The organism is Desmospora activa DSM 45169 (assembly GCF_003046315.1).
GTDB lineage: Bacteria > Bacillota > Bacilli > Thermoactinomycetales > DSM-45169 > Desmospora > Desmospora activa.
Genome location: NZ_PZZP01000001.1, coordinates 1669925 through 1785267, shown reverse-complemented (window position 1 = coordinate 1785267; position 115343 = coordinate 1669925). Strand labels below are relative to the sequence as shown.

112 protein-coding genes and 2 pseudogenes (2 of these 114 running past the window's edge) are annotated in these 115343 nt (G+C 50.7%); 97 read left to right on the top strand and 17 right to left on the bottom strand.

The annotated features are described in order from the left end of the window. Positions 1–1147: the 3' portion of a helix-turn-helix domain-containing protein gene (locus C8J48_RS08690; protein ID WP_107725951.1), read on the top strand. 176 nt of this gene lie to the left of the window's left edge; only the last 1147 of its 1323 coding nucleotides appear in the window; its start codon lies off the left edge, out of view; the stop codon is at positions 1145–1147. A gap of 229 nt (positions 1148–1376) precedes the next feature. Then, entirely contained in the window at positions 1377–1799 is a 423-nt protein-coding gene (locus tag C8J48_RS08685; protein ID WP_107725949.1) for a PH domain-containing protein, read from the top strand. 103 nt (positions 1800–1902) lie between these two features. Here the strand turns inward: C8J48_RS08685 and C8J48_RS08680 are convergent, their stop codons facing one another. Next, positions 1903–2778: an AraC family transcriptional regulator gene (locus tag C8J48_RS08680; RefSeq protein ID WP_170105309.1), complete on the bottom strand. Its 876-nt coding sequence runs from the start codon at positions 2776–2778 to the stop codon at positions 1903–1905. A gap of 113 nt (positions 2779–2891) precedes the next feature. On the opposite strand from C8J48_RS08680, the gene C8J48_RS08675 reads away from it, so the two are divergent. The 6 genes from C8J48_RS08675 (at position 2892) to C8J48_RS08650 (ending at position 8489) form a co-directional block, all read left to right on the top strand. Continuing rightward, positions 2892–3905 (top strand): zinc-binding alcohol dehydrogenase family protein, encoded by a 1014-nt coding sequence (locus C8J48_RS08675; protein ID WP_107725945.1) that lies wholly within the window; start codon positions 2892–2894, stop codon positions 3903–3905. A gap of 78 nt (positions 3906–3983) precedes the next feature. Further along, positions 3984–5033 (top strand): C4-dicarboxylate TRAP transporter substrate-binding protein, encoded by a 1050-nt coding sequence (locus C8J48_RS08670; RefSeq protein ID WP_107725943.1) that lies wholly within the window; start codon positions 3984–3986, stop codon positions 5031–5033. Between the two features lie 5 nt (positions 5034–5038). Beyond that, the gene (locus C8J48_RS08665) at positions 5039–5527 is read left to right on the top strand and encodes a TRAP transporter small permease (RefSeq protein ID WP_107727661.1); all 489 of its coding nucleotides are present in this window, start codon (positions 5039–5041) and stop codon (positions 5525–5527) included. Next, positions 5512–6795: a TRAP transporter large permease gene (locus C8J48_RS08660; RefSeq protein ID WP_107725941.1), complete on the top strand. Its 1284-nt coding sequence runs from the start codon at positions 5512–5514 to the stop codon at positions 6793–6795. Before C8J48_RS08665 ends, C8J48_RS08660 begins: the two co-directional genes overlap by 16 nt. A gap of 89 nt (positions 6796–6884) precedes the next feature. Then, positions 6885–8057: a hypothetical protein gene (locus C8J48_RS08655; RefSeq protein ID WP_107725939.1), complete on the top strand. Its 1173-nt coding sequence runs from the start codon at positions 6885–6887 to the stop codon at positions 8055–8057. 129 nt (positions 8058–8186) lie between these two features. Beyond that, on the top strand, positions 8187–8489 hold the full coding sequence (locus C8J48_RS08650; RefSeq protein ID WP_170105307.1) for a YolD-like family protein: 303 nt from the start codon (positions 8187–8189) through the stop codon (positions 8487–8489). A 235-nt stretch (positions 8490–8724) separates the two neighbouring features. Here the strand turns inward: C8J48_RS08650 and C8J48_RS08645 are convergent, their stop codons facing one another. The 4 genes from C8J48_RS08645 to C8J48_RS08630 all read right to left on the bottom strand — a co-directional run bounded on the left by C8J48_RS08645 (position 8725) and on the right by C8J48_RS08630 (position 13431). Further along, positions 8725–10434 (bottom strand): Rqc2 family fibronectin-binding protein, encoded by a 1710-nt coding sequence (locus tag C8J48_RS08645; RefSeq protein ID WP_107725934.1) that lies wholly within the window; start codon positions 10432–10434, stop codon positions 8725–8727. 213 nt (positions 10435–10647) lie between these two features. Continuing rightward, positions 10648–11520, bottom strand: coding sequence for a diacylglycerol/lipid kinase family protein (locus C8J48_RS08640; protein ID WP_107725932.1), 873 nt, complete (start codon positions 11518–11520; stop codon positions 10648–10650). Positions 11521–11522: 2 nt separating this feature from the next. Then, positions 11523–12326, bottom strand: a complete 804-nt coding sequence (locus tag C8J48_RS08635) for an SDR family NAD(P)-dependent oxidoreductase (RefSeq protein WP_170105303.1) — start codon at positions 12324–12326, stop codon at positions 11523–11525. A gap of 13 nt (positions 12327–12339) precedes the next feature. Next, positions 12340–13431, bottom strand: a complete 1092-nt coding sequence (locus tag C8J48_RS08630) for a class II aldolase/adducin family protein (protein ID WP_107725928.1) — start codon at positions 13429–13431, stop codon at positions 12340–12342. A 249-nt stretch (positions 13432–13680) separates the two neighbouring features. On the opposite strand from C8J48_RS08630, the gene C8J48_RS08625 reads away from it, so the two are divergent. The 4 genes and pseudogenes from C8J48_RS08625 to C8J48_RS08605 all read left to right on the top strand — a co-directional run bounded on the left by C8J48_RS08625 (position 13681) and on the right by C8J48_RS08605 (position 20930). Next, positions 13681–16374, top strand: a complete 2694-nt coding sequence (locus tag C8J48_RS08625; protein WP_107727660.1) for a calcium-translocating P-type ATPase, SERCA-type — start codon at positions 13681–13683, stop codon at positions 16372–16374. A 160-nt stretch (positions 16375–16534) separates the two neighbouring features. Further along, on the top strand, positions 16535–17374 hold the full coding sequence (gene dapF, locus C8J48_RS08620; RefSeq protein ID WP_107727659.1) for a diaminopimelate epimerase: 840 nt from the start codon (positions 16535–16537) through the stop codon (positions 17372–17374). Between the two features lie 631 nt (positions 17375–18005). Next, positions 18006–19052: pseudogene (locus C8J48_RS08610) on the top strand (endo-1,4-beta-xylanase); the annotation flags it as partial. A 336-nt stretch (positions 19053–19388) separates the two neighbouring features. Beyond that, entirely contained in the window at positions 19389–20930 is a 1542-nt protein-coding gene (locus C8J48_RS08605) for a VanW family protein (RefSeq protein WP_107725924.1), read from the top strand. A 104-nt stretch (positions 20931–21034) separates the two neighbouring features. Here C8J48_RS08605 and C8J48_RS08600 read toward each other — a convergent pair. Together C8J48_RS08600 and C8J48_RS08595 are read right to left on the bottom strand one after the other, a co-directional pair. Then, positions 21035–22384, bottom strand: a pseudogene (locus C8J48_RS08600) (catalase); the annotation flags it as partial. 54 nt (positions 22385–22438) lie between these two features. After that, positions 22439–24076: an SLC13 family permease gene (locus C8J48_RS08595; protein WP_107725922.1), complete on the bottom strand. Its 1638-nt coding sequence runs from the start codon at positions 24074–24076 to the stop codon at positions 22439–22441. A gap of 420 nt (positions 24077–24496) precedes the next feature. On the opposite strand from C8J48_RS08595, the gene C8J48_RS08590 reads away from it, so the two are divergent. The 6 genes from C8J48_RS08590 to C8J48_RS08560 all read left to right on the top strand — a co-directional run bounded on the left by C8J48_RS08590 (position 24497) and on the right by C8J48_RS08560 (position 30974). Beyond that, positions 24497–24835 (top strand): hypothetical protein, encoded by a 339-nt coding sequence (locus C8J48_RS08590; protein ID WP_146160465.1) that lies wholly within the window; start codon positions 24497–24499, stop codon positions 24833–24835. Between the two features lie 466 nt (positions 24836–25301). Further along, positions 25302–26798: a Na+/H+ antiporter NhaC family protein gene (locus C8J48_RS08585; protein WP_107725918.1), complete on the top strand. Its 1497-nt coding sequence runs from the start codon at positions 25302–25304 to the stop codon at positions 26796–26798. 274 nt (positions 26799–27072) lie between these two features. Next, positions 27073–27675 carry a hypothetical protein gene (locus C8J48_RS08575; RefSeq protein ID WP_107725914.1) on the top strand — a complete coding sequence of 201 codons (603 nt, stop codon included), beginning with the start codon at positions 27073–27075 and terminating at the stop codon, positions 27673–27675. 333 nt (positions 27676–28008) lie between these two features. Continuing rightward, positions 28009–29364, top strand: a complete 1356-nt coding sequence (locus C8J48_RS08570; protein ID WP_107727658.1) for a glucose-6-phosphate isomerase — start codon at positions 28009–28011, stop codon at positions 29362–29364. Positions 29365–29443: 79 nt separating this feature from the next. Continuing rightward, on the top strand, positions 29444–29989 hold the full coding sequence (locus C8J48_RS08565; RefSeq protein ID WP_107725912.1) for a GNAT family N-acetyltransferase: 546 nt from the start codon (positions 29444–29446) through the stop codon (positions 29987–29989). Positions 29990–30095: 106 nt separating this feature from the next. Further along, positions 30096–30974 (top strand): DUF3179 domain-containing (seleno)protein, encoded by an 879-nt coding sequence (locus C8J48_RS08560; RefSeq protein ID WP_170105301.1) that lies wholly within the window; start codon positions 30096–30098, stop codon positions 30972–30974. Positions 30975–31026: 52 nt separating this feature from the next. Here C8J48_RS08560 and C8J48_RS08555 read toward each other — a convergent pair whose 3' ends face one another. After that, positions 31027–32706: a phospho-sugar mutase gene (locus C8J48_RS08555; protein ID WP_107725907.1), complete on the bottom strand. Its 1680-nt coding sequence runs from the start codon at positions 32704–32706 to the stop codon at positions 31027–31029. Positions 32707–32876: 170 nt separating this feature from the next. Here C8J48_RS08555 and galT point away from each other — a divergent pair, with 170 nt between their 5' ends. The 11 genes from galT (at position 32877) to C8J48_RS08500 (ending at position 46365) form a co-directional block, all read left to right on the top strand. Beyond that, positions 32877–33851 carry a galactose-1-phosphate uridylyltransferase gene (gene galT, locus C8J48_RS08550; protein WP_107725906.1) on the top strand — a complete coding sequence of 325 codons (975 nt, stop codon included), beginning with the start codon at positions 32877–32879 and terminating at the stop codon, positions 33849–33851. Positions 33852–33853: 2 nt separating this feature from the next. Then, positions 33854–35047, top strand: a complete 1194-nt coding sequence (locus C8J48_RS08545; RefSeq protein ID WP_107725904.1) for a galactokinase — start codon at positions 33854–33856, stop codon at positions 35045–35047. Further along, the gene (gene galE / locus C8J48_RS08540) at positions 35032–36033 is read left to right on the top strand and encodes a UDP-glucose 4-epimerase GalE (RefSeq protein ID WP_107725901.1); all 1002 of its coding nucleotides are present in this window, start codon (positions 35032–35034) and stop codon (positions 36031–36033) included. Before C8J48_RS08545 ends, galE begins: the two co-directional genes overlap by 16 nt. Next, complete coding sequence (locus C8J48_RS08535) at positions 36030–37166, top strand: M24 family metallopeptidase (RefSeq protein ID WP_107725900.1); 1137 nt, start codon at positions 36030–36032, stop codon at positions 37164–37166. Before galE ends, C8J48_RS08535 begins: the two co-directional genes overlap by 4 nt. 90 nt (positions 37167–37256) lie before the next feature. Continuing rightward, the gene (locus C8J48_RS08530) at positions 37257–38435 is read left to right on the top strand and encodes an ROK family transcriptional regulator (protein WP_245891100.1); all 1179 of its coding nucleotides are present in this window, start codon (positions 37257–37259) and stop codon (positions 38433–38435) included. Between the two features lie 184 nt (positions 38436–38619). Beyond that, positions 38620–39882, top strand: a complete 1263-nt coding sequence (locus C8J48_RS08525; RefSeq protein WP_107725895.1) for an ABC transporter substrate-binding protein — start codon at positions 38620–38622, stop codon at positions 39880–39882. 87 nt (positions 39883–39969) lie between these two features. Beyond that, a complete protein-coding gene (locus tag C8J48_RS08520; RefSeq protein ID WP_107725893.1) occupies positions 39970–40929 on the top strand; it encodes a carbohydrate ABC transporter permease in 960 nt (319 codons plus the stop codon). Then, positions 40926–41744: a carbohydrate ABC transporter permease gene (locus tag C8J48_RS08515; protein ID WP_425430452.1), complete on the top strand. Its 819-nt coding sequence runs from the start codon at positions 40926–40928 to the stop codon at positions 41742–41744. The genes C8J48_RS08520 and C8J48_RS08515 overlap by 4 nt, the downstream gene beginning before the upstream one ends. A gap of 54 nt (positions 41745–41798) precedes the next feature. Then, positions 41799–42626 carry an MIP/aquaporin family protein gene (locus C8J48_RS08510; RefSeq protein WP_107725891.1) on the top strand — a complete coding sequence of 276 codons (828 nt, stop codon included), beginning with the start codon at positions 41799–41801 and terminating at the stop codon, positions 42624–42626. Between the two features lie 193 nt (positions 42627–42819). Continuing rightward, entirely contained in the window at positions 42820–44271 is a 1452-nt protein-coding gene (gene glpK / locus C8J48_RS08505; RefSeq protein WP_245891197.1) for a glycerol kinase GlpK, read from the top strand. Between the two features lie 465 nt (positions 44272–44736). Continuing rightward, positions 44737–46365, top strand: a complete 1629-nt coding sequence (locus C8J48_RS08500; protein ID WP_107725886.1) for a glycerol-3-phosphate dehydrogenase/oxidase — start codon at positions 44737–44739, stop codon at positions 46363–46365. 36 nt (positions 46366–46401) lie between these two features. Here the strand turns inward: C8J48_RS08500 and C8J48_RS08495 are convergent, their stop codons facing one another. Next, complete coding sequence (locus C8J48_RS08495; RefSeq protein WP_107725884.1) at positions 46402–46830, bottom strand: hypothetical protein; 429 nt, start codon at positions 46828–46830, stop codon at positions 46402–46404. 261 nt (positions 46831–47091) lie between these two features. Between C8J48_RS08495 and C8J48_RS08490 the strand changes: the two genes are divergently transcribed. The 13 genes from C8J48_RS08490 (at position 47092) to C8J48_RS08430 (ending at position 60574) form a co-directional block, all read left to right on the top strand. Then, the gene (locus tag C8J48_RS08490; RefSeq protein WP_170105299.1) at positions 47092–47979 is read left to right on the top strand and encodes a YicC/YloC family endoribonuclease; all 888 of its coding nucleotides are present in this window, start codon (positions 47092–47094) and stop codon (positions 47977–47979) included. A gap of 60 nt (positions 47980–48039) precedes the next feature. Next, on the top strand, positions 48040–48306 hold the full coding sequence (remA, locus tag C8J48_RS08485; protein ID WP_107725881.1) for an extracellular matrix/biofilm regulator RemA: 267 nt from the start codon (positions 48040–48042) through the stop codon (positions 48304–48306). Positions 48307–48322: 16 nt separating this feature from the next. After that, entirely contained in the window at positions 48323–48946 is a 624-nt protein-coding gene (gmk, locus tag C8J48_RS08480; protein WP_107725879.1) for a guanylate kinase, read from the top strand. Beyond that, entirely contained in the window at positions 48946–49152 is a 207-nt protein-coding gene (gene rpoZ, locus C8J48_RS08475; RefSeq protein ID WP_107725877.1) for a DNA-directed RNA polymerase subunit omega, read from the top strand. Before gmk ends, rpoZ begins: the two co-directional genes overlap by 1 nt. Before the next feature lie 193 nt (positions 49153–49345). Next, complete coding sequence (coaBC, locus tag C8J48_RS08470) at positions 49346–50545, top strand: bifunctional phosphopantothenoylcysteine decarboxylase/phosphopantothenate--cysteine ligase CoaBC (RefSeq protein WP_107725874.1); 1200 nt, start codon at positions 49346–49348, stop codon at positions 50543–50545. Continuing rightward, positions 50532–53006, top strand: coding sequence for a primosomal protein N' (gene priA / locus C8J48_RS08465; RefSeq protein ID WP_107725871.1), 2475 nt, complete (start codon positions 50532–50534; stop codon positions 53004–53006). Before coaBC ends, priA begins: the two co-directional genes overlap by 14 nt. Positions 53007–53025: 19 nt before the next feature. Then, positions 53026–53505 (top strand): peptide deformylase, encoded by a 480-nt coding sequence (gene def / locus C8J48_RS08460; RefSeq protein WP_107725869.1) that lies wholly within the window; start codon positions 53026–53028, stop codon positions 53503–53505. After that, positions 53502–54449, top strand: coding sequence for a methionyl-tRNA formyltransferase (gene fmt, locus C8J48_RS08455; RefSeq protein WP_107725867.1), 948 nt, complete (start codon positions 53502–53504; stop codon positions 54447–54449). Before def ends, fmt begins: the two co-directional genes overlap by 4 nt. Further along, positions 54449–55816: a 16S rRNA (cytosine(967)-C(5))-methyltransferase RsmB gene (gene rsmB / locus C8J48_RS08450; RefSeq protein ID WP_107725865.1), complete on the top strand. Its 1368-nt coding sequence runs from the start codon at positions 54449–54451 to the stop codon at positions 55814–55816. The genes fmt and rsmB overlap by 1 nt, the downstream gene beginning before the upstream one ends. A gap of 82 nt (positions 55817–55898) precedes the next feature. Then, entirely contained in the window at positions 55899–56642 is a 744-nt protein-coding gene (locus C8J48_RS08445) for a GAF domain-containing protein (RefSeq protein ID WP_107725863.1), read from the top strand. Between the two features lie 102 nt (positions 56643–56744). Further along, positions 56745–58322 carry a spore germination protein gene (locus tag C8J48_RS08440; protein WP_107725861.1) on the top strand — a complete coding sequence of 526 codons (1578 nt, stop codon included), beginning with the start codon at positions 56745–56747 and terminating at the stop codon, positions 58320–58322. Next, positions 58306–59469 carry a GerAB/ArcD/ProY family transporter gene (locus tag C8J48_RS08435; protein WP_245891196.1) on the top strand — a complete coding sequence of 388 codons (1164 nt, stop codon included), beginning with the start codon at positions 58306–58308 and terminating at the stop codon, positions 59467–59469. Before C8J48_RS08440 ends, C8J48_RS08435 begins: the two co-directional genes overlap by 17 nt. Then, entirely contained in the window at positions 59456–60574 is a 1119-nt protein-coding gene (locus C8J48_RS08430; RefSeq protein ID WP_107725857.1) for a Ger(x)C family spore germination protein, read from the top strand. The genes C8J48_RS08435 and C8J48_RS08430 overlap by 14 nt, the downstream gene beginning before the upstream one ends. Before the next feature lie 36 nt (positions 60575–60610). Here C8J48_RS08430 and C8J48_RS08425 read toward each other — a convergent pair whose 3' ends face one another. Next, positions 60611–61030 (bottom strand): DUF4395 domain-containing protein, encoded by a 420-nt coding sequence (locus C8J48_RS08425; RefSeq protein ID WP_107725855.1) that lies wholly within the window; start codon positions 61028–61030, stop codon positions 60611–60613. Between the two features lie 277 nt (positions 61031–61307). On the opposite strand from C8J48_RS08425, the gene rlmN reads away from it, so the two are divergent. From rlmN to spoVM, 8 genes are all read left to right on the top strand, one after another. Further along, entirely contained in the window at positions 61308–62360 is a 1053-nt protein-coding gene (gene rlmN / locus C8J48_RS08420) for a dual-specificity RNA methyltransferase RlmN (protein ID WP_107727656.1), read from the top strand. 66 nt (positions 62361–62426) lie between these two features. Further along, entirely contained in the window at positions 62427–63167 is a 741-nt protein-coding gene (locus tag C8J48_RS08415; protein ID WP_107725853.1) for a Stp1/IreP family PP2C-type Ser/Thr phosphatase, read from the top strand. 25 nt (positions 63168–63192) lie between these two features. Continuing rightward, on the top strand, positions 63193–65001 hold the full coding sequence (gene pknB / locus C8J48_RS08410; protein WP_170105297.1) for a Stk1 family PASTA domain-containing Ser/Thr kinase: 1809 nt from the start codon (positions 63193–63195) through the stop codon (positions 64999–65001). 111 nt (positions 65002–65112) lie between these two features. Continuing rightward, positions 65113–65988, top strand: a complete 876-nt coding sequence (gene rsgA, locus C8J48_RS08405; RefSeq protein ID WP_107725849.1) for a ribosome small subunit-dependent GTPase A — start codon at positions 65113–65115, stop codon at positions 65986–65988. A 2-nt stretch (positions 65989–65990) separates the two neighbouring features. Then, a complete protein-coding gene (gene rpe / locus C8J48_RS08400) occupies positions 65991–66665 on the top strand; it encodes a ribulose-phosphate 3-epimerase (protein ID WP_107725847.1) in 675 nt (224 codons plus the stop codon). A 243-nt stretch (positions 66666–66908) separates the two neighbouring features. Continuing rightward, a complete protein-coding gene (gene thiT, locus C8J48_RS08395) occupies positions 66909–67457 on the top strand; it encodes an energy-coupled thiamine transporter ThiT (RefSeq protein ID WP_245891099.1) in 549 nt (182 codons plus the stop codon). Then, positions 67454–68107: a thiamine diphosphokinase gene (locus C8J48_RS08390; protein ID WP_107725846.1), complete on the top strand. Its 654-nt coding sequence runs from the start codon at positions 67454–67456 to the stop codon at positions 68105–68107. The genes thiT and C8J48_RS08390 overlap by 4 nt, the downstream gene beginning before the upstream one ends. Positions 68108–68211: 104 nt before the next feature. Beyond that, positions 68212–68292, top strand: a complete 81-nt coding sequence (gene spoVM / locus C8J48_RS08385) for a stage V sporulation protein SpoVM (protein WP_107725845.1) — start codon at positions 68212–68214, stop codon at positions 68290–68292. Positions 68293–68442: 150 nt separating this feature from the next. On the opposite strand, the gene rpmB is transcribed toward spoVM, so the two are convergent. Next, positions 68443–68631, bottom strand: coding sequence for a 50S ribosomal protein L28 (gene rpmB, locus C8J48_RS08380; protein WP_107725844.1), 189 nt, complete (start codon positions 68629–68631; stop codon positions 68443–68445). A gap of 448 nt (positions 68632–69079) precedes the next feature. Between rpmB and C8J48_RS08375 the strand changes: the two genes are divergently transcribed. From C8J48_RS08375 to recG, 6 genes are all read left to right on the top strand, one after another. Then, positions 69080–69445 (top strand): Asp23/Gls24 family envelope stress response protein, encoded by a 366-nt coding sequence (locus tag C8J48_RS08375; protein WP_107725843.1) that lies wholly within the window; start codon positions 69080–69082, stop codon positions 69443–69445. A gap of 9 nt (positions 69446–69454) precedes the next feature. Continuing rightward, a complete protein-coding gene (locus tag C8J48_RS08370) occupies positions 69455–71164 on the top strand; it encodes a DAK2 domain-containing protein (protein ID WP_425430476.1) in 1710 nt (569 codons plus the stop codon). 125 nt (positions 71165–71289) lie between these two features. Next, on the top strand, positions 71290–72147 hold the full coding sequence (locus C8J48_RS08365; RefSeq protein ID WP_107725842.1) for a DegV family protein: 858 nt from the start codon (positions 71290–71292) through the stop codon (positions 72145–72147). Between the two features lie 36 nt (positions 72148–72183). Next, a complete protein-coding gene (gene sdaAB / locus C8J48_RS08360) occupies positions 72184–72840 on the top strand; it encodes an L-serine ammonia-lyase, iron-sulfur-dependent subunit beta (protein WP_107725841.1) in 657 nt (218 codons plus the stop codon). 132 nt (positions 72841–72972) lie between these two features. Continuing rightward, positions 72973–73860, top strand: a complete 888-nt coding sequence (gene sdaAA, locus C8J48_RS08355; protein WP_107725840.1) for an L-serine ammonia-lyase, iron-sulfur-dependent, subunit alpha — start codon at positions 72973–72975, stop codon at positions 73858–73860. Beyond that, positions 73857–75905, top strand: a complete 2049-nt coding sequence (gene recG, locus C8J48_RS08350) for an ATP-dependent DNA helicase RecG (RefSeq protein ID WP_107725839.1) — start codon at positions 73857–73859, stop codon at positions 75903–75905. Before sdaAA ends, recG begins: the two co-directional genes overlap by 4 nt. A gap of 115 nt (positions 75906–76020) precedes the next feature. Here recG and C8J48_RS19190 read toward each other — a convergent pair whose 3' ends face one another. Further along, entirely contained in the window at positions 76021–76143 is a 123-nt protein-coding gene (locus C8J48_RS19190; protein ID WP_281261195.1) for a hypothetical protein, read from the bottom strand. A 431-nt stretch (positions 76144–76574) separates the two neighbouring features. Here C8J48_RS19190 and C8J48_RS08345 point away from each other — a divergent pair, with 431 nt between their 5' ends. The 4 genes from C8J48_RS08345 to coaD all read left to right on the top strand — a co-directional run bounded on the left by C8J48_RS08345 (position 76575) and on the right by coaD (position 79074). After that, positions 76575–76886: a hypothetical protein gene (locus C8J48_RS08345; protein ID WP_107725838.1), complete on the top strand. Its 312-nt coding sequence runs from the start codon at positions 76575–76577 to the stop codon at positions 76884–76886. A 117-nt stretch (positions 76887–77003) separates the two neighbouring features. Continuing rightward, complete coding sequence (locus C8J48_RS08340) at positions 77004–77648, top strand: hypothetical protein (protein ID WP_107725837.1); 645 nt, start codon at positions 77004–77006, stop codon at positions 77646–77648. Between the two features lie 362 nt (positions 77649–78010). Beyond that, positions 78011–78583 carry a 16S rRNA (guanine(966)-N(2))-methyltransferase RsmD gene (rsmD, locus tag C8J48_RS08335; RefSeq protein WP_107725836.1) on the top strand — a complete coding sequence of 191 codons (573 nt, stop codon included), beginning with the start codon at positions 78011–78013 and terminating at the stop codon, positions 78581–78583. A 5-nt stretch (positions 78584–78588) separates the two neighbouring features. Continuing rightward, positions 78589–79074: a pantetheine-phosphate adenylyltransferase gene (gene coaD / locus C8J48_RS08330; protein WP_107725835.1), complete on the top strand. Its 486-nt coding sequence runs from the start codon at positions 78589–78591 to the stop codon at positions 79072–79074. A 54-nt stretch (positions 79075–79128) separates the two neighbouring features. Here coaD and ylbJ read toward each other — a convergent pair whose 3' ends face one another. Then, complete coding sequence (ylbJ, locus tag C8J48_RS08325; RefSeq protein ID WP_107725834.1) at positions 79129–80382, bottom strand: sporulation integral membrane protein YlbJ; 1254 nt, start codon at positions 80380–80382, stop codon at positions 79129–79131. Between the two features lie 113 nt (positions 80383–80495). Here ylbJ and C8J48_RS08320 point away from each other — a divergent pair, with 113 nt between their 5' ends. The 17 genes from C8J48_RS08320 (at position 80496) to C8J48_RS08240 (ending at position 92524) form a co-directional block, all read left to right on the top strand. Then, entirely contained in the window at positions 80496–81281 is a 786-nt protein-coding gene (locus C8J48_RS08320; protein ID WP_107725833.1) for a patatin-like phospholipase family protein, read from the top strand. Beyond that, positions 81282–82340, top strand: coding sequence for a SepM family pheromone-processing serine protease (locus C8J48_RS08315; protein ID WP_342748230.1), 1059 nt, complete (start codon positions 81282–81284; stop codon positions 82338–82340). Between the two features lie 96 nt (positions 82341–82436). Continuing rightward, entirely contained in the window at positions 82437–82958 is a 522-nt protein-coding gene (locus C8J48_RS08310; RefSeq protein WP_107725831.1) for a YceD family protein, read from the top strand. 149 nt (positions 82959–83107) lie between these two features. After that, complete coding sequence (rpmF, locus tag C8J48_RS08305) at positions 83108–83281, top strand: 50S ribosomal protein L32 (RefSeq protein ID WP_107725830.1); 174 nt, start codon at positions 83108–83110, stop codon at positions 83279–83281. Between the two features lie 56 nt (positions 83282–83337). Next, complete coding sequence (locus C8J48_RS08300) at positions 83338–83592, top strand: hypothetical protein (protein ID WP_107725829.1); 255 nt, start codon at positions 83338–83340, stop codon at positions 83590–83592. Between the two features lie 26 nt (positions 83593–83618). After that, positions 83619–83840, top strand: a complete 222-nt coding sequence (locus tag C8J48_RS19360) for a hypothetical protein (protein WP_425430451.1) — start codon at positions 83619–83621, stop codon at positions 83838–83840. A gap of 96 nt (positions 83841–83936) precedes the next feature. Then, positions 83937–84497, top strand: coding sequence for a transcription factor FapR (gene fapR, locus C8J48_RS08290; RefSeq protein WP_245891195.1), 561 nt, complete (start codon positions 83937–83939; stop codon positions 84495–84497). Then, complete coding sequence (gene plsX, locus C8J48_RS08285) at positions 84481–85488, top strand: phosphate acyltransferase PlsX (protein WP_107725826.1); 1008 nt, start codon at positions 84481–84483, stop codon at positions 85486–85488. Before fapR ends, plsX begins: the two co-directional genes overlap by 17 nt. Continuing rightward, positions 85485–86489 (top strand): beta-ketoacyl-ACP synthase III, encoded by a 1005-nt coding sequence (locus tag C8J48_RS08280; RefSeq protein WP_107725825.1) that lies wholly within the window; start codon positions 85485–85487, stop codon positions 86487–86489. The genes plsX and C8J48_RS08280 overlap by 4 nt, the downstream gene beginning before the upstream one ends. Positions 86490–86512: 23 nt before the next feature. After that, positions 86513–87451, top strand: a complete 939-nt coding sequence (gene fabD / locus C8J48_RS08275) for an ACP S-malonyltransferase (RefSeq protein ID WP_107725824.1) — start codon at positions 86513–86515, stop codon at positions 87449–87451. 14 nt (positions 87452–87465) lie between these two features. Next, complete coding sequence (gene fabG, locus C8J48_RS08270) at positions 87466–88209, top strand: 3-oxoacyl-[acyl-carrier-protein] reductase (RefSeq protein ID WP_107725823.1); 744 nt, start codon at positions 87466–87468, stop codon at positions 88207–88209. A gap of 86 nt (positions 88210–88295) precedes the next feature. Next, a complete protein-coding gene (locus tag C8J48_RS08265; RefSeq protein ID WP_107725822.1) occupies positions 88296–88529 on the top strand; it encodes an acyl carrier protein in 234 nt (77 codons plus the stop codon). An 89-nt stretch (positions 88530–88618) separates the two neighbouring features. Continuing rightward, positions 88619–89866, top strand: a complete 1248-nt coding sequence (gene fabF / locus C8J48_RS08260) for a beta-ketoacyl-ACP synthase II (protein ID WP_107725821.1) — start codon at positions 88619–88621, stop codon at positions 89864–89866. Between the two features lie 15 nt (positions 89867–89881). After that, complete coding sequence (rnc, locus tag C8J48_RS08255; RefSeq protein ID WP_107725820.1) at positions 89882–90574, top strand: ribonuclease III; 693 nt, start codon at positions 89882–89884, stop codon at positions 90572–90574. A 187-nt stretch (positions 90575–90761) separates the two neighbouring features. Continuing rightward, on the top strand, positions 90762–90968 hold the full coding sequence (locus C8J48_RS08250; RefSeq protein WP_107725819.1) for a DUF8066 domain-containing protein: 207 nt from the start codon (positions 90762–90764) through the stop codon (positions 90966–90968). Between the two features lie 93 nt (positions 90969–91061). After that, positions 91062–91400 carry a tRNA-binding protein gene (locus C8J48_RS08245; protein ID WP_107725818.1) on the top strand — a complete coding sequence of 113 codons (339 nt, stop codon included), beginning with the start codon at positions 91062–91064 and terminating at the stop codon, positions 91398–91400. A 212-nt stretch (positions 91401–91612) separates the two neighbouring features. Then, complete coding sequence (locus C8J48_RS08240; protein ID WP_107727653.1) at positions 91613–92524, top strand: Nif3-like dinuclear metal center hexameric protein; 912 nt, start codon at positions 91613–91615, stop codon at positions 92522–92524. A gap of 115 nt (positions 92525–92639) precedes the next feature. On the opposite strand, the gene C8J48_RS08235 is transcribed toward C8J48_RS08240, so the two are convergent. Continuing rightward, positions 92640–93002 carry a helix-turn-helix domain-containing protein gene (locus C8J48_RS08235; protein WP_107725817.1) on the bottom strand — a complete coding sequence of 121 codons (363 nt, stop codon included), beginning with the start codon at positions 93000–93002 and terminating at the stop codon, positions 92640–92642. A 168-nt stretch (positions 93003–93170) separates the two neighbouring features. On the opposite strand from C8J48_RS08235, the gene C8J48_RS08230 reads away from it, so the two are divergent. The 16 genes from C8J48_RS08230 (at position 93171) to C8J48_RS08155 (ending at position 108298) form a co-directional block, all read left to right on the top strand. Next, positions 93171–94178, top strand: a complete 1008-nt coding sequence (locus C8J48_RS08230) for an asparaginase (protein WP_107725816.1) — start codon at positions 93171–93173, stop codon at positions 94176–94178. A 4-nt stretch (positions 94179–94182) separates the two neighbouring features. Continuing rightward, positions 94183–95616, top strand: a complete 1434-nt coding sequence (gene aspA / locus C8J48_RS08225; RefSeq protein WP_107725815.1) for an aspartate ammonia-lyase — start codon at positions 94183–94185, stop codon at positions 95614–95616. Positions 95617–95827: 211 nt separating this feature from the next. Further along, complete coding sequence (smc, locus tag C8J48_RS08220; protein WP_107725814.1) at positions 95828–99412, top strand: chromosome segregation protein SMC; 3585 nt, start codon at positions 95828–95830, stop codon at positions 99410–99412. A 17-nt stretch (positions 99413–99429) separates the two neighbouring features. After that, positions 99430–100419: a signal recognition particle-docking protein FtsY gene (gene ftsY, locus C8J48_RS08215; RefSeq protein WP_107725813.1), complete on the top strand. Its 990-nt coding sequence runs from the start codon at positions 99430–99432 to the stop codon at positions 100417–100419. Between the two features lie 58 nt (positions 100420–100477). Continuing rightward, a complete protein-coding gene (locus tag C8J48_RS08210) occupies positions 100478–101143 on the top strand; it encodes an MOSC domain-containing protein (protein ID WP_211316610.1) in 666 nt (221 codons plus the stop codon). 200 nt (positions 101144–101343) lie between these two features. Then, entirely contained in the window at positions 101344–101673 is a 330-nt protein-coding gene (locus C8J48_RS08205) for a putative DNA-binding protein (RefSeq protein ID WP_107725811.1), read from the top strand. A gap of 36 nt (positions 101674–101709) precedes the next feature. After that, the gene (gene ffh / locus C8J48_RS08200) at positions 101710–103059 is read left to right on the top strand and encodes a signal recognition particle protein (protein WP_107725810.1); all 1350 of its coding nucleotides are present in this window, start codon (positions 101710–101712) and stop codon (positions 103057–103059) included. 37 nt (positions 103060–103096) lie between these two features. After that, positions 103097–103369, top strand: coding sequence for a 30S ribosomal protein S16 (gene rpsP, locus C8J48_RS08195; RefSeq protein WP_107725809.1), 273 nt, complete (start codon positions 103097–103099; stop codon positions 103367–103369). Between the two features lie 40 nt (positions 103370–103409). Next, positions 103410–103637, top strand: coding sequence for a KH domain-containing protein (locus C8J48_RS08190; protein WP_107725808.1), 228 nt, complete (start codon positions 103410–103412; stop codon positions 103635–103637). A 45-nt stretch (positions 103638–103682) separates the two neighbouring features. Then, positions 103683–104216, top strand: coding sequence for a ribosome maturation factor RimM (rimM, locus tag C8J48_RS08185; protein ID WP_107725807.1), 534 nt, complete (start codon positions 103683–103685; stop codon positions 104214–104216). Between the two features lie 7 nt (positions 104217–104223). Then, positions 104224–104955 carry a tRNA (guanosine(37)-N1)-methyltransferase TrmD gene (trmD, locus tag C8J48_RS08180; protein WP_107725806.1) on the top strand — a complete coding sequence of 244 codons (732 nt, stop codon included), beginning with the start codon at positions 104224–104226 and terminating at the stop codon, positions 104953–104955. 131 nt (positions 104956–105086) lie between these two features. Continuing rightward, the gene (rplS, locus tag C8J48_RS08175; protein ID WP_107725805.1) at positions 105087–105431 is read left to right on the top strand and encodes a 50S ribosomal protein L19; all 345 of its coding nucleotides are present in this window, start codon (positions 105087–105089) and stop codon (positions 105429–105431) included. A 276-nt stretch (positions 105432–105707) separates the two neighbouring features. Next, on the top strand, positions 105708–106256 hold the full coding sequence (lepB, locus tag C8J48_RS08170) for a signal peptidase I (RefSeq protein WP_107725804.1): 549 nt from the start codon (positions 105708–105710) through the stop codon (positions 106254–106256). A 15-nt stretch (positions 106257–106271) separates the two neighbouring features. Beyond that, a complete protein-coding gene (gene ylqF, locus C8J48_RS08165) occupies positions 106272–107165 on the top strand; it encodes a ribosome biogenesis GTPase YlqF (protein WP_107725803.1) in 894 nt (297 codons plus the stop codon). Beyond that, on the top strand, positions 107134–107928 hold the full coding sequence (locus tag C8J48_RS08160; protein WP_211316609.1) for a ribonuclease HII: 795 nt from the start codon (positions 107134–107136) through the stop codon (positions 107926–107928). Before ylqF ends, C8J48_RS08160 begins: the two co-directional genes overlap by 32 nt. Positions 107929–107932: 4 nt before the next feature. Continuing rightward, the gene (locus tag C8J48_RS08155; protein WP_107725801.1) at positions 107933–108298 is read left to right on the top strand and encodes a YraN family protein; all 366 of its coding nucleotides are present in this window, start codon (positions 107933–107935) and stop codon (positions 108296–108298) included. Between the two features lie 83 nt (positions 108299–108381). Here C8J48_RS08155 and C8J48_RS08150 read toward each other — a convergent pair whose 3' ends face one another. Beyond that, the gene (locus C8J48_RS08150) at positions 108382–108957 is read right to left on the bottom strand and encodes a hypothetical protein (RefSeq protein ID WP_107725800.1); all 576 of its coding nucleotides are present in this window, start codon (positions 108955–108957) and stop codon (positions 108382–108384) included. Positions 108958–109154: 197 nt separating this feature from the next. On the opposite strand from C8J48_RS08150, the gene dcuS reads away from it, so the two are divergent. The 3 genes from dcuS (at position 109155) to C8J48_RS08135 (ending at position 112344) form a co-directional block, all read left to right on the top strand. Beyond that, positions 109155–110765 (top strand): DcuS/MalK family sensor histidine kinase, encoded by a 1611-nt coding sequence (dcuS, locus tag C8J48_RS08145; protein ID WP_107725799.1) that lies wholly within the window; start codon positions 109155–109157, stop codon positions 110763–110765. Further along, on the top strand, positions 110762–111484 hold the full coding sequence (locus C8J48_RS08140) for a response regulator (protein ID WP_107725798.1): 723 nt from the start codon (positions 110762–110764) through the stop codon (positions 111482–111484). Before dcuS ends, C8J48_RS08140 begins: the two co-directional genes overlap by 4 nt. A gap of 110 nt (positions 111485–111594) precedes the next feature. Next, the gene (locus tag C8J48_RS08135) at positions 111595–112344 is read left to right on the top strand and encodes an endonuclease V (protein ID WP_107725797.1); all 750 of its coding nucleotides are present in this window, start codon (positions 111595–111597) and stop codon (positions 112342–112344) included. A 67-nt stretch (positions 112345–112411) separates the two neighbouring features. On the opposite strand, the gene C8J48_RS08130 is transcribed toward C8J48_RS08135, so the two are convergent. Next, positions 112412–113842 (bottom strand): FMN-binding glutamate synthase family protein, encoded by a 1431-nt coding sequence (locus C8J48_RS08130; protein ID WP_107725796.1) that lies wholly within the window; start codon positions 113840–113842, stop codon positions 112412–112414. Then, entirely contained in the window at positions 113826–114119 is a 294-nt protein-coding gene (locus tag C8J48_RS08125; protein WP_107727652.1) for a hypothetical protein, read from the bottom strand. Before C8J48_RS08125 ends, C8J48_RS08130 begins: the two co-directional genes overlap by 17 nt. Positions 114120–114373: 254 nt before the next feature. On the opposite strand from C8J48_RS08125, the gene C8J48_RS08120 reads away from it, so the two are divergent. After that, on the top strand, positions 114374–115343 hold the 5' portion of the coding sequence (locus tag C8J48_RS08120; RefSeq protein WP_107725795.1) for a YifB family Mg chelatase-like AAA ATPase. 563 nt of this gene lie beyond the right edge of the window; only the first 970 of its 1533 coding nucleotides appear in the window; it begins with the start codon at positions 114374–114376; the stop codon falls past the right edge of the window.

Below are 115343 nucleotides of genomic sequence, written 5' to 3'. Positions count from 1 at the left end.
TCTTTCAATGGAAGATCTTCCTGTGTATATGCAAGAGTATAAAGTGGAACAAGATGAAGCCCTGGTACGTTTATATTCGATTGAATGTAATATCGATTCGGGCAAGACCGGTGATGCACTTGAACGTTTAAAGGAGATGCGGGTACCTGACGGCCATCCGTTGGCACCTTCGGTTTATTTTCTTATCGGTAAATGCCATCGAAGTGCGAAGCGATGGAAAAAGGCGGAGAGTAATTTCCAAAATGCAATCCGTTTAGCCAGCTCGACGGGAGATCCCTATAATATAGAAGCAGCCGCATTTAATGAATTGGCTGTTGTGATGTTCTTTGAAAACAATTACGAACAAGCGCTGTCATTTATCAACAGCGGACTGGATGTGTTTAATGACAACGGTGAGCGCCAAGAGTATCGAAGGATCTTGGAGATCAATAAAGTTGCTTTTTTGGAGAAGATGGGTCGAATTCCGCAAGCCATTAAGTTGATCGATGAGCTGTGGGAAAACCGAAAATGGATCCGAAACTTTCATGCACTGACGCTCTTATACGAAATCCGCACCATCTTGTTTCGAAAAACACAGTTGCACCGGGAAGCGGTTGAGTGCGCGTTGGAAGGGATTGAAATCGCCCGGATGAATCGTCATTTTGACCGGGTATTCGATCTATGGTCTGCGTTGGGAACGACATATTTAGAAATGAACAAGTATGATATGGCAAAGCATGCTTTTCAAACAGCCTTGGACCATCTGCACATCTTGGATCATCCGCATCCCGTTGTTGACGTCTATTCACAATTGGGGTCGCTGTTTATGGAAGAAAGAGATTATACCACGGCGATGGATTACATTCGGAAAGGGGTGAATACAGCGAGGGAAGTGAAAGAGAAAGTCTCATTGTCCAAAGCTCTGATTGTTCTGGGTAAATGTCAAATTGCGCAAGATCAATACCGAGAGGCGACCGTCGCGTTACAGGAGGCTGTGGCTTTGACGGAAGAGTTGGGACGACGCGAAGAGTTGCGGGAGGCTGTTCTCCACTTGACACGAGCATGGCAATCGGTTGATGAAAACAAGTACCGAATATCACTTGAACGTTTGTATAAGATAGAATTAGAACTAACCCAAAAGGAGATCGCTTCCTATGCATTATATTAAGATCACTTTCTTCGCGGGTATATTGGCGGGGATTTTCTTCATTTGGGTGTCAGCGATTCCAACGTTCGATCCGTTCGTTTATGATGAATCGACGACAGATAGCGGAATTCCATCAACCGGTTGATCTCCAGTTTCCTCATCTGTATCTGTAAAACCTTCCTTGACGTTTCCATTGGAAGTGGTAAAGTAAAAAATGCCAGGCTAGATCATTGAGAGGAGATCGAGTGGTATGCAGGAGGAAACGTTATGGGAAGGCTCTCCTTCTCATGTGGCTGTGTTAGGGACTTATTTATTGTGTTTGTTGCTCTGTGTCTTAATTGTTCCTATTTTTTATGCGATTTGGGTGGGAATTAAGCTGAAGTCAACCCGTTATCGCTTGACGACGGAACGGCTTCAGATTACGACAGGGATATTATCCAAAAAGACGGAAGTGGTGGAGTTATACCGTGTCAAGGATATGACCTTGGAACAACCCTTTTTCCTCCGTCTCTTTTCCCGGGGGAAGATCCGTCTAATCACCTCGGATCAAACCATGCCCCAGGTTCATTTGGAAGCGATCGCCGACGCAAATGAGTTGATGGATGTCTTGCGTAAGCATGTGGAAGAACGTCGGGATCAAAAACGAGTGCGGGAAGTGGATGGGCTGGGTTAAGCCATCGTTTGATACAGGATAAGGAAGCATTCCCTTGTGGGAAGCTGGTGCGCCGTTGTTTGCGGCGCTTTTTTGTTTGCTGGAACATATACGACCCCATCGCTCATTTTGATTGATGTGACTTTCCTACTTCCTGCCGATATCCTCTCGGTGTCTGCCTTGTTACCCGTTTAAAACTGCGATAGAAGTGAGGGAGACTACGAAAACCGCATTTCTCGGCAATGGTGCTAATATTTTCATCGGTTTCAAGCAATAATGTTTTGGCTAAACTGATCCGTTTGGTTAAGAGATAGTCGGTGAGATTTAACCCTACTTCTTGCTTAAACAGACGGCTAAAGTGAGCGGTGGAGATTCGTTCTTTTGCTGCCAGCAGATCGAGGGAAAGGGCTTGCTCCAGATGGTCATCAATATAGCGAAGAACATGGTTAAAGGTAGAAAGGTTTGGGCGATGCGGTGACTCCTCTGCTTGTAGCGAATGACGGCTAATCTCAAGCAGACAGAGTTGTACCCAGGCAGCGATGGCTTGCTGGTGACCGTGTAATGGGGATTGGCTCTCTGCTTGCAATTTTTGTAAGAGATATGCAAAGGTTTGCCTCTGCTCTGCAAGGATGTGATAGCGGTATTGTTTCCGTTTTTTTGCTTCACGAATGATGTTGGCTTCGTGATCCGTTATCTGTGCCATCACAAGCGGGTGCAAAAAGATGACCGTCGAGGTAATCAAATGATCGTTTTCCGGCATGGCGCGATGGATAATGTTGCCGGGGATAACAAAGACATCTTCTGCTCGCACCTCATACAACTGTTGATCGATGAGAAAGGTGCCACTTCCCTTATGAACACAAATCACTTCATGCCAGTCATGGAGATGGTGCGGCAGCTCTTCTTCCGGTGTTTTCGTCTGATGATGAGAAATGCGAATCAGCCCGTCGCGGATGTCGCCGATGCTTTTTTTCACGAAAGCGGGTTTTTCTTTGTTCACAGCTTCACACCTCACCGATCAAAATAAGGTATAAAACGATCATTATACGCAATTTCTATAAGATTTTCTTCATGCTACAATATTTGAAGCAAGAATGGAATAGGGAGGTTACGATGAAAGCGATTGTGTGCGAGAAACCATCTCAAATGCTCCTGCGGGAAGAAATGAAAGCGCAACCACGAAAAAGCGGGGAAGCGACAGTATCGATCAGACGGATTGGTATTTGTGGAACCGATTATCACGCTTTTCACGGAAATCAGCCGTTTTTCTCTTATCCCCGTATCCTCGGTCATGAACTGGCGGGAGAGATTCAAGCGATCGATGCGCATCCCACCCTTTCCGTCGGTGACCGTGTCGCTGTCATTCCTTATCTGCACTGCGGAAAGTGCGGGGCGTGTATAGCTGGAAAAAGCAACTGCTGTGAACAGTTGCGGGTTCTGGGTGTTCATGTTGACGGCGGGATGTGTGAGGAAATCAATGTTCCCGTTGACAACTTGCTAAAAGTGAACGAGCTTTCATACGATCACAGCGCATTGATTGAGCCTTTTGCCATCGGCGCCCATGCCGTTCGCCGGGCTCATATTGAAGCAGGGGAATCTGTATTGGTGATCGGTGCCGGTCCTATCGGTCTCGGCGTGATGTTTTTTGCCAAGGAAAGAGGGGCTGACGTGATCGCTCTGGATACCAATCCCGCCCGTTTGGATTTTTGTCGTCGCTGGCTTGAGTTGGAGCATGTCGTGCAATTGTCTGATCAAACGGAAGCAGCGATCAAACAAGCGACAGGTGGACGGTTGCCTTCGATAGTGCTGGATGCGACAGGGAACGCTGCCTCGATGATGAAAGCGTTTGACTATGTGGGACACGGAGGGACGCTCGTTTATGTCGGCCTGGTCAAACAGGAGATCCAGTTTTACGATCCCGACTTTCACCAAAAAGAAATCACACTAAAAGGGAGCCGTAATGCAACTGATCAAGATTTTATCGATGTCGCGCATGCGTTTAAACAGACAACGGTCAATTTGGACGCTTATATTACCCATACCGCTCCATTTGCTGACGCGATCCCTCAGTTTCAAACGTGGATCAAACCGGAAACCAATGTGATCAAGGCGATGATATATCGGTAAAGGTGAAGTGATCAAGCGCTGGCTTGATCCTTTGCAGCATCATGATGTAAGCGCTATCTTAAGCGAGGAGGGATTGTGTTGAAACAGCAACATCGGTGTTTGTTTACTGCAATCATCTTGTTCGTTGGTGTGCTGGTAGGCTGCTCTCCCGTATCGTCTACCTCTCATTCACCTTTTACGGATGAAACCATCACCGTCAATATTGCTTACGGCAATCATCCCGGTGAACCGGTGGACCAGTTGGCACATAAGTGGAAGGAGTTAGCAGAAGAGCGAAGTGAGGGCCGCTTACAACTCAACCTGTACCCCAGCTCACAGTTGGGCTCTGAAGCCGATGTGGTAGAGCAAGCGAAATTGGGCAGCAATGTCATTATCCTGACCGGTTATGATTTTTTGATGAATTTTGCTCCGGATGTGGGGGTGATGACCGCTCCTTACTTGGTCGATGATTTCGATGAGTTATTTGCCCTGACGGAGACGGATTGGTTTGAAGAGCAGCGCAGCCAGTTGCAGCAGCAGGGGTTGGATATTGTTACCACCAATACGATTTACGGTGAACGCCATCTGATGACAACACGGGAAGTGAATACGCCGGAAGATTTAAAGGGAATGAAAATTCGTGTCCCCAACAATCCGATGTATATCGGTACCTTTCGTGTCCTTGGCGCTTCACCGACACCGCTTCCGCTGGCGGATATGTATACTTCCTTGCAACAAGGGGTGATTGACGGTGCGGAAAACCCGCTTCCGGTTTTGGCGGGGGCAAAGACAAACGAGGTGGCCAAACATTTAACGCTGACCGGACATACAAAGATTATTAGTCCGTGGGTGACAGGGACTCCATTTATCGATTCCTTACCGGATGAGTTAGAAAAAATCCTGCGGGAAAGCGGGGATGACGCGGGGGAGTACGCAAAAGCGATTGTTGTTTCTGAAGAAAAACGGGTGTTAAAGAAATTTAAAGAGCAAGGCATCCAGATTAATGAAATCGATCAAGAACCGTTTCAACAGCGAGCCAAAGGGATTTATGAGGAAATGGATGAATGGAGCCCCGATTTGCAACAAACGATTGAAGCTTTGCTGGCTGACATCCGGAGCGACGGTGATGAAAGAGGGGGTAACAATTGAAGACGATGATAACCAAGCTGGATGATTATCTGGGGGTTGCCGCTCTCAGTGGCATCATCATACTGATCAGTGTCAATGTTTTTTGTCGCTTTGTTTTGAATAATCCGATCACATGGACAGAAGAAGCAAGTCTCGCCCTTTTTATTTGGTTGACATTTATCGGTATTAGCAGCGGGGTCAAACAAAACAGCCATATCGGTATCGACTACTTTGTTCGTAAGCTGCCGGAGCCGTGGTATACCCGTATCCAACTGTTTCGTCTCGTGTTTATCCTGCTGGTTACGGTTGTGGTGTTCATTTTTTGGGGATTGCAATTTGCCATTCACGGAATGGCAAAAGTGACACCGGTACTGGGATTAAGCTACATCGTAATCAATATAGCGGTTCCGATTGGATCGTTATTGGCGATTATCCATCTCATGCGCATATTGATTCGACGGGATCGCGCCTACATCATGCAAGAAAGGGGGATCGACGAGTGGAACTCACAATGACACTGATTTTGATGATTGTATTGATCTTGCTCAACATTCCGGTTGCCTACGCTATGATTGCCGCTTGCGCTTTTTATTTTTTAACCAATGATAGCGTTGTCAATGAAATCCTGATTCAACGCATGCTTGCCGGGGTGGAGTCCTTTCCGTTACTGGCTATCGTCTTTTTTATCACAGCAGGGATCTTAATGAACCATACCGGTATTACCGAGCGGATGCTGACTTTTGCCCAGCTCTTGACCGGACATATGAAAGCGGGCCTGGCGAAGGTCAACATTTTACTCAGTGTTCTGATGGGAGGGTTATCTGGTTCCAATATCGCTGATGCGGCGATGCAATCTAAAATCCTGGTTCCTGAAATGACAAAACGCAACTATCCCACCGCTTTTTCTGCGGCTTTAACCGCCGCCACCTCGTTAATCACGCCAATCATTCCTCCCGGCATCGCTTTGATTATGTATGGATATATCGGCAATGTCTCGATTGGAGACTTATTTTTAGCGGGGATTGTGCCAGCGGGATTATTGACGGCTCTATTCTTGGTTCTTGTCCATATGATCGCGCAAAAGCGCGGATTTGAAACGAGTAAAAGAGAGGCCGCCAAACCAAAAGAGATTTTGATCGCTTCCAAAGATGCGATTCTCGCCATTCTGTTGCCGGTCATCATTATCGGCGGGATTCGATTCGGTGTTTTCAGTCCGACGGAAGCAGGGGCGATCGCCATTGTGTATGCCTTATTTCTAGGGTTTATCATTTACCGCAAACTGAGCGGAAACCAGCTCTATCATGCCCTTAAAGAATCCGTTACCCTCACGGCGACGATCATGATTATGATTGCTGCTGGCAGTGCATTCGGATGGGTCTTAACCTTGGAGCAAGTGCCACAAACCTTAACTGAATATGTGACGGGTTTGATTGAAAGTCCCACCCTATTTCTGCTCGTTGTCATGATCTTTTTGCTGCTGATCGGCATGTTTGTTGAAGGAAATGTTTTATTGATTATATTGACGCCGATATTTATTCCGATGCTGCAAGTATACGGCATTGATCCGGTTCATTTTGGACTGTTTTTCATCCTCTGCTTAAGTGTCGGGACGATTACACCGCCGGTGGGCACAATTATGTTTACCACGGCAGCGATTACAAAAGTGAAAATTGAAGATTTCCTCAAGGAAGTATGGCCCTTTTGGCTGGTGCTTATCATTGCTATTTTAGCGGTTGCCTTTATCCCGCAAATTTCGCTCTGGTTGCCTCGTCTGTTTTCGTAAAGGATTTATGGCGAAAATGGAGCAAAATCGAGCAGGCGAATGTATAATGGGGATTGCAGATCTTTGCCATTTTTTGAGGAGTAAGAGTGATGGGATTGCAACATTGGCAAGTCGATATCAATGGTGTCACACAAACCGTAGCAGTGGAACATGAGGGAAGAATAGGATCCCTTCGAGTCGAGGATTGCATGGTTGCTGAATGGAAGACATCGGAAGAAGAGAGTAGTCATCATCTTACCGTAATTGGTGGACACGTGCTGGGGGTTCACCTTTTTTATTCCCCTGAGGAGTCACCAAGTTGGCGCTATGATTGCTCTCTAAACGGAATCTCCATTGTGACAAACAACAGCGTTTGGGTGCAAGAATCCACCCCCAGCGAGGGAGGATATCGAGCGTGGGATGTCGATCTCCCACAGACTCGCATCAGAGTGGGGATGCGTCACAAGCTGATATCGGGGGCCGTCCTTTTGGAGTTAAACGGAGAGACGGTCGCTACGTTAAGGGAAGTCGAAGTTGAACCTCGTGAGGGTGATTATTTTCTGCGCTTGTTGAACCATCGGATCGGGATTCACATTCGGGAATCACCGGATTTTACCTTTCGCTATGATTGTTCCCTGGATGGTCGCTCTATCACTACAGGACAAGCGATAACCGTCGCCCCTCTTTTAGAGAATGAAGGGGGGTATGCCTGGCTGGAAGAGGTGGATGGAAGCCGGCATCTGTTTCGGCTGGAACACAGCCCTTTTCGCAATCGGGGGACATTATGGGTGGATGGAGAAAGGGTGAGTACCGCCGGTTCCTTTTGGAATGAGCGGGAAGAGAATTGGTACTCGTTTACATGGTCGGGTCACACCATCATGGTACAGGCCAAAGAGAGCGGCAACCTTAATTATGAGTATCAAATGGCGATCGATGGTCGATCCGTTGAGACAGGCGCCCGGATTGAAACGGGAAAAACGAGCACTGCTCCTGTCGAAGAGCCCCCTTCTTCCACACTTACATGGAAAAGACACCTGATGGGAAGCATCGGCACTTATTTGTTTGGAGTCGTTGGTCTATTGGCAGCGGCGGGTCATTGGCTGGGTTTGTTTGACCCTCGATATACTGGATGGTATTGGATATTACCTGCTTTGTATGCGTTGTACTGCGAATTTCGGGAGACGAGGGTAGAAAAGTGGCTACAAATCGGCTTTTCGATTTTGGCGCTAGGAGTGATAGCAGCTTTCTGCTTCGGACTTTTGTATTTATGGATTTTTACGTGAGGTTTAACGTAAAGGATATAAATGATGGATATATTTCCCGCTAGATAAAAGAACGCGTGTTTGGGTATGATTCTGTTTGAGGTGATTGTGATGTTGCATCGTGGGAACAAAATGTGGGAAGGACATCGCATGACTTTACCTGAACATGTGGGGGCATTGGAAGATGCCCGGCGGGAACAGAAACGATACGAACCACCGCTCTTAAGCGAAGAGATGTTGATTGAGATGGGGCGTCTAATCGAACAATCCTACCACAAACAGGAGCCGATCGCGGTGACGATTGCCGGTAAATGGGATCCACAACAGCAGTCGGGCATTGTGGTGCGGATTGATCCAATAGAGCAATGGTTGGTATTACAAAACGATGAAGAGCGCCAATTGATTCCGTTTCGGTCGGTGATTGGGGTGGAAGCGATCAGGCGTGAAGATTGAGACTCGACACTCCTTTAGGCGTAATATTTGGGTAGTTACCATCCATAGTCTATTTCTGTTATGGTCACTTTTTAAGCTCAGTGGTGGGCTTTGTGGATGTGCCCTTGGGGTACTTCATCGACCGCTCCCATGCTTGTTCTCATTCCGCAGCGAAGCTGGATACTCACCCGCAAAAAGAAACAGGCTTCCTCCTGATGGATTATGATCCACTGGGGAAGCCTGTTTTTGCGTTGACTTAATCTGTTGACTCCAATTTGCGGATGATGTGCGCTTCCGGGGTGACAAACAGCGTTTTTTGTTCTTCATAGATGACAAAACCGGGTGGGGAGCCGGATGGTTTTTTGACGTGTTTGATCAAGGTGCAGTCCACCGGTATCTGGCTGGATTCCCGCGCTTTACTGTGATAGGCGGCCAGCAGTGCCGCTTCCGTCAACGTTTCTTCGCCAAAGTTTTTGCCGCGGATCACCACATGCGAGCCGGGGATATCTTTGGTGTGAAGCCAGGTGTCGGTGGGAGCAGCCATACGATGAGTAAGAAAATCGTTCTGTTTATTATTGCGTCCCACCAGAATGGGAATCCCCTCGGAAGAACGGTAGACAGCAGGTTGTGGGCGGGGATTTCCCTTCCGCTGTTTGCGGGTAGAAGGGCGCTTTAGAAAGCCTTGTTCCACCAGCTCTTCTTTGATCTCTTCCGCTTCGGCGGGAGTGGCGTTTTCCAGCTGGACCAGCACCGATTCTAAGTAAGCCGTTTCTTGGCATGTTTTTTCTTGTTGCTCCCGAATCCATTTGCGGGCGGACTTTGCTTTATTGTAAAGCTTAAAATAGCGTTGGGCGTTTTCCGACGGGGTCAGGCGTGATTCCAGGGGAATGGTGATTTCCGTTGCATCGGTGTCGTAGTAATTGATGGCCTTTAGTTCCATATCGCCCCGTTCAATCTGGTGCATATAGGCGGTGATCAACTCTCCGCAAACACGATAATGGTCCGCACGCTCCGTGGATGTATACTCGTTTTGCAGCTTTTCCAGCTTCTTTTCGTTTTTGTCGATGGCGTTTTTTAAGCGTCGAATCAAGTCGTGATTTTGCTGACGCATACGGTCCCGCTCCGCCTTGCCGTGAAAAAACGCCTCTAGGCAGCGACTGATAGAGTCAAATGTCTCCGCCTCCCCTTGTGAGTACGTCAGCGGGATAGCGGCAAATACGGATTTACGGGCGTGGATGATAGTGGGTTGATAACGGTGTTCCCGTATCCGCTCTATCAAGGGGGAAAAGGCCTGCCACAACTGCTCACGGTCACCGATTCCGGCGCGGTGGACGATTTCACGGGCCATCTGTGGGCCTAGTCCCATATAATTGCGGATCAGCTGTTGCTCGATCGCCCCTTCGTTCCACTGGATCGAGCCCAGGAATGTTTCCCGATCCGTCTGTAACGGATTCCGCTTTTTCTGTTCAGGGGGTGGTTGGTAAACAGCGCCGGGGATCACCTGACGGTGGCGGCTGACGCCGATGCCAACCCGACGGATGCCGTCTATGATTTTGCCCGATTCGGGATCGATCAGAATCAGATTGCTGTGGCGTCCCATAATCTCGATCACCAGACGGCGAATCACTTCATCCCCCAGTTCGTTGCGGCTTTTGATATCAAGATGGATGATCCGCTCTAAGCCAATCTGAGTAAGGGCATGAATGACGCCCCCTTCCAGATGCTTGCGCATTAACATGCAAAACATCGGTGGTGAAAGGGGATGTTCCGCCAGTTTTTCCGTCAGATGAAAGCGGGGATGGGCGGGGTGGGCGGAGAGCAACAGGCGGTGGTTGCCTCCCTTTGCCCGAACATGAAAGATAAGCTCCGATTCCGTCGGTTGATAGATTTTTGCGATGCGACCGCCTGTCAACGCGGTGGCAACTTCCTGAACAACCGCACGGGTTACGATTCCGTCGAACGACATGGTCTCCCCTCCCTTTCACCGTAGTATAGCACGCAGAAGGAAATGGGGGAAATCGTCCTTCTGTGGAATGGTGGAAGGGATTTTGATAAAAAATAAAACCACCAATTTATAGGGTGGGATCAGGATGGAATGGTTGGCGCGTTCATTTCGTTATCTCGGCTTTGTTTTGTTTGAGTGGTTGTTGAGCGACTACGATTTAGAATAGGTTCTTAATCATAAGATCGCCAACGAGCGGGGTTGTACTTGGATGGAGAGAGGGGTTTGACCGATCACTTCTCCATCGGCATGGACAGTCAAAGGAAGATCCGATGTGATGGTGATCGTATGCCCCCGTGTCAGGGTGACGGCGGGATGTTGAACATGGTTTCCCTTGAAAACGGAAGGGAGTATTTTTAAAAAACTGCTATGGGACATCTGACTCACACAGCAGATATCGAGGGAACCGTCTTCGTCATCCGCTTCGGGACAGATCAACATTCCGCCGCCGTAATTGGGGATATTGGTTATCGCTACCATCCATAAGTCGGAGTAGGAGCGGGTTGTGCCGTCGATGGTTAGGGTGGCTTGAACCGGTCGATAGCGGGTCCATGTGTAGAAGGCCGCATATAGATACGCCAATTTTCCGAACCATCGTTTCAAAGAGGAACGGTTGACCGTTTCGGCTACCATTCCGTCAAATCCGATGCCAGAAAAACCGATCAGAAACCGTTCATGCAGTTTAGCGGTATCGATGCGGCGCACTTGGTGTCGTAACACTCGGTTAAAGGCTTCAAAGGGATCGGTCGGGATCTGTTGGGCTTTTGCAAAATCATTGCCCGAACCGGCCTGGATATAGCCCAACGGTTTGCCGGTGCCCACCAAGCCGTTGCCCACTTCATGTACGGTGCCATCTCCCCCGATCGCCACCACCGCCTTAATATCGGGGCGGGTGGATATACTTTGGGCAAGCGCGGTCGCATGTCCGCGATATTGGGTTGATTCCATCTGATAGGGGATGGCCTGCTGCTCCAAGATTTGCTGGATTTGTCGCCAAACCTTTCTACCGCGTCCGTTTCCTGAGGATTCGTTCACAATGAGCTGATACATGATCAGGGAATCCTTTCTTCTTGTTTTAATTGGACTGGTCTTTTTTGTGCAAAAGAATCATACATCCGCTTTAACACCCAGCGGTAGAGTTGCGGTGAGAAATGGCGAAGGTGCATCGCCCACCGCATACCGGCTGGGATGATTTTGATGCGAGGGCGTTCCATCAAACGGACAGCGTGTCGTGCCACGGTTTCCGTATCCAACAGTCGTCCCAGGATCAGGGGTGGGAAACAGGATGCCGGATCTTCTCCCTGGAAAAAAGGGGTTTGTACCGGTCCGGGACATAAAACACCCACTTGGATGCGAGGGGCAAACTCCAATTGCAGGGATTCGGAATAACCGATCAGGGCAAACTTGGAGGCGCAATAAGCCGCTAAGTTGGGAATGCCGGTTAAGCCTGCAATGGAAGCGATATTGATAATCTTCCCGTTTCGCTGCAGCAACTGCGGCAGCAAGGCTCGCGTCATACGTACAGCGCCTAAGTAGTTGGTCTCAATCATGCCCACATAGTCGGTGGTTGAAACCTCCATCGATCCTCCAAACTTGCCGTATCCCGCATTGTTGATTAAAACATCCACCCCACCGTACCGCTGGTAAATGCAATCAGCGAGACGGTTGACTTCTTCTGTACAGGTCACATCACAGGTGAAGGCGGCACCGCAACCCAAATCCTGCCGCAACTGTTGCAACTTCGCCTCATCCCGCGCCACTAAAAGGGGGAAATCCCCCTTTTGCACCAGTTGACGTGCGATTTCTGCTCCAATGCCGCTGGATGCTCCTGTGATCAGAATGTTTCGTTGGCTCATTGTGATAATCCTTTCATGCCATTGGAACTTGGGGGAGAATTTTTCCGTCAATACGCGCAAAGATATCATTGAGATCTTTCCCGGTAATGGTAAGCCCGTGATTTTTTAACCCGATGACCGCACGGGAGGGATCTTCCGCCTCTCTGATTTTCTGGGCGACCGCTTCCGCAAGTTGTACCGTGCCACAGGGATAATTGATTTCCGTCGAAGGAATACCCTCCATCCAAGCGTGGATATGGACGATAGCTCCCACTTCCGGATGTTCCGAATAAATCATCCAGTGTTCAATTGCATCGACTGACGCCCGCTTCGGTTCAATGTTGGCAGGTACGCTGATCTCCATAGACAAATTGTCGGCGTTATAGCCTTTGATCAACAAAATATCCTGCCCGATCTGTCGTAAATCCCCTTTGTTGACCCCTCTGGCGCTCATCCAAAATTGATTCTCCTCATGGCGGGCGCTCAGGTTTCCATAACTGAGACCGCCGATGCCGTAGAGCCGTTGGATATGGCGATAGGCACCATTAGGAAGTAACTCTTCAATAGGGAAAGGGGCAGGTAACAGATTCATTCCATCCAACTTTTTGCCGGATTGAATCAATTCATTTGTCGTTGTATCCCCATCCCATAGTTTTTCCGGCAAATCGGAGTGGAAGGTGTTGTCAATGATCAACTGAGAGGAGGCAAGAGGACGAATTCTCTCAAAAATATCCTGATAGTATCCAGCATCACCATCATGGGTGGCAAGGGGATAACAACCCTGCTCCAATGTGATGAAATAGGTCCCTCCTTGTTCGGGATAGCGATCTAAGTAGATCATCATATTCCCCAGTGATCGAATCAGGACTGGATAACCTGAACGAAAGGTGTCTTCCACCGGTTGGTGGTTTTCCGCCACGGTTACGACAAACGTTCCTTTTCCTTTGCGGCGAAAATGTCGCGGTTGTCGTGGATCGACAACGTTAAACACCAATTGGATATGAGGATCGTTTTCGTCACTTTGGCGGTAACCCTCGGATTCCATCACTTCTTGGATACCGGCGGCAAAACGCTTTAACGATGGAGTGGGTTCCAGTTGGTACGCGATGGTGAATGATGGTTTCATCTTTTCAACCTCCTGCCCAAAAGTGTTACTCATATTTTTCCAGTGATTACATCCGTTATACATGGAAGATGAGTTCCTTTTACCGACTCGTCGATGTTCCCTGTTTGACCCGTCTCTATTGATGTTAGTAGAGTCTGAGTCATGTTTTAGGGCCTGTCTGAATAAGATGTGGCATGAGACGGATGGGACAAAGGGGGAGGGACTGTGTCACAAGGCAGCCATTATCTCGGCTGGGATACGGACAAGCTGATGGAACATTTCGCCGTCGATCCGCAACAAGGGCTTCAATCGATTGAGGCGAAGTCCCGTCAGCAACAAGTGGGGCCCAATCAGTTGGCGGAAGGAGAAAAAAGTTCCCCGATCGTCTTGTTGCTCAATCAATTTAAAGATTTTATGGTGCTGGTGCTGCTGGCGGCGACACTAATATCTGGCCTCCTGGGTGAATACACCGATGCGATTGCGATTATGGCGATTGTGGTCTTAAATGCGGTGTTGGGCTTTATACAGGAGTTTCGGGCCGAGCGGTCGCTGTCTGCATTAAAGGAGCTATCCGCACCCACTGCGCGGGTCAAGCGGGATGGGGAGTGGGTACGAATTCCTGCCGCTGAGCTGGTGCCGGGGGATATCGTTTCCCTGGAGAGCGGGGACCGCATTCCTGCGGATTTGCGCATGATCGCGGCGGAGAATTTGTATATCGAAGAGTCGGCGCTAACGGGGGAGTCCGTTCCCGTCAGTAAAAATGCTTCTGTTCTCAGCGGCGGTGATATTCCCTTAGGGGATCGCAAAAACATGGCTTTTTTGGGAACGATGGCCGTGCGGGGGACGGGAACAGGGGTGGTCGTCCATACCGGGATGGAGACGGAAATGGGGCGGATCGCTCACCTGATTCAAACGACGGAGACGATGCAGACCCCGCTGCAAAACCGGCTGGAACAGTTGGGGAAAGTGCTGATTACGGTAGCGGTGCTGTTGACGGCGGTTGTGGTGGTGACCGGTATTTTTCATGGGCATGATGCCTATAAGATGTTTTTGGCCGGGGTGAGTCTGGCTGTTGCCGCGATTCCCGAGGGACTGCCTGCTATTGTTACCATTGCTTTGGCCTTAGGTGTGCAGCGTATGATCAGGCGGCGGGCGATTGTGCGTAAACTCCCTTCGGTAGAAACGTTGGGGTGCGCCTCTGTCATCTGTTCGGACAAGACCGGAACCCTTACCCAGAATAAAATGAGTGTCACCCATGTGTGGTCCGGTGGTCACATGGTGGCGGTGAGCGGTTCCGGCTATATTCCAGAGGGTGAATTTACGGTTGGGGGCAAAGTGGTGACACCCCGGCGGGATACTGAGTTGAAGCGCCTGTTAGAGATTGCCGTGCTTTGTAATAATGCCGCCCTGCTCAACGAGGAAAAGCGGGAAGGGCTCTTACGACGAAAACAGGAAAGTTGGCGCATCGATGGGGACCCGACGGAAGGAGCACTGTTGGTCGCAGGAGCCAAAGGAGGGCTTACGGCTGACAGGTTGGGTGCCGAGTGGAAGCGGGTAAAGGAGTTTCCCTTCGATTCCGACCGCAAGATGATGTCCGTGCTGGCGGAAAGGCGGGAAGGGGAGCGCTTAGTGTTGGCCAAGGGTGCCCCGGATGTATTGTTAGCCCGCTGTACCCATTTACAGCAAAATGGTCGTATCATTCCTCTGACGGATGAGTTGCGGCGGGAAGTATTAAAAACCAACGAACATTTGGCGGGAATGGCGCTTAGAAACTTAGGCTTTGCTTATCGCGAGTGGAGAGGGGCGTTGCCAGAGCAGGAAGCGGCAGCGGAGCGGGAACTGGTCTTTGTCGGGCTGGCGGGGATGATCGACCCGCCGCGGGAAGAAGTGAAAGAGGCGATCCGCACTTGTCGCCAGGCCGGAATTCGTACGGTGATGATCACAGGGGATCATCAGACTACCGCCGTTGCCATTGCGCAGCGCTTAGGCATTTTGTCGCAAGGAGGCCTCACTTTGACTGGGGCCGAGTTGCAGAAGATGGATGAAAGCACCTTTCTGGAGCAGGTGAATCGTATCCAAGTGTATGCACGCGTTTCCCCGGAGCATAAGTTGCGAATCGTAAAAGCGCTTCAGCAACGAGGGCATGTGGTCGCCATGACCGGCGACGGTGTCAATGATGCCCCCGCCATCAAGGCGTCGGATATCGGCATTGCCATGGGGATTACCGGCACCGATGTCTCCAAAGAGGCTTCTTCTCTCGTTTTGGCTGACGACAACTTTGCCACGATTGTGTCTGCGATTGAGGAAGGGCGCAACATCTATGACAACATCCGTAAATTTATCAGCTATTTATTGGCTAGTAATGTCGGCGAGATTCTGGTGATGTTTTTGGCGATGTTGGCGGGAATGCCGCTGCCGCTGGTACCGATACAAATTTTGTGGGTCAACCTGGTGACTGATGGCCTGCCGGCGATGGCTCTGGGAGTAGACCCTGCCCAGGAGGATACAATGAAGAGAAATCCCCGCAACAGTCGGGAGAGCATCTTTGCCAGAGGAGTGGGCTGGAAAATTCTCACCCGTGGCTTTTTAATCGGCTCCTTTACACTGGGAGCGTTTTGGTTGGCTTATTCCGAGGCACCGGACGATCTTGTTCGCGCCCAGACGATCGCCTTTGCCACACTGGTGTTGGCACAGTTAATCTATGTGTTTGACTGCCGTTCCACCCAATCCATCTTCCACCGCAATCCCTTTACCAATATGCCGTTGGTGTTGGCGGTTATCTCCTCGGCGCTGTTGTTGTTGGTGGTGATGTATACACCGACACTGCAACCGGTCTTTCACACCGTTGCCCTCGGCTTTCGTGATTGGGCGCTCGTCTTGGCAGCCGCCTCGATCCCTACCTTGTTGGCAGGGTTAATCGAAATTTTGCGTCCAATCGGTCGCCGAGAGGCCGCTCACGCCTGATTGGGCAGAAGGGGATTGCATTCCCAGTCTTTCTGCGTTACGCTCGATGAGAAGAAGGGATCGATTGAGCGATTCGGTTTGGCTCATGCTGCCGGGTCGCTTTTTGCAATTGGACAGAAGGGAAGGAAAGGGTGGGATCGATGCGATCCACCCGCAAGGGATGAAATTTACTAAGATGCACGGATTGGGAAATGATTTTGTAGTAGTTGCGGCTGCTACTCTGCCGGAAGGTACCGCAGAATTGGCGCAAGCGGTGTGTGATCGTCACTTGGGGGTGGGAGCCGATGGATTGGTTTTCATCCTGCCAGCGGAGAGTGGGGATTGTGCGATGCGGATCTTTAACGCAGACGGCTCCGAAGCGGAGCAGTGTGGGAATGCGGTCCGCTGTGTGGCACGCTACTATTTTGAGCGGATATCAAAGGCCCGCAGGGAACTGGTGGTTGAAACCCGTGCCGGATTGCAACGGGTTTGGTTGGAAAACGATGGGCTGGTACGGGTAGATATGGGATATCCCATCTTGGAGGGGAAGGCGATTCCAACCACGCTAGACGAGGATACAGTGGTTGATCAGCAGGTGGAGGTAAAGGGAGAAACCTTCCATATTACTGCTGTCTCCATGGGAAATCCCCATGCGGTGATCTTTGTCGAGGATGCGGCTCATTTTCCAGTGGAGGAGTGGGGCCCGCTTCTGGAAACCCATTCGCTCTTCCCCCAGAAAACGAACGTGGAATTTGTCACCGTTCATTCCCCGTCAGAGTTGGAAATGCGGGTGTGGGAACGAGGCGTAGGTCAGACGTTGGCCTGTGGCACTGGTGCCTGTGCTTCCGTTGTTGCAGCGGTTTTGACTGGGCGCGCCAATCGAACGGCCCGCGTCCATCTCAAAGGGGGCGATCTGGATATCGACTGGCGGCCGGCGGATAACCGTGTCTATATGACGGGAGGGGCGGAAGTGGTGTTTGAAGGGGAATATTATCCGTTTTCATCGAGGTTTGGAAAATAACTCCCTTTACCTAATGAAGGGGATCTTGGACAGGATCGAAGGAGATGCTCACCGGCATTTCCTTCTTCGTTTTTGGTGCGCGTTTGCTCTTAGCCTCAAAGTCAAAACGTTTGCAAAAAATATAACATCGGTTGTATGGAATCAACGTCTTCTACCCCGAAAATCAAACAAAAATCCCGTAAAACAGCATTCCCATGCCCTTTTACGGGATTTTGTCCGCCTAGTCGCAGTCAAAGTTGAGCACTTAATCCCAGATTTCGTGCCTGTTTGAGCGGACAAAATCATTTTTTTAGCAGGAATTTTTCAGTAAATAACCAAGTTTTATGGTAGCAGAATCGATGAGGTGATCCCAGTAAAACAATTAAAAACTTTTAATGGGGGAGTGTAACAAATGAGTAAAGAGTTAATAAAGTTGGTTTTATTGCTTCTTGTCGCTCTTTTGGTGATGCCGTCAGGATCGATTACACCGGTTGCAGAAGCGGAGGCAATAACGGAAACGGTTTATCGTGGAACCTTTGACAATGGTTTAGGTATTGCAACGAAAGCAGGAAAGGCAAAATTGGAAGCGCTTACCGAAGAGGTAACTTCGGGAGGTGAAGAGGTGGAGAAGCAAGAGGATGTAAGACCGTCTACTGGCTCGGACCCGAGTGAAATTGAGAAGGATTTGATTCCGATAAAAGATGTTTATGAAGATTATTTCTTAGTTGGAAACGCAGTATCAGCTACAGACCTGGAAGGCAATAGACGTGAGCTCCTCACGATGCATCACAATCTTGCCACAGCAGAGAATGCCATGAAACCAGCCTATTCCTATAACGACGAAAGAGAATTTGATTTTACTGAAGAGGATGAGCTTGTCGAGAAAGTTTTAGAAGAGGGATTGAAGATGCACGGTCATGTGCTCGTTTGGCACCAACAGTCGGCGGAGTGGCTATATACTGATGAAAATGGCGAGCCCTTGAGTCGAGAGGAAGCGCTTGAAAATTTGAGAACCCACGTTAAAACCGTTGTCGATCATTTCGGAACAAGTGTAGTTTCTTGGGATGTAGTCAACGAAGCGATCATTGATAACCCACCGAACCCAATGGATTGGAAAGCATCACTGCGTCAATCCGGATGGTACCAAGCCATTGGACCGGACTATATCGAACAAGCTTTCTTAGCGGCGAAAGAAGTACTGGACGAAAAGGGCTGGGATATTAAGCTTTATTACAACGATTACAACGATGATAATCAACCCAAAGCGGAAGCCATCTATCAGATGGTGAAAGAAATTAATGAGAATTATGCGGCAGAGAATGATGGGGAACTCCTGATTGACGGGATCGGTATGCAGGGACACTACAATTTAAATACAAACCCTGAAAATGTAAGACGTTCCTTGGAGAAGTTTATTTCCTTAGGTGTTGAAGTAGGCGTAACCGAGCTTGATATTACAGCTGGAAGCGAGGGCGTGCTCACTGAGGAAGAAGCGGTTGCACAAGGTTATTTATATGCTCAATTGTTTCAGCTTTATAAGGAACACGCTGAGCACATCTCGCGCGTGACGTTCTGGGGACTGAATGATGCGACGAGCTGGAGGGCTGACCAAAGTCCATTGTTGTTCGATAGAGACATGCAAGCAAAACCGGCTTATTACGCCGTCATCGATCCAGAGAAATTTATAGACGAACATGAGATAAGCGATTTCTGATTGTCTCGAAAAATAGGGAAGAGATCCATTGTGTTCGGCAAATCCATTGGCCGAAACAAGGCAAGAAGCAGACCGAAATAACATCTTAAATTGGACAGCGGTACAGCCTCTCGTCTAACGACCGAAGGATATGCTCCATAGGCATTTCCTTCGGTCTTTTTAGCGTGTGTTTGCTCCCATTCTCGTATCTAAATCCCGTTTGCAAAAAATATAACATAGGTTGTATGGAATCAACGCCTTCATCCCCGTTACCATAAGAGTAAGTGATCATAGAACGTTAATAGAGAGAAAAGAGAAGCGTGGGGATGATGGGAGGTAAATATGAAAACATCAAAAGAGTCAAACCATCCATCCCTAAAACATGAGGTAGAGATTGTTGAGCGACCGCCGATCGATGAGCGGACGCTAAAAGAATTGCCTGAAGTTGAAGTGGCCGATTCTCATCAACAAATGGATGAACCCTCTGTGAAGGAAGAACCCGCCGCAAAACCGGAGACGCCGACACCATCTGCGGAAGAAGTAAAAGTGGAGGAACCACCCCGCCGCCGAATGTGGAGTGTCGTTTTGCCCTTGATGGCGGTATTGTTGATCGGTGGCACTTGGTGGGGATGGCAAGAGCAGTGGTTTTTTTCCGGTCCGCATTTGATCCTTACCCACGATGATCAAACGTGGACATTGGATTTGACCCGTGTAGGCTATGACGGGGAGCGACCGGAAAGTGTCGATCGTGAGCAGCTGCGTGCATGGTTGCAAACCGTGGCACAGGAGGTGGACCAACCCGCCCAGGATGCTCGGATGAAACGGTGGGGAGATCCTATTGAACAAAGCGAACCGGGAAAAGTGTTGGATGTAGCCGTCATTGAGGAAAAATGGTTAAAGCAACTGGATTCTTATATCGATCATCCACAAACCATTCCGATGATGACGGTGCACCCGAAAGTACAGGAAGAAGACTTTGCTGTCGTGGATGAGAAGGAATGGTCCGTTTTTACCACGCGCTATGACGTTGCAAATACGGCACGGGCCGCCAATATTGCCCAATCCGCTACAACGTTGGATGGACGGGTCGTCAATCCTGATGAAACCCTCTCTTTTTTGAACGAAGTGGGAACAGAGGACCAATATGGAACGGTTATTCGCACCGTTGACGGCATCTCCCATGAAATCCCCGCTGGCGGGATATCCCAGACGGCTTCCACCTTGTTTAACGCGGTCGATCAGCTTGATCTGGAAATTATTGAACGTCATACATATAGCGACCGTGACGGGTATGTCGCCGTCGGTCGGGATGCCTTTGTCCGCTGGGGAGAAGGAGAAAAAGATTTTCAATTTCGCAACACATTGAATCATCCCATTCTAATCCGCACAGAAGTGGGATCGGGATATGTAACCATCCGTATTTTTTCGGGATTGGAAGCTAACCCTCGGCTGAAGGAAATCCCGCCTGCATCGGTGATGGTTGCGCCGGAGGGCGATTCGTTTGAGCCACTGCCGGAGGAAGAACTGGATTCGGCCCCTGCAACGGAGGATAACACTGAGGGGTCCGCTCCCAATTCGGACAACACAAAACCTTCCAATGGACAAAAGGGATCATCGCCGGATACGGGCCAACCTGACAGAACACCTGGGAACGGGGGACAAGAAAACCCTAGTGATGGGGGAGAGGACGATCATTCCACAAACCCACCTGTTGACTCTGATCCACCTGCTCCTGAACCGGAGCCCGGTGATGAGGATGGTGGAGATGAGCCGGAAAATCCACCGGAAAACCCCGGGGACACCACGTCCCCGGAGGATCCGGAGGAAGGTCAGCAACCAGAAGAGGAAGGAGATTCTACGGAAGATGAACGGACAATCGAATAAGTCAACTGAGAAACAGGACGTTTCCCCCGTTGTGTTGGAGAGAAACGTCCTGTGTTTTTTGGTGGATATATTCACATCGGAATCATTGGTGATTTCTAAGAGATTCAATAAGGCTGAGAGGGATGTCCCATCTTTTCCGCATCCTGAACGGCTTTTGTTGCTTCCGTATTGCCAAGTTGCCCCCGGGTTGACGCAGTTCCGTCGGTTCCTTGTTGATTTAACCCTTTGGCCACCCGACGTCCGTAATCCGAATCACACTTTGAAAAATGATCGATCATCCGATCCTGAATGTCTTGATGGCATCCCCTTAAAGCGTTTATCAAGTTTTGGATCAAATCGACACGTTCCCACTCTTGCAGTGCCTGGTAGGTCATACCAGCCTGTTTATAATCATTTCGCCGTTCGATACTTTGCCGAACCAGATGCCCCTGAATAAAGGGGGTGTGTTCTTTGCCGGATTGCTGAACCTCTTTCAATCCGCCCAAGGAAGAGGGTTCGTAGTTGATATGGGGATTTTGACCGGGAGCCACATCGACGTGATAGGCCATCTGGCCGCCTCGTAGATTGGTAGCCACATGTTTTTTGGGGGCGTTGATCGGCAATTGCTGATAGTTGGGACCCACCCGGTAACGTTGGGTATCCGAATAGGAGAAGGTTCGCCCTTGCAGCATTTTGTCGTCGGAAAAATCCAGCCCGTCCACCAGCACTCCAGTTCCGAAGGTGACTTGTTCCACCTCTGCAAAGTAATCCTCCGGGTTTTTGTTTAAGACCATCCGTCCCACCGGGAGAAAGGGGAACTGATCCATCGGCCACAACTTGGTATCGTCCAACGGATCAAAATCAAGTTCGGGGTGTTCGTCATCGCTCATGATTTGCACGTACAGCTCCCATTCTGGATAATCCCCTCTCTCGATTGCTTCGTAAAGATCCTGTGTCGCATGATTGAAATTTTTCCCTTGGATCTCTTCCGCTTCTATTTGGGTCAGGTTTTTAATACCTTGCTTGGGTTCCCAGTGATACTTCACCAATACCGATTCACCCCGTTCATTTACCCATTTGTACGTATTTACTCCGGATCCCTGCATCTGCCGGTAGTTTGCTGGAATCCCCCAAGGGGAGAAGAGGAAAGTAATCATGTGCATAGACTCGGGTGTTCGGCTGATAAAGTCAAAGATACGTTCGCTATCGCACATTGGTAAGTGGATCCGGCTTGAAGGCGTGAACCAAATCGGGAAACTTCATCGCGTCTCGGATAAAAAAATCTTTAGGTTGTTTCCCACCAAATCCCAATCTCCGTCTTCTGTATAAAATTTGACGGCAAACCCTCTCGGATCTCGTAGCGTCTCTGGAGAATGGTTGCCGTGAATAACAGTGGAAAAACGGACAAACACGGGCGTTTTCTGTCCGGGCTTCTGAAAAAGTTTTGCTCGGGTATATTTGGATATTGGCTCATCAGCCACCAAAATAAGAAAAGGCCCACTATGGGCCTTCACTTAAACGGTCGTTATTTATTTCATGCTGGCCGGATAGGTGGTTAAATCGATTCCCCAGGCGATTGGCAAGAAGAAGTACACTGCCAAAATCACCAACATGAGGGTGAAAATATTGATCCATACGCCTGTCTTCGCCATCTCAGTGATCCCGATCTTTCCGGTAGCGAACATAATCGCATTGGGTGGCGTACCGACCGGCAGCATAAAGGCGCAGTTAGCGGCCATAGCTGCTGGCACCATCAAGGCATAGGGATGTACGTTGATCGCCAGCGCCAGGGAAGCTAAAATCGGGAGAATCATGGTGGCGGTTGCCGTATTGGAGGTGATCTCCGTCAAGAACAGAACCAGGGCAGCTGTGACAACAATGATCAGCAAGAAGTTGATGCCTTCCAATACAGTCAACTGATTGCCAATCCATTCAGCCAAACCGGATTCGCCAAAGCCTGCAGCAATTGCCAGACCGCCGCCAAACAGGAGCAATACGCCCCAAGGCACATCCTTGGATACTTGCCAATCGAGCACACGCTTTCCTTTTTGCGATGCCGGGATTAAAAACAGGATAATAGCCGCTATAATGGCGATCATGGTATCGCTAATACCGGGAATCAAATGGTCCCAGATAAAAGAGCGGGAAATCCACATAAAGGCGGCAAAGAGGAAGACGGCCAAAACCGCTTTTTCTTCAGAGCTGGTGTTTCCCAGTGATTTCAATTCCTTCTGGATCATCTCTTTTCCACCTGGCAACGCTTTCAGTTCAGCCGGAAAAACGATGCGGGAAAGGTAAAACCACGTACAGAACAATAAGATGATACTAATTGGAACACCGATCAACATCCAACCGGCAAAAGAGATTTGAATGCCGTACAGCTTGGAAACCATGGCGGCCAAAATTACATTGGGAGGCGTTCCGATCAGTGTGGCCAACCCTCCGATGGTGCCAGCGAATCCGGTTCCCAGGATGACTGACTTTTCAAAGTTTCCTTTGCGATTGATATACTCATAAGATCGATCTTTCAATGTTTGTGACACTTGGTAAATGATCGCAGTCCCAATCGGAATCATCATCATAACGGCGGCGGTATTGGAGATCCACATGGATAAAAAGGCCGTAGCCGACATAATTCCCAACACGATCCGTTGTGTGCTGGTTCCGATCATAGAAATGATCGTCAAAGCCATCCGTTTATGAAGATTCCATTTTTCCATTGCTAGGGCAATCATAAACCCGCCTAAAAATAAGAAGACAATCGGATCCCCATAAGCGGATGCAACCGCATCTCCCTCTAAAGCGCCGGTGACGGGTAGTAAGATTAAAGGGAGCAAGGAGGTTGCCGGAATGGGAATCGCTTCCGTGATCCACCAGACCGCCACCCATAAAGTAGTAGCCAGTACTGCTTGCCCTTGTGCGCTTAATCCCTCAGGAGAGAAAAACAGTAACGCCCACAGGAACAAGGCTGGACCCAGGAGCAATCCGACGAGTTGGGAACGTCGATAAGTAGGTGGTTCAGGATTATCCGCCACTTGTTTGTCTGAGGATGATTGGGTTGAATCCTTTGCTTGCTTTTTCGGCATAGCGAACAGCAGCAATTGTTTGGTTTGTGAATGGGATTGCCACAGTTGATTCCAAGCTGCAGCGACAAAGGATCTGCTCATAATATGCAACCACCTTTCCGTTTTAGGTAAAACGCTTACAAAATGAGAGAAGAAATAAATGGCAGTAAAAGTATAACCTTTTCTAGGATAAATGGTTTTGAACGTTTTATGAAGTTTAGATAACTAAAATAAGCTTTTGGTAATTAAATTAATTGAAGTAGATTTAATAAATTAGTAGTATATGGTCGATTTTGTCATTTTTATCGTTTGATGGAAAACGGTGTTTTATCAACGGTAAATAAAGCCTTCTGCGACAGTTTCGCCACGGATGCCATCTATTCCTTTTCTACGACAAAAAAAGGATATCAACCATTTGATATAGAACTTTATATGTAGTTAAAGAGGAGGAAGATTAAGTGCCCGGTGGTGCCTTTGGATTTCACAGTATGGATATAGGGGTTCGTGGGAAGGAGAATAAAAGTGGTTTTTCGAAGAAGCGTAGAAATGTACATCGATGCCTGTCAACAACAGGGACAAGCGTGGGAAAAAGGAGATTATCAGTCTGCGAATGAATGTAACAAACTCAAGGTGATGCATCTACATAAGTTGAAGCGTTCAGAGAAAGGGATCAAGGCACTGGTAAGCTTGATGGATCATGATGATCCCTATGTAAAATTGAGTGCCGCAGTGCATTCCCTTCCATACGAAGAGACGCGAGCGCTAAAAAACCTTCAGTACCTACAGGGGATTACGGGGATTCTCGGATTTCATGCGGAGACAGCGTTAAAGGAATGGAAAAAAGGAAACTTGAAGGTTTGAGACTCCCATGACTGAAGTCGATGGGATTCTTGGGTAGTTAGCGCACTCAATCCATTTCTGCTTCGTGCAACTCCCAATCTAAGGGCTGTCTCATCAGCCCGTCCCATGCAGTTCTACAGCCAAGCCGTATGTACTCACATAGGCGGGACATCTATTACCAGTGTCCTAGTTCCTTTATCTCACTCTCATGGTTTTACCTAGTGGGAGAGATTGGTTCGCCACTGGAACCGCATACCATGACATTTTCAAGGAACGAACCCACTACCAGTGGGATGAGCACCGCTCATACATTCGATTATACTATAATTGGTTGCTCTAAGCATCCAACTGTACTAGATTTCCAGTTTGGTTTACTGTAAAATGGGGACGGATTTTATTGAATAAAGTTTAATGTAGAATATGTCTACATGATGACAAGAAGTGTGGGAAGGGTGAGGTTATTGCTGGAACGAGGAGGGGTGAACGGATGGTGAATGAAGGGGAAAAACAGAAACAAGATGCGTTAGCGGAGGCGGTTGGAAGCTATAAGGTAAAGCAGCTGAATTTTCGATTGGGGGCATTTGGCGCTGTGGTGCCGATGCTGTTTTTTGTCGGCTGGGCGGTAGCAACCAGTATGCTGCAACTAAGCTCTGAGATCGGTTTGGTGATGGGGGCTGTGATTGGATTGGCCCTGGGACTGCTTCTCTGCAAAAGTAAGTGGTCTGATTATGCTCAGGGGATATTTGATGGAATGGCACAACCGGTAGGTGTTATTGCCATCGTGGCTTGGTTCTGGGCAGGGATGTTTGCACAAGTATTGCGATCCGGTGGCTTAGTTGAAGGCCTTGTCTGGTTGGGGGACATTTCCGGTATGACTGGATCGTTGTTTGTCGCCCTCACTTTTGTGTTGGCAGCGATTTTTTCCACTGCGGTTGGAACGGGTTACGGTACCACGGTGGCCTTTTGTACCCTGATGTACCCAGCGGGTGTCGCTGTTGAAGCTGATCCGGTGATGCTGTTTGCGGCCATTTTAAGTGGGGCAGCCTTTGGGGATAACCTGGCCCCTGTATCCGATACGACGATTGTTTCCGCTACTACCCAGAATGCAGATGTTCCTGGTGTGGTGCGCTCCCGCTTTAAATACAGCATTGTCGCGGCGATCCCCGCCTTCATTCTGTTCGCTCTCTTTGGCGGTGGAGGTGGAGGAATAGATGATCCTGCCGCCATGGCGGCGATGAAGGAGGCTTCCAACCCCGCTGGTTTAATCTTGTTACTTCCTTTTCTCTTGGTAATTGTGTTGGCGCTGTCAGGGCATCATCTGATCACCTCCCTAACCTGGGGCATTCTTAGTTCCATTCCAATTATTGTCTTAACCAATCTAGGAACGATTGGTGATTTAATCCGGTTTAACCCGGACTCTGACAATGTGGTGGAGGGGGCGCTGATCGACGGTGTCGCCGGTTATATGAATATGGCCATCTTGATTCTGCTGATTGTGGCGGCATCCCATCTGTTGCGATTGGGTGGTACGATGGAAGTGATCACACGGAGCTTAACTCGGTGGATCCGGGGGGTCACCCGGCGTGCGGAATTGGCGATCTGGGGCATTGTCTCCCTGATGAACAGCGCGATCACTATCAACACCGCCGCTGAAATTGCGGCAGCCCCCTTTGTTAAAGAAATCGGCGAGAAACAGAAGATCCACCCTTACCGCCGTGCCAACTTCCTTGATGCGATCAGCTCCGCGTTGGGTTATATCTTCCCCTGGAGCGCAGCGTTGCTACTAGGTTGGCAGACAATTTCGGAATTACAGAAGCAGTATGATTGGCTGCCGGTGATCGCTCCTACTTCCGCATTCCCCTTTGTTTTTCATGGCTGGTTCCTAGTCCTGGTGATGCTAATCGCCGCATTGACCGGCTGGGGATTGCGATATGAAGGAAAAGACGGTGAAGAAGTAAAAGAGCAACCGTACGAAGAGAAATAATATCTGAGTCGAAAGGCGGTGGGTCGGTTTCCGGTGTAATGCAGAGTCGAAAATCGGGACCCGCACCCACGGTGTCATCGATCGGAGGCTGTTTCCAACGAGAAATGGTCTCTTTATTTTTTGTGAAAATATCCGGTGATGTTTTAAAGGAAAAATTGTTATTCGAACGGATACAGAAGAAAAAAATAATAAATAAGACTTACAAAATACAGGTCTTTATCGGTATAATCATAGTACATCAGAACTATTTATACCAAAGAGAAGGTGATGTTTGTTGGGTTTATTGGTTGTGGTAGCTAGCGTTTCTTTTTCAGTTGCGTTCTTTATTTTTACATACTATTCAACGGTGGGAGCCACATGGAGAAAAGCGCGCTTAGCCAATAAGGAATTGGAAGATCTGTTGTTTTGTCGTGTGGTGATGGAAGGATATATTCCTTCTTTAGACGAGATACGGGTATTGATCGAGGGAAAAGCGCGGGAATATCAAATCAAACATTCGCAGCTGCAGGATGAACTGCATTTTGTGACGATTATCTACACCCGAGTGGTGGAAAATAACTTGATTAAAGATAAAAAACGAATCAATCTGATGCAAAACCTGAGCCCTTTGCTGCAAGAAAGCAGGGCATTGGCGGATCAGAGAAACTATCTACAGCGCTTGCGGGAGTTTGCCCGGATGGTCGGACTGGTTATAGTGTCTGCCGGCGTGGGCTGGTTGGCCGCTGCCGGATTGTTGATGGCGGTGTATGAATGGGAGGGGATCCTTAATATGAGTTTGCGGGTGCTGGGTCCCATCGGATTGCTGCCGCTTCTGACGACGGTGGCTCTCGCCTGGATGTACCGCATTCGCTCCAAAGATGTACTCCTTTATATCTGAATAGTTGGCCGCCGATCCTGGGACCCGGCGGCATTTTATCTGTGTGGACAGGGGTGTAGTTGGCACAGCAGTGACTGATGTTGGTTTGTCGATGCTTTAGCACTTCGATGGAGACCCTGTCACCTTCTGCTCGAATCCGCCCTTTTCCTAAAGTTTCCGCCTAAAATCCGCCCTTCCGCCTCTCCTGCAAAATCATGGGCACTCACTTCAGATAAATGGTTTTAGTTGCATCCCTTTTTGAAATAAAGGCGCCCATCGGATAAAATGGATTCGGATTCAAAAAATGATGAGGGTTGTCTGATAGCGGAGACGAAACAAACGGAGGGACATTCCTTGAATAACCGACTACGATTTGACCATACGACAGCACTACCCTTTATCGGTGAACACGAGCTGGAACAAATGGAAGCCAGTGTGTTGACAGCCCATGACCAATTGTACCAGGGAAGTGGGGCAGGTAGCGACTATTTAGGGTGGATCGATCTGCCGACGGCCTATAACCGAGAAGAATTTGCCCGTATTCGGCAGGCGGCAGACCGGATTCGTACGGATTCTGACGCTTTGATCGTGATCGGGATTGGCGGTTCCTATCTTGGTGCTCGCGCGGCGATTGAGATGCTGACACATCCTTTTCATAATCAATTGTCGGCGGATGAACGGCAAGGTCCAGCCATCTACTTTGCTGGCCATCATATCAGTTCCACCTATCTCTCCCATCTGTTGAGCCATTTGGAAGGAAAGCGGGTTAGTGTTAATGTGATCTCTAAATCCGGCACCACCACTGAACCTGCGATTGCCTTTCGCATCATCAAAGCTTGGATGGAAAAGCAATACGGCAAAGAAGAAGCAAATCAACGGATCTACGCCACGACAGATCGAGCCAAAGGCGCTTTAAAGCAGTTGGCCGACGCAGAAAAGTATGAGACCTTTGTTATTCCCGACGATGTAGGTGGCCGTTACTCCGTCTTGACCGCTGTGGGATTGTTGCCGATCGCAGTAGCCGGGATTGATGTGGAGGCCTTGATGAAAGGGGCTGCCGACGCCGCCGATACCTACCGCAAAACAAGCTTGTCGGAGAATGATGCTTATCGTTATGCGGCAGTACGTAATGTCCTATACAACAAAGGGAAGACGATTGAGCTCTTGGTCAACTATGAGCCTTCACTTCAAACCTTCTCGGAATGGTGGAAGCAGCTGTTTGGCGAGAGTGAAGGAAAAGATTACAAAGGAATATATCCCGCTTCGGTCAATTTTACCACCGATTTACACTCCATGGGGCAGTACATTCAAGAGGGGCGGCGGGATCTGTTTGAAACGGTGGTTCGAGTGGATCGACCCGCTAAATCTCTCACGATTCCCGGAGATACGGCTAACCTGGATGGTTTAAACTATTTGGCGGGTCGTACGATGGACGATGTGAATCACAAGGCATTCCAAGGAACGCTTCTGGCTCATACGGATGGTGGTGTGCCCAACTTAGTGGTTAACGTTCCGGAAGCCACCCCTTATCATTTGGGGGAGTTGGTCTATTTCTTTGAAAAAGCGTGTGGAATCAGCGGTTATCTAATGGGTGTCAATCCCTTTGATCAGCCAGGTGTAGAAGCGTACAAGAAAAATATGTTCGCCCTCCTTGGCAAGCCCGGTTTTGAGGAAGAACAAGAGCGGCTGATTAGGCGCTTGGAAAAATAGGCGTAGTGCCCGGGGGCGAGAGACCCGGGCTTTTTCAGTTATATTGGTCAGGATTTACTGGAATGGAAGGGGATAAAAGATGATATGGCAAAAGAATCAGCTCTTGATCCGAGAAGTGGTGGTAAATGATGTACCGATTTTGACTAAATGGTTGTCTGATGAACGAATTCTAATTTTTTACAAGGGTAGAGATCAACCCTATGATAAAGAAAAAGTTCAAAATGAATTTCTTACGTTCACAAAAGGGATGATTCGTTGTATGGTGGAGTGGGAGGGAAAAGCAATCGGTTACCTCCAGTTTTACCAAGTGGATGAGGATTCTTTGCGAAAATATGGTTATCGCCCACAAGATCGCGTCTGGGGAATGGATCAGGTTATCGGCGAACCGGATTATTGGAATCGGGGAATTGGAACGGTACTGGTACAAGCGGCGGTCCGCTATTTGGTGGCGGAGAAGGGGGCACGGTTTGTCATTATGGATCCCCAAGTCCGTAATACTCGGGCGATTCGGTGTTATGAAAAATGCGGCTTAAAAAAGGTACAGATGTTGCCTCGACATAAGAAGCATGAAGGGGTATGGCAGCATTGCTGGCTGATGGAGTTAGAAAGCGAGTCTTTATCCTAGGATAGCGAGGTTTTATTTCTGTTCCTTTTTTTCAACATTCAGGTAAATATCATGCTGATTCCTATTTGTTCATCCCGCAAGGGGATTGGAAAGGAGTATATTTGCAGTGCTACAACCAGAGGAATTTGACGTCAAACGGATTATTCGCGATAACCATTTCCAACCCTTTCTCATCGACGGTACCGAACCGTTACAAGAACTGGTCGGTCGCAACCGCATAAAAGCGAGTGATGAAATCTTAATTGTGGAACGTGCAGGGATTAGGATGGCATTTTCCCTCTATCAGATGACTTACCATCACGTTGCACAAGGGGAAGTGGCAGGGCAACCGTTTATTCTGGCGTTCTGCGCGATTTGCCATGGCGCTACATCGATGGTTCCTGTGTTGGATGATGGTCAGTTGTACCACTTTTCCTGCATTGGGATTTATAATGGGATGGCACTACTTCAGGATAAAGAGACTGGTTCCTATTGGGATCATATTTCCGGAGAATGTCTACACGGGCCGAAAAAAGGGGAAATGATGGAGTTGGTCCCTGTGGAACACATTACGGTGGAACGGGCACTAAAACGTTGGCCTGATATTTCGATTGCCTTTTCAAAACAGCCGTGGCATCGTCGGATCATTTTGCAGCCGCTGATGAACTTTTTCGGCGATCGTGGGCTTTTCCCACCCTATTTTCGCTTTTCCATGGGCAAAAAAGATACGCGGTTATCCGATATGGTAAGCGGATTGGGCATTTATACGAAAAAGAAAACCAAGCGATTTTATACGATTCAAACCATCCGGGAAGCAGGTGGGAAACTGATCGATCAGGTTGATGGTCGGCCGGTTACGATCGCGCTCGGACCCGACGGTCATCCTCAAGCGACATTTGATGAATCAGAAGAGAAACCAATGCAACTCTATTGCCGTTGGTATGGTTTTGCGTTTACGTTTCCCGGTTGTGAAATATATGGAGAGCCGCCTGAACTACAAAAGTAAGCAGTCTGGATGATACTTTAAACCCCCTGACTACATCAGGGGGTTTAAAGTATCATTCGGCTTCAATCATATCCCGAACTGATTGGCGCATCAGTTTTAGCAATACTTCCGCTTCCTCCTTGGTGGTGGCGCGTGTCCCAAAATAAAACTTAATCTTGGGCTCGGTTCCAGAAGGGCGAATGGCCAGCCATGCGTCCCCGTTGCATTCAAAGCGAAGCACATCGGCGGAGGGGAGCCCGTCCAAGCCCTTGGCAAAGTCGCGAACCCGCTCCACGGTTAATCCGCCGATATGATGCGGCGGTACAGTGCGAAACTGCTCTATGATGGCTTGCATACGATCCACTCCCGCCTTTCCCTGAAAGGTAAAGGAGAAAAGTGATTCCCGATAGGCACCGAACTGACGGTCGATATCTGCCAGCGCTTGCTCCAATGTCCGGCCCTGTTCGCGGTGATAGGCGGCCATCTCACAGCACATCATCGCCGCCTGGACGGCATCTTTATCACGGACAAAACTGCCGATCAGGTAGCCGTAACTCTCCTCATAACCAAATAGAAAGGTGTCTTCTCCGCTCGCCTCTTTTTCAGCGATTCCTTCGGCGATATATTTAAATCCGGTCAGGGTATCGCTGGTTTTTACCCCGTATTCCGCCGCTATGGCACGGCCCAACTCTGAGGTGACGATCGATTTAAAGACGACGCCGTTTGGCGGGAGGCTTCCCTGTGCTTGTCGTTGTTTTAAAAGGTAATCCAGCAGCAATGCGCCGATCTGATTACCGTTAAAGGTGTGAAAGCGGCCATCGGAGCCACGAGCCAATAACCCGAGGCGATCGGCGTCAGGGTCGGTAGCGATGATAAGATCCGCATCCGTTGCCTCCGCTTGCTCTAAAGCTAGGGAAAAAGCGTTGGGATCTTCCGGGTTGGGAGAGGAAACCGTAGTAAAGGCGGGATCGGGTATCGCCTGCCGCTTTACCGTCTCCAACCGGGAGAAGCCGAGTGCTTGGAGAGCCTGTTCCACCGGTTTTGTACCGGTTCCGTGAAGAGGGGTAAACACCACCCGCAGCGATGCGTGGCTGGGGTGCTTACCCCTGAGGGAAAGGGAGAGCACATGATCGAGATAGGCTTGGTCTACCTCGGAAGAGATAATCTGAATCCTTCCGGAGGCGATCCCCTCCTCCCATGTTCCCGTATCCAAGGCTAGTTCATTCTCTATTTGTTTTAGCTCGTGTAAAATAGTGTCCACCTTGTCTGGAGGCATTTGCGCCCCATCTTCTCCGTATACCTTGTAGCCGTTGTATGCGGCGGGGTTGTGGCTGGCGGTGATCATGATGCCGGCGGCAGCTTGCAGATGGCGCACAGCAAAGGAGAGGACAGGGGTGGGGCGAAGAGAGGGAAATAGATGGACGCGAATTCCGTGGTATGCCAAGTGGGAAGCCGCTTCTTGTGCAAACGTTTGTGAAAAGCGGCGGGAATCGTAGGCGATGGCAACACCTTTTTCCGATGCTTGTGTTTGCATGGACAGCATTTGCGCCAATCCTTCGGTTACCCGGCGTACGGTAAAGCGGTTGATGCGATTGGTTCCAGGACCGATCAATCCGCGCATACCAGCGGTGCCAAAAGCGAGATGGCGATAAAAAGCATCTTCCTTATCCGCATCTGAGTAGGCGAGCAACTGCTGTTTCATTTCTTCATCCAATTCCGGGCAGTGAAGCCAGCGATCGATAACGGATTGCATGGACCATCCTCCCAACAAGGTTGAGTGTATCGTATTAAAAATAACATATCATGGATGTCAGAAAGATGTCAGGATTTATTTTTTTGGAACAAGTACTTTCAAAAAATAGATGAATGCGTTATCATAGGGCGAAGATAATTAATTAATTTAATGAAGAAAAGGGTGAGGAGATGGAGCTGCGCTATAACCCCTTGTTGGACGATTGGACAATGGTCGCTTCCAACCGCAAAAACCGCCCCAATATGCCCAAGACCGATTGCCCTTTTTGCCCGGGCTCAGGGAAAGTGCCGGAACATTACGACGTCTGGAAGTATGACAATGATTTTCCCGCCCTGATGCCGGATCCGCCTGCTCCGGACCTGGTCGGTTCCGGTCTGTACCAGACGAAACCGGCGATCGGCAAATGTGAGGTGATTCTCTACTCACCGGATCACACCGCCACTTTGCCGGAGTTACCAGTCTCCCATATTGAAAAATTGATCGACCTATGGACCAATCGGTTTGTGGAGCTGGAAAAAGATCCACACCATCAGTACATCCTCATCTTTGAAAATCGGGGGGAAGAAGTAGGGGTAACCATGCCTCATCCCCACGGCCAGATCTATGCTTATTCGCAAATGCCTCTAAAAATTGGGACGGAGTTGCACAATTGTCGCCGCCATTTTGAACGAACCGGCTCCTGTCTCCTCTGTGATATGAATCAGGAGGAGCGGGCATTCGGCAAGCGCATTATCGCTGAAAATGATGGATTTTCGGCTTACCTTCCTTTTTTTACGGATTACCCCTATGGTTTGTTTATCACCAGCAAGCGGCATCTGACAGGGTTGGATCAACTTACAGCCGCTGAGCGAACGGCATTAGCCTCGATATTGCGGGAGATGACGGGTGCATTTGATCAACTGTTTGAGCGCCCTTTTCCTTATATGATGGTGTTGCACCAACGCCCGGTCAACGGAGAAGACGTAGAGGAGCATTATCACTTTCATATCGAGTTTTATCCACCCCTCCGAGAAGCGGATAAATTGAAATATTACGCCTCTTCGGAGATGGGAGCATGGGCGGCTTGCAATCCCCATGCGGTAGAAGAGACGGCAGAACAGTTGCGGGCTGCGCATCAGCGCTTTATAGAGCGGGAAGGGGGATGACGATGAAAGGGAGCGCACATTTGTATGATGCTTTTCAGCAAAAGTTTACTGCAAAGCCAACCCAGTTGTTTTTCGCCCCAGGACGGATTAATCTGATCGGGGATCACACGGATTATAGCGGTGGATTTGTATTTCCCGCCGCCTTGGATGTGGGGACATGGGTGGCTGTGCGTCCGCGATCGGATGGAAAGTTCCGTCTGGCATCGACACAGTTTCCGGAAACATGGGAAGGAATGGGGGCGGATGTCGGTGATGCAACTGTGGGCGGGTGGACCCGATATCCCCGCGGTGTCATTCGGGTGATGAAAGAGGAAGGGGCCGCATTGTCGGGAGCTGACCTGTTGTTTGCAGGGGATATGCCGGTAAGCGCCGGTCTCTCCTCGTCGGCGTCGATTCAAATGGCGACAGCGACGGCTCTGGCGGCGTTAGAACCGGAAAAGCGCTGGGAGAAACCGGCGTTGGCGCATCTGGTACAAAAGGCGGAAAATGAGTTTATCGGTGTGCAATGCGGTATTTTGGATCCGTTTACATCGGTGATGGGGCGAGAAGGACACGGTATTTTGCTCCGTTGCGATCATATGCAGTTTGAATGGATTCCCCTTGAGTTGGGCGACTATCAGCTGATCATCATTCATAGCGGCAAAGAACGGGGGTTGGACGGCTCCCGGTACAATGAGCGGCGAGCCGAATTGGAACAGGGATGGCGTCAACTGTCAGCGCTACTCCCGCCGGACTGTCGACTGGCCGATGTTACTGCCGAGCAGTGGGAGCGATTGGTGCCTCATCTTACTTCAGATGAATCGATCAAGCGCTTACAGCATGTCATCACCGAAAATGACCGCGTGCAACAGTCGGCGGAAGCGTTGAAACGAGGGGATGTAGCGGCGTTCGGTAAATGGATGGCCGCCTCTCACCGCTCGTTGCGCGATCAGTATGAAGTGACGGGATACGAACTGGATGCCCTGTTTGAAGCGGCGATGGCAGATTCCGCTTGTGTCGGTTCACGGATGACAGGGGCCGGATTTGGCGGGTGTACGGTTCATCTGGTAAAGGCGACGGAGGCGGAAGGGTTTGTGGAGCGAGTGACAACCCACTATGGCAAGAAGACAGGCTTGACACCGCGGGTGATTCCCTGCCGCATCGGAGCAGGAGCCCGCGAACGGACACAGGAGGTGTTTTCATGGCGATCCTCGTAACCGGTGGTGCCGGTTATATCGGCAGCCATACGGTACGTTGGTTACAGGAAGCGGGGGAAGAGGTGGTAGTACTGGATCATTTGCGTACCGGTCATCGCAAAGCAGTGCAACACTCCCCCTTGATCGAGGGCGATATCCGTGATCGGGAAGAGTTGGACCGGCTGTTCCAAACTTATTCGATCGAGGCAGTGATCCATTTTGCAGCCTCATCCTTAGTGGGTGAAAGCACACAGCGTCCCCTGGATTACTATGACAACAACATCAACGGAACGCGCACACTGTTGGCAGCGATGGCGGACCACGGAGTGGATAGGATTGTCTTCTCCTCCACAGCGGCGGTCTACGGCGAACCAAAGCGAGTTCCCATCCTGGAGACGGACTCCACCGCTCCCGCTTCTCCTTACGGGGAGACCAAATGGGCGATTGAGCATATGTTGGGCTGGGCGGAACAGGCGCATGGCATTCGCTTCGTTTGTTTGCGCTATTTTAACGCAGCAGGAGCCTGGGATCGAGATCTGGGGGAAGATCATGATCCGGAGACCCATTTGGTGCCGTTGGTGTTAAAGACGGCATTGGGGCAGCGGGAGACGATTACGGTTTTTGGCGACGATTATCCCACGCCCGATGGAACCTGTATCCGCGATTATGTCCATGTGAAGGATTTGGCTCATGCGCATGCTTTGGCGCTGAAGCGGCTACGTGAAGGGGGAGCGAGCGGGATCTATAACCTTGGGAGTGGAACCGGTTTTTCCGTACGACAAGTGATTGAGGAGGCGGAACGGGTGACCGGCCGTACGATTACGGTAACGAGTGGCCCGCGGCGTGCCGGTGATCCTGCTGTCTTGATCGCATCCCATGAGCGGGCTCGACAGGAATTGGGATGGGAACCGACTCACACCCGATTAGAAACGATTATCAGCAGCGCGTGGGAGTGGCATTATCATCATCCCGACGGTTTTGCAGATGAAAAAGGAGGCGGCAAATGAATACGATAACGCTGTTGGATACTGCGGTAGAAGTAAACCAGCGTTTGAAACGGGTTCGATCCTGGATGGATGAACGGGGGTTGGATGCTCTGCTCCTGCGGAAACGGCGAAGCTTCTCGTGGTTGACGGGAGGACGCTTAAATCACATTGGATTAAGTGTGTCAGAGGGGGTGGCAGATCTACTGTTGCTACCTGATCGTTTGGTATGTGTGACGACCAGCATGGAGTCCGCCCGCATCGCGGAGGAAGAATTGGTCGGACTGGATATAGAGATGGAAACGGCGGATTGGACCGAGGGAACCGCAGGTGTGTTGGATCGTCTCTGTCAGGGGCTGCGGGTGGGGGGAGATGTTTTTGTTTCGCTGCCGTCTGCTCACACCTTTGTTGCACTCACCGCTGAAGTGGCAGCCCTCTCGTGGGTTCTGGACCCGTCGGAACGACGCCGCTATCGGGAGTTGAGCTTGTCTGCCGCCCGGGTGTTGGAATCGGTTTGTCGCGATGTCCGTCCCGGCGTAACTGAGTATGAAGTGGCGGCTGAAGTGGCGCACCGCACCTGGGCCCAAGGGATGCGGACGCCGGTGGTGCTGGTGGCGGCAGATGAGCGCATCAGCCGTTTTCGCCACCCGTTGCCGACGAATAACAGGCTGAAAAAGCATCTAATGCTGGTTTTATGTGCGGAACGATGGGGGTTAGTCACCAATCTTACCCGGATGGTCCATTTTGGTCCCCTGCCGGATGAAATCGAGAGGCGGCGGCAAGAACTGGCGGAGATTGATGCCGCCATGATTACCGCCACCCGTCCGGATGTTCCGCTCTCCCAGGTGTTTGCTCAGGCGGTGGAAGGGTATCAAGAGGCGGGTTATCCTGATTCCTGGCGCTGGTTGCATCAGGGTGGTCCTACCGGATATGCATCGCGAGAAGGGTTTGCTACACCAGATAACCAAGATGTGGTTCGCTTACACCAAGCCTTTGCCTGGAATCCCTCCTTGCCGGGATTAAAATCGGAAGATACGATACTGGTAGGGGAAAAAGAGAACGAGGTTCTTACCCATACCGGAGAGTGGGTCTATCTAAACGTCAAACAAGCGAAGGGAACGATTTTACGTCCGGATATTCTGGTGGGGGAGTCATAAGGAGTGTGGCAGAAATAAGAGGGTTATGTCTTTTGACTAAAGGTGTGATGGACTTTGGAAGGCCCGCTGCAGACAGGAAGCTTTCGATGGATGAAATCCATCAATAAATCGACGATATTAAATATCATTCGCTTCCATGGCCCGATATCAAGGGTGGAGATCGCCAAGATGACTAAACTGACACCTCCCACGGTAACCAATATCGTTGGCGAATTGATAGAGTCTGGGATTGTGTTGGAGCAGAAGCGGGGCGAATCGACGGGTGGCCGTAAGCCGATCCTACTCACCATCAATCAATCCGCGTTTCAGGTGATTGGCGTCTATGTAAGTGCCCACCGGGTGCGGGGTGCGGTGTGTAATCTAAATGGGCGAGTGGTGGAGGAGTCAGAGCGCCCGATTCCGCCCAATCCTACGGCGGAACAATTCCTACAGACGGTACAGGAAGTGATCCAGCGGTTGGCGACAGGGATTCAACAGCGCCAAATTCCGCTGCTGGGAATTGGGGTGGGGATGCATGGTTTAGTGGATCCCGATCAAGGTATTTCTCTGTTTGCACCAAATCTCGCTTTAAGCGATATTCCATTGCGGGCCGTTTTAGAGGAACGTTTCGATGTGCCTGTCACGGTGGAAAACGATGTCCGTGCTATGGCTTTGGCTGAAAGTTGGTTTGGGCAGGGGAGAAGCTTAGCGGACTTTATCTGTGTTCATGTGGGCAGCGGAATCGGAGCGGGTATTTTTTCAGCCGGCTCCTTGGTACACGGCCCCTCATTTACAGCGGGTGAGGTGGGTCACACCATGATCGACGCTGCCGGTCCCCGTTGTAGTTGTGGAAATACCGGCTGCCTGGAGGCGTTTGCCTCGGGTCCGGCGATGGAAAGGAGAGCACAGGAAAAATTGCGCCATGGTTCCCATTCGCTCTTACGGGAACAACTGCAGGGAGAGTGGGAGAAGCTCTCCGGTTCCGATCTGACAGTAGCGGCACAGGCGGGAGATGACTTTGCCCAGAAAATCCTGGCCGATACGGGGCGTTACCTGGGGATCGGCCTGGCAAACCTGGTTAATTTGCTCAACCCCAGACGTATCATTCTTAACGGCGGGGTTTTTGCCGCTGGTGATTATGTCCTGGATTCCCTGAAGAAAACGGTGCATGAACGGTCGCTCACTCTTCCAGCTGCCGATGTTACGATCGTGGTGTCTGACTTGGGCAAAAGAGCAGGCACCATCGGTGCTTCTACACTAGTATTAAAGAAGATGTTTCAACCGCAATAAGGTTGGAACATCTTCTTGTCATTGTATCGATTTTTGGATTTTGTCCAGCTGCTTGGATTCCGTTTTTCTTGTAGTGTTCGGATAAGCACAAATGAAAGGGTTTACAGAAAGGGCAATCGAAAGCTAAAATATCAGAGAATACGTTCTTTTTTGATTTGGTGAAATTGAAGGGGGCTGCCGATTCATGGGCAGAAAGCGGGTATTTGCCTTTTTGACCGCCGTATTACTTGTGTTGACGGCCTGTGGCGGGGGAACAGAGGGACAGAGTGGAAATGAAGTAGAGATTTTTAGTTGGTGGACAGGAGCAGGAGAAGAAGCGGGGTTAAATGCGCTGATTCAGCTATTTGAAGAGGAAAATTCCGATATTCGCGTCAACAATGCAGCTGTGGCCGGAGGGGCGGGTACCAATGCCAAAGCGACTCTGGCTACCCGAATGCAAGGAAATGACCCACCGGATACTTTTCAGGTTCACGGCGGATCCGAGTTAAATGACAGTTGGGTGGCGGCGGATAAGATGGAACCGTTGACTGAGCTTTATCAGCAGGAGGAATGGAATGATAAATTCCCACAGGAGCTGATCGATCTCGTCAGTCACGAGGGTGAGATCTACAGTGTGCCGGTCAATATCCACCGTGGAAATGTTTTGTGGTATAGCCCCTCCATCTTTAAAGAGAATGGCCTTGAGCCACCGCGTACCTTTGCTGAATTTTTTGAGGTGGCGGATCAATTGAAAAAAAAGGGGATTGTGCCATTGGCTTTGGGTGATAAGGAATCCTGGGCCGCCACCCATCTATTGGAAACCGTGCTGTTGGGGAAGTTGGGACCGGATGATTACAACAAGTTATGGACAGGAGAGATTCCTTTTGATGATCCGAAGGTGATTGATGCTTTGGAGACATTTAAAAAAATGTTGCAGTACACCAATAAGGATCATGCTGCTCGTAACTGGCAGGATGCCGCACAGATGGTTGCATCGGGAGACGCGGCGATGAATGTGATGGGGGATTGGGCAAAAGGGTATTTTACCGCAGATCTGAAGCTAGAACCAAAGAAGGATTTCGACTGGATTGAGACGCCAGAGAGCGAAGGCAGCTTTATGGTGATTACTGATACCTTCGGACTGCCAAAAGGGAGCAAAAATCCGGAGGGAACAAAAAAATTCCTGCAAGTACTGGGATCGGTGGAAGGACAGGATACCTTTAATCCATTGAAAGGTTCCATCCCCGCCCGCTTGGATGCCGATCGGGAGAAATATGATGTTTATGGGCAGGAGACGATGGACGACTTTAAAGAGAGTGCACTCACCCCTAGTTTGGCGCATGGTTCTGCCGCTCCGGAAGGGTTTGTAACAGAAACCAACCAAGCGGTAAACAGCTTTGTCACCCAAGGAAAGGTGGATGCGACTGTGCAGTTATTGCAGCAGAAACTGGAGGCCGCTCTTAAGTGAGGGGTTGCGGATCTGTATGACTCGGGTTGGTCATAGTGCAAAAAGGGCGGCCTTGACGCCGCCCGTCTCTATCGAGGGGGTTGATGGATGCAAGATTCCACACGAACAGAGAAGAGTAAGCTTAGCGCCCGCTCGCTGGACGACAGATGGAAGGCCTTTTTGTTTCTGCTACCCACTTTAGTGGCAGTGGCGGTATTTGTATATGGGTTTATCGGTTGGACCGGTTATGTCTCATTGACTGGTTGGAATTCGTTGGTTCCTGATTTTAGTTGGGTTGGTCTGCAAAATTATGTCGCATTGTTTCAAGATTTTCGCTTTCAATCGGATTTGCGCAACACAGTGGTATTTACATTGTTGTTTATTGTCGCTTGCCTTAGTATTGGCTTAGCTTTGGCTGTTCTCCTGGATCAACGGATTCGGGGCGAAACCTTTTTCCGCAACCTGTTCATTTTTCCGATGGCGCTCTCTTTTATCGTTACCGGAGTGGTGTGGCAGTGGATTTTTAATCCCTCCACCGGTATCAATCTGTGGCTGGATCGCCTCGGATGGACGGATCTCCCGGTTTGGTATGTAGACACCCGCATTATTCCGGGGTGGGAATGGGGGGCGATTCAGGTCGGGATTCCCATCGCTTTGATTGCGGTGGTGGTGGCGGCGGTATGGCAGCTCTCCGGCTTTACCATGGCCATGTATCTGGCGGGTTTGCGGGGGATTCCGGATACGTTGCGCGAGGCCGCCCGTGTGGATGGGGCGGGGGAGTGGCAGATCTGGCGCCGTGTGATTCTGCCGCAGCTTCATCCCATTACCTGGAGTGTGGTTATTATTTTGGGGCATATCTCCCTCAAAATTTTTGATCTGGTGGTAGCGATGACGGGACCCGGTGCCAATTTTGTCACGGATGTTCCCGGTGTGTTTATGTTTGAGACCACCTTTCGCGGAAACCATTATGCCCAAGGGGCATCGATTGCGGTTATTATGCTGGTGTTGGTCAGCATCCTGATCGTCCCCTATCTGGTCAGCCAGATGAGAAGGGAGGAGAGAGGATGATGGCGCGTCCTGGTCGCATCGTGATTTATCTGTTATTGATGTTGGCTGCTCTCTTTTTCCTCATTCCGCTCTATGTGATGGTGGCTACCAGTTTGAAGGGGTTGGAGGAAGCGACACTCAATCGTATGTGGGAATGGCCCGCTACAATGCAATGGGAAAGCTACAGCACTGCGTGGGAACGATTGGCGCCCCATCTCCTCAACAGCTTGTACCTGGCGACAGCTGCCACCCTCCTATCGGCGCTGTTGGGCTCCCTTAACGGCTACATCTTTTCCAAATGGCGGTTTCGTGGAGCGGACACGTTGTTTACCTTGATTCTGTTTGGCATGTTTATTCCTTATCAAAGCATTCTCATCCCGTTGATTCAGTTTTTGCAAACAATCAATCTATACAACAGCCTCCCGGGCTTGATACTGGTTCACGTGGTATACGGGATTCCGATTACCACCTTGATCTTTCGCAATTATTACGCCGGCATTCCCGATGAGATCTTGGAAGCGGCCCAAGTGGATGGAGCCGGTTTTGGCGGTATTTATTGTCGTATTTTGCTGCCGTTGTCTTTGCCGGGATTTGTGGTGGTAGGCATCTGGCAATTTACCCAGGTGTGGAACGAGTTTTTGTTTGCCGTCACCTTAACCACCTCCTCCCAGCACCCGGTGATGGTCGCCTTGCAAAATTTATCCGGCAGCCAAATCGTTCAGTGGAATATCCAGATGGCGGGGGCTTTGTTGGCAGCCTTGCCTACTTTAATTGTCTATCTGCTGTTGGGGCGGTATTTTATTCGCGGGTTGTTGGCTGGTTCGCTCAAAGGATAGTGTCAGAGATGAAAAGAAGGTTATTAGTGACCAATCGAGAGGAGTGTGAATGATGTGCAGAAGCAGCTATGGGGAGAATGTGTGTCTGAATATCTGGGTACCTTTATCCTGATTTTCGTCGGATGTGGTACAGTAGCTGGATTGGTTCTCAACGATGTAGCGTTGGGTCAGTGGGAACTGTCCCTGATCTGGGGCTTGGCGGTGACGATGGCGATTTATGTGACTGGGGCGGTCAGCGGTACACATATCAATCCTGCAGTCACCATTACAATGGCTGTATTTCGGGGCTTTCCCTGGGGAAAGGTAGCCCCCTACATCACAGCGCAGATGGCCGGGGCCTTTAGCGGTGCTGCCGTGGTGTACGGGCTTTACAACAAAGCGTTTATCCATTATGAGAGCGCGGAAAGCCTGGTGCGGGGATCAGCAGAAAGCGTTGCCACTGCGGGCATATTCTCCACCTACCCAGCACCGTTCTTAACGAATGTGGATGCTTTTTTTGTGGAGTTTGCCATTACCGCTCTGTTGTTGATCGTGATTTTGGCTGTGGTGGATGAGCGCAATCCGCTGTTTGTGCCGTTAAAAAATGTAGGCCCGTTTATCATCGGCTTAACTGTTGCCATGATTGGCGGTTCCTTCGGCAATCTGACAGGCTTTGCCCTTAATCCAGCCCGCGATTTTGGACCGAAACTGTTTGCATGGATAGCCGGATGGGACGCAGTTGCATTACCTGCCCCGGATTCCTATGTTTGGGTGCCGCTGATTGCTCCCATTTTAGGCGGATTGTTTGGAGCGTTGGTGTATGATTTTGGTGTACGGCGCTATCTGCAAAAGTCGGAACAGGAAGATGCGAGCCAAGAGAAATCTCATTCTCCCGCTTCTTGAATCCGTATTCAACGGTGTTCCGGTATTTTGTTGTGACGGATGGCATGATAGAGTGAGATTGAAAGCGGTAACAGGGAATTGCGCTCCGCATGGATTGGTACATTACACATAAAAATTGAACGGGGGAATAGCTGTGGAGACGAAAGAAAAAGTGGTATTGGCAATTGATCAGGGAACGACGAGTACACGGGCGATGCTGTTCAATCATCATGGTGAGGTAAAAGGGGTGGCCCAGAAAGAGTTTACCCAGTATTACCCGCAGCCGGGATGGGTAGAGCACGATGCGGATGAAATCTGGGAGACAACCCGCCAAGTGGTGGAGGAAGTACTGCGAAAAACCGGGATTTCCTATCAGGCACTTGCTGCTATCGGCATTGCCAACCAGCGGGAAACCACAGTCGTGTGGGACAAACACAGCGGTAAGCCGATCCACCATGCGATTGTGTGGCAAAGCCGCCAGTCGGCGTCTATTTGTGACCAGTTAAAGGAGCAAGGATTGGAAAGTCGCTTCCGGGAAAAAACGGGCCTCGTGATTGATCCTTATTTTTCCGGAACAAAGGTGAAGTGGCTGTTGGATAAAGTAGAAGGGGCCCGCGAAAAGGCGGAAAGGGGCGATCTTCTTTTTGGCACAATCGATACATGGCTGATCTGGAAACTAACCGACGGGCAAGCCCATGTTACCGATTACAGCAATGCATCTCGCACCTTGATGTACAACATCTATCAGTTGGATTGGGACGATGAGCTGTTAGGTGCGCTAAATGTTCCACGAGCGATGTTGCCGGAAGTGGCTCCCTCCAGCCATGTGTACGGACATACTGCGGGGGAGTGGTTCAACGGTGCAGCGATTCCTATCGCCGGAATTGGAGGTGACCAACAGGCGGCCTTATTCGGGCAAGCTTGTTTTGAAGCAGGGATGGCGAAAAATACGTATGGAACCGGTTGTTTTATGTTGATGCATACCGGAGAAAAAGCGGTCCGTTCCCAGCATGGGCTGTTAACCACCATCGCTTGGGGTTTTGACGGACGGGTGGAGTATGCGCTGGAGGGAAGTATTTTTGTGGCGGGCGCAGCGATCCAATGGTTGCGCGACGGGCTTCAGATCCTGGAGAAATCTGCCGACTCAGAACAGTATGCTCGCCGTCTCTCCTCCAATGAAGGGGTTTATCTGGTACCGGCCTTTGTGGGGCTGGGAGCCCCCTATTGGGACTCCAATGCACGGGGGGCCATGTTTGGATTGACGCGGGGTACCGGACGGGAGCATTTCGCTCGTGCGGCATTAGAATCCCTTGCGTACCAGACCAAAGACGTACTGACGGCGATGGAGCAAGATGCCGGTTTACAATTGCAACAATTAAATGTGGACGGTGGTGCCGCCCTAAACGATTTTTTGATGCAATTTCAATCCGATATGCTGGAAGTGACGGTTAAGCGACCGGTTGTCAATGAAACCACCGCCTTAGGCGCGGCTTATTTGGCAGGATTGGCCGTCGGCTATTGGGAGAGTCGGGATACCATCCGGGAGAACTGGACCGTCGATGCCGAGTACCGACCGCAAATGGAAGTGGAAGAGCGGACGCAGCTGTACCAAGGGTGGCAAGATGCTGTCCGACGTACCATGTCGCAGACCGAAGTGAAGATTTGACCACTTCCCATGCATAAACACAGGGGATTGTTGCTCGATGATGAGGGTTTGATGGTGAAATCATCAGGGTAAATCATAATTGGTAAACGCAAAGAGTAAATATGGGACTGGAGATGAAAAGAGAGTCCCTCGCCCAGGCAGTTCTTCAGTCGGTGGGGGATTCTTTTTCCATTTAACCATGGGTGATCGCCGCGATTCTGATGCGGTAGGGTCAATAATTGTGAGCGATGGAATCCGGATCAAAAGCAATCAAGCCAAGGAGTGTAAAGGTAGTCACCTTCATACAAGGTATTCAACGGTTTTCTCCCACTATTTTCTTTCGGTAAATACATTTGATACTCCGTTTAGAAAGGAGGAACGACAGGAGAAAAAAGTGTTGAGCGAAACATCCCACCAAGGGGGATACGAAGCAACTCGATATTTCTCTACGCCAAAGAGTGGGACAGTCTCCTGTCGGCAATTCTTATGAATTTTTCAGCTTTCGATCGTCAAGGGTTATTGGATGAAATGGCATGGGAAACATTGGATTTGCTGGTGATAGGGGGAGGGATCACTGGTGCCGGAATCGCCTGGGACGCGGCCTGTCGTGGTCTTACCGTCGGGTTGGTGGAAAAAGGGGATTTTGGCGAAGGCACCAGCAGTCGCTCCACCAAATTGATTCACGGTGGATTGCGCTATTTAAAGCAACTGGAAATCAATCTGGTAAGAGAAGTGGGACGGGAGCGGGCGTTGCTGTATGAACGGGCCCCTCATCTCGTGATCCCTGCGCCGATGTTGTTACCGCTCTATCAAGGGGGAACTTACGGGAAGTTGGCTTCCTCTGTCGGTTTATGGGTATATGACCGCTTGGCTGGGGTGAAAAAGGAAGAACGGCGCCGTATGCTTTCCCGACAGGAAACGATGGAGCGGGAACCGTTATTGACAGAGAAAGGGCTGCAAGGCGCTGGTCTCTATGTGGAGTATCGAACCGATGATGCGCGTCTCACCCTGGAAGTGATGAAAACCGCTTTCACCTATGGTGCCAAAGCAGTGAACTACGCGGAAGCCGTCTCTTTTCTTTATGAGGACGGTCGGGTGGTCGGTGCAAAAGTACGGGATCGAGTCAGTGGGGAAACCCGTGATATCTTAGCACGGGAAGTGGTGAATGCTACCGGACCTTGGGCGGATGAGTTGCGGAAAAAAGACGGTTCGCTGCAAGGGAAACGTCTCCATCTGACAAAAGGTGTCCATTTAGTGGTTCCGTATGAGCGCTTTCCATTACGCCAACCGGTTTATTTCGATATACCGGACGGTCGCATGGTGTTTGCCATTCCCCGTGGACGGGTTACTTATGTAGGGACGACGGATACGGATTATGATGGATCGATTGATGAACCGACAATGACGGTGAACGATCGGGACTATCTGTTACAGGGAGTCAATGATGTATTCCCCACAGTGGACTTAAAAGTGGAAGATGTGGAATCCGGCTGGGCTGGGCTGCGACCGCTTATCCATGAAGAGGGAAAAAGCCCTTCCGAACTATCGCGTAAGGATGAGATATTTCAGTCTCCATCCGGCTTAATTACCATCGCCGGGGGGAAACTGACCGGCTTTCGTAAGATGGCGGAACGGGTGGTGGACTTAGTGAGTGAGCGCTTACGGGATGCCGATGGGGATATGATTAGACCCTGCCGCACGGATCAGGTAGAGCTGATTAGTGGCGGGAGCTTGGGTGGTGAAGGCTTTCTTCACTTTCGCGATGAGTGGAAAAGGCGTTTAACTGAGGTTGGTATGGAGGCGCAATCAGCAGAAGCGTTGATCCATCGTTACGGCCTCCAGATCGAAAACGTATGGGAACGGGCGAATCGCCAGATGAACAGGTTGATTCAGGCTGAGGTCGATTTTGCGATTGAAGAAGAAATGGCAGTATATCCAAGCGATGTGTTGATTCGACGTTCAGGGAGTCTCTACTTTGATCGCAACCACTTTCAAACGATTGCTCCCGATGTAGTAAAACAAATGTCTGAACGGTTGGGATGGGATGAGGAGCAGAAACAACAGGAGTTGAAAGAATTAGCAAACGAACAAACCCTTACCCACCCGTCAATATAAAAGGCACCCGCCGTTAAAGCGGGTGCTTTCCTTATCTTATTCCTTTGGCAGATCTACCTGGCCGGATTCCGGATTATAGGTGCCGATTTTAACTCCGGACAAGCCCCAATCCCGCAGCGCTTCACGCATGTAAAGGAGGGGATTGTCTCTGTTTCCGCAGTGGAATGGGATGATAATCCAGGCGGTTCCCTTTTGGCTGAATAACGATAAGGGATGGCCCACTTTTGAACTTCGGTAGGTGGAACAGGTTTCCACTTGTACAAATATTACTTTGGATTCGCGAAAAGCCATCAGATCCGGCTTATACCCTTCGATCGCCACCCGAGGTGAGCCGTCGGGCCAATCAATGTGATGGGCTTGAACTTGATATCCTTTTCTGACCAGCGCGTTGGCCACTAGCTGAACCGCGTGATGATGTTGATTAGGAGTAGAAATGGACTGATCGGAATAGGTTTGTTCAGTCAAAATGAGTGCGCCTCCTACCATAATAAATTTCAAGCTTTTTTATGATGATTGTACAGGAGTTGCCCACTTTTTATCTACTTGTTTGAAGATTTTAGTTCAATTTTTATATATAGATTCCTATTTTTCACCGTAAAATGGAAGATATCAATGAAAAAACCAAGCGATATTGCGTGTTGTACTGGGTAAAAAGTAGACACTTTTTTATTGAAAAAGCCGGTTCCGGTTTATCTACTATGTAAATTAGTTTAGAATGGGAACATGATGAAACCAACCATTCAAAGTATGACAGGATATGGTCAAGGCGACTGCGAAGTGACAGGAGTGCAGTTCCATACGGAGATTCGTTCGGTCAACCACCGTTTTTTGGAGATGACGATCCGTATGCCGGCCGGTTGGGGAGTGATGGAAGAGGAAGTGAAATCGGTTCTCCGTCGTCATCTGAAGCGGGGCAAGGTGAATGTTGTGCTGACGGTGGAAGGCGAACCGGCTTCACGACGAGAGTTGGATGTGGATTGGGAGTTGGCGGATCATTTGATGCAGGCAGCGCGATTGCTGCAGGAGCGCTACGGCTTTACACATTCCATCACCTTGGCAGATCTGTTGCATCATCCCCATGTATTGCAGATGGCGGAAGCGCGTGTGCAGCCAGAAGAGTTCCGTCAGCCGCTGTTGGAAATGGTGGAATCAGCAGTGCAATCCTTACTTACGATGCGTAAAAAAGAAGGAGAATCCCTAGCGGACGACCTGCTTATCCGCCTCGAGAACCTGGAACAACTGACGCAGGCGATGAAAGAACGCGTTCCCTATGTGGTGACACACTACCGAGAACGATTGCAAGAACGGCTATCGGAGTTTCTCGATACCGCTGTTTTGGATCAGGATCGGATTTTGGCAGAAGCGGCCGTCTTTGCCGAGCGGGCGGATATCGCCGAAGAATTGACACGCCTAAACAGTCACCTCAGCCAATTCCGGGAATCGATCCATCGACGAGATGCAGTGGGGCGCCGGTTGGATTTTCTGATACAGGAGATGAATCGGGAAGTAAACACAATCGGATCAAAAGCGCACGATGCCCAAATCGGAAGTCTCGTGGTGGAATGCAAGAGTGAACTGGAAAAAATGAGGGAACAAGTGCAAAACATCGAGTAGACAGGTTATAATAGGATAAATAGGTTATGATTTGACCAGTTGAAGCGAGGAGGTACTCCGTTGAGTATCAAGTTGATCAATATCGGCTTTGGCAACATCGTATCCGCCAACCGAATCATCTCCATCGTCAGCCCGGATTCGGCACCGATCAAACGGATTATCACCGAAGCCAGAGATCGGGGAGTTTTAATCGACGCCACTTATGGACGTCGGACCCGTGCTGTGATCATTACTGACAGTGATCATGTGATTTTGTCCGCCGTGCAGCCGGAGACCGTTGCTCAGCGCTTGGCCAACAAAGATTCTTCGGAAGAGATGGTGGATTAAACAGAAAGGGAGCTATATGGAGAAAGAGTTGAAGAGTAAAGGATTATTAATTGTACTTTCCGGCCCTTCCGGAGCAGGTAAGGGAACCGTTTGTGCCTCTCTCAGAAAGTGTTTGCCTGAACTGGTGTATTCCGTTTCAGCTACCACTCGTCAGCCTCGTGAAGGGGAGAGGGATGGTGTCAACTACTTCTTTCAAACAAAAGAAGAGTTTGAAAGAATGATTCATCAGGGAGAACTGTTGGAATGGGCTCGGTTTGTTGATAATTATTATGGTACTCCACGGGGTTTTGTAGAAGAACAGTTGCATAACGGCAAAGACGTTCTCCTGGAGATTGAGGTCCAAGGGGCGAAACAAGTAAAGGAGCGTTTTCCGCAAGGGGTGTTTATCTTTCTTCTGCCTCCTTCGATGAAGGAGCTGCGGAACCGTTTAAAAGAACGTGGAACTGAGACGGATGAGGTATTGTGGGAACGGCTGCAAGCCGCGCGCGAGGAGTTGGCGCAGATCCATAACTACGATTATGTCGTGGTCAATGATCAGGTGGATGCTGCCTGTGATCGCATCCGTTCCATTCTGATGGCGGAACATCTAAAGCGGGAACGATTATTTCAAGATCAACCTGACTGGCTGGAGGGATTATAATGTTGTACCCATCCATTGATAAGCTGATGTCCAAAGCGGACAGCAAATACACGTTGGTGATCGTGGCGGCAAAACGAGCCCGCAATCTGTTGGACGGCGCGACGACGAATCTAGAAGCGAAGTCCAATAAAAATGTCGGGATTGCGCTAGAGGAGATTATGTCTGGCGAACTGGTACCGCCACCGGTGGAAGCACCGAAAAGGTAACGAGGCGGCAACTGATCTTTCCGTTTGCACGGATTGATTACAAGATTAAACCGACATTTCCAAGTAGCACCGGGATACCGCCTATAATAGCGGGCCGGTTCGTCAACAGCCTGGACAATCGGACCCAGGTTGTTATTTTTTATCGAAATCCGGCGAAATTCTAGTTTTCACCTTATCGGAGGGAGGGGACACCATGGAGGGAAAACGCATCGTTGTCGGTGTGAGCGGTGGAATTGCCGTCTTTAAGGTGGCGGGACTGGTAAGTCAATTAACCCAGCGTGGCGCCGATGTACGGGTGATTATGACCCGCTCCGCCACCCAATTCGTCACACCGTTGACATTTCAAACATTGTCCCGCCATTCCGTCGTGATTGATACATTTGCGGAAAAAGATCCCGCTGTCGTTTCTCATATCGATCTGGCGGATCATGCCGATTTATTTATATTAGCACCGGCTACGGCCAATCTGTTGGGCAAACTGGCTCACGGTATCGGGGATGATATGCTGACCACCACTCTGTTGGCCACACAAGCCCCGATTTTGATTGCACCGGCGATGAATGTCCATATGTATGAAAATCCGCTTGTACAAGAAAATATGGCAAAGTTGTCCCGGATGGGTTTCCGTTTCATTGAACCGGCTTCCGGTTCCTTGGCGTGCGGCTACGAGGGGCGGGGGCGGATGGAGGAACCGGAGCGAATCCTGGAAGTGGTGGAAGAGATCTTGTCGCCTGCGCCTGTGCTGGCGGGAACGCGGGTATTGGTAACCGCTGGTCCGACCCGTGAGCCGCTGGATCCGGTTCGCTATCTATCCAACCGTTCCTCCGGCAAGATGGGATATGCCATCGCGGAAGCGGCTGCCCAGGCGGGAGCGGATACGGTGTTGGTAAGCGGTCCCACTTCGCTACCCTGTCCAACCGGTGTCCGCCGCATCAATGTGATGACTGCTGCAGAGATGTATCAAACCGTGATGCAGCTGAAGGAGGAGACGGATATTCTCATCAAGGCTGCTGCGGTGGCCGATTATCAGCCGACACAGGTAGCTCAGTCAAAGCTGAAGAAGAGCGGCGACACCATGACGATTACGCTGGAGCGGACTCCGGATATCGCCCAGGAAGTCGGAAGCAACAAAGGTTCTCTCTTTTTGGTGGGCTTTGCCGCTGAAACGGATGATTTAGAAGAACATGCGCGGTTGAAATTGAAGAAAAAAAATTTAGACCTGGTAGTGGGCAATAATGTGACGGAGCCCGGGGCGGGCTTTGACGGAGATACCAACATTGTAACCGTATGGGATGCCGCTGGAGAGGTGCTACGCTTGCCGCGCCTGTCAAAAGCGGAAGTGGCACAACGCTTAGTGACCTTGATCGGGGAGCGGTTCCATGGCCGCAACTGATACGGATAAACGGATTGCCGCTGTCTATGTGGAAGTGGCGGTGGAAGGGGTCGACCGCCCTTTTGATTATGAAATACCGGAAAAGTTGCGACCTGTTATTCAAGTGGGCAGCCGGGTGCGGGTTCCCTTTGGCCCCCGTAAGCTGCTTGGATATGTTGTCGGTTTTCCCGCTTCCGCTTCCACCCCCCGTTTAAAATCGATCCTGGATGTCATGGATATAAAGCCGGCCCTAACACCAGAGTTAGTGCGGCTAGCCGAGTGGGTGGCGACAACCTATCTATGTCCAGTGGTAACCGCGCTACAGGCGATGCTGCCGGCAGTCCTCAAGGGAAAGTATCGCCGGGTTTTCCGCTTAGCGGATCCCGAAGCGGGTCCGCTGCTGCCGCAGGAAGAGCGAAATCTGCTGGAACAGTTGAAGCAAAAACGGGAATGGTCGCAAGAGGCATTGTTAAATCTGCCGGGGGTAACCCTTCCGCTGTTGCGTCAGTGGGTAGAGGAGGGGGTGCTGATCGCCGAGGAACGGGTGGGGGATCGTTCCACCCGCAAAACGCGGATCTGGATCAGTCCCGCCGTCTCCCGCGAGGAATTGGTAAAAGGATTGGAATCCGTCCCCGCTCGGGCGGAACGGCAGCGGGAGTTGCTTCAACATTTTATCCAACATCCACAGGAGCAGGTGCAGCCAGAGTTGTTGGCGCAATTTGGCGTCGGCCGCTCCTCCTTGGATCGGTTAGTGGAAAAAGGGTGGCTAAAACGAGAGGAACGCGAAGAATATCGAGATCCTTTCGGTGGGCGTTCTTTTACCCAAACGCAACCGTTGGCGTTGACGGCTGAACAACAGCAAGCCTTTGCTGCGATTACGGAACCGTTGGAGAAATATCGTTGGCAACCGGTGTTGCTCCATGGTGTGACCGGGAGCGGAAAAACGGAGGTATATCTACAAGCGATTGAACGGGCACTGGCCAATGGTCGCGAGGCGATTGTGCTGGTGCCGGAAATTTCGTTAACACCGCAGATGGTGCGTCGCTTTAAAGGACGTTTTGGTGAGCGAGTGGCAGTTTTACATAGTGGTCTCTCCGACGGTGAACGGTATGATGAATGGCGTAAAATCAGGCAGGGGGAGGCACAGGTGGCGGTAGGAGCTCGCTCGGCCATTTTTGCTCCCTTCTCCAATCTGGGTTTAATCATCATTGACGAGGAGCATGAAAGCTCGTATAAACAGGATGAGCAACCCCGTTATCATGCGCGGGATGTGGCGATGCGGCGGGCGGAGGAACATGGGGCGGTCTTGGTGATGGGATCGGCTACACCGTCGGTAGAAAGCTACTTCAAGGCGCGTACCGGTGCGTTTGCGTGGGTGACGATGACGCAGCGGGTGCAGGGACAACCGCTGCCGCCGGTAGATGTGGTGGATATGCGCGAAGAACTGAAAGAGGGAAATCGTTCCATCTTTAGTCGCACGTTACGCCAGGAGCTGGAAGGGTGCTTACAGCGGGAAGAGCAGGCGGTGTTGCTGCTCAATCGACGGGGCTTTTCCACATTTGTGTTGTGCCGGGATTGTGGGGAGGCGGTGCAATGTCCCCATTGCGACATCTCTCTTACTTTTCATCGTACCAATCAAACCTTGCGTTGCCATTATTGCGGATATGCGGAACCGATGCCCCAAACCTGCCCTTCCTGCAACAGTGCCCATATCCGTTATTTCGGGGTGGGGACCCAACGGGTGGAAGAGGAACTGGCACGCTTGATGCCGGGGTTGCGCGTCATCCGTATGGATGTGGATACTACCGGCCGCAAAGGAGCCCATGAACGGTTGCTTACCGCATTTGGAGAGGGAAAAGCCGATGTGCTGCTGGGGACGCAGATGATCGCCAAGGGATTGGATTTTCCGCGAGTAAGTCTGGTGGGAGTGATCGCAGCGGATACAATGTTGCATGTACCGGATTACCGGGCAGGGGAGCGCACCTTTCAGCTGCTCACTCAGGTGTCCGGTCGTGCCGGTCGTCATGAAATTGCGGGAAGGGTCGTCGTCCAGACCTATACGCCGGAACATGAGAGCATCCGTTTGGCGGCCTCTCATGAGGTGGAAGAGTTTTACCGCCAAGAATGCCGCATGCGTAAAATACATCGTTATCCTCCATTTTCCCATGTGGTTACTTGTTTGTTTAGCCATCCGGATCGCACCCGTGCCACCCAGGCGGGAGTGCGGGCGGCACAGGCCTTACGGCCGTTATTGCCGCAGGGGACGGAATTGCTGGGGCCTGTTCCCGCTCCGATTCCACGCATCCAAGATCGCTATCGCATCCAGATCATGATTAAGACCGAAACACATATGAATGAATCAACCCGATGGTTGGAAGCGCTCCGTCAGTTACGGGAACAAAAAGGAGACCCCGATCTTAGGATCATCATCGACCGGGACGGATTGGTGCCCACAGCGGAGAGCATTGAGCAGCCGAATTGATGAAGGGGAGAGAGTAGCTATGGCGATACGTAAAATTGTGTTGGTGCCGGATCCCATTTTAAAGGAAAAGGCAAAGCCGGTAACGAAATTTAATGCCCGTCTGCACAAATTGCTGGATGATATGGCAGACACGATGTACGATGCCCCAGGCGTGGGCTTAGCGGCGCCGCAAGTAGGGATATCCAAGCGAGTGATTGTGTTGGATGGGGGTGAGGGGTTAATTGAAGTAATCAATCCGGTATTAGAAGAGCGGGAAGGGGAACAATTGGGACCGGAAGGGTGTTTAAGTATTCCCGGTTTACAGGGGGATGTACGCCGAGCCGAACGGTTGCGCGTCAAGGGGCAGGATCGAAACGGCGATCCGATTGAGATGGAGGCGGAAGGGTATTTGGCCCGCATCTTTCAACATGAGGTGGATCATTTAAACGGGGTGTTGTTTACTGAGGTGGCTGACCGCGTCTATCAACCGGCGCAGGAGGAAGAGGAGGAAATCGAATGAAACCACAGACGAGAATCGTCTTTATGGGCACCCCGGATTTCGCGGTGCCTTCTCTGCGCGCATTGGTGCAGGCGGGGTATGCTGTCGTCGGTGTGGTGACACAACCGGATCGTCCCCGTGGACGAAAGCGCCTCTTAACACCGCCACCGGTAAAAGTAGCGGCACAGGAGCTGGGTATACCGGTGTTACAGCCGGAGCGGGTGCGGGATACCCACGCCTTGGACGAGCTGTTGGCATGGGAGCCGGATTTGATCGTTACCGCCGCCTATGGCCAGATTTTGCCGGAGCGATTGCTCCAGGCTCCACAACACCAGTGCATCAATGTACATGCATCGCTGTTGCCGCGCTATCGTGGCGGGGCTCCCATTCACCATGCGCTCATCAAAGGGGAGAAAGAGACCGGTGTTACCATTATGTATATGGTAAAAGAACTGGATGCCGGGGATATGTTGGCAAAAGAGGTGCTTCCCATCTTACCTGAGGATGATGTGGCTTCACTTCATGATAAACTTGCCCGCTTGGGAGCCGCTTTACTGCTGCGTACGCTGCCTCCGCTGTTACAGGGAGAAATCTCTCCAATACCGCAAGATCCCGCTGAAGCCAATTTTGCGCCGAATATCCGGCGCGAGGATGAGCGGATTGATTGGAATCGTTCGGCGGTAGACTTATCCAATCAGGTGCGGGGATTGCGGCCATGGCCGGTCGCTTTTACCACTTGGAAAGGAAAGCCCCTTAAAATTTGGCGAGCCCATGCGGAAGAGCGAGCGCATCGAGAGGCTCCCGGTACCGTTTTATCCATTGATGAATCAGGTGTGGTCGTTGCTGCCAGCCCAGGGGTTCTGGTCATAACGGAATTGCAACCAGCGGGAAAAAAACCGATGTCTGTGGAGCCGTTTGCACGCGGGCGCAACATGGAGATCGGCGAACGATTGGGGGATGGGTAATGGCCGATGCACATTCAGCCCGGGAAGTAGCCTTGGATATCCTGATAGCCGTAGAGGAGCACGGGGCGTTTAGCAATCTGGCACTCAATGAACAACTCAATCGAAGCGGCTTGGATACGAGGGATCGAGGGTTAGTGACCGAGCTCGTTTATGGGACGATCCAACGACAAAACACCCTGGACTGGATCTTGGGTCGATTGGTGAAAAAAGGCCCCGCCTCTCTGGAGCAGTGGGCTCATCAATTGTTGCGCCTCGGTCTGTATCAGTTACGCTATCTGGATCGCGTTCCGTCGCGGGCTGCTGTTCATGAAACGGTACGTATTGCCAAGTTGCGAGGGCATCGCGGAATCTCCGGATTAGTCAACGGAGTGCTACGCTCTTATCTGCGCCGAGAGAAGGAATTTACTTTGAAGGCGGATGGATCGGTACGCGCGCTGTCGTTGATTCACTCCTTTCCGGAGTGGATGGTAAAACAGCTGATCCACAGTTATGGCAGTGATACAGCCACCCATATCCTGGAGTCGCTAAACCGTCGTCCCTCACTCTCACTAAGAGTCAATCCCCTCCGCGCCGATCGCGAACAAGTGGCGGCGGCGTTGACAGAATCGTTTCCCGAGGCAGGGGTGGCGCTCTCACCAGTTTCTTCCCAGGGGTTAACGGTGCGCGGTAGCGGCAATCCCGCTGCCCATCCGGGCTTTGCTCAGGGCTGGTTTACGATTCAGGATGAAAGTTCGATGCTGGTGGCGGAAGTGGTTAATCCAGAGCCGGGTCGACGGGTGCTGGATGGATGCGCTGCTCCTGGAGGGAAGTCGACTCATCTGGCGGAACGGATGGGGAACGAAGGCTTTCTGCTGGCTTCTGATATCCATTCCCACAAGGTTCGTTTAATCGAGGAAAGCGCCCGCCGTCTCGGTCTTTCCATTATTGAAGCGCAGCAAGCGGACTTACGTCAATACCCGCAGGAAGCGGAGGAAGCATCGTTTGATTATGTATTATTGGATGCTCCTTGTTCCGGGTGGGGGGTGATTCGGCGCAAACCAGAGATTAAATGGACCAAAGAGGCAAAAGCGGTAAAAGAGTTGGTCCGGCTCCAGCGTGAGCTGTTAGCTGCTGCCGCCCGTATGGTAAAGCCCGGTGGTGTGCTGGTGTACAGCACCTGTACGATGGAACCACGTGAAAACGAGGAACAGATGCAATCGTTTTTGGCTGACCATCCCAACTTTGTCGTGGATGAAACGGTGTTAGAGCTTCTTTCTCCAGCAGTACAGGAAAAAGCGCTTCACCGCGGTGGTGGAATCCAAATTCTCCCCCACCACTTTGAATCGGATGGTTTTTTCATTATGCGAATGCGAAAAGAGAGAGAATAAAAAAGAATCGAAGGGTTAAGGCGTTAACGAAGCGTAATTGGAGGTCAACCGCCAACTTCAAATGGGGTGAAGGTGGACTTCCATGGACTTTGAATTAATTTTTAACGTGATGATCGAAAAGCCTTGGGTTGCCTATACTTTGCTCGTAATTGGCTTGCTGTTTGCAGGTATTCTTTTATGGCGGGCCAAAAATGGGGATGAAGTCTCTTTTATGGGTCTTAATCTGCAATCCAACACTCGCGTAAAAGAACTAGAGCAAGAGATCTACCAGTTAGAAGAAGAAGGCAAACAGAAAAACTATGTGATCACATCCTTAAATCGGTTAGCCTCTGAAATCTCCCGCTCGCTAGTGCTACAGGAACCGGAGTTTGAAGACCAGCGTCGCCGTATCTACAACTATCTGCTTTCTTGCGTGGTTGCCGTGTTTGCAGGCAATAAAGGAAACAATCCCAAGGTGTGTATTTTCATTGATACCGGTGATGGCCATCTAAAAGTACATGAAGCGGCTGCCCACACCCCTAACGGTATGCGAAAGCTAAGGCTGTCCATCGCTGATTCGGCCGCGGGTTATACCTTCCAAACCGGGGAGACCTTTTTTTCCGGCGAAATCCATACCCCTGGCAGTCGCTTCAAAGCGCATCCCAAAGCCCAATCCACCTATCATTCACTTATTTGTGCGCCGATTAAATCCGGTGATGAGGTTTTAGGGGTGCTCAGTGTGACCGGCGATGAAGAACGCTCTTACACCGACGATGAAAAAATGTACCTAGCTGCGTTTGCTAATGTGCTGGCCCCACTGCTGCAGCTGGAATTGAAACAGAATTAACGCGTACGATTTAAACTCCCACAAGGGGAGTTTTTTTGTATTTCATTTACTTAGACATAGATTTGCAAAGTGCTGGAAAGATTAAGCATGTGGTGATAAGGGATGCGAAAACGACGAGAACGAAAGAAACGAGAAGTATTGGAAAAACGGTCGCAGGAACAGGTTGAAAAAAAGGTGGACAATACCCCTGTTTTTGCAGAGGTGGAGAAAAACGCAAAATGGCTTGCCAAAACATTGGGCGACAGCTCCGATGTGGTTACACGCCGTTTCACGATCCAATACACCCCTGATCGGGAAGCGATTATTCTCTATCTAGATGGAATGTGTAATACAGAAAACATCGACGAATATATCCTGAGTCCCCTGATGCTCCAAGGGGAGCGGGTTCGTACCAAGTCCAATCTGTGGAAGATGGTGGAGGAGAGTTTAGTCCATATCGGCGAGATCTCCAAAGAGTCCGATCTAAAAAAGATGCTTGTCGGCCTCCTCAACGGCGATGCGATCTTGTTTGTGGATGGTTATACGGATGGATTGATCATCAACGCCAAAGGGTGGCCACAGCGGGGAGTAGGAGAGCCACGAGCGGAATCGGTGGTTCGCGGTTCCCGTGAGGCGTTTACTGAGACGCTGCGGGTGAACACCGCTATGATTCGCCGGCGCTTAAAAGATCCCAGTCTTCGTCTGACCGATATGAAAGCGGGAGATCGGACCAACACCAGTATCACTATTCTTCATCTGGATGGAGTGGCGGACCCAGACATTGTGAACCAGGTAAAGCAACGGATTGACGAGATTAATTTGGATGGGATCTTAGAGAGCGGATATATCGAGGAGATGATCCAAGATGTCGTCTGGTCTCCGTTTCCGACGATCCAAAATACAGAACGTCCGGATGCAGTCGTCTCTCATCTGTTGGAGGGTAAGGTTGCGATCATTGTGGATGGCACACCGCAGGTATTAATCGCACCTGCTATCTTTTCACAGTTTTATTACAGTCCCGAGGATTACTACAGCGGGTATCTTATTGGCACCTTTTTGCGTCTGTTGCGTTTATTAAGCTTTGTGATCGCTTTGATGCTGCCTGCTCTGTACATCGCTTTTATCGCTTTCCATCCGGAGATGATTCCCACACAACTGGCGATTGCGATGGCCGCAGGCAGAGCTACAGTGCCTTTTCCCTCGATTGTGGAAGCATTGGTGATGGAGACATCAGTGGAGATTTTACGCGAAGCCAGCATCCGACTGCCGGGACCGATCGGTCCTACCATCGGGATTGTCGGTGCCTTGGTGATTGGAGATGCGGCAGTGACGGCGGGTTTAGTTTCACCGTTGATGGTGATTGTCGTTGGTTTAACTACGATTAGTTCTTATGCCAACCCCAGTTATAACGCTGCTATCTCCGTCCGTCTGCTCCGTTTTCCACTTATGATCGCCGCTTCTATATTGGGGCTGTATGGGATTGTGGCTTCGCTGATGGTCCTCTTGCTTCATCTGTTAAAAATCCGCTCCTTCGGTATTCCGTATCTGGTACCGTTTTCACCCTTGCGTCTGTCCGATCTGAAGGATACATTGATCCGGATTCCATGGCCGTGGATGAAAAGCAGGCCAACAATGTTTAAACCGGAGGACAACCAACGCACACAAGGAGGGAAGCCTGTTGAGCATGAGAGCAAAAAGTGACCAGAGTGCGAATGAAAAAGTGATCACTCCCTATCAAAGCTTCTGTTTGTTGGTAAATACATTGATCGGTGTGGGAATTTTGTCATTCCAACGTTCCATCATTCAGGAGGTAGGTCCGGATGCGATCTGGATCCTGCTGATTGGCGGGTTGGTCACCTTGGCGGAGGTGGTTATTCTCACCAAGGTGATGCAACGTTTTTCTGGGAACCATATCGTAGGAGCGGTTGCTCAGCTCGGTGGCAAGAAAAAAAGCCAGCGCTCGAAAACGATAATGGCGATTCCCTTCGTTCTTATATTGGCGGTAATCTGGTTTTCCGCTCTCTCTTTTGTTAGTCGCATGTTTGGAGAGGTGTTGATTACCGTTGTTTTGCCGCGAACACCGCTAGTCGTTTTAATGGTGGTTTTATTGGGGGTAGCGGCTGCCGTCGCTTCCAATCGGTTGAACGTATTGGTTCGTTTTAGCGAATTTTTAATGCCATTTCTATTTCTCCCCCTGCCATGGTTGTTTGCGGTTTGGGTACAAGAAGGGGATTGGAACCATTTTTTGCCTTTGTTTCAAGTGGATTGGGCCCATGTTTTTAAAGGAGTAGCCGGTTCATTCTTAACTTTTTCCGGAGCAAGTGTATTGTTTATGTTCATGGGATACTACCAACAACCACAGAAGGCGATGCAATCCCATACGATTGGGGTAGGGTTTGTCACCCTTATCTATTGGGTGACATTGTTATCAACATTAGCCGTATTCGGAGCTTACGAGATGAATAATTTGGTGTGGCCATCCTTGGATTTGATCACGGTGTTGACGGTTCCGGGTTTAATCTTGGAACGGCTGGAGTCTGCCTTTCTCTCCATTTGGATGGTGACGGTTTTTACTACCCTACTCAATTTATACGGGGCATTGGTGGATGGCTTAATGAACGGTTTCCAGATAAAGGAGCGCTACCGGCCTTATGTATCTTGGGGATTGTTGCCGTTGCTTTTGCTTACCGCCCATGCGCCGACAAACGTGTTCCAGGTGTTTCGCTGGGGGGAGTGGTCGGGGTGGCTTGAACCGATCACGATTGTGATTGTACTCCTTTGCCTGTTCCTCCTATCGCTGTTACGGGGAAGACAGAATCAGGGGAGGCAGGCCGATGCATCTACATAAATGGGTGGTGCTCGTGGTGATACTCTCTTTGCTTCCTGGATGCTGGGACGCACGGGAGATCGAAAACCGTTCCTCTGTGGTGGCAACAGCGATAGATACCCATCCGCAAGGCTACGAAGTGACGGTTCAGATCCCGGTTCCGATGAAGATTGCGGGATCAGGGGGGCAAGGAGGCAGTGACGGTGGTCAGGGAGCGGTCGATATTTTATCCGCCCACGGTAGCACCTTATCCGATGCCTTCGATAAGATCCGATATCAGAGTAACCAGGACATTTTTTTTGGAAATAATCGTTTGGTCCTGATCGGAGAAAAACTGGCCAAAAGAGGGATTGATCCGATGCTGGACTTTATCCGCCGCAGCCCTGAGGTGCGGCGGCGCCAATGGACGGTAGTGGTAAAAGGAAAAGCAAAGGATTCGCTCCGTGTTAACACCAAATTGGAACAGATTCCGATGGAGTATATTCTCAGTATGCTGGAAGAGGGCATTAAGGATGGCATTTTTCTACGGGAAGGGTTAAACGATTTTCTGGAGGATCTCACCAATCCAGCCAAAGATCCGGCGCTTAATTATCTCGCTATCACGAATGGCCAAATCAAGTGGTTAGGTCTGGCGTTATTTCATGGAGAGAAGATGAAGGGGTTATTTGATCGTAAAGTGACCCGGGCTGTGATCCAAGTCAAATACGGTGACTTGGGTGAATCCACCGATGCCAGCTGTGTGAAGGTGCCGGGGGAAATTGTATTTGATCCGAAAAAATTAAAACGGAACATTACCACCCATGAGGTTGATGGAAAGCCCAAGATTCGGGTGGAGGTGGAGGTGGAGGGAAAGGTAGTAGAACGTGATTGTAATATGAGATTGGATGAGCCAAAAAACCTGGCGATATTGGAGAAATCGATAAAACGGGAATATGAAGTGCGAACCCGACATGCCATTAAACGGGCACAAAAGCTGGGGACGGATGTGTTTAATTTTGGTGATATTATCCGAACACACCACCCCCGGCTATGGAAGAAGATCGATTGGAACAAAGAGTTCCCCCGCGTGGATGTGGATGTGGTTTATCATGTAGTCATCCGCCGGATAGGCATGCAAGCCCGTTGACCGCCAGTCGCTTCACAGCCTGAGTTGTAACGAGACTCAGGCTGTTTTATTGCGATTATGTTTCCATTTCAAATATTGAAAGCGGATAAAACAACCTACACAAAACCCCAAGAGGGCGATCAAGGCTGCCATTGCCACCATTCCGGCGAAGATGGTTCCCACCACCGGCCAGCCCAATCCAAAGCCCAATAAGCTCAACGCGAGGCAGCCGACGGCAATGCTCTGGTTAAACCGCTGTTGTGCCGGGTCTTCCAGCGGATAGTCGGTGCTGGGTTTCATTAATAAGGGGCGCAGCAGCAGAAACAACGGATTTTTCCCTGTCACCAAACTCCAAATTCCTACGGTCAATGGAATAGCCAAAATCCAAACCTGATTCAGTACCAGTGCGAGTAGGACGGAGAGGATCTGAAAGCATTGGTTGCTACGGACTAAAGGAAGGGGGATTCCGGTTTGCATAGGTAAAAAACCTCCTTTTCCCCAATATTATCATAGGTTTACGGTGCAGTTGACTGTTGGATTGAAGCGATAAAGTCCTAACCTGTTCATAAAAAAGTGTTTTCACCAACCCCGGTTCTCGATAAAATAAATACGGATCCACAAAAGGCGAGAACACGTGTCCTTTATTTTGTACCTTTTTCCCCTTATGGGATCTTTTCATTGATTCTCGGGACTGATATAATAAGGAAAGTTTTGAGGAATGATTTGCACTTATTATCTGGGAGTTCTTTCAATGATGAAACCAAATGTGTATGATCAACCCTATACTGAATGGAAAAAGTGGATGAAGGAACAGGGGGAACCTGCTTTTCGGGCTGACCAGTTGATGGATTGGCTTTATTGTAAGCGGGTGACCGCCTTTGAGCAAATGTCCAATCTTTCCCGCGATTTGCGTGAACAGTTGGCGGATTCCTTCACCCTGGACGCACTGGAGACGATTACCGCGCAACAGTCCGTGGACGGAACAGTTAAGTTTTTGTTTCAACTCCATGATGGGCATGCGATTGAGACGGTAGTGATGCGTCACCAATACGGAAATAGCGTCTGTGTTACCACCCAGGTCGGTTGTCGGATCGGTTGTACCTTTTGCGCTTCCACCTTGGGTGGCTTAAAACGAAATCTGACGGCGGGAGAAGTGGTTGCCCAAGTGGTAGCGGCGCAACGATACTTGGATGAGGCAGGAGAGCGGATTAGCTCTGTCGTCGTCATGGGGATCGGAGAGCCCTTTGAAAACTATGAGGCGACAATCGGCTTTATCCGTATTATCAACGATTCTCGTGGGTTAGGGATCGGACAGCGTCATATTACGGTTTCCACCAGCGGGATCGTCCCTTCAATCTACCGGTTCGCTGATGAGGGATTACAAGTAGTCTTAGCGATCTCCCTGCACGCCCCCAACCAGGAATTGCGCAAAAAACTGATGCCGGTTAGTCGGCGCTACCCTTTGGAGAAACTGTTGGAAGCGTGTGCGGTTTATGAAGAAAAAACAGGGCGACGCCTTACGTATGAGTACGCTCTGATCGGAGGGAAGAACGACCAATCGGAACATGCCCATGAATTGGGTCAGCTGTTGGCCGACAGCGGCTCCCTTGTCAATCTGATTCCGGTCAATTATGTACCCGAACGAAACTACACCCGAACCCCCCGCAACCAAATTTTTCGCTTTCAGCGTATTTTGGAGTCGTACCGGGTGAAGGTGACGATCCGCCGGGAGCATGGCAGCGATATCGATGCAGCTTGTGGCCAACTTCGGGCCAAACATTTGCAGATAGAACAACGATCATCGTAATCAACCGACTGAATGGATCGGGGGAGTTGCTTCCGCCGAAGGTGAATAGGGAAAGGGGACACCGGAATGGAAAAGGCATGGATTACCCACAAAGGACGTGTAAGAAAGGATAACGAAGACAGCGTCTGCCTTTTTCAATCGGCTAAAGGAGTCGACGTAGCTGTATTGGCGGATGGGATGGGCGGTCACCAAGCCGGGGATGTGGCCAGTCAAGCGGCTGTGCGCATCATTCAGGAAAAGCTTTCTTCACTTTCCTCCGCCATGGATACAAAAGAGCTTCGGCGAAGAGCATCCGACGCCGCCATCGCAGCCAATGAGGAAGTATTTCGATTGGCTACTCAGAATAAGAAGTACCAGGGGATGGGTACGACTCTGATTACCGCCGTTTTGGGGCGGGAAGAGATTATCCTTGCCCATATCGGGGACAGCCGAGCATACCTGTTGCACAATAATGGGTTGTATCAGGTGACGGAGGATCATTCCCTGGTCAACGTGTTGCGCCAGCATGGTGAAATCACTGAAGATGAAGCCCGTATGCATCCACAGCGCAATGTGATTGTCCGCTCCGTCGGCACCAATGAAACGGTGGAACCGGATATGATCGTTACTCCATGGTATCGGGGAGATATTCTCTTACTCTGTTCCGATGGATTATCCGATATGGTGGAGGTGGAGGAGATCGGTTCCATCCTAACTTCACCGCTTTCTCTGCAAAAACAAGCGGAACAATTGCTACAGCGGGCTTTGGATGCAGGAGGGACGGATAATATTTCGATTGTACTAGTCAAGCAAAATAACCATAAATAGAATAGGAGAGAGAGGTGAGATGTCGATGGAAGGAAGGAAGTTGGGCGGCCGCTATGAAGTGATTAGCCGGGTCGGCGGCGGAGGTATGGCGGTTGTCTATAAAGCGCGAGATGTGCTGTTAAATCGCCATGTGGCCATAAAAGTATTAAATGAGTCGCTTTCCAACGATTCCGAATTTGTTCGCCGCTTTAGTCGGGAAGCGCAAGCGGCCGCCAGCCTGTCTCACCCCAACGTGGTCAGTGTATACGATGTGGGTCAGGAGGGTCATACCCACTATATCGTGATGGAATATATCGAGGGGCCAACCCTGAAGGAATATATTGAGCAATACAGCCCCCTTACCGCCGAAGAGATTGTCTCCATTGCGTCTCAAATCTGCGATGCTTTGTCTCATGCCCATGACAACCAAATTGTCCACCGGGATATTAAGCCTCACAACATTTTGTTGGGATACAACGGTCGGGCCAAGGTGACCGACTTTGGCATTGCTCGGGCAAGCTCCTCCTCTACCATCACCCAGGCAGGGTCGGTGATGGGATCGGTTCATTATTTTTCACCGGAGCAAGCCCGGGGCGGTGTGATTGGAGCCAAATCCGACCTCTACTCCCTCGGTGTGGTCATGTATGAAATGGTCACCGGAGAGCTCCCTTATGACGGGGACTCCGCCATTAGCATTGCGATGAAACACTTACAAGACCCGGTACCGGATCCAACAGTGTTAAACAGCGAAGTGCCACAATCGATTCGGGACATCATCATGCGGGCCTTGGAGAAAGATCCTGATCAGCGTTTTGCCTCGGCTCGAGAAATGAAACAGACAGTCGATTCCATTTTCCACTATAACCATTTAAACGAGCCACAGTGGCGCAACGACCGCGAGTCAGAGGATGAGTCCACCAAAACGGTACCTGCTGTGGAGAGTGCCAATGCGCAAGCCTCTTCCCACGACAGCCGCCCAGACAACGGGCGCCACAAAGTGGGCGATCAGACGATGGCCAACCTGGAGCGGCTGCGAGGAGTACCGGCGGATAAAAATAAGACGATGCTGGAACGAACGGTTGTCTGGCTTGAAAATGTACAGTCCAACATGCCTTGGTGGCAAAAGATACTCTTCGGTCTATTTACGATCGTCGTCATCATCACTCTGGCCATCTTCACCTTCGACCAAGTGATGGGGCTTTTCTCCGGTGGTGGGGACGCCATGCCGAACCTTACGGGGCAAACGGTAGAAGCGGCGGAGGCGGAATTGGGTAAGACAGGGTTGGACTTGGAGATCGCTAAACAGCTCATTCCTGACAGTCAAAATAAAGACACCGTTGTCAAAACGAATCCAAAAGCAGATGCACCACTGGAAAAAGGGTCAAAGGTGACCCTTTTTGTCAGTACCGGATCGGATTCGGTTAAGATCGACGACTTTGCAGGAAAGGATCCCGATGAAGTAAAAGCGTTGCTGGAAGATTTGGGGATGAAGGTGGAAATGTCTAATGAGGACTATGACCCCAACTATGACGATGGGCAAGTATTTAAAACAGAGCCGGCCACAGGAGAAGAAGTAAAAGCTGGGGATACGGTAACGGTGTTTGTCAATTCCCAGGAAGGTAAAGTGCAAGTGCCGGATTTTAATGGGCAATGGCAAACGGCGATAAGAGATAAACTGGCACCGGAAGCGGGAATCGATGTGGAATTTACTTTTTATGATTATGGCGGTGGTCGTGAGAGAGGTAAGGCTTATGGCGATTCCGATCCCGCTCCCGGATCGTATGTAGAACGGGGATCAACCGTCAAAGTTTGGATTCACACTCCAGGTGCAAGTTCTACACCTCCCAGCAACTGATGCTAAACATTTATCAACCATTTGATCTTACCCCTATATTTAGACCATAATGAGAACGAGGCGGATTGCCTCGTTTCCTTTTACATGGAGAGACTTTAAAGGAGGGACGCTATGCCTCAGGGGCAGATTGTTCGAGCAGTAAGCGGTTTCTACTATGTGCGGACGGCAGAGGGAGAATGGCAGTGTCGTGCTCGCGGTGTGTTTAAAAAACGGAAACAGTCCCCGTTGGTGGGGGATGTGGTGACAGTAGAACCAACGGAACCGGGGCAAGGGGTGGTAACGGCTATCGCATCCCGGTCGTCGGAGTTGGTGCGACCGCCGATCGCCAATGTGGAGCAGGCGGTAGTGGTGGCCTCCATGCGGGAGCCAGGGGTGCAGCTGGAGTTGCTGGACCGCTTTTTGGTGCATGCGGAGCGGGAGCACTTACGCGTCATCATCTGCCTCACCAAAGGGGACTTGGTAGAAGAAGCAACAGAAGTGGACAAAATCGCCGCTGTCTACGATCCCGCAGGATACCCGGTGCTGGTTACCAGTGTTCACACCGGTCAAGGGATTACGGAACTGGCGTCGCAGTTAGCCGAGCGGCTGTCGGTCTTCGCCGGTCAATCCGGTGTCGGCAAATCGTCGCTGTTGAATGCGATTTTGCCTGAGGCGGAACTGGCCACCGGTGAAGTGAGTCGTAAACTGGGCCGCGGTCGTCACACCACCCGCCAGGTGGAGATTTTAGCGCTGCCGGAAGGTGGCCAGGTGGCGGATACACCCGGCTTTAGCCAGCTCTCGTTTCAACAGATGGAGGAAACCGCCCTGGGTGAATGTTTTCCGGAAATGAGCGTACGTGCATCCCATTGTAAATTTCGCGGCTGTCTCCACCACAATGAACCCCAATGTGCCGTACAGGAGGCGGTGGAGCGCGGGGAGATCGATGCAGGACGTTATCGCCATTATCTACAATTTTTGGATGAAATCCGGCAACAGCGGAGGTATTGATCATGATAACATTGGCACCGTCTATCCTGGCAGCGGACTTTGCCTGTCTGGGAGAGGAGATCAGCGAGGTGGAACAAGCCGGAGCCGACTGGATTCATGTGGATGTGATGGATGGCCGCTTTGTTCCCAATCTGACCATGGGCCCCTTGGTGGTGGAGGCGATTCGCCCGCATACGAAGTTGCCTTTGGATGTCCATTTGATGATTGAACAGCCGGATCAAATGATTCCCACCTTTGCTCGAGCCGGGGCAGATTGGATTACGGTTCACCAGGAGGTGTGTCCTCACTTACACCGAACCCTCGCTTTTATCCGGGAGCAGGGAGCCAAGGCGGGGGTAGCCTTGAATCCAGCTACACCAGTGGCGACGATTGAGCCGGTATTGGATGAGGTGGACATGATTCTGCTGATGACGGTTAATCCCGGCTTTGGCGGACAAGCGTTTATCCCGGCGGTTACGCGTAAGATTGCGCAAACGGCCCGCTTATTGCAGGAGAGGGGTTTGACTGATGTTAAAATCGAAGTGGACGGTGGCATCAATCACGACACCGCCCGCACCACCGCTGCTGCCGGAGCGACCGTATTGGTTGCCGGTTCCGCCGTCTTTGCCCAACCGGATCGCCGTCAAGCGCTTACAGCGATCCGTACTGCAGCTGAGGCGGGAGTTGGGCGGGAATGAATGCGGTTGTTATATAAATGAAATCCCCTTCGCTACTCCTCTCAGCGGAACTACTGAAGGGGAGAAAAAGCGGGCAAGCCATACGAAGGGCACACTACCCGTATGAAACTAGAAGCTGACCTTCGGTATGAGTCTTACTTTACGATCGATTGAGTGAGACGGATAAGGTAGACTGCTACAGTGAAGAAGGCAGGGTCAGAGTTTTTAATAGATCAAACGATCAACGGTTAAGGAGGGTTTCTCGTGTCGCAGCGTCCATTGGTTGTCTTGTTGGAAATCGCGATGATCGCCGGGATTGCCGTTATTTTAAATAATACAATTGCGCTTAAACTGTGGCCGCAGGGTGGCTCCATTAGCCTGGTGATGGTGCCGATCGTCGTCCTGGCGTTTCGGCGCGGTTGGGGGGCGGGGGTGACTGCCGGTCTGATCGTGGGGATGTTGGATTTGATGATCGCCCCCTTTATCGTCCATCCGGTTCAAGTGGTGCTGGATTATCCCGTCGCTTTTGCCGCGTTGGGCTTGGCTGGATTAGTAAAATTGCGAGAGGCACCGCTGGGAGAGCAGCTGGGCAAGGTAGCACTGGCGGTCAGTATTGCCGGTTTGATGCGGTTGGCGGCCCACTTCACTGCCGGTGTCATCTGGTTTGGCGAATTTGCTCCGGAAGGTTTCTCCCCTGTCTTGTACTCCTTCCTTTACAATGTCTCCTATATCGTTCCGGATATGATCATCTCCATCATGGTGATGGTGACGCTGCTCGCCAAAGCGCCGCAACTGGTGACCCGACCGCAATGAGCCAACGTATCGTTATCGTCGCCGGTGGGTGTTGGTCAGAGGAAGAGGCGGCCCTGCTTCGCTCCGATGATATGCTGGTCGGTGTGGATGCCGGTGCAGTTCATCTGTTGGAGGCAGGACGGGTTCCCGACTTGGTTGTCGGCGATTTTGACACTGTTTCAGTGGAGACATATCGACAACTGCAAGCAAAAGGGGTTCCCATACACTCCTTACCCACAGCCAAAGACGTGACGGACACCCACCATGCCGTTGATTGGGCACTAGCGCGGCGTCCGCAACAAATTTTATTGTTAGGGGCGCTGGGGGGCTCTCGCTTTGATCATGCCTTGGCCAATCTGTTTCTGTTGGAGCGAATGGCGGATGCAGGTATTTCCGGTTTGATCCAGGATGCCCATAACCGCATCCAGCTTCACCCCGGTAACAACACCGTGATCACCGTGGAAGCCTCTCCTTTCCGCTATCTCTCCCTGTTGGCGTTGACGACCCGTGTAGAGGGAGTTACCCTGCGTGGATTCCGCTATCCGTTGCAGGAGGCAGTACTTATCCGCGATTTCCCGCTGGGGATTAGCAATGAGCTGGAGGTGGAAAAAGGGCATATCCAAGTCCGTACCGGGAAGCTGTTGCTGATCGAAAGCCGAGATCATCCCTGATTCTCCCTGGAGTTCGGTTCTAGGCACGATTTCACTACTATAGAATATATATAAGTGACCGGATGAAGCGTGCTTCATACCGACCGGGAGAAGGAGGGATCGGGGTGAAATTCTACACCATCAAGCTCCCAAAGTTCCTTGGAGGGATGGTCAGAGCCCTGCTGGGTGTTTTTAACAAAAAATGATGGCTGCGGGGGCCGATGGAAAAGGAGTGGGGGCGGAACACCGAACTGATCCATCATTCCAATAACGATCGCCTGGGAAACCGGGCGGTTGCGGCTTTTGCATGCAAAAAAAGCGCCCGCATCGCGGGTGCTTTTTGTGTTGGATCCGCATTAGACGCGGGTCACTTTGCCTGATTTTAGGGCTTTAGTGCTGACATAGACGCGCTTCGGTTTGCCGTCCACCAGGATGCGCACCTTTTGCACGTTTGCGCCCCATTTGCGGCGGTTTTTCCGGTTGGAGTGGCTCACCTTGTTGCCGGCGTGCCCCTCTTTGCCGGTGACGTAGCAACGACGTGCCATGTTCCCCACCTCCTCCACTCTATTTGGGAGAACAAAAGTGAAACCCGGCTTCCCTATTAGAGGAGGGTCCGGGTCTTTTCCCCGTAATCCCGGATGAACCGGGATCCTGGCAACAAAATACTAATCCATTTTAGCATACCTCTCTTTTCCTTGCAAGAAGACAGCCCCTTCGGTATGATGATTGTGTCACCGTGCGACTGGGGAAGATAGAGGCAAAAGGACGGCTCGCTGTCGGTCTGGGAATAGACTTTCTCATATTTCAAGGGCGTGGAAGCCTTCGACCATGCGGGTTCAGAGATCTCTGTCGACCGAGCCCTTGTCGTATGATCGGACCAACCCTATACTAGGTATGAGAGCGGAACCAATGCTGAATTGAGGAGCGCTTTTTATCATCGAAACCGGGCGTTGCTACATAGGAGGAACCCTCTCTTACCGAGGAGGAATAATGATGACTTTGGATGTATCGACACAATACGGTGAAGTCGAAGTATCCGACGAAGTGATTGCCACCGTCGCTGGCGTGGCCGCTTTGGACTGTTATGGTCTGGTTGGGATGGCGTCCCGCAGCCAGTTGAAGGACGGAATCGCCGAACTGCTGGGTCGGGAAAACTGGAGCAGAGGGATTGAAGTCCGTACTGCGGACGATGAAACGGAGATCGATATGCACATTATCGTCAGTTATGGAACGAAGATTTCCGAAGTGGCCCATAATGTGCAGTCCAAGGTGAAGTATACCTTGAACCAGATGGTCGGGCTGCAAGTGACCCGGGTTAATATTTTTGTTCAAGGGGTTCGGCTGGTGAACGAAGACTAAGGGGGACCACTGTTGGTACAGCAGATTGACGCTACGTTATTTACACAAATGATCCGCGCAGGTGCCAAGAGACTCAATGAAAATGTGGACATGGTCAATGCGCTCAATGTCTTTCCGGTTCCGGACGGTGACACGGGGACCAATATGAATCTCACCTTAACTTCCGGTGTTAAAGAGCTGGAAAAAAAGGCGGCGGCTGGTTCCACTCATGTCGGACAGTTGGCGGAGGCCTTGTCCAAAGGTTTACTGATGGGGGCCCGGGGAAACTCAGGTGTCATTTTGTCACAGCTGTTTCGCGGTTTTAGCAAAGGGGTAGCGGATCAGGAGAGCCTGTCCCCGCGCCAATTTGCCGATGGATTGAAGCACGGGGTTGACACCGCTTACAAAGCGGTGATCAAACCGGTGGAAGGAACAGTTTTAACAGTGGCCCGGGAAGCGGCTGAAAAAGGGATTAGCCGTGGGCGCCAGACGGATGATATCATTCCCTTGATGGAGACGGTGCTGGAAGAGGCGCGTGCCTCGCTAAACAGAACGCCAAAACTGTTACCGGTATTGGCACAAGCCAATGTGGTGGATGCCGGGGGAAAAGGGCTGCTGTTGGTTTATGAAGGGTTTTTAGCGGCATTGACAGGGGATAAAACCTCCTACCATGTCGAGGAACCTGCCTACACATCGGATTTGGAATCATTGGGGGCGATCGCCCATGAGCGAAGTGCCCAGTCCCACTTTGATACAGCGGAGATTGAACACGGCTATTGCACAGAGTTTATCGTGAAACTGAACGGAGAGAAAGTACGCCAATACTCTTTTGATGAGGAACAATTCCGTACGGATTTAGGCGAGTTTGGCGATTCGTTGCTGGTGGTGGCAGACGATGATCTGGTCAAGGTACACATCCACGCGGAACAGCCGGGTGAAACGCTTACCTTTGCCCAACGCTTCGGCGAATTGACCCGGATTAAAATTGAAAATATGCGGGAACAACACTCCACTCTCCTGGAGTATGAAGGAGAATCTCCCCATACGGCTCCCGTTGTAGCGCCAAAAGTGACCGCGAAGAAAAAACCGCACGGAATTGTAGCCGTTGCCGTCGGTGATGGGATTGCCGATATCTTTTCCAGCTTACATGTCGATGAAGTGATCCAAGGCGGACAGACGATGAACCCGAGCACGGAGGAATTGGTGCAAGCGGTAGAGCGGGTTTATGCCGAACATGTCTTCATCCTGCCCAATAATAAAAACATCATCCTGACCGCTGAACAAGTGGTGGATCTGGTTGAGGTACCGGTGACGGTCCTGCCTACCCGTACCATTCCCCAAGGGTTGGCGGCGTTAATGGCTTTTCAGGTGGAGAACGATGTGGAGTTAAACCGCCGGCGGATGATGGAGAGCGTGGATGCGGTTCGGTCGGGAGAAGTGACTTTCGCGGTACGGGATTCCCAGTACGACGGCGGCTCCATCAAAGAAGGCGATTTCCTCGGGATTCAGGAAGGAAAAATCAAAACGGTAAGCAACAATTTAATGGCGACCTCCCAACAACTTTTGACCGAGATGTTGACCGACGGAGCGGATGTGGTCACCATTCTTTACGGACAAGATGCAACCGCTGATCAAGTGAAGGAATTGACTAATTTTATGGAAGAAAGCTATCCCGAAGTGGAATGCGAAGTATACAATGGGGGCCAACCACTCTACTTTTTCCTGTTTTCGGTGGAATAAATCGTATATTTAAACTCGTAAAAGCAGCATCCCAGCCGGATTACAGACGGCGCAACAATCAGGTCTGTTGATTGGCGAAATGTGGATCAACAAACTTGAGCAAACCTATCCAATGGGGGTGCCCTATGACTAAAGTACAGGTGATCACGGATAGTACAGCGGATATTCCGCGTCATTTGGTGGAAGAGCTTAACATTTCCATCGTTCCCCTCAAGGTTCATCTAGAAGGGAAATCATATCTGGACGGCGTTGACATTCAACCGCAGGAGTTTTACGAGAAATTAAAAGCGGCGACAGAATTGGCTACCACCTCTCAGCCTTCTCCCATCGATTTTGTGGAAGAATATCGGGAAGCGGCCAAGGATGGCGATACGGACATCATCTCCATTCATCTCTCCTCCGCTCTCAGTGGAACTTATCAATCAGCGCTGTTGGCCCAGTCGATGGTAGAAGATGAGTTTAAGGTGACGGTGATTGATTCAAAGGAGGCTTCCTACGCCATCGGCATAATGGTGGTAGAAGTGGCCAAAGCGGCTAAAGAAGGAAAGTCGTTGGATGAATGCGTCGCCATCGCCAATGAGATTCGGGAAAATATCCAATTGTATTTCCTAGTGGATACGCTGGAATATTTGCAAAAAGGGGGCCGTATCGGCAAAGCCTCCTCTGTGGTGGGGTCTCTCTTAAACATTAAACCGATCCTCTCCGTCAGTGATGAAGGGGAGGTTACTCCTGTCGATAAAGTGCGAGGCAAAAACAAAGCGACCGCTCGTATTTTCGAAACATTGCAGGAGAAAGCCCCCAACGGTGCCCGCTTGGGCGCGGTGATGTACACCGACAACCAAGAAGAAGGGGAACGCTGGGCGGAGAAGATCAAGAAAACCTTCGGACTGGATGAGGTGGTTTTAACCGGTATCGGAGCGGTGATCGGTACCCATGTAGGCCCTGGTGCCATTGCGGTGGTGCTTGTTCCCAATCGTGATTGATCCGGATATGAATGGAAAAAGGATGGGGGTGTTCGTGTGAAATATCGTTCGGTTTTCGATATCATTGGTCCGGTTATGATCGGCCCCTCCAGTTCACACACAGCTGGTGCGGCACGGATCGGGCGAGCAGCTCGGCTGTTGTTTGGACGGCAGCCGCAACGGGTGGGTATCACGTTGTATGGCTCATTCGCCAAGACCTATCGCGGTCATGGGACGGATATCGCCATCGTCGGCGGTTTGTTGAACTTTGACACGGATGATGAACGGATCGTTCGCTCTCTGGATTTGGCAAAAGAAGCGGGGATGAACGTAACGTTTATCGAGTCGGATGAGCGACGAGAACATCCGAACACCGCTCGCCTTTTCCTGGAGGATGAAAAAGGGTCGCTGGAAGTGACCGGGGTCTCAATCGGAGGCGGAAAGATGGAGATCGTGGAGTTGAACGGTTTTGAACTGAAGCTATCTGGTACCGCTCCAGCATTACTGGTAACTCACCATGACCGCTATGGAGCGATCGCCAAAGTAGCTACCGTGCTGGCGGATCACCGTATCAATGTGGGGTATATGCAGGTTTCTCGCAAAGAGAAAGGATCCGAAGCACTGATGATTATCGAGACGGATCAAACCGTCTCAGACACCGCCGAGCAAGCGATTGCCCAGTTGCCGGAAGTGACAGGTGTCACAGTGATGTAAGCCGCTTTGTGTTTGTAGCGTAACCGTCGAAGACGGCATAGCCGCCTTTTGGCGGCTTTTTTGTGGCGACAGAAGATCGAGAGGGAATATGTTACAATGATGAGGTAAAAGGCTGATAAAGGAGCCATGTATATGGACTTTCGAACAGTGGCGGAATTAGTGGAATTAGCCGAAACGGAAGGGTTATCCATCTCAGAAGTGATGATCCAAAAAGAGATGGAAACGTTTGCGAAATCCCGCGCAGACGTGTTTAGCCAGATGGAAAAAAATCTAGATGTGATGGAGAAAGCTGTTCATAAAGGATTAAAGGGAATTCATTCCCATAGCGGGTTGTCCGGTGGTGATGCCGCAAAAATTCGTCGCCATATGGAAGAGGCACCGGTGTTATTGTCGGGAAAAGCGGTGCTGGATACTGTTTCCCGTGCAACGGCGGTATCGGAAACCAATGCCGCTATGGGAACGGTGGTGGCAACGCCGACGGCGGGCGCATGCGGAATTTTGCCAGGCTGTCTCTTCAGTGCGGCGGAGCGGTTAAATTCTGACCGTGAAACGATGGTGCGGGCGCTGTTTGTCAGTGGCGCGATTGGATACTGTATCGCCAACAACGCCTTTATTTCCGGAGCTGCCGGCGGTTGTCAGGCAGAAGTGGGTTCAGCGACGGCGATGACTGCAGCGGCGATGGTGGAGATGGCAGGGGGAACCCCGTCGATGTCAGCCAATGCGGTGGCGATCGCCCTAAAAAATATGCTGGGCTTGGTGTGCGATCCAGTGGCGGGGTTGGTGGAAGCGCCTTGTGTCAAACGAAACGCCATGGGTGGGGCCATTGCCATGGTGGCGGCTGATATGGCGATGGCCGGTGTGACGAGTGTGATTCCCCCTGATGAGGTGATTGGGGCGATGTATCAAATCGGGCAAAACATGCCCAACAGTTTAAAGGAAACCGCATTGGGAGGGTTGGCGGCAACCCCGACCGGTCGCGCATTGGAGCGCAAGATCTTCGGGCAGCCCAATAACGAATGAATCTGGATGCAACAGCGGTAACTGAAGTTGAGGGAGTCGGGAGCAAACGGGCTAAGGATTTAGCATCACTTGGGATTCATTCCGTCGCCGATCTGTTTGCCTATTTTCCATATCGGTACGAAGATTTTCGCCTCGCCGATTTGACGGAAGCCGCCCATGACGAGAAAATTACGCTTCAGGGGACGCTGTTTGGCACCCCCAGCACACGCTGGTACGGCAAGAAAAAATCCCGTCTTACCTGTCGTATGCAGGTACAAGGGGTGACGGTATCCCTTGTGTGGTTTAACCAGCATTTCCTCAAAAATAAACTGATGCCGGGGCAAACGATCACCGTTCACGGAAAATGGGATGCCCATCGGTTGCAGATGAACGTCGAGCGTGTCTTTTTATCGGCGGAAGAACAGCAACGACAAATCGGGCGGTTGGAACCGGTTTATTCCGTCAACGCTTCAGTCACCGTTTCCTGGTTGCGAAAAACGATTGCGCAAGCGTTTCGTCAGTTTGGAGGGGAGATCCAAGAGTGCTTGCCGCAAGCATTGTTGACGCGTTATAAACTGATGGAACGGGCCCGGGCAATGATGCTGCTTCATTTTCCTAAAGGTTGGGAGGAAGGGCGGCAGGCGCGGCGGCGGATGGTTTATGAAGAACTGTTCCTGTATGAGCTTAAGCTGATGTGGCGGCGACGTCTAGAGAAAACGGAAACGGCAGGGATCGCTCATTCCATTGATCACCAGCGACTAGACGCCTTTATAGCGGATCTCCCCTTTCCTTTGACCGCTGCTCAGCGTCGGGTCGTGGATGAGATTTTAATGGATATGGAGGAGCCCGAGCGGATGATTCGTCTCCTGCAAGGAGATGTGGGATCGGGTAAGACAGTGGTAGCCGCCATCGCTTTATATGCCAACCATTTGGGTGGGTATCAAGGAGCGTTAATGGTACCGACGGAGATTTTGGCGGAGCAGCACCTTCATTCGCTTAAGGGATTGTTAGAGCCGAGAGGATTACGCGTGATCGGGCTGACTGGAGGCATGAAGGCCAAAGAGCGGCGGGAAGCGATGGGACAATTGCAGATGGGCTTGGCTGATGTGGTGGTGGGAACCCATGCACTGATTCAGGAGGCGGTCACTTACCGCAATCTGGGACTGGTGATCACCGATGAACAGCATCGATTTGGTGTGAAGCAGCGGGGGTTATTGCGAGAAAAAGGGCAAAACCCCGATGTCCTCTATATGACGGCGACCCCGATTCCGCGTACGATGGCGATTACCGCTTATGGGGATATGGATGTTTCTACGATTGATGAATTGCCAGCTGGACGCCTACCAGTGGAAACGTATTGGGTAAAGCAGGATGTATGGCCCCGGGTGATCCAATTTATCCAGAAACAGTGTCAAGAGAAGCGTCAAGCGTATGTCATCTGTCCCTTGATCGAAGAATCGGAAAAAGTGGATTTGCAAAACGCGCAATCGGTTTTTGAAGAGATTGCACAGGAGCTTGCTCCGACCCGGGTGGGCCTGCTCCATGGTAAGATGGCTGCGGCGGAAAAAGATGAAGTGATGAGAAGTTATGCCGCCAATGAGGTGCAGGTGCTGGTCTCAACCACGGTGGTGGAAGTGGGGGTAAATGTGCCCAACGCCACCGTGATGGTTGTGTACGATGCCGATCGCTTTGGCTTGGCACAATTGCATCAATTGCGGGGGCGAGTGGGACGCGGGAGTGGAGCTTCCACCTGTATTTTGGTGGCCAATCCTGCTTCGGAGACGGGAGTAGAACGGATGCGGGTGATGACCGAGACTACCGACGGTTTTGAGATCGCCCGTCGCGACTTGGAGCTGAGGGGGCCGGGGGACTTCTTTGGCGTCAGGCAAAGCGGTACACCGGAATTTAAGGTGGCCGACTTGATGGAAGATCAAAAGGTGCTGGAGGTGGCCCGGGCTGATGCTCAGCTTTTGGTAAAATCCGATGTATTGTGGGAAAAAGAAGAATATACCCCACTGCGCCGTTGGCTACAAGCGTTTGAGAATGCGGCCTCAATCGTGGATTGATTTTTTGTACCGGACAAGATTTAAAATGTGGTCACTCACATATAATGGGGTTGTGAATTGAAAAACCCAGGGGCCCCCACTCCCCCGGGTTTCAAACAACTGTGAACCCTGCTGCCTAAAAGTAGGGATTTTTTTTTCGGCTTTTTCTCTTATAGCGCTGTCCATATCGTTGGGACAGCTGCAATAAGGCTTCCACCATTCTTACGACCGCAGAGAACACCAAGATCCATCTCTCCACGTTCGTATCCCCCTTTCTGACGTGCTTATGGACAGTTGCGCCGTTTCCGAGCCAACCGCAGTTCTTGTCCGTTCGCGAACAGGAGGAGGTGTGTTCATCTTTTTCATGTAGGGTGGTTCGTTGGTGCCAGTTGGGCAGTGTCCCATAAAAGTGGGTAGTTGGCCTAATTCTAATGTACCAAATAAGAACAATGCTGTAAATACATAGAAAAGAATAATCTAATAAAATTTTTTGTCATTTTATGAAGGAATCTGTCCATACATGGGAATTTCTATGGCTGGAGTAGAAAAAAATGCCGACTGTTTCATGATCCGCTTGTTAATCACTTCATCGATTTGTATTTTCTTGTTCCTCACCCCATTTAAAACGTTCCCCGGCGGAAATGTTTGCATAAATATAGGAGGAGCCCACATCAAAGAGGTGATCCTGTTATGGGCAACCCAAACCTATACCGTGAACTGGCACAAACGGTTAATCGATCACTCGGACGGCAAGCCATTACAACCACTTTGATTGAACAGACGGTTGCGGAGGCGAAAAAAGTGCGACGACTCCGTGGGACCTGGGGCTTAGTCAAGTTTCTGGAGGGGCGGATGGACCGACTGTTCTCCTCTCATGAAATGGAAAAATTAAAGCTCCATCCCCGGCGACGAGAGTTGTCATACCGTATGTTGGATCACTTGGTAGCAGAAGGGGTGATGTCTCCTACTGAATCGCTAATGTTAAAGCGAATGGTGCCATAAGTCAAATTGGGTTCTTCTTTCTAGGCAAATGACGCAGACGGGTGAAACGACCGGGGCATATGGTGTAATGTACTGCAACCCAGGCAGTTAAGCCCTTTTGAAGGGAGGAAGTACTCCATGAAAAACCGTCCGAACAACCGGCGCAACTCCAGGGAAGAGTTAGATAACCGGTGGGAATGGGTACAGAATAACCCGAATCCCGCCTCTCTCCCTGAGGAGAATGAAGGGAAAAGAAACACGGGTCAACCGAGTCAGACACCACCTGCGGAAGGTCCAGGGATCTTTGGGTTTTTGGGGTGGGGGGAAACACCCCCGCAAAGTCATGAGGGTCAACAAAATCCCCGCAATGCTCCGGCAAGAGAAGGAGACCGCGGTAGAGGGGAAAGTTTGAGTTACGAATATTATCCCGATGCGTGGTTGGATGAGCCGCTGCCGTGGGAGTTACCGCCTGAAGGTGAGCAACGGCGGAGAACACCACCGTGGGAACAAGCAAGACCTAGGGCAGATATTTCCCCCTATCGACGGACAGAACCCCAACAACCCCGGACAGAATTTCAACAACCTCGGACAGAACCCCAGCAACCCCGTCAAGAGACGGAGTGGAATGATCGTCGTGAGGCAGGTAAATCCAACCCGGATCGTGGATGGGAAGACCTTCCATCTTTATACGATGAGTTGGAAACGGTGGAAAGCCCTCGCGCCCGTGTCAAAGGTCGTCGGTCCCGAAGATTGGGAGCGAGAAGACGTCGAAGAAATCGCTAATTGGAAATAGAAGGATCCTGAGGGAATCATACCCTCAGGATCTGTTTTTTAAACAAAAAAAACCCGCAACGCTTGCGGGTCAATGGTGCTCGCCCTGCGGCGAACACTGAATGGGAGAGGAGAAACCGGAGGAAGAGCTTATGGGGAAACGTAAGTCTTCTCCGCAGTGCGACAGCATCTCGCGATGCCGTCATCCCTATCTTTTCCTCTATAGAGAATGTTATACATCTAACGATCGCTTTTTTTAATCATGTGGGATTGAGAAAAACGATCGTGCTAGAAGTTTTGCTTTATTTCCGTGAGTCAAGGCTTTGTGGTAGGATAAAAACGTTCCATTGACGAGTATAGGCTGGGGGATGAAGATGCGGATTATTGCCGGAAAAGGAAAAGGAAAACGGTTAAAAACGGTGTCAGGACTTCAAGTCCGCCCAACGACAGACCGGGTGAAAGAGTCGGTTTTTCAGGTAATCGGCCCCTATTTTGACGGGGGGTGGGCCTTGGATTTGTTTGCCGGCTCCGGTTCATTGGGGGTAGAAGCATTAAGTCGTGGCGTTGATCGAGTTGTATTTATCGATCAAAGCGGAAGTAGTGTGCGGACCATACATGAAAATTTACGCGAGACCGGTTTTGAAAGTCAGGCCGAGGTATATCGTCGAGATGCTCGGGCAGCCTTGCGCAGCTTGAGCAAACGAGAGTTGGTTTTTCAATATATTTTTTTAGATCCACCGTACCGGGAACCGATCTTGGCGGAAGTGTTACAACGAATCGGGGAGTCCGGATTGCTGGAGCCATCCGGAACAGTAGTGGCTGAACATGCCGCTGACACCCCTCTGCTGTCTTCCTATGGCAATCTCAACAACGTTCGCTCCTTGGAATTTGGCGATACGGTGGTTGATTTGTATCGTTTGGGAAATCATGGTGATGGGGAGGTGTAAAAACCGTGAAATTGGCTGTTTACCCTGGTAGTTTCGATCCGATTACCAATGGCCATATCGATATTATCCATAGAGGCGCACGCGTTTTTGATCAGTTAGTGGTAGCCGTTCTCCATAATGCGAAAAAGCAGCCGCTGTTTACGATTGAGGAACGCAAACAGTTGATTCGGACGGTAACCGCCGATTTGAACAATGTGGAAGTGGATAGCTTTGAGGGATTGTTGGCCCGTTATGTACATAAGCGGCAGGCAAATGTGATAATTCGAGGCTTGCGGGCGGTGACGGATTTTGAGTATGAGCTCCAGTTTGCCTCGATGATGCGGCAATTGGATGGAGAGGTTGAGACGTTATTTATGATGACCAACAACCAGTATTCGTTTTTAAGCTCAAGTATCGTCAAGGAAGTGGCGCAATACGGCGGTGATATCAACGGCCTCGTGCCAGTAGTGGTGGAGGATGCCTTAAAAAGGAAGTATGGAACCGGCGAGTAAATAATTTTTGTCTTCCTTTCGGGGTTATTTCGTATTGTTAGCGACCAAGATGGATCAAGGGGCCTGATTTCGCCGCAGAGATTGTACCAGGTGTATCAAAGTAGAGATGGTTAAGAGTATAACGAGAATCAAGGCACCGAGTATGGCGATTAAACGGATCCCATCCCAGGGGGCAAATGTGCTCGCTTGCGGCAATTGCTGCAGAAAAGCGGGAACAACGGTATCGGAAGAGAACCAATAACGATTGATCGGTTCCCACGTGAGAAGCGTTAACCAGCCCGCCAACAATCCGTGCATTAGACGGGCCATGCAGTAAGGGCCATAGCGGATGTCGGTCCGGCTCAACAGACTGGCGACTTGGGCATGAACGGATAAGCCGCTCCATGCGGTAATCGCTCCCACGATGGCAATTTTGTAGGCCATATGGATACTGTTCGGCGCTTCGCTGGCAATCTGGGCACCTAGCGTGATTTCAAAGGTGCCGGAGATAACCGCTGGGGCCATTTGCGCAGGAAGGTGCAACAGGTGCAAGATCCAACCGATGCCCATGGCTAAAAATGTTAAAAATCCGATGGATTCCAGGACGGCGATAATCACGGAAAACATGATGATAAAACCGCCCACCAACATAATGGTGTTCATGGAGGATGTGATGGCGTCCCCCATCAGTTGTCCCAGGGTGCGTCCATCATTGATGCGGGCACGATGCATTTCACGGAAGGCCCGGATGAGAAAAAATGTTTTTTCCGACGGTGCGATCGGTGTGGATTCACCGTTGGGCTCGTGAAATCGCATCAAAATCCCGACTGTCAGGCTTGAGATGTAATGGGCAACAGCGATGGCGATTCCCAACGAGACATCATGAAAAAAGCCGACCGCCACCGCACCAAACATAAATAAGGGATCGGCGGTGTTGGTGAAGGAGACGAGCCTTTCCCCTTCGGTACGGGTGATCAGCTGCTGTTCCCGCAGACGGGTGGTCAGTTTGGCGCCGATCGGATAACCAGAAGCTAATCCCATTGCCATAACAAAACCGCCAGTACCGGGGACCCGAAAGACGGGCCGCATCAGGGGCTCCAACAACACGCCGAGGAAGTGAACCACTCCAAATCCCATCAGAATCTCCGATGCGATAAAAAAGGGAAGTAGAGCAGGGAACACAACATCCCACCATATTTTTAACCCTTTGAGTGATGCTTGAAATGCTTGTTCTGGGTATAAAATGAGTGACAAGACGAGAATCAGCGCAACGGCCCCTAACAAGAGGGAACGGATGCGGGGTTGGAGGGCGGGGTTTGTCGGCCGCATGGAAATCCTCCCGTTCATTCAAATGGTTGATACCATGTTTACGCAGAAATGGACAAATTAGACCCCCTGTCCACCTGATAAACCGGAATTGAGCTGAAAGGGAGGGAAAAGTTTTGGCAAAGCCCAAAGTGGGGTTAGCATTAGGATCCGGTGGTGCGAGGGGATTGGCCCATATCGGGGTGCTCAAAGTTTTGCAACAGGAGAATATCTCTGTTGATTTTGTTGCGGGCAGCAGTATGGGTAGTCTGGTTGGCGTGCTTTTTGCCAACGAATTACCCTTGGATATGGTGGAACAGTTGGCGATCCATCTCCCACGTAATCGTTGGCTCGATCTGACGGTACCCAAACGGGGATTTGTCATAGGGAAAAAAGTAAAAGAATTAATTCGATTGTTGACTCATGGGAAGAACTTGGAGGATTTCCCGATTCCGATCGCCGTGGTGGCGACGGATTTGGTAAAGGGAGAACAGGTGGTTTTCCGCAATGGACCGGCAGATTTAGCAGTAAGGGCCAGTATCTCGATTCCGGGAATATTTGAGCCAGTGGAGTGGAAAGGGCGTACGCTAGTGGATGGAGGGGTGATTGACCGGATTCCGATCCAGGTGCTCAAACAGATGGGTGCCGATGTGATTATTGCCGTCGATGTGGTCCCAGATAGCCCCCAGGTCCGGATTGATACGTATTTTGATGTGATCGCTCAGACATTGAGTGTAATGGAGCGGGAAATTCTAAATCATCGTTCGGTGGCAGCAAATGTATTGATTCACCCTGATTTGGAGGAGATCAGTCCGACGGCATTTACGGATGTGGATGAATGTATTCGGCGGGGGGAAGAGGCGGCGAGAGCGCAGCTTGACTCGATCCGAAATCTGATCGGAGAGTGGGGAGGTGTCCGATAAGTGGTACGGCAAGTGAACAGGGGTTGGCGTTCGTGGTTTAGAGGTGGGATTGCGATGGCGATCGCTTTTGTGATCCTGTTTATGGTACCGGTGCCCTATTATATCGTTCAACCGGGGTCGGCATTGGAAGTGAGGCCGATGGTGCAGATGGAGGACACTTCCAATGTGGAAAAAGGAACCTTTTATATGACGACAGTATCGATGAGAGAAGGAAATGTGATCGGTTATCTGTTGGCACATGTGGATTCCTGGATGGATCTGGTGCCGAAAGAGGATGTGTTGGGGCAAGGGGAGGATCCAGAGCACTATCAATATATGCAGGAAGAGGTGATGCGACAATCTCAGCAAAATGCTGTTTTGGCTGCTTTTCGCCAAGCGGGGCGACCGGCCGAAGAGCGATTGCTGGGGGTGGAGGTGTTTCGTGTGTTGAGTGGAATGCCTGCCGCCGAGGCATTGAAGGAAGGAGATATCATCCAACAAGTGGATGATCACAAGATTGGGCAAGCTGAAGATTTGTTGACTTATCTAAGTGAAAAAAAGCCGGGTGAACAGGTGCAGCTGCTTTTTAATCGTAACGGTGACAAAGAAGAGACCACACTTACACTCGCTTCCCTGGCAGCATCCGGTGGAGAAGATCGTCCTGGCATCGGGATTGAACCGGTCACATTGCGAAAAGTGGAGACTGATCCGAAGGTTTCCATACAAGCGGATAAAATTGGCGGTCCATCTGCCGGTTTAATGTTCTCACTAGAAATTTTGAATCAATTAGGTGATCGTGATTTGACCAATGGACTGCAGGTGGCTGGGACCGGTACCATCTCCCCCGACGGGGATGTGGGTCAGATCGGCGGAATTCAGCATAAAATACTGGCTGCCGAACGGGAACACGCAGATATTTTCTTTGTACCGGCTGATGTAGAGCCGCAGGATTCCAATGAAAAAAAAGCGAAAGCCACCGCTAAAGAGTTGGGAAGCGATATGGCGATTGTCCCCGTTCATACCTTGAATGAAGCGGTTCAATATCTTGATCAGCAGAGAGGAGCACAAAAAACTTCTTGAGTAAAACAGCATTCAACCCCCTGACAGGGAAAGAACGTTGACAGTGCCTCTCTGATGACATATAATTACCCTGTTTGAACAAGGGAGTAGTTGATTATGAGGATGATATTCCGGGAGCTGAATCGGCGCACGGGACCGGTGGAACTAGAGGGTGAAGTAACACTGCAGGGTTTGGAAAAAGAAAACCCCGACCTTCTATCTCTGGATCCGCTTCAGGTGAACATACTGGCATGGAAAGAAAAAGGGTTATACCAAGTCCAAGGGAAGCAGCATACCAGGGTGAAACTGAACTGTTCTCGCTGTCTCACCCCATTTTCGCAACCGTTGGAGATGGAATGGTTCCAGGCTTTCACCGATGATGAACAGCAAATGGAAGCATGGGAGGAAGAAGGGGAGGATGTGCGGCTGGTACAGCCGGACCAACCGACTGATTTGACTCCTTTCATTCGCGAGGCATTGCTGTTGGAGCTTCCGCTGGCACCGGTTTGTCAACCGGATTGTTTGGGATTGTGCTCGGTATGCGGCAGCAACCGCAACCGTGAATCCTGTGATTGCGATCGTGAGCGGGTGGATCCCCGAATGGCAAAATTGCAGGAGTTCTTTAAAAATCAGGACTGACTCCCGTCAGGCATTCTATTCCCGTGACAAGCGGAGGGCGGTCTAAAACCGCAAAACATTGGGGGTAACGCTCCCACCCGTATTTTTCCCGATGTATACTGGCAGGAACGATAATACGGGAAGAGTGATTGATCAAGGGGGTGAGAAAGATGGCAGTACCTTTTCGTCGGACTTCCAAAACCCGCAAGCGCAAGCGTCGTACGCACTTTAAGTTGTCCGTACCGGGTATGGTACGTTGCCCGCAGTGCGGGGAAATGAAGCTTTCCCATCGCGTGTGCAAAGAGTGCGGTTACTACAAAGGAAATGATGTCGTCAACGACTGAGTGGCGATGGGGACAAGGACCACTATGGTCCTTGTTTTTCGTAGGAGGGGGCATTTGTGAAGGAGCAGTTAATAGAACAAAAACTGGATCTTGTAAAAGCTGAAATGGGAGAACTGTCTTATCAGGAATATGAGTTGATAACCACAGGTTGCGAAAAAGAGGTTTTGATTTTGGATAAAAAAATTGTGATCGCTTTCTTCCGCGACGGATTACAGGTTGATGCGTATGGTGTAAGGCAGGAACTCATTCGCAGATTAGGCAAGCGGACAGAAGCAATTTTATTTTTTGGGATGAAAGAACCGGTCGTCTAGGGGTTATCGATTTCGGGGAAGCGGGCATGGAAGACCCTGCCTTGGATTTCATGTATATGTGTTATTATCCGGAAGGATTTCGGTGTGCGGTATTGGAGGCATACGGCGCAAAAGATCGCGATTTGTATGATAGAAGTCAAATGTACGACAAAATTTATGGCTTGTATGATATGATCGAGAATCTTCAAAACAACCCGCGAAAGCCGGACTTTGAGAAAGGGTACATCCGGTTTTTTGAAGAGAGATAATGGGGTCTTGTAAAAAGGCTCTCTTTTTTGTATACTGATTTAGCACTTGGTATTAGCATGTGGTAATAAAAAGGTGGTGAACCTTTCGCTGTGCGCCTGAGCAAACGAGATCGGCAGAAGCAGTTACAAGCGGCCCTGGAACGGGAACCATTTTTGACTGATGAGGAGATGGCTGGCCGGTTCGGGGTTAGTATTCAGACCATCCGCTTAGATCGGATGGAGCTGGGGATTCCGGAATTGAGGGAGCGCATTAAGCATATGGCTGAACGCAATGTACGCTCGCTCCATCCGGAAGAAGTGATCGGGGAAGTGACGGAGCTGCGGCTGGACCAGGGTGGGCAATCGGTTTTAACGATTCTGGAAGAGCATGTTTTTGCCCGCACCCGAATTGCCCGTGGACATCATCTGTTCGCACAGGCCAACTCGCTGGCCGTGGCTGTCGTCGACTCCGAAGTGGTGCTGACGGCGACAGCGAGCATTCGTTTTGTGCGCCCGGTTCACCTGGGTGAGCAATGTATCGCCAAAGCGGTGGTGGTAAAGGAAACTCCTCATCGCACCCAGGTGGACGTACAGACGCGAGTGGGCGATGAAACGGTGTTTCAAGGGGTATTTGATGTTTACCGCTCGAAGGAGGACCAATATGCGCATCGCTTTTGACGCCATGGGAGGGGATTTCGCCCCTGAAGCGATGGTGGACGGAACCCTGCGGGCTGCCCGGGAATGGCCGGATACGCAGTTTGTTTTATTGGGTGTAGAAGACGAAGTAAAGCCCCATCTTGCCGGAGAATTGCCGACTAATGTGCAATTGATGGCGGTTACCCAACATATTGAGACGGATGAAGAACCGGTAAAGGCTATTCGGCGGAAAAAGGATTCCTCCATTGTCAGAGGGTGCCGTATGGTGAAAGAAGGGGAAGCGGACGTCTTTATCAGCGCCGGCAATACGGGGGCGTTGATGGCGGCGGGGCTGCTGGTGACCGGACGACTGCCGGGGATTGAACGTCCGGCCCTGGCACCGATTTTTCCCACCCTCACTCAGAAGGGGATGCTGGTTTTAGATGTAGGGGCCAACCCGGAAGCCCGACCGGAGCACCTGGAGCAGTATGCTCTGATGGGTAGCTTGTACGCTGAAGCGGTACTCGGCTTTGAGCGACCAAGGGTGGGATTGTTAAACATCGGAGCTGAAGGCGGGAAGGGAACTACCTTTACCAAAGAGGTATACCAACGCATTTCGGCGCTACCTCTCAACTTTATCGGCAATGTGGAAGCACGGAATGTGTTAAATGGGGATTGTGATGTACTGGTGTGCGACGGGTTTAGTGGAAACATCTTGTTAAAAAACACCGAAGGGGTGGCCAAAGCCATCTTTGATCGCTTAAAGAAAGAGTTTACACGAAATGCGATCACCAAACTGGCCGCTGCAATCCTGAAGCCCGGGTTGAAGCGCTTTGCTACTGAGATGGATTATAAGGAGCACGGTGGTGCCCCGCTGTTGGGGTTGCAGGGACCAGTTGTAAAAGCCCACGGTTCTTCCGATGCCCGCGCTGTATTTAATGCCGTCAGACAGGCACGGCTATATGTGGAACAACAGGTGATCACCCGCATCAGCGATGAACTAAATCGATTGGAAGGGGATGAGCACCGATGAAATCGGTGGGCATCATCGGTACCGGGGCGTGTTTGCCCGAAAAGGTTTTAACCAATGCGGACTTGGAAAAATTGGTGGATACCAGTGATGAGTGGATTGTATCCCGGACTGGGATTCGGGAGAGACGCATCGCCGATGAGAACCAGGCGTCTTCCGATCTAGCGGTGGAAGCGGCCCGGCGTGCGCTGGATTCAGCAGGATTGGCACCCTCTGACCTGGATCTGATCATTGTGGCTACGGTAACGCCGGATATGTCATTTCCGGCTACGGCCTGCTTAGTTCAGGATCAGCTGGGAGCGGATCGTGCCGCCACTTTCGATTTGTCCGCCGCCTGTACCGGATTTTTATATGGGGTGGCGACGGCGACACAGTTTATCCAAACAGGCCTGTATCAACATGCGCTCGTGATCGGGGTGGACTGCCTTTCTAAGATTATGGACTTTACCGATCGCAACACCTGTGTTCTGTTTGGGGATGGGGCTGGTGCGGCTGTATTGGGGGCCGTTGACGAGGGAAGCGGATTTCTCTCCTTTGAATTGGGTGGAGACGGTTCCGGTGGTCATCTGCTGAAGCAACCGGCGGGTGGTTCTCGCATTCCCGCTTCCCGTGAATCTGTGGATGAGCGGCTTCATTTTGTCTCGATGAATGGGCGTGAAGTGTTTAAATTCGCCGTTCGCGTATTGGGTTCATCGGCGGAAAAAGCCTTGGAAAAGGCGGGTCTAACCAAAGATGACGTCGATTTTCTCATTCCGCACCAAGCCAATCTGCGCATTATCGATACCGCTGTTCAGCGGTTGGGTCTATCCCACGATAAAGTGGTGGTTAATCTGGATCGATACGGCAATATGTCTTCCGCCTCGATTCCGGTAGCCTTGGATGAAGCGGTCCGTACTGGACGTATCCAACAGGGAGATACACTGGTTTTAGTCGGCTTCGGTGGAGGAATGACCTGGGGATCGTCGGTATTGAAATGGACGATGCCAACAGTAAAATCGGTCTGAAAAACTCCTGCGGAGGGTTATGTATGGGGAAAATTGCTTTTCTTTTTCCGGGACAAGGCTCCCAAGCCGTCGGAATGGGAAAAGAGACGTATGAAGCAGATGCACTAGCACGTGAGCGGTTTGAAAAAGCAGATGAGAGATTGGGGTTCTCCCTGTCTAACCTCATCTTTACAGGGCCGGAGGAAGAGTTACGCTTAACGGCCAATGCGCAACCGGCGATTCTGACTACCAGTGCTGCCTTACTGTCATTGCTGGAACGAGAGTGGGCGGGAAAGCCCGATTTTGTCGCTGGTCACTCTTTGGGGGAATACACCGCTTTGGTAGCGGCAGGTGTGCTTTCCTTTGAAGATGCGGTTCTAGCTGTACGACAACGCGGCCTCTTGATGGAAGAGGCGGTTCCGGCGGGACAGGGCGGCATGGCGGCTGTCATCGGCCTGGAGCGGGAAGTGGTGGACGAAATCTGTCGCAAGCTCCGCGATCGGGGACAAGTGGTGGAGCCGGCAAATTACAACTGCCCCGGTCAATTGGTGATCTCCGGTGAAAAGGAAGCAGTGTTGCAAGCATCGGCAGAAGCGGAAACGCAGGGGGCCCGACGGGTGATTCAGCTGGCGGTGAGCGGACCCTTTCATTCCCGCCTGATGAAACCGGCAGCGGAGAAAATGGAGAAAGTGTTGGCTGAGCTTCCCTTGCATGAAGGAAGAGTACCGGTAGTAGCCAATGTGTCCGCACAAGCGGAGACGGATGTAGAGGCGATCCGCCATCGTTTGGTGGAACAGATTTATTCTCCAGTACTGTGGGAGGATAGTATTCGCTGGATGATGGAACAAGGGGTGGATACTTTTGTGGAAATCGGCCCCGGCAACGTTCTCTCCGGCTTGGTTCGCAAAGTAAACCGCCGGGTGACGATGTTGTCCATCCACAGTGAGGAATCCTTGCAGCAAGCATTGGCAAAGATGGATTAAAAAGAGGTGGAATCATGTTAAGCGGCAAAATCGCGATGGTGACGGGAGGATCCAGAGGAATCGGCCGAGCGGTCGCGGTCGATCTGGCTAAAGCGGGTGCTGATGTTGCGGTGCTGTTTGCTGGCAACTTTGATGCTGCCGAGGAAACGGCTTCCCGTATTCGGGAAACGGGGCAGCGGGCGGAAATTATCCAATGTGATGTAGCGGACGCCGCGCAGGTAAATGAAGCCGTTAAGCAGGTGGTGGAAAGCTTTGGCCGGATTGATATTCTGGTGAATAATGCCGGGATCACCCGGGACAATCTGATGCTGCGCATCAAGGAAGAGGATTGGGATCAGGTGATCAACACCAACCTAAAAGGGGTCTTCCTCTGTACCAAAGCGGTGACTCGGCCGATGATGAAGCAGCGATTTGGCCGTATTATCAATATCAGTTCGGTGGTGGGGTTAGTCGGAAATCCGGGACAAGCCAACTATACGGCGGCAAAAGCGGGTGTGATCGGTTTAACGAAAACAGCCGCCAAGGAATTGGCCAGTCGCGGGATTACGGTAAATGCGATTGCTCCCGGTTTTATTGAAACGGATATGACCACCAAGCTGGGTGATGACGTGCAAAAAGAGCTGTTGGATCAGATTCCATTGTCCCGTTTTGGTAAAGCGGAAGATATCGCCCATGCCGTCACTTTTTTAGCCTCTGATCGGGCTTCCTATATCACCGGTCAGACATTGAAGGTGGATGGTGGTATGGTTACATCATAAGGATGTAGCAAGTTGGTTGCAGAAAAACTTTCCATTCTCGATTTTTGGTACTACATTTCGTATAATACGAAAGGGAGGTGAAGGTAATGGCAGATACGCTGGAACGAGTACAAAAAATCGTCGTGGATCATCTCGGGGTTGACGCTGCACAGGTAACTCCTGAAGCAGCGATCAAAGACGACCTGGGAGCGGACTCCCTGGATGTGATGGATTTGATCCTTGAATTAGAAGATGAATTCTCCTTGGAAATTGCCGATGAAGAAGCGGAGAAAATCAACACGGTGGGGGATATTGTTACTTACATCGACTCCCGTGGATAACAGGAAATAAAGTCCCGTCCCTCAAACGGGACTTTCTCCCTTCTCAATTGTTTTCCTCCCATTTTGTTTTGGAAAAGGCGGTGACTCAATTGGCGAAACGGGTCGTGATCACCGGTCTGGGGGTCATTTCACCGATCGGCAATGATATACCGACATTTTGGAAGAACTTGATCAATGGAAAATCGGGTGTTGGCCCCATTACCCAATTTGATAGTGAAGCATTTTCCACCCGGATTGCGGCGGAAGTGAAGGATTTTGATCCTTTGGACCATTTTGATCGCAAAGAAGTACGGCGCATGGATCGTTTCGTCCAATTTGCCGTGGTGGCTTCCAAGCAAGCGTTGGACAATGCCGATTTGGATATCGAAGGAATGGATGCGGACCGGATCGGAGTGTATGTCGGATCCGGAATTGGCGGGTTGAAGACCTGGGAAGAACAGCATCGGAATCTGTTGGAGCGCGGACCGAAAAAGGTGAGCCCCTTCTTTATTCCGATGATGATCGCCAATATGGCCGCTGGACAAGTCTCGATCGCAACCGGTGCCAAAGGTCCCAACAGTGCGGCGATTTCCGCCTGTGCCACGGGTACCCACTCCATCGGTGATGCGGCGAAAATCATCCAGCGCGGCGATGCGGATGTGATGATCGCCGGTGGGGCTGAAGCGACGATTACACCGATGGCTTTCGCTGGTTTTTGTTCCGCTAAAGCGATGTCCACCCGCAACGACGAACCGGAAAAGGCGAGTCGTCCTTTTGCTAAGGACCGGGATGGGTTTGTCATGGGTGAAGGATCCGGAATTGTAATCCTGGAGAGCGAGGAACATGCTCGGGCACGCGGGGCCAACATCATTGCGGAAGTAGCTGGTTATGGTATGAGCGGCGACGCTTTTCACCTCACTTCACCTGCTCCGGAAGGGGAAGGAGCCGCCCGCTCGATGAAACGCGCGTTGGCGGATGCCGGTTTACAACCGCAAGCGATTGGGTATATCAATGCTCATGGAACGTCTACTGAGTTTAATGACAAATTTGAAACGATGGCGATTAAAACCGTTTTCGGTGAACATGCTGAGCAATTAGCGATTAGCTCCACCAAATCGATGACAGGTCACTTGTTGGGAGCATCCGGCGGTGTAGAGGCAATAGCAACCGCACTAGCCTTAAAAGAGGGCATCTTGCCGCCGACGATCAACCAGGATAATCCGGATCCGGAGTGCGATCTGGATTATGTACCCAATGAAGCACGACGAGTATCGGTAAAAGCGGCTCTCTCCAATTCCTTTGGCTTCGGCGGACATAACGCCACCATTGTTTTAAAAGCTTTTAACGAAGTGGAATAAGCAGGTGATGCGTGCATGAACCTGGCTGAGCTGGGACAGTCCACGGGCTTGGTCCTCCAGGACCACACCCTTTTTCAACAAGCTTTTACCCATACCTCATATGCCCATGAAAAAAAGGGTAGCGGAATACCTCTGGATAACGAACGGTTGGAATTTCTGGGGGACGCCGTGTTGGAACTGACGGTCTCCGAACACCTCTACCAGCGGTATCCCAGGATGAAAGAAGGCGATCTGACCCGTATGCGTGCCCGAGTGGTATGTGAACCGTCTCTGGCCATGTTTGCCCGTCAACTCGGGTTTGGAGAGCACATCCGTTTGGGCCGCGGAGAGGAGATGACCGGGGGGCGAAATCGCCCTTCCCTCTTGGCTGATGTGTTTGAAGCATTTATCGGAGCACTCTATCTGGAAAAAGGATTGGATGCGGTCCGAGAGTTTCTGCAAGCGAAGATTTTCCCACAGATTGGCGAATCGTGGCTGGCTCAAGCCACCGACGCCAAGAGCCAGCTGCAGGAAGCGGTCCAGCAGGAACGTCTCGGCACATTGGAGTATCAGATCGTCGATGTGCAGGGACCGGCTCATGATCGGCAGTTTAAAGCAGAGGTGTGGCTGCTGGGGCAAAAATTGGGCAGCGGCGTCGGCCGCTCCAAAAAGGAAGCAGAACAACGGGCAGCAACCGAAGGACTGGAGCGATTCCGACAACAGGAATAGGCTGTACAAACCACCGGGTACATGGGCATAACCGGTGGTTTTTCATTTTTATCAAGAGGAATGTACCTAATGGAAGCAAAGATAAAAAGTTAAGTGAAAGTGAACTCATGTTGTTTCAGGCTTCCTCTGCTGATGTTGCTCATTTATTTGGCCATATTTTGTGATTGATAACGAAGGAGGGAGAGATATGCAGGTGGAAGTGGGAATGTTGATATTTCAGCTGATCATGGTTGCAATCGCTGGACTATTTCCATTGATATTGGCGTTGGTCCTATGTTGGTTGATGTGGCGATTGGTAAAAACACAGGAGTCTCAGGCTCGCACACTAGCCCGGATCGCTGAAGGTGGCCTTTCTGGTATACGCAATGGGGAAGTGGTACTTTGCACCAGTTGAAGCCTGAGGATAAAAGAGAGGAAAAGGGAGACTGACATACTAGTACACGATCATTACCTTTTATCGGTTACCAGCAAAAAAGGAGTGTTACCCATGGCACAGATCCAATACGAAGATTTTAGTAAAGTGAAGATTCACGTCGGCACAATCACAAACGTTGAATCCTTTCCAGAGGCGCGGAAACCGGCGTATAAACTATGGATCGATTTTGGCGAGGGGATGGGGGTAAAACAGAGCAGTGCTCAGATTACGAATTTATATGATCAAGAAGAATTACTGGGACGCCAAGTGCTGGCGGTAACCAATTTTCCGCCGAAGCGAATCGCTGGCTTTCGATCAGAGGTGTTGGTGCTAGGAGTCGATACGGAAAATGGGGAAGTGGCCTTAATCCAACCGGACCGGGAAGTGCCGCGGGGAAGACGGTTGTATTAGATACATTCTGTAATGGAGGAGTGAAGGTGACATTTAATTATAAATCACTCATTAACTTCCTAAGTCAAGCAAAAAGAAATACATACGCATCTTAGGGTGATGAAGCATCAGTACTGAGGGATGCTTTTATGGCGGTTTATGGCGGTCGGAAATTGTATGAATTGTGGTGCAATGAAGGAATTATTCGATAAAGATTGAGAGAGTGGGGAATGATGGTTTCCATACAAACATTAGCACAAAAACTGGATCAATTGTTCCGATTAGATATCATGGCTCTCGATTCCGCTTTTAGCCGTTTTATTCCAATGGTGTACGACTCGGTAGGAATCGACTGGAAAAGCCGGTTTGAGCCGGATTTCACCCGTCGTTTCAACGGTTTGATGATGCGGGGAGCAGAGGAAGTGGGGCGGGTATTTTTGGCGGTGTTTCCCTCGGATGATGTGCTGGACCGGTTTGTGGCGGAGGCGGAAGCGGGAGATCTTTTGTTTATGCACCATCCCCTGCTGATGGAGTGCGGCGATCCACGCGGTCGCTGGGGACGGGGGTTTGTGCCGATCGCGGAAGAGCGGCTAAATGCCGTCGCGAAAAAGCAGCTTTCCGTCTACACCTGCCATGTCCCGATGGATTTGGGCCAAAGGATCGGCACCAATGCTGCGATTGCCGCTACTTTAGGCGTAAAGCCAGACGCTTTTTTCTTCCGGCAAGCGGAGGGGGAGATGGGCTGGATCGGCAATATCGACCAAACGGATACCGATCATCTGATCCGGCGGTTAGAGAAGATTTTTGCTATTCCCTATGTGGATTTTGAAGGGAAGAAGCGGGAATCAATCAAGCGTATCGCCATTGTCGCCGGATGTGGTGACCGGGTAGAGGCGATGCGGGAGGCGGAGGGCTTGGGAGCGGATGCGTATATCACCGGGGAAGTCCACTGCCATATCGATAACAATTACGGTCGCCACCGCTATCGGGAGATGATGGCGTATGTGCCCCTTACCGCGATGTCTCTAATCGGAGTATCCCATGCCGCTTCTGAGTACCATGTGATGAAAACACAGATGGCAGAATGGTTTCAGCATATCGGTGTCCCCTACACATTGCTCCCGCAACGGCGTTGGTGGTTGTGAAATGGTCACAGCATGATAAGAGTCGAACAAGGCAGATGTACGAAAAAGACGGAAAAAGGGTCTCATAGCACATCAGAGCCATCCCTAGCGACGGGATGGCTTTATTTTACATGCTTCAACCGGGAACATTTTCGTATTTTTCCAATTCTCTCTTTGTACGTACAAAAGCGATCAAATGTTGGATCTCCGCAAGCGATAGCGGGTTCCCATCGACGGTCAGGTTTCCGTTTTGGAGATTCGTCAGTTCGATGGGGTTCGTTTCTTTAGAATGAAAAGTCGGATCATCGACACGGCCCATCAGATAATCGAGGGAGGTTCCAAACAAATCCGCCATCGCTGTTAATGCTTCCAGTGAGGGTCGGCGGTATCCGGATTCATATCCTGCATAGGTGCTTTTGGGAATGCCGAGTCGATCGGCCGTATCTTGTATTGACCATTTTCTCTGTTTTCTCAATTCCATTAATCGATCCAGAAACATCTTCTGGCCCCCCAACCAATCGTACGCGAATTGAATACATTTTAGTTGATTTGTGTGGAGTTATGATTATAATTAAGTTTATAGTACGCGTTTTGCGTACGGATTTATCTTATCGAAAAGTGAACATGTTGACAATAGGGTGCTACATTTGTATTCGAGGTGTAACCGATGAAACGATTACTCTTATTGACAACGGGTGGAACGATCGCTTCCATCGAGGGAAAAGACGGGCTCGCTCCTGGAATGACGGCCGCAGATTTATTCAATTATTTGCCGCATACCCGAGATTATCACATGGAATACCAAACATTGATGAACATAGACAGCACCAATATGCAGCCGGAGCTATGGGTACAGATTGCGGAAACCATCGCCAATAATTACGACCATTATGACGGCTTTGTGGTTACTCATGGAACCGATACCATGGCGTATACTTCGGCGGCGCTTTCCTATATGCTGCAAAACGGAACCAAGCCCATCGTGATTACCGGTTCGCAAGTGCCCATTCATTATGATAAGACCGATGCCAAAAAGAATATCGCCGATGCTGCGCGCCTCGCTTGTGAAGCGATTGCTGGAGTCTATGTGGTGTTTGACGGTAGGGTGATCCAGGGAACTCGAGCGGTTAAAATGCGAACCAAAAGTTATGACGCCTTTGAAAGTATTAATCATCCTTATGTGGCTTTTATCGATCGAGGGGAAGTCCGTTACCATCAAGGCGTACCTTCCATGGAGAAGGGGGAGTTAAAGCTTGATACCTCTCTCTGTCCCGATGTTTTCCTATTGAAGCTGTATCCGGGAATGAAGCCGGAACTCCTTGACCGCATCAAGGGTTTGTATCAAAGTGTCATCATCGAAAGTTACGGCAACGGAGGCATTCCATTTGAGAAAAGGGATTTACTTTCTAAAATCAAGGAATTGATCGATTCCGGAATGGTAGTGGCCATTACCACCCAATGCTTAGAAGAGGGAGAAGATCTGTTTTTGTATGAAGTGGGGCGAAAAGTGGCCCAAAACCTGATCATTCTTTCCCGGGATATGAATACAGAAGCGATGGTGGCCAAGTTGATGTGGACATTGGGGAAAACGAAGGATCTTCAAGAAGTGAAACGAATCATGGAAACACCGATTGCTCATGATCTTTCGTTGGAACATCAAAAGGAGAGCGGATGAGAACATGAACAACCTCACCGTGGATGCGTCATACCGGATTGAAAAAGATTTTCTCGGGGAAAAGGATATTCCTGCTGATGCTTACTATGGCATCCAAACCTTACGTGCAACCGAAAACTTCCCCATTACCGGCTATCGGCTTCATCCCTCTCTTATTCGGGCGATGGCGATGGTGAAAAAAGCGGCGGCGCTTGCGAATATGGAGACTGGTCGGCTCAATCCGCGATTGGGCCAAGCAATCGTGACAGCGGCTCAGGAAATTATCGATGGGAAGTGGCATGATCAATTTATTGTGGATCCGATCCAGGGTGGAGCGGGAACCTCCATCAATATGAACACCAATGAGGTAATTGCCAACCGTGGGCTGGAACTGTTGGGAGAACGAAAAGGGAATTATTTTCAATTAAGCCCCAATACCCATGTCAATATGGCGCAATCGACGAATGACGCCTTCCCAACTGGCATCCACCTCGCCACCCTCCATTTGTTGGAGCGATTGCTTGTTACGATGCAGGAGATGAGCAACGGGTTTAAGAAAAAAGCAAACGAGTTTGATCCGATTATTAAAATGGGGCGGACTCATCTGCAAGATGCGGTTCCCATCCGTCTGGGCCAGGAATTTGAAGCGTATCATCGGGTGTTGGAACGTGACATCAAGCGGGTGAAACAATCCCGTCAACATTTGTATGAGGTGAATATGGGGGCTACCGCCGTCGGCACCGGGCTAAACGCCGATCCGCGTTATATCGATAGGGTAGTCAAACACCTGTCAGAGATCAGCGGCTTTCCATTGGTAAGTGCCGATCATCTGGTGGATGCGACTCAGAATACGGATACGTATACCGAGGTTTCTGCTGCGCTCAAAGTTTGTATGATGAATATGTCCAAAATGGCCAACGATTTGCGCTTGATGGCTTCCGGTCCTCGTGCAGGGCTGGCTGAGATTTTGTTGCCTGCTCGTCAGCCCGGCTCTTCCATTATGCCTGGGAAAGTAAATCCCGTGATGGCAGAAGTAATCAACCAGGTCGCTTTTCAAGTGATCGGCAACGACCATACCATCTGTCTTGCTTCGGAAGCCGGACAACTGGAGTTAAATGTGATGGAGCCGGTTCTCGTCTTTAATTTGCTGCAATCCATCAGCATTATGGACCATGCATTTCGTGCGTTTACCGACTACTGTCTGTCTGGAATCGAGGCAAATCAAGCGAGGTTAAAGGAAAATGTGGAGAAGAGCGTCGGGGTGATTACAGCGGTCAACCCGCACATCGGCTACGAAGTTGCGGCCCGCATTGCCCGGGAAGCGATCGTGACAGGTGCTTCTGTTCGTGATTTGTGCTTAAAATACAATGTTTTGAGTAAAGAGGAACTCGATTTGATCTTAGATCCATACGAAATGACACACCCCGGCATTGCGGGGGAACGCTTATTGGAAAAGTGATTGGTATACCATTGGAATCCATCAGCTATCACTCGCTACTCGCTTTGAGTGCGGGTTTTTTGTGTCTGATGATTGCTCCTAAGAAGCCGTCAGGTTAACCGTGATAAACCCTTATCTGAATTTGATTCTTCGTGGTAAAATATACTCCTAGATCGGACGTTCCATCGATTGGTGGGACGGAATCGAACAACCATGGAAAGGAGGGCGCGTCTTGCATTTAAAACGGCTGGACATGGTGGGGTTTAAATCTTTCGCCAACCGAACGGAGCTGGAGTTTGTGCCGGGGGTGACGGCGGTGGTGGGACCCAACGGGAGCGGGAAGAGCAATGTCACCGACGGCATGCGTTGGGTGCTAGGGGAGCAGAGTGCAAAATCGCTGCGGGGTGCCTCCATGCAGGATGTGATTTTTTCTGGTAGCGATTCGCGCAAACCGGTGGGTTACTGTGAAGTTTCCATCACCTTTGACAATCAGGACCAGAAGCTTCACCTGGATTACGGGGAAGTGACGGTCACCCGTCGGGTGTACCGCTCCGGTGAGAGCGAATACTACATAAATAAACAAAGCTGCCGCTTAAAAGATATCACCGAACTGTTTATGGATACAGGCATTGGGAAAGAGGCCTATTCCATGATCGGTCAGGGGCGAATCGATGAGATTTTGTCTACTAAATCGGAGGATCGGCGGGCCATTTTTGAAGAAGCGGCGGGAATCGTTAAATACAAAAGCCGAAAAAAAGAAGCGGAAAAAAAGTTAGAAGCAACCGAGCAAAACCTGTCCCGGATTGAGGACTTGGTCAGCGAATTGGAAGATCAGGTGGAGCCGTTAGCGGAGCAGGCGGAAGTGGCTAAAAAGTATAAAGCGTTAAAGGAAGAGTTGACTCATACTGAGATCGGTTTGTATGTACATAAGATTGAGGATTTGCATCAACAATGGGAGCAAGCGCAAGGCGCTCTCCAGCAGTTAAAAGAGGAGCAGTCCCGTTTTATTACCGAGGTGAGCGGCGGTGAAGCGGAGCTGGAGAAACTGCGTTGGCAGATTCAGCAACAAGAGCAAGAAGTCGAAAAGTTGCAAGGAGAGCTGCTCCGGATCAGCGAGGAGCTGGAGAAGGCGGAAGGGCAGCGGGAGGTGTTGCAGGAACGGGCCAAAAACCGTGCGGGTGCGATTGCGCAAACACGGGAACGGTTGGAAGAGTTATCCCTGGAAGAATCGCGTCTCAAACAGGAACAGTTGCAGCAGCAGGAGCGGCTGTCGCAAAAGGATAAAGAATTACAAGATGTGCAAGCGCGGTTGTCGGCGGCGGAAGCCCGTCTGGCCGTCGGGGGAGACGGGGATGTTCAGGATTTGGATCACTTGCGGGAAGAATTGTCCCGTCTTTTGCATGAGCGTACCCGCCTCTCCAGTGAGGGCAGCCACATCGATGAGCGGCTGGCGCAATTGCGGGAGCAGCAGGAACGTCTACGCACCCAAATAGCGTTGGATGAACGAGCCGAAGCCGATCTCCTTACCCGCCAGCAGGAGTGGCGCCGTCAGACGGAAGAGGTGGAAAAGGCTCTCGCTACCTGTGGTGACCAGTATAAAGGTTGGGCTGGCAAGCGGCAAACGCAGGAAAAAGAGATCGCCAAAACGGCACAACAGCTGCGCCAAGCGGAGCAGCAAGTGGATACACTCCGCTCCCGCAGGGATATCGTCAAAGATATGGAAGCGGAGCATGCCGGCTTTTTTCAAGGGGTTAAGGAAATCTTAAAGGCCCGTGACCGAGGACAGCGGGAGCTGGCTGGTATCCACGGTGCTGTCGCGCAGCTGATTCAAGTGCCAGAAGCATATGAAGCGGCAGTGGAGACGGCGTTAGGCGGCGCGATGCAACACTTAGTCGTGGAAAATGAACAGGTGGGGCGTCATGGGATCCGTTTCCTCAAGGAGCGGCGTGCCGGACGGGCGACGTTTCTGCCGTTGGATGTGATCAAAGGAAGGAGCGTGCCGTCGCGGGACCGGGAACTGCTGGAGGGAACCGCAGGCTTTATCGGGGTAGCGGCGGAACTGGTGCAAAGTGAGGAGCGATACCGTGCGGTTCGGGATAATCTCTTGGGGCAGGTGTTAGTGGCGGAAGGGATGGAAGCTGCCAATACGATTGCCCGTCGCATGGGATATCGTTATCGCGTTGTCACCCTGGAAGGAGATGTGGTCAATCCCGGCGGCTCCATGTCAGGGGGGAGTCGACAAAAATCTAAGACCAATCTGTTGGGCCGCTCCCGGCAGGTGGAAGCGTTGGAACGGGAAATTCAAGAGGCGGAAGAAGCGTTGGAAACCGTTCGCACCCAACACCAGTCGTTGCGAGAAGAGGTTACCTCTATCGATGAACGGTTGGAGCGGTTACGCGAAGAAGGGGAACGCTTACGTCTACAGCAACAGGAGCTAAAAGGGGCCGAACGGGAGTGGACGGTGGAACACCGCACTTTTACCCAACAACGGGAAAAAAACCGGGTCGAATTGGCCAAGCTGGAAGAGGAGGAGCAAACCTTTTCCCAACAGAAGCAAGAGCGAGACAGCCGCATAAAAGCTCTGGATGAGGAAGAGACGCTTTTGCGGCGGCGGATTCACGCTTCTCAGGAGCAAATGGAGCAGCGGGCATCGGAAAAAGATGAGACCAATCGGGAGATCACCGACTGGAAAATTCGGGTGGCCCGTTTGCAACAGGAACGGGAGTATCTGGCGGTCGATTGTGAACGGTTAGGAAAAGAGCTGGCCCGGATCGGCAATCAGATGGCGGAATCCCAGGGAAAGTTGCAGGAACTGGAATCGGGAGCGACCGATCACGGGGAAGAGAGCCGCCAGCTAGAGGATCGTGCCGCTGAACTGCGGACGCAAAAAAACAATGCCCAGGATGCTTTATCTCAAGCGAAGCAAAGTCGGGATCAACTCCATCATCGCCGCGGGGAAGAGGAGCAGACCCTTAAGGAGAGGCAGAAACGGCTGCGTCAACAGGAAGAATCCCTCCATAAGCACGAAGTGCGGGTTAACCGCATGGATGTGGAGCTTAATCATTTATTGGAAAAATTGGCGGAAGAATACGAGATCGGCTTTGAGTTGGCGAAGGAACGTTACCCCCGCCCGGAAAATGCGAAACAAGCGGAACGAGAGGTACGTTCCCTTAAAGGGCAGATCGGTGCTCTGGGTGAGGTGAACCTGGGGGCAATCGATGAGCATCAGCGCCTCAGCACCCGCTTTGAATTTCTGCAGGGGCAGCGGGACGATCTGTTGGAAGCGAAAGAGACGCTGTTCGGAGTGATCCGCGAGATCGAAAGCGAGATGTCCAACCGTTTTGCCACTGCTTTTGAGGCGATCCGCATTGAGTTTCATGATGTATTTGCCAAGATGTTCGGCGGTGGTCGAGCGGATTTGCGCTTGACGGAACCGGACAATTTGCTGGAGACGGGGATTGAGATCACGGCACAGCCCCCGGGTAAAAAGCCGCAAAACCTGGGGCTTCTCTCCGGTGGGGAGCGGGCTTTGGCCGCAATTGCGCTTCTGTTTGCCGTGTTGCGCTATAAACCGGTTCCTTTTTGTGTGCTGGACGAAGTGGATGCAGCGCTGGATGAAGCCAATCTGTCCCGTTTTACCCGTTATTTGCGGGAGTTCTCGCAAAAGACGCAGTTTATCATCATCACTCACCGCAAACGCACAATGGAAGGGGCGGATGTGATGTATGGGGTAACGATGGAAGAGGCCGGTGTATCTAAGGTTGTCTCGGTGAAGCTGGAAGAGTTTGAAGGGTTGGAAGAGACTGCTTCCACCTGAAAGGAGGGGTAACGACGATGAGCTTTTTTAAGAAACTGAGAGAGAGTGTCTCCAAAACGACAGAAACGGTCACCCACAAATTTATGTCCGGGTTGAGCAAAACCAGCTCCTCGTTGGTCGGCGCGATGGATGCCGTATTCACCCGCAACAAGATCGATGAGGAATTGTATGAGGAATTGGAAGACATCCTGATCGGGGCAGATGTCGGAGTGGATACCACGATGGAGATTGTGGATCGTTTGCGCCAAGAAGTAAAAGAACGCCGCATAAAAGATCCGGCCGAATTAAAACCGCTAATGTCGGAGATTTTGGTTGAGCTTTTACAGGGCGACGATGGCGAAACCGTGGTAAATGTACAGGAAGGTGCGTTGACCATCTTTCTGTTTGTCGGTGTCAACGGCGTGGGGAAGACCACCACCATCGGCAAGTTGGCCCATCACTATAAACAACAGGGCAAAAAAGTGTTGCTGGCCGCCGGGGATACGTTTCGGGCGGGAGCGATTGAACAACTGGAAGTGTGGGGTGAACGGGTCGGGGTGGATGTGATTCGCCATCAAGCCGGCTCCGATCCCGCTGCGGTGATGTACGATGCCGTCCAGGCAGCTAAAGCGCGGGGGTGTGACATCCTGCTCTGTGATACAGCCGGACGCCTGCAAAACAAAGTGAATCTGATGGAAGAGCTAAAAAAGGTGCACCGGGTCATCGGTCGGGAGGTACCGGACGCTCCCCATGAATCATTGCTGGTGTTGGATGCCACCACCGGACAAAACGCGATGCAACAAGCGAAGATGTTTAATGATGCCACCAATCTGACGGGGATTGTTCTCACCAAAATGGATGGTACGGCCAAAGGTGGAATTGCTCTGGCCATCCGGCGAGAGTTGGAGGTGCCCGTCAAGTGGATTGGCCTCGGTGAGAAGATGGACGATTTACAACCCTTTGACGCCGAGCAGTTCGTCCATGCCCTGTTTGGAAAGGATATTGAAGCGGAAGTGGCCGAAGGGTGAGAACTTCCCGACCGTTAATGTCAACCAATCACATTTACCATGAAGCGGTGGGGAAAGGATGAGCGGGATGAAGGAAGCTACCATTGTCCACGGCATTCATGTAGGTTTACCCCAGAGCGTGGGTACGCTGGATGCTGCCGATCCGATGGATCGTCGCTGGACCAGCGCCATTTTTAAACAACCGGTTAAAGGATCCGTCTACTTAGAAGAAACCGGTTTGGTCGGAGACGGTGTGGCGGATCGAAAACACCACGGCGGACCGGATAAAGCGGTACTGGTTTACCCATCAACCCATTACCCGCGCTGGCGTGAAGAGTTGCAGCGGCCTGACATCGCGGTAGGTGCGTTTGGTGAAAACTTTTTGGTTGCCGGAATGACGGAAGAATCGGTCTGTATCGGGGATATCTTTCAGCTTGGTGATGCGACGGTACAGGTATCCCAACCCCGCCAACCGTGTTGGAAACCGGCGCGTCGCATTCGCGTGAAGGATTTGGCTGTGCGAATCCGTGAGACGGGACGAACCGGTTGGTATCTGCGGGTGTTGAAGACGGGACTGGTGGAAGCGGGGCAATCGTTGCGGCTGCTTGATCGCCCCTATCCACAATGGACGATCACCCGTTGCAATGATTTGATGTATGGTCATCACATGGATCCCCAAGCGATCACCGAGCTGGCCGCCTGTCCGTTGTTGGCTCCCGCTTGGGCGAAGGGTCTAAAGCGTTAACTCCATTTATGAGTGATTATAAGTGACTGGGCTTATCAAAAGAGGAGCCGGATTTTCCCCAGTGATCGACAATGAGGAAATCGACTCCTCTTTAACGTTCTTTTGACTATCAAGCGTTTTCCCTTGACACCTGCTGCTGGCTCCGGTATGATAATCAGAGTGTTAAGGGCGTTGCCTTGACGCCGATGTGAGGTGCTCTTGTGCTGGATAAAACGACCCATATCAACCTGTTGTACGACTTCTATGAACCGATACTGACGGAAAAGCAGCGTAAGGTGATGGAGCTGTATTATCACGAGGATTGGTCTTTGGGTGAGATTGCGGACCATCTCTCGATTTCGCGGCAAGCGGTATTTGAAACGATAAAACGTTCCCAGTCGGCGTTGGAAGAGTGGGAATCGATGTTACAGCTGGCGCAGAAGCATCAGCGACGCACACAACTGTTGCAGGCGATTCGACAGATGATTACCGATTCGTCTGTAGAAAAAGAAGTTACACACTTGTTGGATCAAATGGCGGAGTTGGATTAACTTCACACCGAGGATCATGGAAAGGGAGGCGACAGCATGGCGTTTGAAGGATTGTCCGAACGGCTGCAATCGGCCCTGGCCAAGTTGAAGGGCAGAGGGAAAGTGTCTGAGGCGGACGTGAAGTCCGCGATGCGGGAAGTGCGATTGGCCCTGTTGGAAGCGGACGTCAACTTCAAAGTGGTAAAAAACTTCGTCTCCCGGGTCAGTGAGCGGGCTGTCGGACAAGAAGTGCTACAAAGCCTTACCCCCGGCCAACAAGTGATCAAAGTGGTGAATGAAGAGCTAACGAAGTTGATGGGTGGCGAACAGAGCCGTCTGCAGCTCAATTCCAAACCTGCGGTAATCCTGATGGTGGGTTTACAGGGGGCGGGTAAAACGACTACCGCTGGCAAGTTGGCTCACCATCTACGCAAACAGCACAACAAGCGACCGCTGTTGGTGGCGGGAGATATTTATCGACCGGCGGCGATTCGGCAGCTGGAAGTATTGGGGAAACAGGTGGATTTGCCTGTCTTTTCCCTCGGTGACAAGGAAAGCCCTGTCAAAATCGCGGAAAAAGGGCTAGCCCACGCCAAGGAAAACCAGCACGATGTAGTGATCGTGGATACCGCCGGTCGTCTTCATATCGATGAGACAATGATGGATGAACTGCGGGGGATCAAAGAAAAGGTGCAACCCGATGAGATCCTGTTGGTGGTGGACGCGATGACAGGGCAAGATGCCGTCAATGTGGCTGAGAGCTTTAACCGGGAAATGGATTTAACCGGTGTTGTTTTAACCAAATTGGATGGAGATACCCGCGGCGGGGCTGCCCTTTCAGTTAAAGCGGTAACCGATTGCCCGGTAAAGTTTGCCGGGATGGGGGAAAAGGTGGACGCCTTGGAGCCTTTCCACCCGGAACGAATGGCTTCACGCATCTTGGGGATGGGGGATGTTCTCACCCTGATCGAAAAAGCCCAAGCTTCAGTGGATGAAGAAAAAGCGCGGGATCTGGAACGAAAGATGCGCACCCAGCAGTTTACCTTTGAAGATTTTTTGGATCAGCTGGAACAGGTGCGCAATATGGGGCCCCTAGATGATTTGTTGGGTATGATGCCCGGTATGGGACAAGTCAAAGGGATGAAAAATCTACAGGTGGATGAAAAGCACCTGACGAAGGCGGAAGCGATTATTCGCTCCATGACGCTGCAAGAGCGGCGGGAGCCCGAGGTGATCAACGCCAGTCGGCGTAAACGGATCGCTCTGGGCAGCGGTACATCGGTTCAGGATGTGAACCGTTTGATCAAGCAGTTTATGGATATGAAAAAAATGATGAAGCAATTTCAATCCATGTCCAAAGGGAAGAAAAGAGGCATGGGGAAATTTAAATTTCCGTTTATGCAGTGATGCCTTTGGTTTATCCTGTGGAGGAGGTGAAAGTGATATGGCAGTGAAGATTCGTCTCAAGCGGATGGGAGCGAAGAAAGCCCCTTTCTATCGTCTGGTAGTGGCGGATTCCCGCGCTCCTCGTGACGGCCGCTTCATTGAGGAAATCGGTTACTATAATCCCCTGACCCAACCGGCTCAGGTGAAAATCGATGAAGAGAAAGCCCTCAAATGGTTGGCCACCGGTGCACAGCCCTCTGATACAGTTAAAAACCTGTTTCGGAAAGAAGGCTTACTCAAAAAAGTACATGAAGCCAAGAACCAAAAGTAATCTCCCTGCTTGAGGGGATTCGGTTCAAGGGGGAAATCCCATGAAGGAATTGATCGAGGTGATCGCGAAGGCCCTGGTCGATCATCCAGAGCAGGTTCAGGTACGTGAGCGGCAGCAGGATAAGATGATTGTTTATCAACTCTCTGTCGCTCCAGAGGACATGGGGAAAGTGATCGGCAAACAAGGTCGGATCGCCAAAGCGCTTCGTACTGTGGTAGGGGCTGCTGCAGTTAAAAAAGAGGAGCGCGTCCACGTCGAGATCGTCTGACGAACTTGTGCACTGTCGTTCGTGATGAGGAAAGGAGGCCGTCTCATGACCCGGCCTAATTGGCTCGTCGTCGGCCATATCGCTGGTACCCACGGCATCCGGGGGGAGGTTCGCGTCATTTCGCGGACAGATTTTCCGGAAGTACGGTTTGCGCCGGGAGCTCGGCTCCTGCTGTCTCACGATAGCCGGGAAGGGATGCAATCGTTGACGGTGGAACGATCCCGCCCCCACAAAAAGGGGTATATCCTTCAATTCCGGGAGTGGACGGATATCAACCAAGCAGAACTTTATAAAGGAAGCACCTTGGTTGTTGATCCAGATGAAGCGGTGGACAGCGGTGACGAGGAGTTTTATTTTCATGAGATTTTAGGGTGTGAAGTTTTCACCACGGATGGAGAGCGGGTGGGAACGATCACCGATATCTTGCAGCCGGGTGCCAACGATGTCTGGGTGGTTCAACCCGGACCAGGCGAACGTGAGTGGCTGATTCCCTACATCGACGACGTGGTGCGTTCGGTGGATGTATCCGCTAAGCATGTGGTGATCCATTGGATGGAAGGGTTGGAGAATTTGAGGTGACATCACTGTGCGCTTTGATGTTTTGACGCTGTTTCCCGGAATGTTTGAGGGCTTTTTATCCTCCAGCATCATCAAACGAGCCATTGAACAAGGATTGGTTGAGGCATCGATCGTCAATTTCAGGGAGTATAGCACCGATAAACACCGGGTGGTTGACGATACTCCTTATGGCGGTGGCGGTGGCATGGTGCTAAAGCCGGAACCGTTGTTTCATGCGGTGGAAGCCCTGACGGAAGGGTTGAACAGCCGTCCTCTGGTCCTGATGATGAGTCCACAAGGGGTTCCCTTCACGCAGAAAAAGGCGGAAGAATTATCCCGTTTTCCTCGACTCATCCTGCTCTGTGGCCATTATGAGGGTTTTGATGAGCGTATTCGCCAACACTTGGTGGATGAGGAGATATCCATCGGGGATTATGTCCTCACCGGCGGCGAACTGCCTGCGATGGTGATGATGGACAGCTTGATCCGCTTAGTGCCCGGTGTGTTGGGCAATGCGGGATCGGCAGAGGAGGATTCGTTTTCAACCGGTCTCCTGGAATATCCTCAATATACCCGACCTGCCGATTTTCGGGGATGGAAGGTGCCTGACGTGCTCCTATCCGGCCACCATGCGGCGATTGAGCGCTGGCGTCGACAACAATCGTTGCAGCGGACATTCAAGCGCCGTCCCGATCTGCTAGAAGACGCCCCCTTGACCGATGAGGAACGTAACTGGTTAAAACAGCGAAAATCCGACTGATGACCGAAACCGGATATAGGCAAGGCGCATGATTGTGTTACCGGTTTCGGTATGGTAAAATGGGGCTTGTTCTCAAGCTGAGAAAATTCCTAAACCAATCATAAAAACTCCTGTGAAAGGAGGGGAACGAGATGAACCAAGTCGTACGTGAATTGGGTGAAGGCCAATTGCGGAAAGATGTCCCTCAGTTTCGTGCCGGTGATACGGTTCGTGTGCACGTTAAGGTTGTCGAGGGACAACGGGAACGGATTCAGGTATTTGAAGGCGTGGTGATCCAACGGCGCGGAGGTGGGATCTCCGAAACCTTCACGGTTCGTAAGATCTCCTATGGTGTGGGTGTGGAACGGACATTCCCGTTGCACTCGCCGCGGATTGACAAGATTGAGGTGATGCGTCGCGGGAAAGTGCGTCGCGCCAAACTCTTCTATCTCCGCAACCTGCGCGGTAAAGCCGCTCGTATCAAGGAGATTCACTAATCGTGGAAAAGGGCTTGGCGACAAGCCCTTTTCGAGTTTCTGTCGATATTTCGTATAGGGAAAGAGTAGAGGCCGGGTTTGTTCCGATTTTTACATCGGGCTCCGACCTTTCTTTTATCTAAACTGACAAACACTAGAAGTTCATTTAGTCATTTATTCATCGCATAGCCAGAAAAGTTTAATCTACGTGTCTGCTGACAGAGGGCGTATCCGGTTACGCACCTCTTTGGCCCTATATCTTTAATGGGTGTGATCGCGACAGTCAGGAGGAGCTTCATGAGTGAGTTCATCCCCCGTTCAACCAGACATAACCGGGAAAGCAACGAAGCTTGGGAATGGGTGCAAGCCTTGGCCATTGCCGTGATTTTAGCTTTGGTCATTCGTACGTTCATCTTTTCCCCTTTTAGCGTGTCTGGCCCCTCCATGCTCTCCACCCTGCACAATGGTGATCTGGTGATCGTGAATAAGGTAATTTATCATTTTCACGATCCAAAACCAGGTGAAGTGATTGTCTTTCATGCATCGGAAAACAAGGATTACATCAAACGCGTCATCGCCATGCCCGGCCAAACCGTTAGTGCCCAAAACAATGTGGTCCGTGTGGACGGTGAAAGCATTGATGAGCCTTACATAGATAATGGAAACCGGACAGCGGATTTTGGACCGGTTGAAGTGCCCCCAGGTCATATTTTCGTCATGGGAGACAATCGGATGAATTCCAGCGACAGTCGGGACAGTAGTTTAGGTACCGTGCCTTTAGATCAAGTGGTTGGAAGGGCGGATGTGATTTTCTGGCCGCTTGAAGATTTTTCCCTATTGTGGTGATCGGAAGGGATCAATATGACGATTCAATGGTTTCCCGGACATATGGCCAAAGCCCGTCGACAGGTGGAAGAAAAACTAAAACAGGTGGATCTCGTTTTGGAACTGTTAGACGCCCGTTTGCCTCTGTCCAGTCGTAATCCTTTAATTGATGAAGTGATAAAGGGGAAGCCCCGGGTGATTCTGTTGACCAAAAGTGATTTAGCAGATCCTGAGGTGACCCAGCGTTGGAGTGAAGCATTTCGCCGTGACGGTATTAAAGTGCTTCCCATCGATATTCTCAGCGGCAGCGGCATCAAGCGGATTCATACCATCAGTCGTGAATTGATGAAAGAAAAACTGGCCGCACAGATGAAAAAGGGGATTCAACGACAACGCATACGGGCGATGGTGCTAGGGGTGCCCAATGTGGGAAAATCGGCCTTGATCAATCGCTTATCCGGTCGCAGTATTGCAAAGACCGGCGACCGCCCCGGCGTCACCCGTACCCAACAATGGATTAAGGTTGGGGATGGGCTGGAGTTGCTGGATACCCCTGGCATCCTGTGGCCCAAGTTTGAAGATCGTGTAGTCGGTTTACGGTTGGCTGCCAGCGGAGCGATCAAGGAAGAGATTCTGCCGATTGAGGAGATTGGGCTATATCTCTTATCCTATCTGGGCCACCGCTATCCCCATGTGTTAAACGATCGTTATCGTGTGGAGAACGCTACTGCTGACGGTTTAACTCTGTTGGAAGAAGTGGGGCGTCGCCGCGGATGTATGCGTCGAGGCGGCGAGATTGACTTAGGAAAAGCGGCAGAAATCGTCTTGCGGGATTTTCGTTCCGGCCGTTTGGGACGGATTACGCTGGAACTTCCCGATGAGGGGGGGAGTGAGGAGAGTGAAGGCGGCGGGGACGATTCGGGAAATTGAAGCACGCTTAAAACATGGAGGGTTGCCTGCTGAAGAAATTGAACAACTGCTGCTGGATTCGCGGGCGGGGGTCCGTCGGTTGGCACTGACCTACCAACGCCGAGAGGAACGCCGACGACAGGAAGAGCGCCGGATTGAGGAAATGTGGCAGTTTGAGCGTACATACCGTCAACGCGGTTGTCGTCTGATAGCCGGATTGGACGAAGCGGGGCGTGGCCCCTTGGCCGGTCCGGTTGTGGCGGCAGCGGTGATTTTGCCGGAGGATTTTGATGCTACCGGTTTAAACGATTCCAAAAAGCTGACGGAACAGGAACGGCTGACATTGCGACAGCGAATTGACCGCGATGCGGTGGCGGTGGCGGTCGGAGTGGCGGATCATCGCTATATCGATGAATACAACATCCTGCAAGCCACCTTTGAAGCGATGCGAAGGGCGATTGCGGGGTTGACGGTGGTCCCGGATCAGCTTTTACTGGATGCGGTTCAAATCCCCGGTGTCACGATTCCACAGGAGGCGATTGTAAAAGGAGACGGTTTAAGCCATTCGATTGCAGCTGCCTCCATTGTCGCCAAAACAGAGCGGGATGCGTGGATGGCAAGGGAAAGCATACGCTACCCAAACTATGGATTTGAGCAAAATATGGGATATGGCACACCCGATCATCTGGTAGCACTGGAGCGCTGGGGTCCGACTCCAATCCACCGTAAAAGTTTTGCTCCGGTGAGGGAACGGATTCAGGCGAAGTCAGGAGGAGGAAGGTGATTCGATGAGCGATCGCCGCCGGGAGACGGGGCGCATCGGAGAGGCTGTCGCCGTTCGCCGTTTGCGAAGGGAAGGGTGGCAGATAATCGAGACCAACTGGCGAACCCGTCTGGGTGAACTGGACATTATTGCTCGGGATGGCGACGGGACGTTGGTGGTGGTGGAAGTACGCACCACCCGCAGTCGCCGTTTCGGGTATGGTTTTCAATCGGTTGATTTCAGAAAACAGAATCAAGTCCGCAAATTGGTGCTCCAATATGCCCAAGCTCGCGGTTGGGAAAATGAATCGATGAGGATCGACGTGATCTCCATTTTATTATCACCGCAAGATGAGCCGGAAAGGATCGATCACTTGCGCGGGGCATTTTAAAATGAGAAAAAAGAAAAAGTAAAGCCCTTCGTTACAATGTCGGATGGAAGGGCTTTTTGATATTGTGTCAGGGCGGTGACGGTTTAAACTGCCTCCATATGGGTATTTAACAGTTCCTGATATAGCTCGTCCCCACCGATATGGACACGCAGGGAAATTTCGTCGTGCCCTTGTTCCTGCCATTGGTACAGCTGTTGAAATACAAGATAGATACATTTTTTTACTTCGATATGGGGATACAGCTTGATATCAACAAATTGGCTGTATAGCTGTGGTTCTTCCACACGGTGGCTGACCACTTTCATGGCGGCAAAGGTATTTTCCAGACCGCGAAGTAAGTAAGTCAACCAAGGGCACGCTTCGGCTCCGTTTTCGTCCAAAAAGTGTATCGTAAATCCCATCATTGGATAGCGATGAACGTCTTTTGGCGTATATTGGGCATTTTTTTGATTGGTTGCATCGTAGAGAAAGAACTCCAGATGGAATTGATGAGGATGAGATGATTCTGATTCTCTTTTTCGTTGAAGCTGCTGCTGTAGACGAAGCTCGTCGTTTTCTTTGCGCAGGCGTTCGATTTCGATGTACAGCCGTTCCCGATCATCCGAATGAACTGGCTCCGATGTTGTCGTATCAAACGCCTTCTTAATTTTTGAAAACATGGAGATCCTCCCTCCTTAAGAACCTGTCTATTCTATTATAAACAATGAGTCCACCAGGAAAAAAGATACCGTCTTTCAAGCTTGTTGATTATTGATATTTGGATGGTGCAAATGTTAAAAACCTGACAACGGGCCTCCTACAGGGTACAATAGGAAAATAAAGCAGGGATGATCGTCGGTTTAGCGGAGGAACGAGTATGAAATGGAGAAAAAAGCCGATGCGATTGCAAACAGCGATTGCGTTGTTGGCATGCGTGGTGGTGCTTCTGGCACTAACGGTGACCGGGGTTTTAATCGGAAAGGAAGTGGCTGCCAAGACGGAAGCAGACTTGGCGAATGAGGCGCAAGCCACTTCACGTATCGTCGCCCAATCACCGACGGTGATTGAAGCGATGACGGGGAAGAGAGACGAAGCTGAAATCCAAACCTTGGCCGAAAATGTTCGGGAGGCAACCTGTGTACAATACATCGTTGTAATGGATATGAACGGGATTCGTAAATCACACCCGGATGAAGAAAAGATCGGCAAACGGTTTGTGGGCAAAGATGAGAAGGATGTTTTACAAGGGAAGGAATATTTATCCGTGGCGGAGGGGACCTTGGGTACCGCCATGCGAGCATTTGTCCCGATCCGCGATGAGGATGGAAAGCAAGTGGGCGCGGTAGCAGTGGGAATTTTGATGAATCATATCCGTGAAGCGGTCATAGAAAGCACTTTTATCATTTATACCGGAATTGGGGTTGGGCTGTTAACTGGTCTGTTTGGGGCATTGTTGCTAGCCCGGAAAATCAAGCGAGTGTTGTTTGGGCTAGAGCCTTATGAAATCGCCGGTTTGTTAGAGGAGCGGACGGCTATGTTGGAATCCGTGCGCGAGGGAATTCTGGCCGTCAATCGGGACGGAAATATTATTATGGCCAATGCGGAAGCGAGTCGGATCTTTCGTCGTGCCGGTATTGTGGAGGAGCCGATCGGCAAGGCAGTGGAAGATTTTCTGCCCCGCTCGCGACTGCGCCGCGTACTGGAAAGTCAACATGCGGAATACGATCAGGAGTTGGAACTAAACGGGCTGGTGCTCGTTGCCAACCGCATCCCGGTGGCTGTGGAAGGGCAAGTGGTGGGAGCGGTGGCAACCTTTCGTGATAAAACGGAGTTGAAGCAGTTGGCGGAGCAATTGACTGGGGTTAAACTATATGCCGATGCTCTGCGTGCCAAAACCCATGAGTTTATGAATCAGTTGCATGTCATTTTAGGAATGGCTCATATGGGAAAACAGGATGAACTTGCATCCTATATCCGTCGGATTACCAACAATCAGCAAATGGAGATCGGAACCGTTTCTCGGTTGGTTCAAAATCCGATTCTAGCCGGTTTTTTGTTGAGTAAGTGGAGCATCGCGCGGGAACGGGGCGTGCAATTGGAGATCACCGGAGTTCACCCCTTGCCGCGACTGGAAGAGCCGGAAATGGTTCATGAACTGGTGACGATATTGGGAAACCTAATTGAAAACAGCTTTGAAGCGGTAGAGGGATCAGAGAGCAAAACGAAGAAATTACAAGTTTTTTTGGGATATGATGGAGAAAAATTGACACTTTCTGTAGAAGATAATGGAGTAGGGATACTGAAGGATCAACAAGAGGCGATTTTTAATAAAGGATATTCGAGCAAAGGCGACGATCGCGGGTACGGATTGCATCTGGTTCGTGCAAGTGTGGAACGGCTGGGAGGGAACCTAGCTGTAACCTCTGATGAAGGAATGACGCGGTTTTCCGTGGAGTTGCCGTATTGTGAAATGGGTGAGAAACCATGATCCAAGTTCTGATCGTGGAAGACGATCCGATGGTGGCAGAGATTAATCGACGCTATTTGGAATCAATCGATGGCTTTGCATGCGCAGGTGTGGTATCTGGCGTCTCCGAAGCATCCGCTTTTTTGGAGAAGCATGTGGTGCATTTGGTATTATTGGATATCTTTATGCCGGGTAAAAACGGGTTGACGTTGTTATCAGAGATCCGAAATCAAGAGAGAGGAGTAGATGTGATTGTCATCTCTGCTGCCAGTGATATTGCCAGTATCAAGACGGCACTTCGCTTAGGTGCGGTAGATTATCTGATCAAGCCCTTTGAATTTGATCGCTTGTTGGCGGCGTTAAAGGCATACCAACGGGAACATCAACTCCTCAGCGAGCAAGCGGAACTGACACAGGAGAAGCTGGATGAACTCCTTTTACACCCCTCCGATAAACCGGCGGCGATGCGTGAACTCCCCAAGGGTTTGACAAAAGAAACCCTCCAGCGGGTGGTTAAAGCGATTCCGCTCATGGGTGATAGCTATTTCTCCACGGAAGAGCTAGCCGATCGTGTTGGAATCTCCCGTGTATCCATGCGGAAATACTTAAAGTTTCTCACTGAAATCGGATATTTATCGCTGGAGCTTCATTACCGTCCGGCAGGTCGTCCTGCCCATCTGTATCGGTTGGAACGCACTAAGACCGATAAATTGGACCCCTATCTGGAAAATGCCGACTAAAACTGTATATCGGGTTTGTACAAGCCCCTCATCCTTACCGTACTGTGATGGGCTAGCAATTTCGGGTGAAATAACCGCTTGGAAAGGAGGGGCGACAGGAGAAGAGATGGTTGCTCGAAGCATCCTCACATGGGATATACACAACCCCAATGTTTATGATGGTCCATCTCCTGTCGGCAATTTCCATGAATTATAACCAGATACATGACTTTCATCTCACCCCATTACAGATGAAAGAGATTCAGTCGACGCTAAAAAGAAAAATCACGCTACGACCCTATCAGGGAAATCTTCAGGTGGTTGCCGGTGTCGATGTAGCTTATCAGGGAACACAGGGTGTGGCGGTTATTGTAGTGATGGATTATCCATCGAAGGAAATTTTGGAGACGGTCTGTTACGAGGAGAAGGTGGCGACCGATTATATCCCAGGATTACTCGCATTTCGAGAACTGCCGTTGATTCTCAAGGCTTGGGAGCAGTTGACAATAAGTCCCGATCTCGTTTTTTTCGATGGAAATGGTATCCTCCATCCCCGACAAATGGGGATTGCCACCCATGCTTCTTTTTTTATCGATCGTCCTACGATCGGGGTGGCAAAATCCCATTTTATCGGGAGCTATGATTCACCGGCGCAACGGCAAGGCAGCTACTCCCCCATTATCGATCAGGGCGAAACCATCGGTGCCGTATTGCGAACTCAAACCGCCGTCAAACCGGTCTATGTTTCCATTGGAAACCGAGTAACGCTTCAACAGGCGATCGATTTTACGATGCAATTGGTCGGCACGGAAAGCAGAGTGCCGGAGATCATCCGCCAAGCAGACATTCGTACCCGACAATTTTGGCGGGAAAAAGGATGAGCGTGCTCTTTTGCAGGAGTGGTTTTTTGAAAACAAACGGTTTTTACTGTGTAGTAAAAATACTCCTTCACAGTTGTTTTTCCGAAAATTCCACAGGCTGATGCTCGTACGGTCGATCATCATCAAATGCCGGTTGTGTATCCACAAAAAACTGTTCTTGCTCTTCGGATGAAACCATTCCCAATTGGATTCCGGTCGCTTTGGCGAGAAAGGGGTCAATGGTACAGAGATCGGACTTTGCAATATCCGCGATTGCCGTTTTTCCCAAGGAGATCGCTACTTGCTCCATTTCTTGCATACAGGCGTTTAAATAACGGGTCAGATTGAGAGCGGCTTGCTCCACATCCAATTGGTCCGTCATTTTGCCGCTGTAGACCACAAGGCTGGTTGGCGGTTCAAATGGTACCGTTTTAACCATCTGTTCACTGGCCAGCGCCATGACGGCGGCTGTTCCGATGTAGACGGCATCAGCGCCTAAGGCGAGGGCTTTTAGCATTTTACCCGGTGTAACCAGCCCACCAGTGGCCAGCAATTGGATATCGCCCATTACCCTTTTACGCATAAAAAAATCAGATGTTCGTGCCACAGCAAAAAGTGTAGGTAAGCCAACATCATCTTGCAGGGTAGGGGAGCCGCCGTGTGTCCCACCTTCGGCACCATCCACCGTTACAAAATCGACCCCTGCCTCTACGGCAATTGCCAGTTCTTTTTCCAGATGATGAGTGGCTGCGATTTTTAAACCAACGGGTACACCCGATTCATCCCGCAGTCGTCTGACCAACTGGATAAAATCTTCCTTGGTATTCACCCCCGGTAGACGTGAATGTATGAGGGCATCTTCGCCATGCTGCAAACCAAACACTTCCCGATAATCCTCACCGATATTTTTGGCGGTGGTCCGTTGGGGCGAGGAGCCCTGCGCACCTTGGCCCAATTGGATTTCAATCGCATCTAAACGCATATATTTATCCGGTGTATTCATCCAGCCGCCGCGATTGTACTGCCCGATAAAAAGGTGGGCCGCTTCCCTCTCTTCTTCTAACAGGCCAGCTTCTCCGGAATTTGTGGCAGTGCCGACAGCGGTTGCTGCTTTGGCTAACGCGATTTTTGTGCTTTTACTCAAGGCGCCGCCAAACGACATCGCGGCGATCATGACAGGAATGGAGAGAGTGAGGGGCTTTCGCGCGCGCTGTCCGATGGTGACCGATGTCTGAATGCCGACGTTTTCCGGAGTGGGAAAACGAAAGAGATGACATGGATTGAAAAGGATTTTCTCCCAGGGCGATAAATGGATCGGGCTTCCCAAGGGACGAGAAACGGAGGTTCCTTGGTTGGCTCTCATCGCGATTTCCATCAAGTTGGTGGTACCTACTTTGGTTGTCGCTGGGACCAATTCAAACAGATTTTCGGTATACTGGTCCCGGATCATCCGCGTGACGGCTTTGTCCACGGTTGCGTCTACCGCTGAACGGATAATATTTTCAATGAACCGGATCATGTTGTGTCCGCTCCCCCGGTTCACCGTGATCCAGTGCTTTCTTCATTCCCTCGATCTTTTGCGCCATTGCCAGGCACATCTGTTTGATCGCTCCCAATTGTCGGGCGGCGTTTTGCTCTTCGACCGCAATATCCATCAACTCACGATGATCAAAATTGGTCAGCTTATTAAAGTGTTCACGTTCTACAGTGGAAAGGGTGCCAGCCATCGTTTCAATACGATTCAACTCCGAGTGAAGATAGGAAAGCGTATTTTTTAAGTCGTTGCGATTGGACATCTCTTTTTCACCCACTTTACTTTTCTCTTACGATCCCTCCTTTTTTGGAAATGTATTCATATTCGTTGTCTATGTGTGGAAGGGGCTTTCAACAAAGAAACTTCGCTTTCAATAACCCTTCCATCATTCAGGTAATCAACAGATCTAACATATAGTAAGTCCGATAATTTTTTGTTGGAATTTCTACAAAAAAGGAAGGAATTTCCCTCTGGTGAAATGGAAGGGTATAAGGACCAATTTTTCCGGAGGGGACCATGTACGCAAAAACCTTTAGCAGCTCAGTTTTGGGAATTGATGGATTTGTGGTGGAGGTGGAAGTAGACATTAGCAATGGGTTACCGGTATTTGAATTGGTAGGGCTTCCGGATTCAGCCGTGCGTGAAGCGCGGGATCGAGTACGAGCAGCGGTAAAAAATAGCGGCCACCAATTTCCGTTACAACGCATTACTACCAATCTGGCTCCTGCTGATTTAAAGAAAGAGGGGTCCGCTTTTGATTTGGCGATTGCTCTGGGTGTGCTGGCTGCCAGCGGACAGTTGGAAGGAGAGAAGTTAGAGGGAAAGTTGTTTTTGGGGGAGTTGGCTCTGGATGGGTCATTGCGCTCCCTGGCCGGTGTGTTGCCAATGGTGATGGCGGGAAAGGAGCAGGGTTTTACGGAGGTAATCCTCCCCGCCGCCAACGCAGCGGAGGCCCGCTTGGTCGAAGGAATGGATGTGATTCCCGTCAGCAATCTGGCGGATGCGGTCAAACGGATACGTGGGGAAGAGATGATTATGGTGGTGGAAGAAGCAGCCGCTACAATGGAAGAAAAAGCGGAGCCGCTGGAAGATTTCTGTGATGTTCAGGGGCAAACCCATGTTAAGCGGGCGATGGAAGTAGCCGCTGCCGGGATGCATAATCTACTCCTGATCGGCCCACCAGGGTCCGGAAAAACGATGTTGGCTCGCCGTCTGCCGTCGATACTGCCGCCGATGACGCTACAGGAATCATTGGAAGTCACAAAAGTGGCCAGTATCGCCGGATACCTCACCCAACGTGGCCGTTTAATCACCCGCCGTCCTTTTCGCTCGCCGCACCACACCATCTCATCGGCGGGGTTGGTGGGGGGTGGCGCCATACCAAAACCGGGGGAAGTGAGCCTATCTCACCGCGGCATTCTCTTTCTTGATGAAATGCCGGAGTTTTCCAAGGGAGCCTTGGAGGTGTTGCGTCAGCCGTTAGAGG

Excerpts from the sequence above, each read along its gene's own strand:
- C8J48_RS08535 (WP_107725900.1), top strand. The coding sequence starts at position 36,030 with ATGAATACGATAACGCTGTTGGATACTGCGGTAGAAGTAAACCAGCGT.
- C8J48_RS08265 (WP_107725822.1), top strand. The coding sequence starts at position 88,296 with ATGGCAGATACGCTGGAACGAGTACAAAAAATCGTCGTGGATCATCTC.
- rpoZ (WP_107725877.1), top strand. The coding sequence starts at position 48,946 with ATGTTGTACCCATCCATTGATAAGCTGATGTCCAAAGCGGACAGCAAA.
- C8J48_RS08280 (WP_107725825.1), top strand. The coding sequence starts at position 85,485 with ATGAAATCGGTGGGCATCATCGGTACCGGGGCGTGTTTGCCCGAAAAG.
- C8J48_RS19360 (WP_425430451.1), top strand. The coding sequence starts at position 83,619 with ATGGAAGACCCTGCCTTGGATTTCATGTATATGTGTTATTATCCGGAA.
- C8J48_RS08675 (WP_107725945.1), top strand. The coding sequence starts at position 2,892 with ATGAAAGCGATTGTGTGCGAGAAACCATCTCAAATGCTCCTGCGGGAA.
- C8J48_RS08430 (WP_107725857.1), top strand. The coding sequence starts at position 59,456 with ATGCATCTACATAAATGGGTGGTGCTCGTGGTGATACTCTCTTTGCTT.
- coaBC (WP_107725874.1), top strand. The coding sequence starts at position 49,346 with ATGGAGGGAAAACGCATCGTTGTCGGTGTGAGCGGTGGAATTGCCGTC.
- rpsP (WP_107725809.1), top strand. The coding sequence starts at position 103,097 with ATGGCAGTGAAGATTCGTCTCAAGCGGATGGGAGCGAAGAAAGCCCCT.
- C8J48_RS08545 (WP_107725904.1), top strand. The coding sequence starts at position 33,854 with ATGAAAGGGAGCGCACATTTGTATGATGCTTTTCAGCAAAAGTTTACT.
- C8J48_RS08365 (WP_107725842.1), top strand. The coding sequence starts at position 71,290 with ATGACTAAAGTACAGGTGATCACGGATAGTACAGCGGATATTCCGCGT.
- C8J48_RS08425 (WP_107725855.1), bottom strand. The coding sequence starts at position 61,030 with ATGCAAACCGGAATCCCCCTTCCTTTAGTCCGTAGCAACCAATGCTTT.
- recG (WP_107725839.1), top strand. The coding sequence starts at position 73,857 with ATGAATCTGGATGCAACAGCGGTAACTGAAGTTGAGGGAGTCGGGAGC.
- C8J48_RS08625 (WP_107727660.1), top strand. The coding sequence starts at position 13,681 with ATGGAACATTTCGCCGTCGATCCGCAACAAGGGCTTCAATCGATTGAG.
- C8J48_RS08605 (WP_107725924.1), top strand. The coding sequence starts at position 19,389 with ATGAAAACATCAAAAGAGTCAAACCATCCATCCCTAAAACATGAGGTA.
- C8J48_RS08375 (WP_107725843.1), top strand. The coding sequence starts at position 69,080 with ATGACTTTGGATGTATCGACACAATACGGTGAAGTCGAAGTATCCGAC.
- C8J48_RS08190 (WP_107725808.1), top strand. The coding sequence starts at position 103,410 with ATGAAGGAATTGATCGAGGTGATCGCGAAGGCCCTGGTCGATCATCCA.
- sdaAA (WP_107725840.1), top strand. The coding sequence starts at position 72,973 with ATGGACTTTCGAACAGTGGCGGAATTAGTGGAATTAGCCGAAACGGAA.
- ylqF (WP_107725803.1), top strand. The coding sequence starts at position 106,272 with ATGACGATTCAATGGTTTCCCGGACATATGGCCAAAGCCCGTCGACAG.
- C8J48_RS08445 (WP_107725863.1), top strand. The coding sequence starts at position 55,899 with ATGGACTTTGAATTAATTTTTAACGTGATGATCGAAAAGCCTTGGGTT.
- fmt (WP_107725867.1), top strand. The coding sequence starts at position 53,502 with ATGAAACCACAGACGAGAATCGTCTTTATGGGCACCCCGGATTTCGCG.
- pknB (WP_170105297.1), top strand. The coding sequence starts at position 63,193 with ATGGAAGGAAGGAAGTTGGGCGGCCGCTATGAAGTGATTAGCCGGGTC.
- rnc (WP_107725820.1), top strand. The coding sequence starts at position 89,882 with ATGAACCTGGCTGAGCTGGGACAGTCCACGGGCTTGGTCCTCCAGGAC.
- C8J48_RS08155 (WP_107725801.1), top strand. The coding sequence starts at position 107,933 with ATGAGCGATCGCCGCCGGGAGACGGGGCGCATCGGAGAGGCTGTCGCC.
- C8J48_RS08650 (WP_170105307.1), top strand. The coding sequence starts at position 8,187 with ATGACTTTACCTGAACATGTGGGGGCATTGGAAGATGCCCGGCGGGAA.
- C8J48_RS08340 (WP_107725837.1), top strand. The coding sequence starts at position 77,004 with ATGAAAAACCGTCCGAACAACCGGCGCAACTCCAGGGAAGAGTTAGAT.
- rsgA (WP_107725849.1), top strand. The coding sequence starts at position 65,113 with ATGCCTCAGGGGCAGATTGTTCGAGCAGTAAGCGGTTTCTACTATGTG.
- ylbJ (WP_107725834.1), bottom strand. The coding sequence starts at position 80,382 with ATGCGGCCGACAAACCCCGCCCTCCAACCCCGCATCCGTTCCCTCTTG.
- rpmB (WP_107725844.1), bottom strand. The coding sequence starts at position 68,631 with ATGGCACGTCGTTGCTACGTCACCGGCAAAGAGGGGCACGCCGGCAAC.
- C8J48_RS08685 (WP_107725949.1), top strand. The coding sequence starts at position 1,377 with ATGCAGGAGGAAACGTTATGGGAAGGCTCTCCTTCTCATGTGGCTGTG.
- C8J48_RS08210 (WP_211316610.1), top strand. The coding sequence starts at position 100,478 with ATGAGCGGGATGAAGGAAGCTACCATTGTCCACGGCATTCATGTAGGT.
- priA (WP_107725871.1), top strand. The coding sequence starts at position 50,532 with ATGGCCGCAACTGATACGGATAAACGGATTGCCGCTGTCTATGTGGAA.
- dapF (WP_107727659.1), top strand. The coding sequence starts at position 16,535 with ATGAAATTTACTAAGATGCACGGATTGGGAAATGATTTTGTAGTAGTT.
- rpe (WP_107725847.1), top strand. The coding sequence starts at position 65,991 with ATGATAACATTGGCACCGTCTATCCTGGCAGCGGACTTTGCCTGTCTG.
- C8J48_RS08500 (WP_107725886.1), top strand. The coding sequence starts at position 44,737 with ATGAATTTTTCAGCTTTCGATCGTCAAGGGTTATTGGATGAAATGGCA.
- C8J48_RS08665 (WP_107727661.1), top strand. The coding sequence starts at position 5,039 with ATGATAACCAAGCTGGATGATTATCTGGGGGTTGCCGCTCTCAGTGGC.
- ftsY (WP_107725813.1), top strand. The coding sequence starts at position 99,430 with ATGAGCTTTTTTAAGAAACTGAGAGAGAGTGTCTCCAAAACGACAGAA.
- C8J48_RS08565 (WP_107725912.1), top strand. The coding sequence starts at position 29,444 with ATGATATGGCAAAAGAATCAGCTCTTGATCCGAGAAGTGGTGGTAAAT.
- C8J48_RS08125 (WP_107727652.1), bottom strand. The coding sequence starts at position 114,119 with ATGTCCAATCGCAACGACTTAAAAAATACGCTTTCCTATCTTCACTCG.
- C8J48_RS08595 (WP_107725922.1), bottom strand. The coding sequence starts at position 24,076 with ATGAGCAGATCCTTTGTCGCTGCAGCTTGGAATCAACTGTGGCAATCC.
- C8J48_RS08140 (WP_107725798.1), top strand. The coding sequence starts at position 110,762 with ATGATCCAAGTTCTGATCGTGGAAGACGATCCGATGGTGGCAGAGATT.
- rlmN (WP_107727656.1), top strand. The coding sequence starts at position 61,308 with ATGAAACCAAATGTGTATGATCAACCCTATACTGAATGGAAAAAGTGG.
- lepB (WP_107725804.1), top strand. The coding sequence starts at position 105,708 with ATGAGTGAGTTCATCCCCCGTTCAACCAGACATAACCGGGAAAGCAAC.
- C8J48_RS08235 (WP_107725817.1), bottom strand. The coding sequence starts at position 93,002 with ATGTTTCTGGATCGATTAATGGAATTGAGAAAACAGAGAAAATGGTCA.
- C8J48_RS08415 (WP_107725853.1), top strand. The coding sequence starts at position 62,427 with ATGGAAAAGGCATGGATTACCCACAAAGGACGTGTAAGAAAGGATAAC.
- fabG (WP_107725823.1), top strand. The coding sequence starts at position 87,466 with ATGTTAAGCGGCAAAATCGCGATGGTGACGGGAGGATCCAGAGGAATC.
- plsX (WP_107725826.1), top strand. The coding sequence starts at position 84,481 with ATGCGCATCGCTTTTGACGCCATGGGAGGGGATTTCGCCCCTGAAGCG.
- rplS (WP_107725805.1), top strand. The coding sequence starts at position 105,087 with ATGAACCAAGTCGTACGTGAATTGGGTGAAGGCCAATTGCGGAAAGAT.
- galE (WP_107725901.1), top strand. The coding sequence starts at position 35,032 with ATGGCGATCCTCGTAACCGGTGGTGCCGGTTATATCGGCAGCCATACG.
- C8J48_RS08655 (WP_107725939.1), top strand. The coding sequence starts at position 6,885 with ATGGGATTGCAACATTGGCAAGTCGATATCAATGGTGTCACACAAACC.
- C8J48_RS08390 (WP_107725846.1), top strand. The coding sequence starts at position 67,454 with ATGAGCCAACGTATCGTTATCGTCGCCGGTGGGTGTTGGTCAGAGGAA.
- C8J48_RS08490 (WP_170105299.1), top strand. The coding sequence starts at position 47,092 with ATGAAACCAACCATTCAAAGTATGACAGGATATGGTCAAGGCGACTGC.
- def (WP_107725869.1), top strand. The coding sequence starts at position 53,026 with ATGGCGATACGTAAAATTGTGTTGGTGCCGGATCCCATTTTAAAGGAA.
- C8J48_RS08530 (WP_245891100.1), top strand. The coding sequence starts at position 37,257 with ATGAAATCCATCAATAAATCGACGATATTAAATATCATTCGCTTCCAT.
- galT (WP_107725906.1), top strand. The coding sequence starts at position 32,877 with ATGGAGCTGCGCTATAACCCCTTGTTGGACGATTGGACAATGGTCGCT.
- rpmF (WP_107725830.1), top strand. The coding sequence starts at position 83,108 with ATGGCAGTACCTTTTCGTCGGACTTCCAAAACCCGCAAGCGCAAGCGT.
- ffh (WP_107725810.1), top strand. The coding sequence starts at position 101,710 with ATGGCGTTTGAAGGATTGTCCGAACGGCTGCAATCGGCCCTGGCCAAG.
- C8J48_RS08645 (WP_107725934.1), bottom strand. The coding sequence starts at position 10,434 with ATGTCGTTCGACGGAATCGTAACCCGTGCGGTTGTTCAGGAAGTTGCC.
- glpK (WP_245891197.1), top strand. The coding sequence starts at position 42,820 with ATGCTGTTCAATCATCATGGTGAGGTAAAAGGGGTGGCCCAGAAAGAG.
- rsmB (WP_107725865.1), top strand. The coding sequence starts at position 54,449 with ATGGCCGATGCACATTCAGCCCGGGAAGTAGCCTTGGATATCCTGATA.
- C8J48_RS08245 (WP_107725818.1), top strand. The coding sequence starts at position 91,062 with ATGGCACAGATCCAATACGAAGATTTTAGTAAAGTGAAGATTCACGTC.
- gmk (WP_107725879.1), top strand. The coding sequence starts at position 48,323 with ATGGAGAAAGAGTTGAAGAGTAAAGGATTATTAATTGTACTTTCCGGC.
- C8J48_RS08130 (WP_107725796.1), bottom strand. The coding sequence starts at position 113,842 with ATGATCCGGTTCATTGAAAATATTATCCGTTCAGCGGTAGACGCAACC.
- rimM (WP_107725807.1), top strand. The coding sequence starts at position 103,683 with ATGACCCGGCCTAATTGGCTCGTCGTCGGCCATATCGCTGGTACCCAC.
- C8J48_RS08520 (WP_107725893.1), top strand. The coding sequence starts at position 39,970 with ATGCAAGATTCCACACGAACAGAGAAGAGTAAGCTTAGCGCCCGCTCG.
- C8J48_RS08635 (WP_170105303.1), bottom strand. The coding sequence starts at position 12,326 with ATGAGCCAACGAAACATTCTGATCACAGGAGCATCCAGCGGCATTGGA.
- C8J48_RS08630 (WP_107725928.1), bottom strand. The coding sequence starts at position 13,431 with ATGAAACCATCATTCACCATCGCGTACCAACTGGAACCCACTCCATCG.
- C8J48_RS08310 (WP_107725831.1), top strand. The coding sequence starts at position 82,437 with ATGAGGATGATATTCCGGGAGCTGAATCGGCGCACGGGACCGGTGGAA.
- C8J48_RS08440 (WP_107725861.1), top strand. The coding sequence starts at position 56,745 with ATGCGAAAACGACGAGAACGAAAGAAACGAGAAGTATTGGAAAAACGG.
- C8J48_RS08640 (WP_107725932.1), bottom strand. The coding sequence starts at position 11,520 with ATGTATCAGCTCATTGTGAACGAATCCTCAGGAAACGGACGCGGTAGA.
- C8J48_RS08525 (WP_107725895.1), top strand. The coding sequence starts at position 38,620 with ATGGGCAGAAAGCGGGTATTTGCCTTTTTGACCGCCGTATTACTTGTG.
- C8J48_RS08230 (WP_107725816.1), top strand. The coding sequence starts at position 93,171 with ATGAAACGATTACTCTTATTGACAACGGGTGGAACGATCGCTTCCATC.
- C8J48_RS08345 (WP_107725838.1), top strand. The coding sequence starts at position 76,575 with ATGGGCAACCCAAACCTATACCGTGAACTGGCACAAACGGTTAATCGA.
- C8J48_RS08555 (WP_107725907.1), bottom strand. The coding sequence starts at position 32,706 with ATGCAATCCGTTATCGATCGCTGGCTTCACTGCCCGGAATTGGATGAA.
- C8J48_RS08515 (WP_425430452.1), top strand. The coding sequence starts at position 40,926 with ATGATGGCGCGTCCTGGTCGCATCGTGATTTATCTGTTATTGATGTTG.
- C8J48_RS08150 (WP_107725800.1), bottom strand. The coding sequence starts at position 108,957 with ATGTTTTCAAAAATTAAGAAGGCGTTTGATACGACAACATCGGAGCCA.
- fabD (WP_107725824.1), top strand. The coding sequence starts at position 86,513 with ATGGGGAAAATTGCTTTTCTTTTTCCGGGACAAGGCTCCCAAGCCGTC.
- aspA (WP_107725815.1), top strand. The coding sequence starts at position 94,183 with ATGAACAACCTCACCGTGGATGCGTCATACCGGATTGAAAAAGATTTT.
- C8J48_RS08250 (WP_107725819.1), top strand. The coding sequence starts at position 90,762 with ATGCAGGTGGAAGTGGGAATGTTGATATTTCAGCTGATCATGGTTGCA.
- C8J48_RS08240 (WP_107727653.1), top strand. The coding sequence starts at position 91,613 with ATGGTTTCCATACAAACATTAGCACAAAAACTGGATCAATTGTTCCGA.
- C8J48_RS08585 (WP_107725918.1), top strand. The coding sequence starts at position 25,302 with ATGGTGAATGAAGGGGAAAAACAGAAACAAGATGCGTTAGCGGAGGCG.
- dcuS (WP_107725799.1), top strand. The coding sequence starts at position 109,155 with ATGAAATGGAGAAAAAAGCCGATGCGATTGCAAACAGCGATTGCGTTG.
- rsmD (WP_107725836.1), top strand. The coding sequence starts at position 78,011 with ATGCGGATTATTGCCGGAAAAGGAAAAGGAAAACGGTTAAAAACGGTG.
- C8J48_RS08435 (WP_245891196.1), top strand. The coding sequence starts at position 58,306 with ATGAGAGCAAAAAGTGACCAGAGTGCGAATGAAAAAGTGATCACTCCC.